The sequence below is a fragment of the Actinocorallia libanotica genome (assembly GCF_039525175.1).
Lineage (GTDB): Bacteria > Actinomycetota > Actinomycetes > Streptosporangiales > Streptosporangiaceae > Actinocorallia > Actinocorallia libanotica.
Window position 1 is genome coordinate 1 of the sequence record NZ_BAAAHH010000015.1, and the last position, 115,343, is coordinate 115,343.

The following is a 115,343-nucleotide window of genomic DNA, read 5'->3' on the forward strand; positions in this document are numbered from 1 at the left end:
CTGCGCGCCGCCGAGGCCGGGCCGCTGCGCCGGGCGTGCCCCGAGGCCGCCGCCCGGCTCGCCGACGCCGACGACCGCTGTGCGCTCCTCGACGAGGCCGACACCGTCTGCGGACCGCCGACGCCGACGGGCTTCCCCGCGGACCCGGCGGACGATCCCCGGCTCGTGCGCACGTTCCTGGCCGGAGGCCGACCGGACCGGGCAGCCGCCGTCACCGCCGAGGCCGAGCGCAGAGCCGCCCTCAACCCCGGCATCCCGGTGTTCGCCACCGTCGCCGCGCACGTCCGCGGCCTCCTCGACCGGGACGCCGACGCGGTCCTGCGGGCCGCCGCGCTCCTCGAGGCGCTCCCGTACCCGCTCGCGCACGCGGCCGCGCTGGAGGACGCCGGGAACCTGCTCCTGGCGTCCGACCGGGCCGCCGCCGTCCGGCGGCTCACCCTGGCCGAGGCCGGCTACGCCCGCACGGGCGCCGAGGCCGAGGCCGACCGGGTGCGGCGCGCGCTGGCCGCGGCCGGGCACCGGCAGCGCAAGAAGCGGCGCCGCGCGGAGCGGGGCTGGGCCGCGCTCACCCCCGCCGAGCGGCGGGTCCTCTCGCTCGTGGCCGAGGGCGCGACCAACCGCCAGGCCGCCGAACGGCTGTTCCTGTCCCCCGCCACCGTCGGCACCCATGTGATGCACATCTTCCACAAAATCGGCGTGAATTCCCGCGTCGAGCTCGCGCGCGCCTATGCGGAGCACGGAGGAATCGCCGACTGACGTTCATGCATGAGGACCGGGGCCGTTCCACGGCCGGCCCCGGCCTTTCGCATGCCCGCGACCAGGCGTCCCACGGGTGATACGGGACTCCTGAACTGCGGCGGGATATCTCATCCATTCACGTCATGCCCTTTTCCGCCCGGCACGGGATGGTGAGGTGACGAACCCGGGAGGTCCGGGTGAAAGCTCCCGAACCGAAGGAGAAGGAATTGCCTTATGTGAAAGTCGGCGAAGAGAACGGCAGGGCGGTCAACCTCTCCTATGCCGACCACGGTTCGGGCACTCCCGTGGTGCTCGTCCACGACTTCCCGCTCAGCGGGGCGTCCTGGGAGAAGCAGACGACGGCGCTGCTGGCCGAGGGGTACCGCGTCATCACCTACGACCGGCGCGGATTCGGCAGATCCGACCAGCCGGCGACCGGCTACGACTACGACACGTTCGCCGCCGACCTCAACGTCCTCATGGAGACCCTCGACCTGCACGACAGCGTCCTGGTCGGCGGCGGCATGGGCACCGGCGAGGTCGCCCGCTACATCGGCTCCCACAGCTCCGCGCGGATCGCCAAGGCCGTCATGATCGCGCCGCTGCCGCCGTGCTTCGGCTGGGACGACGACAATCCCGAGGGCATCGACTGGTCCATCCTCGCCGACATGCGGCAGGAGATCCGGGCCGACAGGTTCGCCTTCCTGAAGCGCTTCCTCGAGCAGGCGCACAACGCCGAGGTCCTGGGCGGCACCCGGATCGGCTTCGACGCGCTGCGCGCGTTCTTCGCCGTCGCCGCCGCGGCCGGGGCGATCGCCACCCACAGCAGCATCGCCGCCTGGACCGCCGACTTCCGGGCCGACCTCGCCAAGTTCGACGTCCCCGTCCTCGCCCTCCAGGGCGACTACGACCGCATCATGCCGATCGCCGTCACGGGCGACCGGTTGCAGAAGCACCTGCACGACCTGCGCTTCGAGGTCCTCGAAGGCGGCCCGCACGCGATCGCCTGGACCCACGCCGAAGAGGTCAACGCAGCCCTCCTCGACTTCCTCCGATGAACCGCGTCCACCATCCGAGACAAGGAACCCGCATGTACTTCTCCCGCCCGCCCCTGCGCCTCGCCGGCATCCTCATCGGACTCGCGCTGACCGCCGCGTCCCTGTCCTTCCCCGCCGCGCCCGCCGTCGGCGTCGGCCCGAAGGCCGCCAAGCCGACCATCGTGCTCGTGCACGGCTCCTTCGCCGACTCCTCCGGCTGGAGCAAAGTCATCGAACGCCTCCAGCGGCACGGCTACACCGCCCTCGCCGTCGCCAACCCGCTGCGCGGCCTCGCCTCCGACGCCGCCTACCTGGACTCCTTCATCGACGGCATCGAGGGCCCGGTCGTCCTCGTCGGCCACTCCTACGGGGGCGCGGTCATCACCGAGACCGCTCCCGACCCCGACGTGAAGGCGCTCGTCTACGTGTCGGCCTTCCTGCCGGAGGAGGGTGAGACCGCCTTCGGCATCGCCGGCCGCTTCCCCGGCAGCCAGATCACCCCCGAGACGATCCGGACCGTCACCCTGCCGTCCGGCGGCGACGACGTCTACCTGCGCGCCGAGACCTTCGGGAAGGTCTTCGGCCCCGGTGTCCCCGCCTCCGTCCTCCGCCTCCTCGCCGCCACCCAGCGTCCGATCCTCTACACCGCGCTGACCGAGCCCGCCACGGCCGGCCCCGCCTGGAAGCGGCTTCCGTCCTGGGTCGTGATCTCCAAGACCGACCAGGCGATCCCCGCCGCGGCCCAGCGCTTCATGACGGTCCGCGCCGGAGCCCGCGCCGTCGAGGTCGACGCCTCGCACTCCGCGTTCCTGACCCGTCCGGGCGTCGTCGCCGACGTCATCGAGAAGGCCGCCCGCTGACCCTGCGCACCCGCACCCGCTCGTCCCCGGCTCTGGGGCGGGGACGAGCAGGCCCCTCCACGCCCGATCCGGGCCGTACCCGCTCACACACAGACCTCGGAAAGGAAAAGCGACCGTGGCGCACGCCGAACCCGTCAGGGAAGACGCCGGGCCCGACGACCTCCAGTACGCCGTGCGGATCTTCGCCGAGATCCGCCCGCGCCTCTTCGGCATCGCCTACCGCATGCTGGGCAGCGTCCAGGAGGCCGAGGACGTCGTCCAGGACGCCTGGCTGCGCTGGCAGTCCTGCGACAGATCCGCCGTCGCCAATCCCGCCGCCTTCCTCTCGACGGCCACGACCCGGCTGTCCATCAACACCGTCCAGTCCGCCCGGCTCCGCCGCGAGACCTGCACCGGGCCCCGGCTGCCCGACCCGGCCGACACCGCCGGCGACCCCCATCTGGGCGCCGAACGCGCCGAGGCGCTGGAGACCGCCGTCGTTCTCATCCTGGAGCGCCTGTCCCCCAACGAGCGCGCCGCCTACATCCTGCGCGAGGCCTTCGACTACCCCTACGCCGACATCGCCGCGATCCTCCGCCTCTCCGAGCCGGCCACCCGCCAGCTCGTCAGCCGCGCCCGCAAGCGCCTGACGACCGCCCGCCGTGCCGCTCCCGCCCCGCCCGACCCCCGCCCCCTCCTCACCGCCTTCCGCACCGCCGCCCGGACCGGCGACCTCGCCCCCCTGGAATCCCTCCTGGCCCCGCCCTCTCCCGTCACTCCCCTCCGCGGGTCCGCCTCCCCCGCGGCCGTCCCCGCGGTCCCCGCCGCGCCCCAGGCGGCCTGACCTCCGCAGAACCTCGAAGGAGCACCACCATGAACGTCCCCGAGCGGCGGCTCTCCGTTCCCGTCCTGGTCATCGGTACCGGTGGCGCCGGTCTGCGCGCGGCGATCGAGCTGGCCGAGCGCGGCGTCGGCGTGCTCGCCGTCGGCAAACGGCCGAAGACCGACGCGCACACGACGATGGCGGCGGGCGGCATCAACGCCGCCCTCGGCACGATGGACCCCGAGGACAGCCCGCTCCAGCACGCGGCCGACACGATCAAGGAGAGCTATCTCCTCGCCCATCCCGACACCGTGCGGATCGTCACCGAGAACGCCGAGCGCGGAATCGACGACCTCGTCCGATACGGAATGCCGTTCGCGCGCGAGGCCGACGGGCGGATCTCCCAGCGGTTCTTCGGCGCGCACACCTGGCGGCGCACCGCCTTCAGCGGCGACTACACCGGCCTGGAGATCCAGCGGACCCTCGTCCGCCGAGCGGCAGAGCTGGCCGTCCCCATCCTCGACACCCTCTACATCACGCGACTGCTCGTGCGCGACAACGTCGTGTTCGGCGCGTACGGGTTCGACCTGAACGACGGCACCCGCCATGTCATCCACGCCGACGCGGTGGTCCTGGCTACCGGCGGGCACACCCGGACCTGGCGGCGCACCTCCTCGCGGCGCGACGAGAACACCGGCGACACCTTCCGCCTCGCCGTCCTGGCCGGCGCCCGCATCCGCGATCCCGAGCTCGTCCAGTTCCACCCGTCCGGACTGCTCGACCCGGAGGACGCGGCGGGCACGCTCGTGTCGGAGGCGGCGCGCGGTGAGGGCGGCCACCTCCGCAACGCCGACGGCGAGCGGTTCATGCGGCGCTACGACCCCGAACGCATGGAGCTGTCGACCCGGGACCGGGTGGCGCTGGCCGCGTTCACCGAGATCAGGGCCGGGCGCGGCACCCCGAAGGGCGGCGTCTGGCTGGACGTGTCGCACCTCCCCCGCGAGACGATCATGGAGCGGCTCCCGCGCGTCCACCGGACGCTGCTGGAGCTGCAGATGCTCGACATCACCGAGAAGCCGATCGAGATCGCCCCGACGGCGCACTACTCGATGGGCGGCGTCCGGGTCCGTCCGGAGGACCACGGCACCGACGTCGAGGGGCTGTTCGCCATCGGCGAGGCGGCCAGCGGCCTGCACGGGGCGAACCGCCTCGGCGGCAACTCCCTCATCGAACTCCTGGTGTACGGAAGGATCACCGGCCGTGCCGCCGCCGAGTACTCCGCCTCCCTCTCCGCGCAGCAGCGGTCCGCGCGGGCGGTCGAGGAGGCACGGCGGGAGATCGACGAGCTGCTCGCGCGCGACGGCCGGGAGAACGTCCGGGTCCTCCAGCGCGCGGTGCGCGACATCATGACCGAGCACGCGGGGGTCGTCCGCGACGAGGCCGGCCTGCTGCAGGGCCTCCTCGAACTCGACGAGGTCGAGGAGAGGTTCGCCGGCCTCGGCGTCCATCCGGACATCGCCGGCCACCAGGACCTCGCGCACGCCTTCGACCTCCAGGGAACCGCGCTCGCGGCCCGCGCCACCCTGGAGGCCGCTCTGGAGCGCCGCGAGACCCGCGGCTGCCACAACCGCTCCGACTTCCCCGCCCTCGACCCGTCCCTGCGCGTCAATCTGGTGTGGTCCGGCCCCGGAAAGATCGACCGCGAGGAGATCCCCCCGGTCCCCGACGAGATCGCCTCCCTCATGCGCGAGGTCGACACGAGCTCCCACGAGCTCGTCGAGTGACGCCCGGAGCGCCCGTCAGGGAAGGCCGACGAGCTGGTGGCGGGAGGTGACGCCGAGCTTGGTGAAGACCTTGCCCAGGTGGTATTCGACGGTGCGGGGGCTGACGTACAGGCGGGCGGCGATCTCCTTGTTGGTCAGGCCGGTGCGGGCCAGCCGGGCGACCTGCTCCTCCTGCGGGGTGAGTTCCCCCGTCGTCTCGGCGCTGCGCTTGCGGACGGTCTCGCCGGTGGCGAGCAGTTCGCGTTCGGCGCGGGCGGCGAACGCCCGCATGCCGATGCCGGTGAACAGCTCGAAGGCGGTGCGCAGCTGCTCGCGGGCCTCGGTGCGGCGGCGTTCGCGGCGCAGCCATTCGCCGTACAGGAGGTGGGCGCGGGCGAGGTCGGGGCGCATGCGGGTGCGACCGAGCCGCTCGATCGCCTCGCGGTGGAGCCGGTCCGCCTCCTCGCCCTCCGACAGCAGCGCCCGGCACCGCGCCTCCAGGCCCAGGCCCCAGTCGGTGCCCCCTCTGCGCGCCGACAGGGCGAACCGCTCCAACGCGTGCGCGGCGACGTCGTCGCGGCCGGTGCGCACGGCCGCCTCGATGAGCTCCATCGGCGCCCAGTGCACCCCGCTGCCGCCGGGCGCCCGCTCGTCCATGACCGGGAGGACGGCCTCCAGCGCCTTGCCGTAGTGGCCGAGCCCGTTGTAGAGGACGGACCTGACCCAGCGGCAGACGTCGAGGGTCCGTCCCTCTCCGCGGACCAGGCTCTCCTTGACGATGGCCTCCGCCAGGTCCTCCGTGGTCTCCGCGTCGCCCCGCCAGGCGGCGAGGCCGAGGTCTCCCCCTGTCTGCACCATGGCCCCCGAGGTCGTCCACACGTCGGCGGCGAGCGCCTGCGCCTTCGCCTCCTCGTTCAGGGTGGCGGCGTCGGCCAGGTCGCCCTCGAACAGGCGCTGCATCGTGGTGATGCTGAGGAGGAGGGGGAGCAGCGCGAAGGCACCGGAGCCGCGGACGAGCCGAAGGTAGTCCTCGGCCACGTCATGGCACAGCTCGGAGTCCCACAGCGCCATCGCGAAGAAGTTGGCGAGCCAGGCCCACCTCAGCCGCTCACCCGGGCCCGTCTCCTCTCCCAGGATGACGGACAGCGCCTTCCTCAACGCGGGGCCCGCCGCTTCGGAGTCCCGGGCGTACAGCAGGACGAGCGCGTCGAGGACGAGGTCGGTGGCGCGGGGTTGCCCGGATACCGGAGGTGCCGCGAGAGCGGCCTCGGCGACCTCGGCGATGCCCTCCCAGTCGGGCAGGACGCCGATCGCCGTCGTCAGCGCCTGGAGGTAGGTGTCGCGGGACAGGGCGACGTCCAGCGTCTCCAGCTGCTTGGCGACCTTCAGCAGCATCGCCGGGACGGAGCTGCCCCGGTTGGAGGTCAGGGCGATCTCGGCGCGCAGCACGTCGGCCTTGGCGTGGCGCAACTCGTCCGGCGGCCCCGCCTCGGCCGAGGCCAGCAGGGCCAGGGCGGGCTCGGCCGCGCCCGCCATGTGCTTGGCCCGCGCCGCCTCCAGGGCGCGGTCCGCCCGGGACCGGGCGTCCGGGGTGAGGCCGACGGCCCGCTCCAGGAACGCCGCGGCGGCGACCAGCCCGCCGCGGGCCAGGGCGCGCCCGGCCGAGCGCTCCAGTTCCGCGGCGACGTCCTCGTCCAGGTGCGCGGTGCCCTGCGCGCGGTGCCAGGCCCGCCGGTCCGGGTCGGTCTCGGCGTCGGTGCCCTCGGCGAGCGCCCGGTGGGCCTCCCTGCGCTCCCTGGGCGCGGTCGCGTTGTACACGGCGGAGCGCACCAGCGGGTGGCGGAACCGCACCCGTTCGCTGAAGTCGATCAGCTCTTCCGCCTCGTCCGCCGCCGCGGCCTCCACGCCGAGCACGCCGGCGGCCCGCCACAGCAGGACCGGGTCACCGGTCGGCTCGGCGGCGGCCAGCAGCAGCATCGTCCGCGTGTCGGCGGACACGTCGGCCAGCCGCCGCCGGAAACCGCCCTCCAGCCGGCCCGACAGCGACTGCCCCGTCCCCTCCGCGGCGAACAGTCCGCTCGCCGCGTCCTCGCGGGGCAGCTCCAGCAGGGCGAGCGGGTTGCCGCAGGCCTCGGTGACGATGCGGGCGCGCACCTCCTCGTCCATCGGCCCGGGAACGACGCGCCGCACGAGGGCGCGCGCATCGGCGTCGCCGAGGCCGCCGACCTCCAGCACGGGCAGGCCCGGCAGCGCGTGCTCGGGACCGGACTCGCGAACGGAGAAGACGCAGGCCACCCGCTCGGCCATGAGGCGGCGGGCCACGAACATCAGGACCTGGGCCGAGGCCCGGTCGAGCCACTGGGCGTCGTCGACCACGCACACGAGCGGACGCTCCTCGGCGGCCGCGGCCAGCAGGTTGAGCACCGCAAGGCTGATGAGGAACTGGTCGGGGGCATGGCCGGAACGCAGGCCGAAGGCGGTGCCGAGCGCGTCCTGCTGCGGCTCGGGCAGGGTGTCGAGGAGTTCCAGCATCGGTAGGCACAGCTGGTGGACCGCGGCGAAGGCCAGCTCCATCTCCGACTGGACGCCGGTCGCCGTGGCGACCCGGCATCCGGCCGCCCGGGCGACCAGGTGCTCCAGGAGCGCCGACTTGCCGACCCCGGCCTCACCGCGCAGGACCAGCACCCGGCTCTCGCCGCCGCGGACGTCCGACAGCATCCCTTCCAGGGTCGCGCACTCGGCGGTCCGGCCCAGCAGTTCCCCCGGGCGAGGCCTTCCGGCCGCCGCCCACCGGCCCGCACTCGCCATCTCAGCCGCTCCCGCCCTGGAGTTCCCGCACGTCCGGTCACCGGGACCGGACTTTCATCAGATGCAATATCCCACCCGGAACCCCCGCTCAGCGAACCTGTCACTAAAAATCATGCGTTCCCCTCATGAACCACCACTGACAGCTCACGGAGCCCTGAAAGCACGCAGAACCAGATAGGGCGCATCACGGTATATACAGCGCGCTCACTGCGGAAAGAGAGCAGACCAACGGCAGGATCACCCGAAACCGCCCCGCCCGGCGGCCGGGCGGGGCGGAAGGGGCACCGGTCTCCGTCAGGGAGGGGATGCGCGAAGCGACGGGGTTCGTGAGGTCAGGCCGCCTCGAGCTCCAGAACCTGCCGGGTGAGGTCCACGCGGGAGGTGATGTTCCACTTGGTGAAGATGTGGCGGAGATGGGAGCCGACGGTGTGGCTGGACAGGAAGAGGCGTTCGGCGACCTGGCGGTTGGTCGCGCCCTGGGCGACCAGGAGCGCCACCTTCACCTCGGCGGCGGTCAGGCCCCATCTGCCGGCGCCGCCGCTGAAACGCGCGGCGCGCCGGACGCCCAGCGCACGCAGGCGGCGCCGCACCCGGGCCGCGTCGCGCACGGCCCCGCACTCCTCGTAGAGGTCGAGCGCGGAGTCCAGCAGCCCCCGGGCGGCGGGATCGCCCGCGGCCCCGAGCACCCGGCCCGCGTCCTCGGCCGCCGAGGCGCGCACCAGGGGCCGCTCGGCCTCCTCCAACACCTTGACGGCCTGCAGCAGCAGGTCCGGGTCGTCCGTGAGCAGACCCCGCGCGTGAGCGGCGACTCCGCGCAGGAAGGGGATCTCCGCGTCGAGCTCCGCGGCCCGCCCGGCGGCCTCGGCGGCGAGGCCGGGCAGCTCCGCCCGCAGCGCGAGGCGGGCGAGCACCACGAGGTCGGCTGGGTCGGGCGTCGTCCCCGGGGCGCCGGAGTCCGCCCAGGCGAGCTCGATGAGTTCGGCGACGCGCGCGGTGTCGCCCGCCGCGTCGGCCGCGAGGGCGGCGAGCCAGGTCCCGGTGCGGCGGACCGCGGGCGCTTCGGCGGCCGCCATCCGCGCGCCGTCGGCGGCGCAGCGCCGGACGCCCTCCTCGTCGCCCATGTGCACCGCCGCCCTACCGAAGGCATAGCGGGCGGTGGTGTCGGCGAAGTCCCCCGAACCCAGGTCGCCCGCGGCCGACAGGGCGGCGTCGGCCTCGACGCGTGCGGCCGCGAGCCGGCCCGCGTCCAGCAGGACCCGGGCCCGGCTCATCGCCCACAGGGCCTCCGCGGGCCGATGCCCGGCCTGACGGGCCGCGCCGACGCCCTCGTCCGTCTCCCGGAGCGCCTCCTCGATCCGCCCCGAGGCCGTGAGGGTGAACGCCCGCGCGCAGTCCTCGAGAGCCCGGGGCCTGCTCGCGCGCACGACGCGCGCCTCGGCCTCGTCCTGGAACACGAGGGCGCGGGACGGGTTCAGCCGGGCCAGTTCGGCCCGTGCGAGCGCCGCGAGCGCCGTCGCGCCCGCGGCGGCGTCGGCATCCACGGCGACGCGGCCCGCCGCGGCGATGGACCGGGCCGCGTAGCCGCTCCTGGACAGGTGCAGCGCCTCGGTGGCGACGAGGCGCGCAACTACCCCGGCGGAGACTCCCGGGACCGCCAGGGCGGTCCGGCACTGCCGGACCGCCTCGGCGGAGGACACGTGGCCCACGAGCCGGGCCATCACCCAGCGGAGCCGGGCTTCGGCCTCCGGCGTGAGGAGGCCTTCGAGCGCGGCTTCGGCCCGCTGCCTGGCCTCGGCGTACCGCCCGTCGCGGTCGAGCAGCTCGACGGTCCCGGCGACGATCTGCGCGGTGTGCGGTCCGTCCGGTCCGGCGAGGTCCAGCGCCCTGCGGCTCAGCGCCGCGGCCCGCGCCGGCGCGGTCGCCGCGAGGTCCCCGGCCGCCCGGCGAAGCAGGTCCACGGCCCGGTGGTCGCCGGGCGCCGCCGTCTCGGCGAGCTCGGCGGCGACGTCCACCGCCCGTCCCCCGTGCGCGAGCCTGACCTCGACCGCCTGGCGGCGCAGGCACCGGCGCAGCGCGGAGGGGAGCGTCGCGGAGATCGCCTGCCGGACCAGGTCGTGCCGGAAGCCGAGGAGACCGTCCGAACCCGCGAGGAAGCCCGCGCCGCCCGCCTCCTCCACCACCGCCGCGACCTCGCCGACCGGCACGCCGACGAGCCCGGCCAGCTCCGCCGCGGTGAAGGCCCGGTCGAACACCGAGGCGACCCGGACGCACTGGCGGGCCGACGGCGACACCTGGTCGAGCCGGCCCCGGACCAGCTCGCGGAGCCTGCGCGGCACCGCGCCCCCGTCGGTCGTGGCGATCCCGTCCCGCACGGTGATCCGGCCCTCCTCCGCCAGGCCCCGGAGCAGTTCGACGAGCAGGCGCGGCGTGCCCTGCGCCCGTCCGGCCATGCGCAGCACGGCGAGGCCCGGCTCGGCCCCGAGCAGGTCGGCGGCCAGCTCCGCGACGGCGCGGTCGGCGAGCGGGCCGAGGACGATGCGGTCCCGGCCGCGGCACAGCGCCTCGACCCGCGCGCCGACCGCGACCGGTGGCGGGCCCACCGACAGGACCCACAGGATCGGAGCGTCCGCCAGGTCGGCGAGGAGCTCCGGCAGCGCCGCCAAGGTCGCGGAGTCGCACCACTGCACGTCGTCGAGGCAGATGACGAGGGGCCCGCGCGCCGCCGCGCCCGCGAGCCGTGCGCGGGCCTCCTGCAGCGTCCAGGACCGCAGGTCCGCCGGACGGACGAGGCGGGGCTCCGAGGCGTCGAGCAGCGGCGCGGGCCCGGCGCACAGGGCCTCCAGCAGCGGCCCGAACGGGACCGCGAGCCGGTCGAGCGCCGCCGATCCGCGCAGGCAGGGCAGCCCGTCCGCGACGGCGCGCGCGTGGACCTCGGCGAGCAGCCGCGTCCTGCCCGACCCCGGCGGCCCCTCGACCACCACGACGCCGCCCCTCCCCCGGACCAGCGCGGCGAGCCCGTCGGCCAGCGCCGCCGATTCGGCCTCGCGGCCGCGCAGCGGCAGTCCGCCGCCCGGCGTCCGGGCAACGCATCTCATGCCGGCCCGCCGCTTGCGCCTCGTCTCCTTCTCCGGCACAGCCCCTCCGTCTCACCCCGTCGGCGGACGCCCCGCCGATCACTGCCCACTGTGGCCGGGCCGGTGCTCCCGTCGCATCGGGGAGTACCCCGGCCGCATCCCCGGGGACGTCCTGCCGGCGAGCCCGTGGACACCCCGTGACCGGCCGGGCATCCGTGTGGCCCCTGGGCCCGACCGGCACCCGGGCTGCGCGCGGCCCCGGGTGCCGGTCGACCGCGGACGGCTCTCTCGCAGGAAGGCACCGCGCACCGTGCCGGTCCGCCCGGCACCGGGCATCAAGGAACGCGGCACCGGTCCGGGCACCGGGGAATCCCCGGTCGTGCGCCCGCCGACCGGGCACGGGGTCGGGGAACGCGGCGCCGGGGAGGACGACGGGCGAGGCCTCGCAGACGGGCGGGCCGCGGCACGGCGGGCGCCGGGCTAATCGCGGGTGTCGCGGACGCCGCGGGAGGTCAGCGGCTCGATCAGGTCGTCCATCGCGCAGTCGAGGATGTCCAGCAGCGCCATCAGGGTGCGGAGGCGCAGCCGCTCGGGCTTGTCGACGACAAGGCGGTACACCTGGCTGGGCGACAGATCGACGCCGCGGGAGGCCAGCAGGGGGCGCAGCCCCGCCGTGGAGTGCATGCCGCGCTCCGCCATGACCTCGCGAAGATGCCACGCATAGTCCAGTTCGGTCATCGCCCGCCAGCCCCTTGTTCGTTTCCGCCGCCCCGGACGAAGGTCTGGAGACCGGGTGCGAGCGCGTGCCGCCCAGGATCCCGCCCGGCATTCCGCTTTCGCATCCGTGACATCCCTAGGCTTCCCGCCGCGGCGTGCGGCGACGACCGGTGGTCCGGCCCTGCCGGGTGGGGCGGCCCTGCCGGGTGGGGGGCGGTCCGGCCGGGTGGGGCGGCCCTGCCGGGTGGGGGCGGTCCGGCGTGCGGCGCGAACATCAGTCGTCTGCGCGATGCGCGGCCGGCGGTGTCAGGGCGACGATGTCGTCTCCCGCAACACCCTGGAGAAAGGAAGCGACATGACCCGCGTTCCGGACGAGGCACTCGTCCTGGTGCCCGGTGGCACCCTCATCACCGAGACCCCCGAAGAGGGCCGCGCGCTGGCCATGGCGATCGCCCGCAACACCGTCCACACCCTCCAGCCCGAACTGGAGGTGCTCCAGGCCGGGCGGCCGCAGTACGCGGGCGACGCGGCGAAGCTGATCGCCGCCGTCCAGGTCGTCTCCCTCGAGTTCCAGACCATCGCGGCCGCCAACCACTACTGGCGCTGATCCGCCGCCCGAACGGCGGTCGCCCGGGCGGCCGTCTCCCGTCCTGCGGTTCCCGGCCGGAAGGGAGGAGGGCCGGTGGCGCGGCTCCCGCGGACCCGCGGGAGCGCCGGTCGGGTGTGCGGTCAGGAGACGGCCAGCGCCCCGCCCAGCTTGTTGCGGGAGTTGACGTCGAGCTTGGTGAAGACCTTGCGGAGGTGCCATTCGACGGTGCGCGGGCTGAGGAACAGCTCCGCGCCGATCTCGGAGTTCGTCTTGCCGGCGGCGGCCAGCCGAGCGATCTGCGCCTCCTGTGCGGTCAGTGCCTCGCGCACGTCGACCGCGCGCTGCCGGATCGTCTCCCCGGTGGCCATGAGCTCGCGACGGGCGCGTTCGGCGAAGGCGAGCGCGCCGAACCCCCGGAGCATCTCGTAAGCGGTGCGCAGGTGCTCGCGCGCGTCGAGGCGCCGGTTCTGGCGCCGCAGCCACTCTCCGTACACCAGGTGGGTGCGGGCGAGATCGACGGTGATCCGGCTGCGCGCCAGGCGTTCGAGCGCCTCGCGGTACAGCGGCTCGGCCTTCGGTCCGGCGCACAGCAGTGCTCTCGACCGGGCCAGAACACCCAGCGCCCAGTCCGTGCCGGCGGCCACGGCACGCTCCTCCAACCGGACGAGCGCCGCCGCGGCCGCCTCGGGGACGTCACCGCGCGCGGCGGCCTCGACCAGTTCGGCGAGGCAGAACCCGACGACCGCCAGATCATCGTGCTCAGCCGCCCGTTCGGCGCTGTCCAGCGCGTCCTGGTACCGGCCGAGGCCGTTGTACAGCACCGCACACAGATAGCCGGCCAGGCCGACCGCCCGGCCCTCTCCCCAGAGCGCAGCGTCCCGCGCGGCGGACTGGATCACCTCCGCTTTCTGGGGACCCTCGCCGCGCCAGGCCAGGAGCAGCAGCGAGGAGTAGGCGAGGGGCGAGTTGCCGGCCAGCTCCGTGAGAGTGGCGGACTCGTCGACCAGCATCGAGGCGAGGTCGAACTCCCCCGCGTGCACGTGTACGGAGGCACGGTAGGCGAGTGCCAGGGGGAGGAAGTTGAGCGAGCCGGTGCCGCGTGCCACTCGGACCGCGTGCGTGGACAGCTCATGCCACGTCTCGTCGTCCCACAGCTCGCCGGCGGCGGGCCAGGTGAGCCAGAGCCAGCGCATGATGTCGTCCTCGCCAGGGCCGGCGGCCTCCCGGAACGCCCGCAACGCGTCCTTCAACCGCGGCGCGGCCGTGGCGCGATCCTCGGTGAACCAGGCCGCCAGGCCGTCGAGAAGAAGGTCGGGCAGCCGCGGAGACAGCGGTCCGCGCGGCGCGGAGCGGGCGGCCTCCGCGACCTCCCGTACTCCGATGCCGCTCTGGAGCCGACCCGCGAAGACCGCTGCCCCGAGCGCGTCGAGGTACGCCTCCCGCGCCTGTCCGCCGTCGATGCCCTCCAGTCTGCCCGCCGCGTCGAACAGCGCGGGCAGGGCTTCGCCGCCGCGCCTTCGCGCGAAGAAAATCTGGGCGCGCAGCCTGCCCAGCCGTGCGCGCCGGGCCTCGTCCAGCGGACCCAGTTCCGCCGCGGCGATGAGTTCGAGCGCCGTGTCAGGGGCCCCGGCCTCGAAGGTGGCCCGTGCCGCGGCCAGCGCCCTCGTTCCGCGCCCGGCGGGATCGGGCGTCAGCTCGGCCGCGCGTCTCAGGAACGCGGCGGCCGCCGCGATTCCGCCGCGGGCCTCGGCCCGGTCGGCCGACCTCTCCAGCTCGCCCGCCAGCGCCTCGTCGGGTTCGACCGCCGCATGGGCGCGGTGCCAGGCCTGGCGATCGGAATCGAAATCGGAGTCGATCGCCTCGGCCAGCGCACGGTGCACGTCCCGGCGCGCCCCGGGATCGGCCGCGCGGTAGGCGGCCGAACGTACCAGCGGATGCCGGAACCGCACCCGCGCGCCGATCTCGATCAGCCCCGCCTCCTCGGCCGCCCCCGCCGCGTCCGCCCCGAGGTCGAGGCGCTCGGCCACCCGTCTCAGCAGGGGGACGTCCCCCACCGGATCGGCGCCCGCCGCGAGCAGCAGCCGCTGCACCGCATCCGGGAGGGACCCGATGCGGCGCAGGAAGCTCTGCTCGATCTGGCCGGCCAGCGGCCGCGCGTCCGGACGCGCGAACCCGCCGGCCAGCTCCGCCGCGGTCTGCCCCCGCGTCAGCTCCAGCAAGGCCAGCGGATTGCCCTGGGTCTCGGCGACGATCCGGTCCCTGATGCGCTCGTCCAGGCGTCCGGGGACCACCGACTCCAGCAGCACGCGCGCGTCGTCGACCCGCAGGCCCAGGACCTCCAGCTCCCGCAGCCCCTTCAGCGGGTCGTCGCCCGGGTCGGACGCCGGCGTGCGCACCGCGAACACCAGCGCCACCCGCTCCGCGAGCAGGCGCCGCGCGGCGAAGGCCAAGGCCTGCGCGGAGACCCGGTCGAGCCACTGGGCGTCGTCCACCACGCAGACGAGCGGCTGCTCCTCTGCCGCCTCGGCCAGCAGGCTGAGCACCGCGAGCCCGACCAGGAAGCGGTCCGGCGCGCTCCCGGACCTCAGGCCGAACGCGACGCTCAAGGCCTCGCGCTGGGGGTCGGGAAGACGATCGAGGAACCCCATCATCGGCAGGCACAGCTGGTGCAGCCCGGCGAAGGCCAGCTCCATCTCGGACTCGACACCGGAGGCCCGCAGGACCCGGCATCCCTCCGCGTGTTCCACCAGGTACTCCACCAGTGCGGACTTGCCGACCCCCGGCTCGCCGCGCAGCACCAGCACCTGCCCCTGGCCCGTCCTGGCCCCCGCCATCACCTGGTCCAGCACCGCGCGCTCACCACGCCGGCCGAGCAGCCCGCGCCGGGGAGCGCTGTTCGACATCCACCACCACACAGGCCGAAGGGGCAAAACCCGTGATCGCAGCGGGTCCGCATCATCATGCACCAATGCGCATAGTACGAACAATCAGCCAGATCGCCCCCACTCGTGACGTCCGTCACCGGTGACCACGGGGCCGTCGGGGACATCATCGGAGCCCCCTCAGCAGAAGCTCGGTGAGGGGCACCAGGTCGCCGTTCCGCGCCGCGCCGCGGAACACCTCCAGCAGCTGCTTCCCCTCCCCCGGTACGACCGGGCCCTGCCGGGGGACGGCGACGCGCCGGCGTGCCCGGACCGCCAGCTGCCGCGCGTTGGCCTCGCTGAGCCCGAGAAGGTCGGCGATCTCGCGGAACGGGTACTCGAACGCCTCGCGCAGCACGTACACGGCGCGTTCGACCGGAGACAGCCGCTCGACCAGGAGCCGGACCGCGAACTCCAGCTCCTCCCCGCGTTCGGCCTCCCGTTCCGGATCGACGGACGCGCCCGGGGCCTCGGCGCCCCAGGCTCCGGCGCTGACCTCGCGGCGGGCCCTGGCGGAGGTCGCGGCGTTGAGCGCGGACCTGGTCGTGACGGTCACGAGAAACGCCACCCGGTCACGTACCCGTGCCCGGTCCACTCCCTGCCAGCGCACCCACACGTCCTGCACCACGTCCTCGGCGTCCGCGGCATGCCCCAGGGTCCGATGGGCGATCCGGAACAGCAGGTCCCGAACCGACTCGAACTCCGCCACCGCCTCGGATCCGATGCCGGGGGCAGCGATCCCCATGCGCCCGGCTGCTCCCGGGCACGACGCCCTCGGCTCCGCCACGGCATCGACTTCGGCCAAACGCATGACGATCTCCCTTGCTGACAGTGGTCCGCACCACCGTCACCGAAAGCAGTCGCCCGTCGCGCCCGTGAAATCCCGGGTCGACCCACGGGCCGGGCACGCCCCGGGCCACCCGGTACCAGTCGCCTACGCCGCTGCCTCCATCACTCGACCGTTGAAGGATCAAGCATTCGGGTGATGCAGAGCCTCACCCGACGCTCACAGAATGTCCACATGAGCGAGACTGCGATGACCACACCGAGCGCGATGGACGCCGTACTCACCATCACCCCGCTGACCGAGCAGCCCGGGCTGCGCCTCATCGGCGAGATCGACCTCTACACGATCGACCGGGCCGCCGCCGCGCTGACCGACGCCATCCGCTCCGACGCCCCGGAGATCTACCTCGACCTCGCCGAAGTCGACTACTGCGGCATCGAGGGCCTGCGCCTCTTCGCCCTCACCGCCCAGCGCCTGGGCCGGCAAGGCCGCGAACTCGTGCTCTGCTCCCTCTCCCCCCATCTCGCCAAAATCCTGGGACTCCTCGGCTGGGACACCATCCCGGGCCTGTTGCCCGTCCCCAGACGGCCGTTCGCCACAACCCCGGCTCCCGTCCGCACGAACCCCGCCCGCCCCTTTGCCGTCCCGGCGTTCCCCGACCGCGCCCCCTGGCCGCTGACGGCATGACGCATCCGGTACGTCTGCTCGGACGTCTGCGGCGGCAAGGAGGTGACGGGCACTCGGTGCCTCTCCCACGACCCGCGGATGTCAGCCGACAGCCGACTCTCGATGCGATCGAAGATCGCTTCGTTGAGCCACCGCGCCTGGCCGTCGAACGGGGGGGGAGCTCACGATGAGAGGCTCCGTCGTTCAGCCGCACGCGGCGGCGTCCTCCGTTCCGGAGAGCACTGCGCGTAGTTGTCTGCGCGAGCTGATGCCCAGCTTGGGGAACACTTTGCCGAGGTGGTACTCCACGGTGCGCGGGCTGATGAACAGCTGCGCGGCGATCTCGGGGTTCGTGTGTCCCTGCGCGGCGAGGCGGGCGATCTGAGTTTCCTGGGCGGTGAGCTCGCTGAAGGCCTCCTTCGTCCGTTTGCGCGCTGTCTCGCCGGTCGCCGACAGTTCGCGCCGAGCGCGCTCGGCGAACGCGATCGCTCCCATCCGATCGAACGTCTCGTGGGCGGTGCGCAGATGCTCACGCGCGTCCATCCTCCGGTTCTCACGGCGGAGCCACTCGCCGTAGACGAGATGGCTGCGCCCGAGCTCGAGCACCGCGCGACTACGACCGAGCCGTTCGATGGACTCCAGGTAGAGCGCCTCGTCGCCGGTCATCAACGCACAGCAGCGCGCCGCGGTCCCCAACGCCCATTCGGTGCCGCTCGCCCGAGTGGCCCGGGTCAGGTGCTCCAGCGCCGCGTTCGCCTCCTCCAGCGGCCCACCGTTGCGGACGCAGGCCTCAATGAGCTCGACCCGAACCCAACTGTGCAAGATGGGGTCCTCGTGCTCGTCTGCCCGCCGGGCGGCGGTGAGCGCCTCGCCGTAGTCTCCGTGCGAGTTGTACAGCAGTGCGGTGAGCCACCAGATCCTGGCGAGCGCCGAGCCCTCGCCCCGCACCGTCACGTTGTGCCGCCCCCAGTCGAACAAGGCCAGCGTCTGGTGCTTATCACCCCGCACGGCGGCCAGCATGGCCGCCCCGAATTTGAGCGGCGGCATTCCGGTCGCCTCGACGATCGAGTCGACCTCTTCGACCAGCGACGCCGCGGTCTCCAGCGCTCCGCAGTGGATGTTGAGCGCGGCGAGGTGGTTCAGCACGTTCGGGAGCAGGTTCAGCGCACCGGTCTCGCGCGCCACGCGGACACCGCAGGTCGCGAGCGCATGCCAGAGATCGTCATCCCACAGATCCTGGGCCAAGCGGCACGCCAGCCACATCCATCGCCGGTCCGTGCCGCCGGCATCGGGTTCGCCGAACCTGCGCAGGGCCAGCGCGAGGGGCTTGACCGCCGCCTCGTACCCGTCGGTGAACCGCGTCACGAGGGCGCCCAAGAGCTGGTCGGCCGCGCCCGGCCCCAGCTCGTGGTCCGCCGCGCGCGCCGCCTCGGCCACCTCCCGCTCGTCTGGTCCGGCGCCGAGGCGCCCGGCGTACATCGCCGCCGCCATTGCCTCGAGGTAGGTGTCCCGGGCCATTGCGGGATCGAGGGGATCAAGTCGCTTGGCCGCCTCGAGCAGCAGCGGCGGCGCGTCGCGGCCCCGCTGCTCGTCGAACACGATCTGCGCTCGCAGCAGCTCCAGGCGCGCGCTCCGGAGCGGGTCCGCCGGCCCGGCGGCCGCGGCCGCCAAGAGTTTCGACGCGGCCACCGTATCGGCGACGTCGAGCTTCGCCCGGGCCGCGGCGAGTGAGCGCTCGGCCCGCGCCGCGGGGTCGGGCGTCAGCACGGCGGCCTGCTGCAGGAACGCCGCGGCCGCCGACAGCCCACCCCGTGAATGCGCCCGGTCCGCGGACCGCTCAAGTTGGCCGCCCACTTTTTGGGGGGGCCCGCCGGCCGCGCGAGCGCGGTGCCAGGCCCGGCGGTCAGGGTCGAAGCGCGCGTCGGTCACGTGGGCGAGCGCTCGGTGGGCCTCGCGCCGCTCGGGCGTGGTCGCGGCGCGGTAGACGGCCGAACGGACGAGCGGATGACGGAACCGCACGCGCGTGCCGATCTCGACCAGGCCGATCGCCTCTGCCGGTTCGGCCGCCCCCAGCCCGATGTCGAGCCGTTCGGCCGCGCGCCACAGCAGCATCACGTCGCCGATGGGCTCCGCCGCCGCCAGCAGGAGCAGGCGCCGGGTCTCCGCGGGGAGCGGATCCAGCTGGTTGACGAAGCCCTGCTCGATCCGGCTTGTCAGAGGCATCTCCATCGGCAGCCCGAATCCGCCCGCAGCCACGATCGGCTTCCCGCTGCGCGCCAGTTCGACCAGAGCGAGCGGGTTACCGCCGGCTTCTCCGAGTATCTGATCACGCACCGGCACGTCGAGCCGGCCGGGGACCATCGTGTCGAGCAGCTGACCGGCGTCCGCGGCGGCCAGGCCCTCGACGACGAGTTCCGGCAGCCCTTCGAGGTGATGCTTCTCATCGGAGGTGCGCAGCGCGAACACCAGTCCGACCCGTTCGGCGAACAGGCGGCGCGCCACGAACGCGAGGATCTGCACCGACACCCGGTCGAGCCACTGCACATCGTCGATGATGCAGACCAGAGGCTGCTCCTCCGCCGCGTCGGCCAGCAGGCTCAAGACCGCCAAGCCGACCAGGAACCGATCAGGAGGCGGACCGGCGCTCATGCCGAACGCCGTGCATAGCGCGGCGCGCTGGGGGACGGGCAGCTGATCGAGATGGTTCAGCACCGGTGTGCACAATGCGTGCAATCCGGCGAATGCGAGTTCCATCTCGGACTCGACGCCCGCCACCCGGACGATCCGGCATCCTTCCGCACAGGCCGACAGATAATCGAGCAGCGCCGTCTTGCCGATTCCGGCCTCACCGCGGAGGGTCAGCACTCCGCTCCGGCCCGCGCGCATCCCCGTGACCAGACGATCCAGCGTGTCCCGCTCATCGCTGCGATCGAGGAATCTCGTCCGCGAGAGGTGAGTGTCAACCAAAGCGGTGCACCCGTGACGACGACGGCATGTGTGGCCTTCCCTGATGTCATACGGCATGCCGCCGGACGCCGATGTCGCCGCGCGAGCACTGCGTAAGCAGATGGTTACCAATTGACTAAAAATTCTCGCAGAGCGCCCTGCCAGTCGCAAAACGGACCCACCACGTCCGCCATCACCACCCTGGCGCTGGGCGCGCCGCCTGATCAGGGCCGGCCCTCGAAGGGTCTGGGCACCAGCGGTGAGTCGGAGGCCAGCCAGGCCTCGACCGGGGTGGCCTCCCGCCATGCGGCGGCGTGGTCGCGCATACGGGCGAAGCGCACGCCCGGGCGGCTCTTCATGTGGCCGATCAACTCGTCGAGCATCGAGATGCGCGAGCCGCGCCCGATCACCTCGGGATGCATGCAGATCACCACGACTCCCCCGGGCTCGTGCAGGTAGGCGTAGTCGAACTCGCCCTGCCAGATCTCCCGCACCGCCGACGGCGCGTTGAGCGTGTTGGCCAAGCCCGGATAGAACTCGAAGTGCACGAAGTCGTCCATGTGCCACGCGAAAGGTATCTCGACGAGATCGACGGTACGCCCGAAGACGTACTCGCCGGCATCGGACCACTGGTCGCCCTGCCGCAGGTAGTAAGGGTAGAAATCTGACGCGCTGAAATGCGAGTTGTAGAGAAAACCGTGCTCCACAAGGATGTCGATCGACGTCGCGCTGTAGCTCCCCCGAGGCGCTCGGTAGCCGACCGGGCGCTCTCCCGTCACCTTCTCCAGAGCCTCGATTCCCTTGCGGAAGATCTCGCGCTGCTCTTCGTCGCTGAATTCCCCCGCGGCCTCGTGGGCCCACCCGTGGTGCCCGATCTCGTGCCCGCGGCGCTCGATGTCCAGCACCTGCGCGGGGTAGGCCAGCGCGGTGTGGCCGGGGACGAAGAAGGTCGCCTGGATGCCGTGCCGGTCGAGGAGGTCAAGGACACGGGGCACCGCGACGGCGGCGAACTCCCCGCGGGAGACGTCGGCGGGGTTCCTGGAACCGGCGACCCAGCCGCTCAGCGCGTCGAAGTCGAAGGAGAGACAGACGGTAAGTCCGGATCTCGCCGCCTGCAGGTTGCTTTCGGTCACTGCGGTCCTCCCTGGCCTCGGGCTTTCATAAAGTGCTGGACCAATCTGTTGTTGACATGAGAAAAGTGCCTCTGAACTGGGATGGTTGGGATTGCGACGTCTCAACCAGGCCCGGATCGGAAGGCACTTTTCAGGTGAAGACTACAGCCTGGAAGGCCAAGGTCGCGGTGTCGTCGGATGGTTCGGGATCGTCTCCCGGTCCGGTGGGCTGCTGCTGTTGGAGACGATCCGGGCCAGTGGGCCGGATCGGGCCATGCCGGCTGCTGCAGCCCGGTGGCGCTGGCGTTAGGCGGGGGCTGCCTGTCCGATGTGGCGATGCTCCGCGCCCAGAGCGAGTTGTTCGGGCCGGTGGCCTCTGATCCGACGGTCTCCCGGCTCATCGACACCTTGGTGGCGGAACCGGTGCGGGCGGGCAGGTGGTCCCGGTCGATCTGTACGCGACGATCGTGATCTCCCACTCAGGCGAAGAGCAGGCCGTCCCCACCTGGAAGAAGATGTTCGGGTTCCACCCGTTGACGGCATTCGCCGACCACGGCCCGGCAGGCGGGGGTGAGGCTCTGGCGGTGCTGTTGCGCACGGGCAGGGCCGGGTCGAACACCGCCTCCGACCACATCGAGACCACGAGACTCGCGCTCGCCCGACTACCCGCGGCGCGCAGGCGGCGGGTGCTGGTGCGCACCGGTTCCGGCGGCGGCACCCATGCCTTCCTCGCATTGCTGACCGGCCGCCGTCTGCAGTACCCGGTCGGTTGAACCCTGACCGAGGAACTGCAAAACGCGATTCTGGCCTTCCCCGGGGGCCGAGCCGAAACCCAGCCCTTCAACGGTTTGCAGGATCTCCTTGGGAGGCTGCAGCACATGGACCGCATCGGCGGAACACAGCTCGCGAATCGCGGCGCGGCGGCACTCCGCATCGGATCCATTCCATACGGCGACGTAGCGTTCGGTGAAGTCGTGAATGTCGATGTCAGCCATGGTCGATCCCCTCGGTCGCGAATGGTCGGCGTGCGGCAACGACCCGGCTGCGCCGGCCGTCGCGCGGCGTCTCCTCGCACGGAATCGCGGATCAGCAGCCGATCGGGTCGCACAAGAAGGGCGATCAGCGAATCGACCAGGGGCGGGCTCCCCGGAGCGTTGCGTGAGCGGCGCACCCGGCGACGCATCAGCCGGCTGGAACTGGCCATGCGTGCCGACACCACGCAACGGCACATCGGCTTCATCGAGAGCGGACGATCGGCCCCCGGCCGATCAATGATCATCCGACTGGCCGAACCCCTGGAGGTGCCGGTCCTCGAGCGCAATGAACTGCTCCTTGCAGCCGGATTCGCATCGGTCCACCCGCAGACCCGCCTGGACGACCCCCGACTCGAACCGATTCGCACTGCCCTGGAACGGATCCTGCACGGCCACCTGCGATGAGATGGGTCAGCCGGCGTCGTGCGAGGCTCGGTGCCGCTCCCCGCAGGCTGCCGGACTGAGCACTCCGAGGCTGAGTGCCTTCTGAACGGGTTATGCCAGCACTCGATCCATTCAAACAGCGAAGCGGCGAACTCGGCCCCTGTCCGCCGTTTTCGGGTGTCGAGCAGCTCAAGCTGAAGTGTTCACCAGAACGACTCCATCATCGCATTATCAAAGCAATACCCGACCGCCCCCATCGAGCCGAGAAGGCCAGCGTCACGCAGCCGACGACCGAACACCCGAGATGTGAACTGCGGGCCGCGATCCGAATACCAGGCAACTCGAACCGCTCGACACCAGGGTATGGCAAATAAGAGGTCAAATCGCCGCTGTCGCGTTTGAATGGATCGAGTACTGGTATAACCCGTTCAGAGGGGCACTCTAGCCCCCATATGCTCGGCCCGGTCACCTACGAAGAGCGGTACCACGCCTCGCAGACGGCCACCCGATGCACGCGCCGTAGCCGTCCATGCCATGGGGGATTCTCAAAGGCCGGTTCGGTGCCGACCAACTCCGCGACGAAGGGCTCCGACCAGAGCATTTCTCTTAATGTTAGCGGGAGGCGGCGATGTACGGTATGGGCCGCGTGTTGCTATTCGCTGAAGTCGGGCTGCCCGTCGAAGCTGGGGCTTGTTCTGTGCTGGGTTATCGCTTTCTTGTACGGGCAGGGTGACGCGCCTGTGAGAACGCCATCTGCCATTCCAGTCGGAGCCGCGGCCGACGAAACGTTTCTCCCTTCACCTGAGCTTCCGCGCGGAGGGCTGGTCGTCCGCGCGATGGGTGAGCACTGGAACGTCAACACGCAGACCGGCGCGCTGAGCGTCTCGGTCCCCATCGCCACCAGTCCGGGGCGCGGCTCCAGCACAGCCGAACTCAGCCTCAACCACACCGGCGGAACACGTTCAGCGTATGGATACGGCTGGAGCCTGTCCGTGCCAGCGATAACCCGGCGCGGCGCGAAGCGGCTGGCCGCCTACAACGACGAAGACGTGTTCACGCTCCCCGGTCACGACGATCTCGTGCCGAGCCTTGAGCCCGACGGCAAGGGTGGATGGCAGGCGGTCGAGCAACCTGAGAGCATCGACGGGACGCCGCATCAGGTGCGCCGATACCGGCCACGCACTGACGACACCCGCACCCGCATCGAGCGTTGCACACCGACCGCCGGAGGTGTGTCGTTCTGGCGCACCACCGACGCCGACAACGTCACGTGCACCTTCGGCCGCGCGTCTAACTCTCGTATCGCCGATCCCGGCGACCCATCGGGTCGGCGGGTCAGCGAGTGGCTGCTCGATGAGGTTCGCGACAGCCTGGGCAATGTCGCGGCCTATGAGTACAAGTGCGAGGACACCGCCAACGTCATGCCCCAACCAGGTGAGCAGCACCGGCTCGAGCCAGAGGCATCGGCCCAGCCCAACCGCTACCTCAAGCGCATCCGCTACGCCAACGTGGTACCGGACGACCCGACCAGCACACGCATTCTCGTCGTGCTCGACTACGGCGAGCATGACCTGGAGCCGACGGAGGCGCGCTCGTGGCCCGCCCGGGACGATGCCTACAGCGTCTACACAGCGGGGTTTGAGGTTCGGACCTATCGTCGGCTGCGCCGCCTGATGGTCTTTCACGATTTCGGCGCCGCGATGGGTCTCGGCCCGGCTCCGCGACTCGTCCGCACCGTCGAGCTCACTCACGACACTGCGGTGTCCCGGCTGACCTCGCTGCGGCAGGTGGGCTACCGCTGGACCGGCGCATCCTACGACACCGCCGCGTTGCCACCGGTCGAATTCGGCTACCTCGACCCGGTGATCGCCGACGAGATCAAGGAGGTCCCGCTATCGCTGCGCGCCGACGGAGCGCACATACACTTCGTCGACCTCGATGGCGACGGTCTGCCCGGTGTTCTGACCACCACACCCAGCGGCTGGTGGTACCAGTCACCCGCTGGCGGCGGTCGCTACGACCCGCCTCGGCCCGTACCGCAGCTGCCACCCACCGCGGCGGCAGGCACGACCGGGCTGCGCGATGTCGACGGCACGGGCCGGATCGGGATCGCGGCCGAGGAGGGCGGGCTGTCCGGTACCGCCGTCCGCCAGCCGGACGGGAACTGGGACCGCTACCAGGCCCACCAGAGCCGCGCGGTCACCGACCTCGCCGAACCACACCTGCAGCGGCTCGATGTCACCGGTGACGGGCTGGCCGACCTCGTACGGCGAGGGGCCGATGGCATCCGGTGGACCGAGTCACTCGGCCGTGTCGGCTATGGCGCCACCAGGACGATCGTCACTGCGGCTGACGAACGGGACGGTCCCCGGCCACCTGCCGCCGATTCCGCGCACGAATGGTTCTGCGTCGACATGTCCGGTGACGGCCTGCAGGATCTGGTCCGTGTGCGCAACGGACGGGTCGACTACTGGCCCAACCTCGGTTGGGGACGGTACGGCGCCCGGGTAACGATGACCGGCACGCTCGCGCTCGGACACCCGCCCGACGGCGGGCGGATCCGCTTCGCCGACCTCGACGGCACCGGCACCGCCGACCTGCTCTACCTTGGCGACCACACCATCACGGCGTGGCGCAACCACCACGGCACCTCATGGTCCGCGCCCGAGACGCTGGCCCAGGTGCCGCGGGTGGACTCGCTCGGCGAGGTGCAGTTCCTCGACCTGCTCGGCGCCGGCACGCCCTGCCTGGTCTGGACCTCGTCCCTGCCGACCGCGCCAGCCGGCCGCTATTTGGACCTCGCCGTGCAGGGTCCGCCGCATCGTCTGCAAACGATCGTGAACAACATGGGCGCACGGACGACATTCGGATATGACACCTCGGCGCGCCAGCAACTCGCGGCTGCCCGCAGCGGTGGTCCCTGGCGCGGCACGACCAGCTCCGCCGCAGTGGTGGTCAGCCGAGTCCAAGTCGACGATGAGGTGTCGGAAACCAGGCATGTCACCCGCTTCACCTACCGCGATGCCTGGTCCGACCCGGTCGAGCGCGAGTCGCGTGGTTTCGGCTACGCGGAGACCGTCGACGCGGAGAGCATCGGCGGAGAGGCGTTCGACCTGCCGACCGTGCGCACCTGTGAATGGTTCGCCACCGGGCTGCCCGGTGACCGTCAAGACGGCACCTTCACCGCGGATATCAAGGCTCCGACCCTCACCGGCGCGGATCGGGTCGGCATCACCGGCGGACGCGAGTTCGCGCAGGCTGCCCGCGCGCTCGCCGGCCGAGCCGTGCGCACCGAGACATGGGTCGACGACGGCGGCCCGAACACGCCAGTGATGGTGACGCAGACACGGCCGCGGGTCCGTCAGCTGCAGCCGGGTGACGTGGCGTGTCCCGCCGTCTTCCGGGTCGAGCCACTCGAGTCGATCACCACCCACTACGAGCGCACCACCGACGACCCCCGGATCACCCACGACCTCACGCTCGGCACCGACGCCCACGGCACGCCCAACTCCACGGCGAGCGTGGCCTACCGCCGTCGAGTGCCGCAGATCGACGAGCAGAACCAGGTCCTGATGACCTGGACGGTCACCGACCTGTCCAGCTCCGACAGCAGTACCGCGTACCTCGTCTCACACCCGACCGCGGTGCGCGAGTACGAGATCACCAACCTCTCGGTGCCACCGCTCGGTCGCTACGACCCGGCCGCCCTCGCCGCGCTGCTGCCAACGCTCGCCGAACGCGACTTCAGTGCCGCGGCCACCCCGGGCCTGGCCGAGAAGCGGCTGCGCTCCGCAACCCGCTACGAGTACTGGAACGACGCTCTGTCCTCGGCGCTGCCGGCTCCTCAGCTGGGTCGGCGCGCGCTCATCCGCCGTGTGCTGCGCTTCGCCCTCACCCCAGACCTGATCACGTCGACCTTCGGCGGTCTCGCCACCCCGGCGATCCTCAGCAACGAGGGTGGGTATGAGCAGATCAACGGGCACTGGTGGATCACCGATGGCGTCCGCGGATACTCCGCAGCCGCCTGCTACCTGCCGACAAGCCACACCACACCGTTCGGCAACACCTCGACGGTCACCTGGGACAGCCATCACCTGCTGGTGGTCGCCACGGCCGCCTCCACGACCGCACCGCTGTCGCTGAACACCCGCCAGTTCGACAACGACTACCGCACCCTCACGCCTTGCAAGGCCACCGATGCCAACGGCGTGTGGCAACGGGTGGAGTTCGACCCGCTTGGCCGGGTTGTCCGCAACTGGCGGGAGGGCCCGGACGGCAGCGGCGATCCGGATACGTTGCCCGGCGCCACATTCGCCTACGGCGATGATGCCTGGTACAGCGGCAACGGACCGTGTTGGTCGCACGCGGCGATCAGGGAGAAGCACGGCGATCCAGCAGCGCCCCGCCAGGAACAACGCCTGTTCGTCGACGGGTTCGGCCGGATAGCGATGACGAAGACCTCCTGCGAACCAGGTGAGGCATGGGCGGACGATGGCACCGGCGGCGTGGTGAGCGTCGACACCACGCCGAACCCGCGGTGGATCGGCACCGGTCGCACGGTCTTCGACAACAAGGGCCACCCGGTCGAACAGTACGAGCCGTACTTCGCCACCACCGCCGGCTTCGACACCGCCGACGCCCTGGTCAAGCACAGCGTGCTGCAGCGGCGTAGCTACGACGCGCTCGGGCGGCTGGTTCGGGTCGACCATCCGGACGGCACGGTGGAGACCGTCGAGATCGGACCCTGGCACCAGATCAACGCCGATCGCAACGACACCGTGCTGTCCAGCGACTGGTACCTCGCGCGGCAGGGCGGGGCGACGAGCGCCGCGGAGCAGCGCGCGGCGGCCCTCGCCGCGGCACACGCGAACACACCGCTCGTCCAGCTCTGCGACGCGCTCGGCCGAATTGTGCGCACCCGCGCGGACAACGGCGCTGAGGGCGTGTACGAGACGCGCTTCGCACTGGATCTCGCCGGGGAAATGTACGAGGTGTACGACGCCCGCGGGATCCGGGTCGGCGGCCAGTTGCGGGACGCGGCTGGGCGGATCCTGCGAACCGAGAGCATCGATGCCGGCACCCAGCTCGTCCTTCCCGATGCCGCCGGTCGACACCTGCGGCATGTCACCGCGGTCGGGCACGTCGTCACCAGCCGCTACGACCTTCTCGGCCGGCAAACCCAGCTGCTCGTGCGCAATCCGGCCGGCAACACCGAGCGCGTCGCCGAATACACCGTCTACGGCGAAGCGCACCCGCAGGCGGCGGCCCGCGGGCTCCTCGGCCAGGTGCACCGCCGCTACGACGATGCCGGGTTGTCCCGGGTCGAGCGCTTCGATCTGGGGGGCAATGTCGTGGAAGGAACCCGGCAGCTGCTCGCCGACCCGACCATGCCGGACTGGTCAGGGCTTGTCGGGCAGCCGCTCAATGCGCTGGACGCCGCGGCCGCGCCGCTGCTCAGCGCCGAGACCTTCACCACGACCGCCGCCTTCGACGCGATCGGCCGCGTGCTGGTCCAGAACCTGGCCGAAGGCACCCAGTTCGCACTCGGATACCGTGGCGGCTCGCTCGCCACAGTCACCGGCAGGTTCGCAGGCACCTCCGCCGACACTCCGCTGGTCACCGCCACCGAGCACGACGCGCGACGGCGCCGGATCGCCGTCCACCATGGCAACGGCGTCATCGTCCGGCATGACTACGACGAGCTGTCCGGGCGGCCGATTGCGATCACCAGCCGCGTCGGCAACACCACGATCCAGGACCTCAGCTACACCTATGATCCGGTGGGTAACGTCGTGCAAACTCGGGATGCCGCCGCCCAACACGTTTTCTTCGCCAGCGCCATGGTGGCCCCAGGCGCGCTGTTCACCTATGACCCGACGTACCGGTTGCGCACCGCCACCGGTCGCGAACACGCAAGTCTCGACCAACAGCCGAACAGGTCCGAACCGGCACTACCGTCCCTGCCGCATCCCAACGACACCAACGCGCTTCGCGCCTATACCGAGAGCTACACCTACGACAGCGTCGGCAACATCCTGCGGATGGCGCACACCAATACCGCTCTGAGCTGGACCCGGCACTGCGACTACACGCCGAACACCAACCGCCTTGCTTCGCACCAACTGCCGGGCGATCCGGACGCAGGCCCCTACTCGGCGATGTTCGAATACGACATGGCCGGCAACACCACCCGCGCGCCGAACCTCGCCGCTCTCACCTGGGATCACCGCGGCCGCATGGTCGGCGCTGACCTCAGCGGCGGCGGCACCTGCACCTACCAGTACGACGGTAGCGGGAACCGTGTCCGCAAGATCTGGCAGCGCAACGGCGGGCTCCGCGAAGAGCGGATCTACCTGGGCGATCTTGAGATCTTCCGCCGCTACCGGTCCAACGCCCTGGTGTTCGAGCGGCGCACCGTGCGCGTGCTCGATGGCAAGCGCACGCTCGCGCTGGTCGAGACGCTGGTGTTCGATGCCGACCGACCCGGCTTCGACGGCACTCCGCGCGTGCGGTACCAACTCGCCGACCTGCTCGGGTCGAGCGCGGTGGAGTGCGACGACACCGGAGCGGTGATCGCCTACGAGGAGTACCACCCGTTCGGCACAACGGCGTTGTGGCTGGCGAGAGGCGCGGCTGCGGCGAGTACGAGGCGTTACCGTTACCTCGGCAAGGAGAAGGACGAGGAAACGGGCTACTACCTGCTCGGTGCGCGCTACTACTGCAGCTGGCTCGGCCGCTGGCTCAGCCCTGACCCCGCCGGCCTGATCGATGGGGTGAACCGATACTCCTACTCCGGCGACAACCCGGTGTCGCGGATCGATCCCACCGGTCTGGGCGATGAACTCCCGCTGGTGCAGATGTTCCTGACCGAGTCCAAGGGATTGCGTTTCCCGGTCAAGGCGACCGGCAGTGGCAACTTCCAAGCAAAGCACTACAACTTCGCAAAGGAACTTTCCAGGCTGTGGGGCGGTGCGCCAGCGAACTATGTCTTGGGCCACTCCCCCGAAACGCCGATGTGGAGCCAGAAGATCGGCACCGTCTCTGACGTCGGTATTCAGGCACCCGACCTGAACGCCCGGCAGTCGGTCGGCGAGCGCGCCGATGCGCAAGCCGCCAAGGCTCGCGGCGAATTCGCCAGAGTCGAACGAAGAACAACCGTCTCGGTAAATAACCCACCGAAAGGGCAGCCCAAGCTCTCCACCAACGCGATCGGCCCGAAGCCGGTCACGGCGGGAGGCAAGATCGCGCCGAAGACGGACCCGTGGGCGGCGACCGCCGCGTGGAAACCCTCAGCGCCGAAGCCGCCACCCGGGCTGATCGGTGAGCAGCTGAAGATGCCCGGTGTCCAGACCGAGCACCAGTTGAAGCTACCGTTCGACCAGCCGGCCGCACCCAAGAGCGCGCCGGTGGCCAAGGCGGCGCCTACCGGTGGCCCGCAGCAACTCGAGCTGTTCAAGCAGCCGGCGAGCACCGCCACCACCGCGACCAACGACGCGGCCAGAACTGTCGATGCCACCAGGGGTACCTCCGCCATCACCAAGACGACGGGCGGCGGCAACAACGCTACGACGGTCGCCAAGGCAGTGGACAACGCGAAGCCTGTGGCAGCTGGTACGGCGAAGGTCACCAAGGACGCGACGGCCGTCAGCGAGGTGACCAAGGACGCGGCCGAGGTCACCAAGGCCGCCAAGGACGCCAGTGCCGTCCGCAAGGCCGCCCCGATCGCGCAGGATGCGAACGCGCTGGCCAAGGCCGCCAAAGCGGTGGCGCCCACGGCAAAGACCGTCGCACCCCAGGTGAAGGAGGCCGGAGCGCTCTTGCGATCGGCGACCAAGGCTGCCAAGGTCGCCGCTCCGGTGGTGAAGGTGGTCAAGCCGGTCGTCAAGGTCGTCGGTGAGGTGGCCAAACCACTGGGCGTCGGGCTCGCCGCGGTGGACCTGGCGACCGCGAACAACAACAGCGACCGGCTGGTGGCCAGCGGTGATCTCGTCGCCGGCGTGGCGATGTACTGCGGGCCGGTCGGTGAGGCCTTCTCTGTCGGCTACACGGGCGGTGGGCTCGCCGACAAAGGCATTGAAAAGGCGTCCAAGGCTGCATTCGGCGTTGACCTCTCGCCGTCGAACGGGTTGTCGAAGTCGCTGGACGCGCAGGACAAGCTGATCTCCTCGGTGATCCCCAACGACCCGAAGCAGCCTGCCTACAAGAACGAGAACAAACTGGCTTGGTTCCTGATCGACAAGCTCGGATTCTGACCCAAGACGCGCATGGGAGCTCAACCGTGACCGATCGCTATCGCACGCTCTCCGTCGGGCTCTCTGGCGATGATGTCCGCGCCCTGCACGCGCGGATGCTCGACCTCGATGCCGCAATCGAGCCGGGCGAGCTTGTGCACGGCTTCTTCGGTGCCAGCACGCGGCATGAGCTGCTCGCCATCCAGCGGCGCCTGGGCCTTCCCGCCACGGGCGCCGCCGACAGCGAAACCGAACTCGCACTGCGGGAGTACGACGCGCCGCAGTACGGATACGTTCTTGGTCTCGTTCTCGGGCCGGACGAGCGCCCGGTCGACAGAGCAATCGTGCGGACCATCGATCGGGATCTTCGCAGCGGCCAGCAGCTCGGCGAGGTCGACACCGACGAGCACGGCTTCTACTTCGTGCGCTACTCCCCGGAGCGGTCCTGGCAGCTCGAACTGAACCGCCCGGACATCTACGTGCAAGTGCGGGTGGACCAGCAGGTGGTATACGACCCTCCGATCGAAGAGACCGTGTTCAACGCGCCGGCGCTGGTATCGATCACCGTGCGGCTCGCGGTGCAGACCGTGCCGGAACGCAGCGAGTATGAGCACCTGGTCTCAACGCTGGAGCCGCTGCTGGGCGAGTACGACTGGGCGGACCTGGACCAGCAGCAGGACGTCGTCTTCCTGGCCGGCGAGAGCGGATTCGACCGCGACCGGGTCAGCTGGGTGATAGTCGGCAACCGACTCGCTCGCGAGACCGGCATCCCTGCCTACTTCTTCTACGCGCTGTTCGCCGAAGAAGTACTCGCCGCGGTCCAGCACTGGCCGTCGCTCACTCCGCGGCTGCACATCACGGTCAGCACGCCCACCGAGCCGCTGTTCAATGACATCGTCCTGCTCCCGCGAACGGACATCGAGGCGGCGGTACACGCCGCGGTGCGAACCTTCCGCGTTCCGCAACGGCTCAGCGACGAGTTGCCCGACATCCTCATCCAGCTGGACCCGCACTATGAGCAGGCCCGTGCGTGGGCACGCAAGGAGCGGCAGCGCGTACTGCGCGCACAGCTCGCCCACTTCGCCGGGTCTGACCTGCACCGGCAGTTGCAGACGGTACTCGATGCCGACCCGTTCGGCGACCTGCCCAGCGTGTTCGGCAAGCTGCAGGAGCTGCAGCTGATCCCGTCCGACCCGCAGGCCGGTGAGGTGCTGGGCGACCTGACCCTGGCCGAGCTGCTCGGCGGCGACCCCGCACTCATCCGTACTGTGCGGGAAAGCTTCGGCATCACCGGCAACGGAGACGAACACCGGCTGGCCGAGCTGAGCGCGGCCGATTGGGCCACCGCGGTCGGCAGCGTCGACAATACCGACCCGCACGTGGCCGACCGAACCGGTGCGGCGATGGAAGCGCGGATGGCCAGGCGGTTTCCGACCACGGCGTTCGCCGTCCGGCTCGACCGTGACGACCAGCCGCCACTGCCGCACGCCCAGGCGGTAGCCGACGTGCTCGCCGCCAACCCCGACTTCGATCTGGCCCGCGGCAACGCGCGGGCCCTGCTGGCCGAGCACGACCGGCCGGTGGATGCCGACGTCCGGGCCGCGCTGCAAACCGCGCAGCGGGTATACAGGCTGGCGCCGAACTATGATCGCACCAAGGCGCTGTTGAGCCTTGGCATCACCTCCGCCAGCGGCGTCGTCCGGCAAGGCCGACAACGATTCGTCCGCGACTTCGTGCGGAGCGGCGCGCCCGCCCCGGACGCGCTGCGCGCCTACCGCACGGCGGCAGACATCCATGCGAGCAGCCTGCTGCTGGCCGGTCAGCTGCAGGGCGCCGCGGCCGCCACGATGCTGCCGGCGATGGCGCTTGCTCCAGCGCTCCTGGAGCCGGTGGTCAAGGACTTCCCGAACATGAAGAGCCTCTTCTCCGCCATGGACATGTGCGAGTGCGTCGACTGTCGATCGGTGCACGGTGCGGCCGCGTACCTGGTCGATTTGCTGCAGTTCCTCGGCGACCGCCTGGTGGTCGACACCACGACCTCTCCAGCGGTCACCTTGAAGGGCGCCCGTGATGTGCTGCTGTCGCGACGTCCCGACCTGGTCGTCACCGATCTCAACTGCGCCAACACGAACACCTCCATCCCCTACCTGGACATGGTCTGCGAGCTGCTGGAGGAGGCCATCGCGCCCGAGGCCGGGCTGGCCTACAACGGCCCGGTCGCGGACGGCCCGATCTCGGCGCCCCTGCTGACCGCACTGCAGGGCGCCGGGCTGGCGTTCACCGACGAGGCGGTCGTATACGGGCCTGACCTGGACGGCGTGTTCGTGGCCCGCGGCGCAGCCGCCGTCGCCGGTATCGTGCCCGACGCCGGCCAGTGGCTCATCCGGGTGCTGCGGCAGACGTTCGGCAACGAAGCGGAACGCGCCGCCGCCCCGCAGTATCTCAAGGAAACCGCCTATCAGGCTCTCGCCGCGAGCACCTGGTGCTTCACCCTGCCGTTCGACCTGGCCCATCAGGAGACACGGCGTTATCTCGCCCAGTTCGACATCGACCGGGCCGACCTGATGCGCCGGCTGCAGGCCGCGGGAGCGCCGTCCGACGCTACCATCGCCGCTGAACGCCTCGGGCTCAGCGACGGGCAGCGGTCGCTGATCACCACGTCCGATCCGGCGAACCAGCCGACGATCTGGAACACACCCGCATCGCCCGCCGCCGCCACCCTCGCGATGGTCGACACCTTCGTCACCCGGGCGGGGATCACCTACCAGGACCTGTTGGAGCTGCTTGAACTGGAGTGGATCGACGGTGGCCAGGATCTGTTCGTCCAGCACCTCGACTCCAGCGCCGATCTCGCCCAGAAGCGCATCGTCAACCTCGACGACACCGCACTCGACCGAATCCACCGCTTCATCCGGGTACGCACGGCCACAGGCTGGAGCAACGCCACCCTCGGCCGCGCGATACGCAGCAACGCGGGGGGCGCCGGCACGCTCGACGACAGCTGCCTGATCGCGTTCACCCGGCTAGCCGAGGCGGCAACGTTGCTGGCGCTGCCGATCGACGGGATCCTCGACATCCTGGAAACGCTGAATGTAGACGACCCCACCAGCGCCTACGCGACGACGTTCCTCGATCCCATCCGCGTCGGATCGGTCGACCCCCGGTTCCTGCCCGATGCGGTGCACGCCAACGAGAGCACCGAGGCGGCGACTCCCGGCACCGGCATCAAGCTCTCCTCGGTCCGCAAGTTCCTCGGGCTCGCGCTCGGGACCAGCCCCGCCGACTCCGATCTGCTCATCGGTGCCGCCGGGACGGACCCGGCTCTGACCGCCGCCAGCCTGAGTGTCGCCTATGGCCTGTCCCGGATCGCCTTCGCGCTAGGACTGTCGATCGGCGAGGTGACCGACCTCGCCGCGATCACCGGAGCCGACTCACGTGCCTCGGCGGCGGAGCTGGCTGCGTTCGCGCGAGCGGCAACGGCGATGCGCGGGTCGGCGCTGCCCATCGCCACCTGGCGTTACCTGCTGCGGCACGAGGCGTCCGACCTCGCCACCCGCGACCTGCCGGCCACGACGATCACCGCTTTGCTGGCCGACCTGCATGCCACCTACGGCGCCGCCAAGGCCTCCTACACGCTGGCCCCCTCGGCTGACGGCACCCCGACAGAGAACACCGCGGCTGTTCGTCCCTTCCTCGCGAAGCTTCCCGGCATCACCGCGACGACCCTCGCGCGGCTGCAGATCCTACTCACCGACGACTGGACCGACCCCACGCAGACTGAGTCGGCGTTCGTCGACGCGGCTCTCGCCGACCACGTCGATACAACCGCGATCAAGGCTGCGCTCGCCACGCGCGCGGCCGCAGCGCGCCCGCGGGTCGCGGAGGAGAACGCCGTGATCGCCGCAGTCGCCGCCGCGGTCAGCGAGTACCTGTACCGGGCCGCCCGAGAGGCCGCACTCGTCACGGCCGTGGCGACCGCTCTGGCAGTCGAAGAGGACCCCGCCAGTGCCCTGCTGACCACGGCACAACTCAAGGAACCGGTGGCGGCCGGCAACCCGACGCTGATGGAGGTGCTGCTGGACGACGCCTCCACGTCGGCCACCACCGACCTGCAGCAACGCGCGATCCAGCTCCTGCACGTTATCGCGGTGGCGATCGAGAAGCTCGAACAACCGACGCCGACTACCACCTGGCTGCTCGCCAATGCCACGGCCCTAGGGTGGCTGGAGCTGGACCATCTGCCCTACGCGGTCGGCCAGCCGGCCAGCGGCTTCGCGGCGTGGCAACAGATGCGGGGTTGGCTCGTCCTGCTTGCCGACTACCCGGACGTGGCGAACCCCGCTGACCCGAACGCGCCCTATACCGTGAACGGATTCTTCAACCTGGTGCTGGCGCAGTCAGCGACCACTGACCTGCTGGCCTACCTAGCGACTCTCACCGGCACCGACGCCGACCTGCTCATCGCGCTGGACGGTCACCTGTGCCTGTCCACACCGGACATCACGCGCTACCGCGATCCGCAGACGGTGACCGATCTGCTCAAGACCGTCACAATGCTGCGCACTCTGGGCTTGGACGTCCCGACCGCCGTCCAAGTCAGCAAGCCGGTGCTCGCGCTGCCCGACGCGCTGGCCATGCGTCTGGCACTGAAGTCCCGGTACGCCGACGCCGAGTGGCTGGGGGTGCTCAAGCAGATCCAAGACCCGCTGCGCGAGTCCAAGCGGGATGCGCTGGTCGCCTTCCTACTCGCCGACAATCCCGACCTCAGATCCATCGACGATCTCTACGACTATTTCCTCATCGACTCGCAGATGACCGCCTGCATGAGCACCTCACGCATCGCGCAGGCGCACGCGACCGTACAGCTGTTCGTCATGCGCTGCCTGATGGGACTGGAGCCGGCCAGCGCCGCCAGCGTCGGGCAGGACGACGGTTGGGCGCAGTGGGACTGGATGGCGAACTTCCGGGTCTGGGAGTCGAACCGCAAGATCTTCCTCTGGCCGGAGAACTGGATCTCTCCGGAACTACGCGACGACAAGTCTGAACTGTTCCTGGATCTGGAGAACACGCTGCAGCAGGACATGCTCACTGACGCCGCGGTCGAGCAGGCGACCGACGGCTACCTCGAGGCGCTCGACGACATCGCCCACGTTGAGGTCATGACGGCCTATTACGACACCAAGGCTCACGTCGAGCACGTCTTCGCGCGCACCCGCGGCGGCAGCCCGGCCGTGTACTACCACCGCCAGTTCGAACAGGAGCGCGCATGGACGCCATGGGAGAAGGTGCCGCTGGACATCACCGGCGAGCAGCTGCTCGCGTTCTCCCGGAACTCGCGGCTCACCCTCGCCTGGCCCGAATTCACCAAGGAGCCCAGGGACGACGAGGATCCGCCGGACGTCCCCGACCCGGACAGCCTGTCCGGCGGGCAGAGCACTCAGAAGCCCGACCAGCGCTGGAAAGTCCAGCTGGCGATGAGTGAGTTCACCGACGGTCGATGGCGAGAGAAGCGGGTCAGCGACACGGCGCTCTACACCGGCTGGTTCGCCCACCAGTCGCTACCCGACCAGACCGAGTTCACCATGCTCGTCTGGAGCCTTGGCGCGAACCAGGCCATCTCCTGCTTCGAAAACGGTTCCTTCCTCGGCTCGTTCGCCCTTACCGGCTGCAAGGGGCTGCCCGAGGCACACCAGGGCGGCAGCATGCCCAGCTGGCTGTTCCCTCGCTTCGCGCACACCGATCTGGACTCCGGGCGGTTCATGGAGCACGTCGCCGAGCAGGGCGGTGAGCTCGCCATCCAGCAGATGGCCGGGCAGACCCCCCAACGCATCTTCGACCGAACCCCTGCCGGACTGTTCGAGGTCACCTACCCGCTGCAGATGACGATCCTCGACTGGATCGTACTGTTCATCCAGCTCTGGGCGGCGCAGTACGCCAACCGCGGCACGCAGGACCGGCGGATGCCGTTGCCGCTGGGAACCCTGCTCCCGTACTTCTTCGGCGACTACGCGCGCGACTATGTGCTTGTCCCTGGCTTCTACCCGCACACCCGTCGGCACCCGGACCGGGAGCAAGGAGAGGACGCAGGGCTAGCCTACGACCTTGCCTACGCCAAGGCGCAACAGGAGATCGACGCGCGCAAGAAGACCGTGTCGAATACCCTGCGGCTGGTTGAGGACATCATCGCCCTGGTCACCAAGTACCTCGTGAAACACCAGACGGACCCGTCCGTCCCGCTGGCCGACCTGGTCAAGCAGGCCATGCAGGATCCCGATTACCTGGCCATCCTCGACGAACTGCGGGCATACTGGCGACTGCGCTACGGCCTGCAGGTGCGCAACTTCTACCACCCGCTCGCGTGCCTGTTCCGCCAGCGGCTGAACGGCGGGGGCATCCCCGCGCTGCTCGAGCGCTCCCTGCAGCTCACCGACACCGGCTTTGACTTCGCGGCGACCTACCAACCCAGTGCACTGGTGATCCAGCCGTATCCGCGGGAGAACGTCGACTTCGAACTCGGCGGCGCTTATTCCTCCTACAACTGGGAGCTGTTCTTCCATCTCCCGTTCGACATCGCGATGCGGCTCGGCCAGGACCAGCAGTTCGAGGAGGCGCAGAACTGGTTCCATTACATCTTCAACCCGGTCGGCGCCGGGAGCGCGCCCGCGCCGCGCCGGTTCTGGGTGACCAAGCCGTTCTACGAGAAGACGGCCACCAACTACCTCGCCGAGCGGATCGACATCGTGATGAACACGATTGCTGGCGATCCGTCCGCGTCGACGATCAGTGATCTAGCCTTCGCGGTGTCCCAGTGGCGGGAGAATCCGTTCAAGCCCGACGTCGTCGCTCGGTCGCGGCCGGTGGCGTACCAGATGGCGATCGTCCTTAACTACGTGAAGAACCTCGTCGACTGGGGCGACAACCTCTTCCGGCGCTTCACCCGCGAGTCGGTGAACCAGGCGACCCAGCTCTACGTCCTCGCCAGCACGTTGCTCGGCCCGAAGCCACGCATCGTCCCGCCGGCCGTGCCCATGCCCGACATGACCTACAACCAGCTCCGCGGCGAGATCGACATTTTCAGCAATGCGCTGCTCGACCTGGAGACCCTCGTGCCCGACCCGAACGTCCCGCCACACCAGGACGCCGAGCTGCCACCGCCCCCCACGACGCTGACCTCCCTGTACTTCTGCATCCCACCTAACGAGAAGCTGCTCGAGACCTGGGACCTGGTCGCCGACCGGCTCTTCAAGATCCGCAACTGCCAGAACATCGACGGGGTCGCAGCCTCGCTCTCACTGTTCTCACCACCGATCGACCCGGGAGCGCTCGTCCGGGCGGCCGCGGCCGGTTTGGACGTCTCCGCTTTCCTCGCTGGCTTGGGCGCGCCACTGCCGCACTACCGGTTCACCACCATGACCGCCAAAGCCACCGAACTCACCCAGCATGTCGCGGCCCTCGGGGCGGGGCTGCTGTCGGCGCTGGAGAAGAAGGACAGCGAGACGCTAGGCCGGTTGCGCGACCAGCAGGAGATCGCCGTGCTCAACGCGATGCGCGCCGTGAAGCTGGCGACGATCGAAGAGGCCCATGGCGCGATAGAGGCGCTCAACCGCGCCCAGGACGTCATCCAGGAGCGGATCGACTTCTTCTCCTCCCAGGATTACATGAACACCTGGGAGATCACCGCAGCCGGCCTCAACGCGGCGTCCCTGCAGGGTGAAGAAGCCGTAGCGCTGGGATACGCGCTCGCCGGAGGCCTGAAGCTGATCCCCACGTTCATGGCGGGCGGTGCCGGCTTCGGTGGGTCGCCGACAGTGACCGTCTCAACCGGCGGCGAGAGAATCGGCGGCGCGGCCGAGACTGCAGTAGCAGTCCTGTCGTCCCTGACCCGAACCGCGGACAAGTCGGCTGGAATGGCCGCGACGCAAGCCGGCTACCAGCGGCGCAGCGACGACTGGCAGTTCCAGCTGACGCTTGCCGAGCGCGACCTCACCCAGGTGCGACAGCAGATCGCCAACGGTCAGCTGCACCTCGACACGCTGGCCGAGGACCTGGCGACGCACGACCTGCAGACCAAGAACGCGCAGCAGCTGCAGAAGTTCATGCTCACCAAGTACACCAGGCAGGAGCTCTACACCTGGATCATCGGCCAGGCCAGCTCGGTCTACTACCAGGCGTACAAGCTGGCCTACGATACCGCCAAGAAGGCCGAGCGCTGCTACGGCTACGAGCTCGCTCGCGAAGACGATTTCATCTCCTTCGGCTACTGGAACAGCCAGAAGAAGGGGCTGATGGCCGCCGATGCGCTGCTTCACGACATCAAGCGGATGGAGCTGGCCTACCTGGACAACAACATCCGCGAATACGAGCTCACCAAGCACGTCTCGCTGGCCCAGCTCGACCCCGGTGCCCTGCTGCAACTGAAGTCCACCGGCAAGGTGACGGTCACGGTGCCCGAGGTCGCCTTCGACCTCGACCACCCAGACCACTATCTGCGCCGCATCAAGACCGTCTCCACCTCCCTGGTGTGCAACGCTGGCCCCTACACGACGGTGGGCATGACCCTGTCGCTAGTCGCAAACAAGTACCGCAAGTCCACCGCCCCGAAGCAGGGCGCCGTCACCGACAAGGACAGGTACGCGGAAGACCTCGGCAACGATTCGCGCTTCGCCTACAACATTGGAAGCATCTCCTCCATCGCCACGAGCACCGCGGCGTCCGACTCCGGGCTGTTCGAGTTGAGCTTCCACGACGAGCGGTACCTGCCGTTCGAAGGCGCCGGGGCGATCAGCACTTGGCAGATCGAGCTACCGACGGCTTACCCGCAGTTCGACCACGACACGATCAGTGACCTGATCCTGCACATCCGTTATACAGCTCGCCAGGGCGGCTCGACATTCCGGACCATGACCGAGAAGGCCCTTGGCGCGATCCTGAACGAAACCATGCTGACCGCTGGCCGCAAGGGCCTCTATGTGGCATTCAGCCTTCGCGACAGCTTCCCCAATGAATGGTGGCAGCTGTCGGAAACCGGTTCCACCACACTGACCATCGACGAGCAACACCTACCGTACCTCGTACGCTCGAAGGAACCGGCGCAGAAGCCTGTGCTCAAGTCACTGACATGGGCAGCGCAGGTAAAGGGTGCTCCGACCAGCTACCCGATCACCATCAGCGGCACAGCGGCGACACTCAACCGGGACTCAACAATGAAGTCGTTGTGCGTCGGCACGGCCGGCACGACGTCGTTCGGTACGCCATTGGCGATCAGTTGCAATGCTGCGAACCTGATCGACCTGTCCGTCCTCGTCAGCTACACGATCCCGTAGCAGCGCGGAATCTGGAAGATCCTGCAATCTCAAGCGCGTAAGACGACCTCTTCCTATTGTGTGCGGCTCTGCTTTACCTGATTCGGTCTGGGGGCAGTGGGCCTCTTTCATCCTCGACGAGAAGCGTTGGCCACGGCATGATCGCGAGTTGAGGAACGCGGTGAACAGGTCGCCGTGGCGTTCGTAGCGCACGGCCGGGCGGCGGTGGTTCAGCAGCCAGGAGATGGTGCGTTCGATCTTCCAGCGGTGTCGGCCCAACCGCTCTTTGGGCTCGATGCCCTTGCGGGTGATACGGGAGTCGATGCCCCGTTGCCGTAGCCATCTGCGCAGCTCAGCAGCCTCGTACGCTTTGTCGGCGCGGACCTTGTCCGAGCGGCGCCGACGTGGCTCGCGGCGGGAGCGAACGGGCGGGATGGCCTGGAGGAGCGGCTTGAACCCGTGGATGTCATGGACGTTCGCGCCGGTGGCGACGAAGGAATTGAGCTGGACGGTCCGGATCCCCGCGCGGTAGATGCGGTCGATCTCGTCGGCGGCCATGGGGTGTGCGCCGTCAGGTACAGGTAGCGCAGTCCCGCCATTTCCAGTGCCGAGTAGACGGCCCGGCCACCCGGGCAGATGTACCGGGCGCCGATGGCGTAGTCGGATGTGGCCTCGACACGGTCCGGATCGCGGTGCTGGGAGGTGACGTCGGTCCCTGCTTCGTGTCCGCCGGGTTCTTGAGGCCGGACCCGGTACCTTCAGCGGGGGAAGCAGGGTCGGAGCGGGGCGGGAAGCGGGGCGATGAGCGAGGACACCGGGCCGCGGACCGCCGCGTCGCGCCTGCTCGACGTGCTGGGCGCGTTCGGGATCGAGCACCCGGACCTGTCGCTCACCGAGATCGGGCTGCGCGCGCGGCTGCCGCTGCCGACGGCGCACCGGTTGGCCGCGGCCCTGGTGGAGTGGGGGGCGCTGGAGCGCGGCGAGGACGGAAGGTACCGGGTCGGGCTGCGGTTGTGGGAGGTCGCCGCGGCGTTCCCGCACGACATGGGACTGCGGGCGGCGGCCATCCCCTTCCTGGAGGACCTCTACGAGGCCACCCACGAGAACGTGCAGATGGCCGTGCGGGACGGCGGCGAGGCGGTGTTCACCGAGTGGATCGCCGGTCGGTCGGCCGTAGGGGTGCGGACGCGGGTCGGCGCGCGCTGGCCGCTGCACGCGACCGGGGTCGGGCTCGTGCTCCTCGCGCACGCGCCTTCGGCCGAGCAGGAGCGCTACCTCGACGGTCCGCTCGCCGCGTTCACCCCGTACACGATCACCGAACCGGGCGTCCTGCGCCGGATCCTGGCCGAGGTGCGGCGGACGGGCTGCGCCGTCAGCGACCGGCAGATCACCACCGACGCAGTGTCGGTGGCGGCCCCGGTGCGGGACGAGTCCGGGCAGGGGGGGGGGGGGGGGGGGGTGGGGGGGGGGGGCCGACACCGCGGCCGTCGCGGCACTGGTGCCCGCCGTCCGGCTGGCGGCGCTCGGCATCACCCGAAGGCTCTCCCAGCAGCGCTGACGGACGTCGGCATCCCGGACTTCCGCCACACGGAAGTCGCGTTGTGGTGCGGCTCACGGATTCCGGATGCTGGGTCGGCACCCGGGCGGCTCCCCCGCCCGCGCCCACCCGCGACCGGCCGGACGCCTCGGTGCACCGTCCGGCAGGAGAGATCATGACCCCTTTCGCCCGTGACCAGTGGTACGTCATCGCCTACGCGCACGAGGTCGGCCGGGAGCTGCTGGCCCGTACCGTCCTCGGCGAGCCGATCGTGCTCTACCGCACCGAGGACGGGCGGGCCGTTGCCCTGGCCGACCGGTGCGTCCACCGGCGCTATCCCCTGTCGGAGAGCTCGCTGGTCGGCGACACCGTCGTGTGCGGCTACCACGGCTTCACCTACGACACCAAGGGCGCCTGCGTCTCGGTGCCCGGCCAGACGCGCATCCCGCGCACCGCCCGAGTCGCCGCTTACCCGCTGGTCGAGATCGACGAGTTCGTGTGGGTGTGGATCGGTGACCCCGCGCTCGCCGACGAGACCGCCGTCCCGCGCGCCGAGCACCTGGCCGCGCCGGGCTGGGTGACGGTGAAGGGCATGGAGCCCATCGCGTGCGACTACGGCCTCCTGGTCGACAACCTCATGGACCTGTCCCACGAGACGTACCTGCACGGCGGTTACATCGGCACCCCTGAGGTGGCCGAGACACCGATCACCACGGAGGTCGACGCCGAGGCCGGTGTCGTGCGCGTCTCCCGGCACATGGAGGACGCCGAATGCCCGCCCTTCTACGCCCGCTCCACCGGCATCGAAGGGCGCATCCGCCGCCACCAGGACATCGAGTACTTCGCCCCCTGCCTGTATCTGCTGCACAGCCGCATCAGCCCCGTCGGCCGGGACGAACCGGTCTTCAGAACCGAGATCACCTACGCGATCACCCCGTCCGCTCCCGGGCACGTCTACGACTTCTGGGCCGTCTCCCGGGACTTCGCCACCGAGGACGAGGAGGTCACCGACTTCCTGGCGAAGTTCAACCACACCGTCGTCATGCAGGACGTGGACGCCCTGAACCTGCTCCAGCGCGCCCTGGACGCCGAGCCCGCCGACTACCAGGAGCTGAGCATCAACATCGACGCTGGCGGGCTCGCCGCCCGCCGCATGCTCGCGGGGCTGGCCGCCCGATGAGCGGAACCCGTGAGGTCGTGCGCATCGCCTGGACGCCCGGCGGGGACCGGCTGCTCGGGACCTGCCACTGCGGCGCGGAGCGTACGGGAGAGGACCCGGCCGAGATGTGGGACTGGCTGTTCGCCCATCCTTCCGGCCACCGGACGAAGGAGGAGCGATGACCGTCCGCACCGAAGAGGACGTCTACGAGCTCGTCGTCGCCGACAGGCGCGCCGAGTCGGACACCGTGGTGTCCCTGACGCTGCGCGATCCGGGCGGGGCCGTGCTCCCCGCATGGTCCCCCGGTGCCCACATCGACCTCCTGCTCGACACCGGGGCCGTCCGTCAGTACTCGCTGTGCGGGCCGCCCGACGACGGGACGGCGTGGCGCATCGCCGTGCTGCGCGAGCCCGGCGGCCGCGGAGGCTCCGCCCACATCCACACCGCCATGGCACCGGGGTCGAGGCTGCGCGTCCGCGGCCCGCGCAACCACTTCGTCCTCGAACCGGCCGAGCGCTACCTGTTCCTCGCCGGCGGCATCGGCATCACCCCGCTGCTCCCGATGATCCGCGAGGCCGCCGCGCGTGGAGCCGCCTGGCGGCTCCTGTACGGCGGCCGGAGCAGGTCCACGATGGCCCTCTTGGACGAGGTCGCGGCTCTGGCCTCCTACGACGGGCAGGTCGTCATCGCGCCGCAGGACGAGCAGGGGCCACTCGACCTCGCCGCGTTCCTCGGCCCTCCTGAACCCGGCACCCTCGTCTACTGCTGCGGCCCGGCCGGCCTGCTGGACGCCGCACGCGAAGCCTGCGCCGCCTGGCCCGAAGGCACCCTGCGCACCGAGAGCTTCACGCCCGTCGAAGCCGCGCAGGACGGCGACACCGCCTTCGAGGTGGAACTCGCCCGCTCCGGCCTCACCCTCCAAGTCCCCCCGGACCGCAGCATCCTCGTCACCGCCCTGGACGCCGGCGTTCCCGTCCTCTACTCCTGCACCGCGGGAACCTGCGGGACATGCGAGACCGACATCCTCTCCGGCGAGGCCGACCACCGCGACACCGTGCTCACCGCCGCCGAGCAGCAGGCGAACCAGACCATGATGATCTGCGTCTCCCGCTGTCGGGGCGACCGCCTCGTCCTCGACCTCTGACGCGGCGGCGCACGACCGAAGCAAGCACGTGAACGAAGGAGAGAGCATGCGAGACCCGTCGGCGTCCCCCGTCGTGCGGACCGGTTCCGGTACCGTCCGGGGCCGCAGCGGCGAAGGCGTCCACGTCTACCTGGGCGTGCCGTTCGCTGCCCCTCCCGTGGGCGCGCGCCGGTTCCAGGCGCCCGCGCCCGCGGAGGCGTGGGAGGGCGTCCGGGAGGCCGACGCGTTCGGTCCCCTCCCCCGCAGTCGGCCATGGGCCCTTCCGCGCCCTCCGCGGCCGAGCCCTCCTCCCGCCATGACCCGGCCGACTGCGGGCAAATCAGTCGCCATCAGCCGGGCCCGACTGGCCGATCTGGCGGCGTTCCTGCGCTGGCTGGACGGGCACACCCCTGGGCTGGCACTGCTGGCCGTGGCCGAGGGCACCGTCACCGGCTACCGCGAGAGCATCGCCACCGGAACCGCCCGCGCCGGTATCAAGAACCCCGGCAAGCCCTTGGCCGCGGTCGTGGTCGCCCTGCTCCTACTGTGCGCGCTGCGCATCGGAGAACTCGTCTCGCTCACCGCCGGACAGATACAGACCGACGCCGGGCACACCGACGAACGCGTCCCATCGAAATCGCCACGACGGTGACGGCCAGCCCGGCCAGGATCAGAGGGCGGGCGCCGATGCGGTCGTTCAGCCGCCCGGCGATCAGCAGCGACAGGGCGGTACCCGCCCCCTGCGGGGCCGGCATGAACCCAGTCTCGACGGTCGTCAGGCCGTGGACCTGCTGGTAGTACAGAGGCAGCAGGAGCATCGGCCCGAAGTTCGAGGCTCCTGGCAAGAACGTGAGGGTCGCCACCAGCACGTTGACGAAGAACAGCAAGCGCCGACATCCGCATCGTCTTGGCGCCGAACCGCCGTACCGACCAGCCCGTGAGCGGGATCGCCATTGCCAGCAGGTAGGCCGTCTACACCCGCTGCACCGTCGCGGGTAAGGCGTCGAACCGCCGCCCGAGGCCGTCGATGGCGACGCTGAGGATCGCGGTGTCGAGCAACGAGGCCAGTGCTCCCACCACCACGATGCCGGCGAGCTTGAGCAGCGCGGAATCCAGGCGTTCGGGACCGGCCGCCGGGGTCGCAGGCGGTTCGCTGCGCGACCGACCAGTCCTGGTTTTTCTTTCCATCGTCTACTTCGGTTCTTCGGGCAGGAGAGCCCTGGCGGCGGCCCAGGCCCGCGGGAGGCTGAATTCGGCGACGCCGCGGACCAGGTCGCGCAGGGTTTCGTCGGTGGCTCCGGCTGATCTGGCGAGCTCGGCGTGCAGGCGCAGGGATGGGCCGAGTGTCTGGTAGAAGACGTCCACGACCAGGCAGGCGAGGGCGCGTTCGCGGATGCTGAGGTGCGGGCGGGCCCAGCGCTGGGCCAGTTGGTCCTCGGTGAAGGCGGCCAGGCCGGGGTCGGCCCCTTCCAAGGTGTGGATGAGGCGGGCCAGGGGGCCGGTCAGCGGTTCAGGCTCGACCTGGTCGGTGTCCTGCGCAGCGGGCAGGCCGAGCTCGGCCAGGCGCTGGAAGGCGGGGACGACGATGGGGTAGCCGACGTAAGGGGCCAGGTGGCGGAAGAGTTCCCTGATGGCCTCGGGTTCGACCCCGTTGGCCAGGGCCATCTGCACGTGTATGGCCAGGGGAAGGTCGAGGTGGGGGTGGCAGAGATCGGCGGTGAGGCAGACGAAGGCCTTCTCGCGCGCCGTCAGGTGGGCCAGGCCCCACAGGTTGTGGCCTGCGCCGATGGCGAGCTGGGCGAAGACGGGATCGAGCTCAACCAGGGCCTCGGTTCCGGTGAGCCGGGGCATGGCGTTCTGGGCCATGTGATGGACGCCTTTCAGGACAGGCCCAGCGCGCGCAGGCGCAGGGCGTCGAGGGTGTACTGAGGCAGGACGCGGCCGAGGGTGCTCATCAGCCGGGACTTCCTGCCGACCGGGTAGCGGGAACGCGGCTTGCGAGCGGTCAGGGCGTGCAGGACGGCGCGGGCGACCACGTCGGGGCTGGAGCCGGAGCGTTCCTCTTTCAGACCGTTGGTGGTCATCGTCCGGTAGGCGGCGCCGTACAGCCTCCTGCCTTCGGGCCCGATGGCGGCCAAGCGCGGCTCGACCTCGCCTTCGAGCTTGTCCACGGCGGCGGTGCGGATGGAGCCCGGCTCGATGAGGACCGCGTGGACGCCCCAGGGCCTGACCTCCATGCGCAGTGCGTCGTTCAGGGAGCGGACGGCGTGTTTGGAGGAGCACAGCGGCCCGCCGAAGGGCAGGGTGATCCAGCTGCCCACCGAGCCGACCGTGACCACCCGGCCGCGCGAGGAGCGCAGCATCGGCAGCATGGCCTGGGTGAGCGCCACCTGGCCGAACACGTTGACCTCGTACTGCCGGCGCAGCGCGTCCAGGGAGACGAACTCCAGGGGGCCGGTGACGCCGATGCCCGCGTTGTTGACCAGGGCGTCCAGTCGATCGATCGTACCGGCCGCCTCCTCGATCTGGCCGGGGTCGGTGACGTCCAGCTTGATCGGCATGACCGACGGGCCGAGCGCCCGGCCGTCGGACTCCTTACGCACTCCGGCGTAGACGGTGAAGCCCTCTCCGGCCAGCAGCAGCGCCGTGGCACGGCCGATTCCGGTGGAGGCACCGGTGACGAGCACGGTCTTCGACATGGCTTGCTCCTTTCTGCCCGACCGCAGCTCGACCGGGCGAGATGGTGATCCGAAACGACCATGGAGCGGCGGTGCGCAGGTGACGCACATGCTCCTTCAGCGCTACCCGGCCGGTGACCGAGCCGCCTGCTGCGCGGCTTTGAGCTCCTGCTCCTCTGCTTTGAGCTCGCGGTTCTCCTTGACGAGGAAGTAGATCAACAGCCCGCTCATGACGAAGTGGCCGGCTGCGGTGTACAGGCCGGGGAAGTAACCGCCCTTGATGATCGGGAAGACGAAGTGGGAGATGCCGTTGAGCAGGCCCGCCCCCAGGGCGTACCACCACAGGAAGAAGTTGGCCGCGCGGATCCGGTAGAGCGCTCCCGCGCCGGCGAAGAAGTAGAGCGCGCCGAACCCGAAGACGAAGACGAGCAGGAACTCTCTCTCCGGCCAGTCCCGTGGCGAGTCGAACAGCTCGACGATCTCGTGGGGAAAGCCGCCGGTGTACTCCTCGGCCATGTGGATGAGCTGGAAGCCCACCGCGCACAGGTAGATGGCGATCACTTTCCTGGACTTCACCGGGCGGGCGTAGCTGAAGGTGAGCCAGCCGGCCATGGCCAGCACGCTGGCCACCGTGAGGATGACGGCGCCCTGGAGGGGAAGGGTGAGCAGCGCCCAGGAGGAAAAGGCGATGGCCAGGCCCGCCATCACGATCGCTGAATAGGGTTCGATTCGTTTGGTCATGGCCGGAACCCTAGGAAGACCGCGGCAACGGCCGCCTCCGTCAGGTGACTGATGTGCATACCGGTCACATCAGTCACCTGACAGAGGCGATGCGCAAAGGCCCCGGCCTAGCGTCGCCTCCATGAAGTCGATCAATGACCGGCCGGCATGACCCGCGTCCTGGCGGCCGCGTTCCTGGTGGTCCTGTCGCTGGCCGCGCCGGCCCGCGCACATGTCGTGGAGGCCGGAACAGACCTGCGGATCACGCAGACCTTCGCAGCGGGCGAGGTCACGTTCGCCATCGCCGGGGTCTCACAGGTCCCGGCACCGCTGCGAGTGAGTGCCCGAGCCTCGCGCCCCATGAGCCTGGAGCTTGAGCTGCGCTCCCTGACGGACGGGACCACGGCCACCGGTTCGGTGGCCACCGGCCGGGAGCCCGCCGCGTTGCCGGCGGTCCACGCCGGGCCGCACGAGCTGCGCGTCCAGGTCGGTGACGAGGTCTCGGTGATCCCGTTCCGGGTCCTGGTGCCCACCAGCGCCCTCTGGACGATGGTCATGGACGGCGCGTTCCTGGTGAGCGGGCTGCTGCTGGTGGGCGTCGTGCTCGCCAACGGCAGATCCCGGCTCGTCGTGGCCGGGGCGAGCGCGGCCGCGTCGGTCGCGATCGCCTTGATCCTGCTGTCGCCGTACCTGCCTCCGGCCAGGCCGGAGGGAGCCGCACCCGTCGCCGAACCTGGTCGGCCGTACGCGCAGGGCCGGTTCTCAACGCTGCCCGCCCGGCCTGCCACGGGCACCGAGTTCGCCTTGCTCCTGCACCTCGTGGACGGCGCGACCGGACGGCCGGTGGACGACCTCGCCGTCCACCACGAGGCCACCGTGCATCTGGTGGTCACCAGCCGGGACGGCGCGGTCTTTCGGCACGTGCACCCGCTGCGCACCGCGCCCGGTGTGCTGACGGTACGACTTCGCGTCCCGCGCCCGGGCCGCTACCTCGCCCACGCCGAGATCGAGCGGCAAGGGTCGGGCGGGCAGCTCCTGTCCGGCGCCTTCGAGGTCGCCGGCGAGCCCCGGCCTGACGCCCCTTCCCAGCAGGCCGCCGCGCCACGCCTCGTCCCGTCCGCCCCGACCGCCGGCAGCCCGGTGACCATCGAGATCGGCGCGGACGGGCCGATCCAGCCGTGGCTGGGCATGCCCGGCCACCTGATCGTCAGGAGCCGGGACGGTGGACACCTGGCGCACGCGCACGGCACGGCGGCCGGCGAATCCGTGCTGCGCTTCACGCTCACATTTCCGGAACGAGGCCGCTACCTGGCCTGGGCCCAATACGCACAAGAGGGCCGGCTCATGACCCGGCCCTTCACCATGGAGGTACAGCGATGAAGTACGCGGCCGTCTGTCTGCTCGTGGCGGGCATGTTGTTCCTCGTCACGTCGCGCTGGCTCGGCGGCGGTGCCGAGAGCGTGGAGGCGGCGGGCACGCGGTACGCCGTCACCGTGCTGCCGACAAATCCCGTCGAGGTGCGTGTGACCTCGGGCGAGGCCGCAGCGGTCACGCTGATGGCGGCCATGCCGAGCATGGGCCATGCGCTGCCGCCGGTCGGGACCATTCCGGCCGGTCCGGACCGCTTCGTCGCCGCCCAGGACGTGTTCGTCATGGACGGCGTGTGGGAACTGTCGATCGCTCTGTCCGGGGACCGGGGCGAGGAGACGATCACGGTCGTCATACCGGTCTCAGCCCACACCGGGCAGCCTGATCAGCTCGGCGCGCGAGGAGACGCCCAGTTTGGGGAAGGCCTTGTACAGATGGGAGGCGACCGTGCGCGGGCTCAGGAACAGCTGCGCGCCGATCTCGCGGTTGGACGCACCTGTGACGGCCAGCCGTACCACCTGGAGCTCCTGCGGTGTCAGCATGGCCAGCGGATCGTCGGCACGGGAGCGGTCCGGCAGGCTGACACCGGTGGCGCGCAGTTCGGCGGCCGCGCGGGCGGACCAGGGGGCCGCGCCGAGCTGTTCGAAGGCGTCCATGGCGGACTGGAGTTGAGCGCGCGCCTCGGCACGCCGCCTGTGGCGGCGCAGCCATTCCCCATAGACCAGGCGGGTGCGTGCCTCATCGAAGGGCTGCCTGGCCTCGGCGTGCAAGGCCAGCGCCCGTTCATGCAGTTCTCCTGCCGCGCTGTCCGGGGTCAGCAGCGCACGGACTCGATGGAGGACGGCGAGCATCGAAGGCCTGCCCGTGGCCTCAGCCCACTCCGTATAGCGGCTGAGCCGGTCCCCAGCGCGCTGCGGATCCCCTACCCGGACGGCGGCCTCGATGTAGTCCGGCCACGCATACCGCCACAGGAAAGAATGCTGTGTAGGGCCGGACATGGCCTGCTCCACCCGGTCGAGCACCGCTTCGTAGCGGCCCAGCCCGAAGTCGAGGATCACTCGCGCGTACTCCGCCCAGAAGGCCGCCGGCATCCATCGCCGGTGGTCGGCGTCGCGGATCGCCTGCTCCGCCAATGTCTCGCACTCCTCCTCCGCACCGGCGACCGCGGACAGCCAGGCGTGCACGCCCGCCGCGTAGCCGCGCCACATCGGCTGGCCGACGTCGGAGGCCAGTGCCAGTCCCGCGGTCACCGTGGCCCGCGCGGACTGGTGCCGGCCGTCGAGGAGCTGGGCGACGGCGAGGAGCGACATGGCTTGAGGCAGGCGTCCCAGCCGTCCCTCCGCCCGGCTCTCCTCGACGAGGGTCGTCGCTCCGTCGAGCATGGTCTTGACGTCGGCGCGGACGGTGGCCTGGAAAGCGAGGAGGAATCTCATATCGGGCGGCAGGCGCTCGAGCTCGCCCGGCTCGGGATAGGCGAGCGTGCTCACGTCGTCGCCCTTCAGGATCAGGGTGAAGGCGTTGACGACCGTGCGCACCAAGGCAGGCAGTCCTTCGCCGGCCGGGCATAGCTCCTCGGTACGGCGGGCCAGCGTGAGCTGGTCGGGGTGGTGGGCGCCGGCCCAGTTGTAGTAGCCCGCCATGCTGAGCAGCGTCAGCCTGACGGGCAGGTCGTCGGCCGCCTCGGCTCCCTCGTGCAGGAGCCTTACGCCTTGCAGCGGCCGGTCCGCCTCTATCTCCAGCTTCGCGCGCACGTAGGCGAGCTCGGCCAGGACGGATCCCCTCAGCGTCATCGCCTCGGCCTGATGCCGTGCCCTGTCCACCAGCTCGCCCGCACGCTGCCACAGGCCCGCCTCGGTGGCGGCTTCGGCTGCGGCGATCCACCGGCGTACGGCCTGGCCGGGATCGGCGGACAGCTCGGCCGCACGCGCGTAGGCCGCCGACACCGCCGTCTGCCCGCCACGCCGGCGCGCGCGCAGCGCGAGGCTCTCCAGTTCCCGGGCCACTTCCTCGTCGGGCTGCAGAGTGACGGCGGCCAGGTGCCAGGCTCGCCGGTCGTCGTCGGAAGCCTCGGCCAGCGCCTGGTGCGCGGCCATCCGGGCGCCGATGTCACAGGCCAGCAGCACCGCCGTGCGCACCAGCGGGTGGTGGAAGGCCACACCGCCCGGGCCCACCCGGACCAGGCCCGCACGCTCGGCTTCGGCGAAGTCGACCAGCGAGACGCCGAGCAGGCCTGCCGCACGAGCGAGGACGTCCAGCCCGTCGTGGTGATCGAGGGCCGCCAGCAGCAGACACGAGCGGGTGGCGGCGGGGAACGCCGTGATCCGGTCGCGGAAACCGGAAAGCACCCTGTCGGTCACCGGCTGCACCGATCCGAGGGAGAGGGAGTGCGGGGCGAGGGCGCCCTTGCGCTGTTCGGGGGTGAGCATGCGGGGCAGCTCGGTCAGCGCGAGGGGGTTGCCGCGGGCTTCGGTGACGATCTGATCGCGTACGGCGGGCGGCAGGTCCACCGCCCGCTCCGCGAGGACCTTCTGGGCGGCCTCGGCGTCCAGCTCGCGCAGCCGCAGTTCGGGCAGCCCCCTGGAGGGGAGGTCACCGTCCCGCACGGCGAACAGGACGGCGACGGGCTCGTCATGCAGGCGGCGTGCGGCGAACAGCAGCGCGTCGGCCGACTCGCCGTCCAGCCACTGCGCGTCGTCGACCAGGCACACCACCGGGCCCGCCGACGACAGCTCCACCAGCAGGCTGAGCGTCGCCAGCCCGACGAGGAACCGGTCACCCTGGATGGTGCCGCCCAGGCCGAGCGCACCACGCAACGCCTCCGCCTGCTGCGGCGGCAACGCCTCGACGTGCTCGAGGCCCGGCCGCAGCAGCAGATGCAGGGCGGCGAACGGCAGATCGGCCTCGGACTCCACACCGGCCACCCGCAGCACCCTCGCCCGCGCTCCAGCCGCGGCATATTCCAGGAGCGCCGATTTGCCGATGCCCGCCTCGCCGCGCACGATGAGAGTGCCGCACCGGCCTTCCAGCAGCTCGTCGATGACGGACTGCTCTTCCTGACGCCCGTACAGCATGGCACTCCAAGAAATGGTCGTTCGAAACGCGTCCAGACTAAAAGATCATGCTTTCCCATCACGCCGTTGCGGATGTCCTGCGGTAGAAGTCGATCTGGTCTGCGACCACGCGGTCTCGGAACGCGAGATCGGTATAGAAGGTGAAGTGCGTGCCGGGATAGACACGCATTTCACCTCGCGGCGCGCGGTCGGCCAGTACCCGGCTGGTCTCCGCCGGCGTTTCGCGGTCCTCGGCGGCGGCGCAGACCAGCAGCGGGCAGGTCAGCCGCGCCGCGGCCTCGGCGGGCCGGTAGCGCATCATCCGCAGCAGGCCTCTGGGCGCGACGCTGTTGCGCCACAGGGTCTCTCCTCCACCGCTCAGGGTCTGGATGTGCAGGTCGGCCTCGGGAGTCGCGGTCACGGCGAGCCGTCCCGGCCGTCCGACCATGGGGATGTAGTAGGGCCGCAGGCCCAGCTCGCCCCGGAACGCATCCCAGACGATCGCGCCCAGCAGCCGCAGCGTGTCACCGGTGGACCGCCCCTCCACCTTCTTCGGGAACCCGTTGAACGGGATCTGGGCCACCACGGCCGCGATCCGGGGATCGTCGGCGGCCACGGTGATGGCGTGCGCGCCGCCCAGCGAGTTGCCCCACAGCAGCACCCTGCCGGGGTCGACCCGCTCGTGCGCGCGGGCGAAGGCCACGGCGGCGCGGACATCGACGAGCTGGCCGTCGATGTCGGGAACCTGACGCGGCTCGCCGTCGCTCTCGCCGAAACTCCGGTAATCGAAGACCAGCGCCGCCAAGCCCTCGGCGGCGAAGCGCTCGGCGTAGTCGAACAGCCGGTCCATCGTCCCGCTGAAGCCGTGGCAGAGCACCACGCACGGCACCGGCCCGGGACCGCTCGGCAGGTAGAGGTAGCCGGCGCACCGGACGCCGGCGGCGGTGAAGGAGACCTCGGTTCGCATACAGATCATCCTCAGAGCAATAGACTGACTGCCGGTAAGGACTCTAGCGAAAAAACTGACCGCAGGTAAGTAAGATCCATGACATCCGAGCGAATCCTGGAGGCGGCGCGCGCCCTGTTCGCCGCCCGCGGCTACCGCGCCACCTCCATGCAGGCCATCGCCGACGAGGTGGGCATCACCAAGGCCGCCCTCTACTACCATTTCGACTCCAAGGACGAGATCCTCCACCGGCTCACCCTGCCGCTCCTGGACGAACTGGAAGCGACACTGGCCCAGGCCGAATCCTGCGGCACCACCGGGGAGGTGCGGTGGCGGGCGATCGAGGGCTACGTCGAGGTGCACCTGCGCCACCGCCACACGCTCACCATGCTGGTCAAGGACATGACGCTGCTGGTGCAAGCGCCGGTCGCCGACCGCTTCCGCGCCGCGATCGCCCTGGCCAACGAGCTGGTCGCAGGACCCGGCGCCGGAATCGAGCAGCGAGTGCGCGCCTCCCAGGTCGTCGCCGGCCTGGCCGACCCGGTGGTGCTGTTCCGCGACGCACCGGCCGACCGGCTGCGAGACCTGATCCTGGACGGCGCCAAGGCACTGCTCGGCGAACCGGCCGCGCCTCGGACACGCGGGCGCGCCCGAGGACGCAACGGCGGACGACGCGCCATCCTCACCGAGGAACAAGTCGCACAGGCACGCTCCCTGTACGCCGAAGGCCACGGTGCCGAGGAGATAGCCGCCCGTTTCCGGGTCTCCAGAGCGACGATCTATCGCCATCTCAAAATCTCAAGATAGTGAGACTTGATTGTGAGACCGAACGAGCGCGGAAGGGTGAGCAGGACCCGGGCATAGAAGGCGGCCAGGACCGCCATGACCCGCATGGCAAGGAGTGCGTCGGGGTGATGCGAGCTCAGGCGGCGTTCAGGAATCCGGCGATGACGGGGTTGGCCTCCGCCGGGCAGTCCTCGTGGACGTTGTGCCCGCATCCGGGCAGCACCCGGGAAGTGGCCCCGGGGATCCGCTCTGCCATCGCGGCCGCCTGCCACGGCTCGTCGAACCGGTCCTCGCCACCCCACAGCACCAAGGTCGGCGCGGTCACCTTGCCCATGAGGCGCTGCGTGAGGGAGTAGTCGAGGTTGCGTTGCGAGGTCCAGAGAGCCTCGCGGTTGGCCGGCCGGCTCATCGGCGCCCAGTCCTCATCGACGACCTCGTCGGTGACCCGCTCGGGATTCGCGAACGCCTTGCGCAGGGTGCGGGCGGCGTCGCTCTTTCGCATCAGCTTGCCCATCGACTCGCCGACCACGGGGAGCTCCAACGGCCGCCAATCCCAACTGGAGGGCACGTCCAGGCCGGTGGAGCCCATCAGCACCAGCCGGTCGACGCGTTCAGGGCGGCGCTCGGCGAAGTACAGCGACCAGCTGCCGCCCCAGGAGTGCCCGACCACGGAGGCGGTGCGCAGGCCGACGGCGTCCATGAACACTCCCAGGGCGTCGGCCATGGCGTCCAGGTCGTAGGAGAAGCCGTCCTTCTTGAGGGTGGTGTAGCCCTGGCCGGGCAGGTCGACCGCGTAGACGGTGCGGTCGGCGGCCAGTGCGGGGACGGTGTCCCGATAGGAGTACAGCCACTGCCCGCCGCCGGCGACCAGCACCACCGGCGCGCCGCGGCCGGTCTTCGTGTAGTGGAAGCGGGCCAGGCCGGTGTCCGCGTAGCGGGATTCGATCCGCGCCAGGTAGGGCGAGGCGAAACCGGACGCCGACGGCTGCCACACGTAGGCGACGCCCAGCGCCGAGACCATCAGCACGGCGAGCAGCCCGGCCAGGGCCGCCAGGGTGCGTCGCAGCCACCGGCGCTTGGGCCGTGGACCGGCGCCGGGCGCGGGTGCGGTGGTGTTCGCCAACTCCATCAACTCCTACGATCGTAGAAACTTATCCACCATTAGTAGGTTCAGCTTCTACGGATGTCAAACCCTGGGGCATACTGAAGGCATGACCACCGCGAAAGTGACGGATACGGGAGGCCGGGCCGACACCCGTACGCTGCTGCTGGACACCGCTATCGCGGTGATCGCCGAGCATGGGCTGCGGGGCCTGACCCACCGTGCGCTTCAGGAGGCCGCCGGCCTCAAGCACGGCTCGGTGACGTACTACTTCAAGACCTGGGATCTGCTGATCCTGGCGGTGGTCGACCGCATGGTCGAGATAGAGAAGGACCGGTCCGGTCCGGTGGTCCACGACCTGGTGCGCTCCCTGGCCGTCCGGTCCCAGGGGCAGGAGGCAGAGCCGGACTACGACCGCATCGCCGCCCTGCTGCAGCAGTGGTGGACCGCGAGCCGGGACCTGCTGCTCGCCCGCTTCGAACTCGACCTGGCGGGCGCCAGGCAGCCCGCGGTGAGGGAGGCGATGGCACGGTGCGGCGCGGAGTTCCGGCGGGCCGCCGAACTCGTGGCGCTGGCCGCCGGATCTCCCGACCCCGAACTCGACGCCCAGGTCCTGGTCAAGCTCATCGACGGCCTGATGCTCGACTTCATCATCCGTCCGCCCCAGGACCTGCGCCACCTCTCACTCGGCCTCCGGCACGCGGTAGAGGCCATCCGCCACGACCACGCCCCTTAACCCGGCCACCGGCGTGCGGGTGCTCGCCGCTCGGAGTCGCCGCCGCCCAGAACCGGCTCCCGCGATGGAGGCGGCCTCGATCACACCCTGCGGTAGATGATCGGCTGCGCGGCAACGCCGTTGGCCTTGAAGTTGGCCAGCACGAAACTGCGGAAGGTGGGCCTGAGGATCAGGCCGGGCAGAAAGGTGCGCAGGTTCGGCCAGCTCGCGTGGTTGATGATCCCGTAGTCGGCGGGCTCACCGTCCAGAGGCTGCATCAATGCGGAGTCGCGCAGCGCGGTCTTGGCCTGGAACCACCCAGCGGTGTACTCCCAGACCTTCAGCAGAGTCTCACGATCGTCGGCGTAGAAGTAGTTGAACAGGAAGGCGTGGTCCTGGCCGTGGTCCACGTCGCCGAGCCGGGCGGCGTTGCTCGCTACGACCTCGTGAGTGCGGCGGGCGGAGGCGCCGAGCCTCTCGGCGAGTTCCTTGTAGGCGGCGCTCTCGCGAGTCTGCAGGGCGGCGTCCACGCCGGCGGTTCGGATCAGCACGACGACGTCGTAGCGTGCGGGGTGGATGCCCCTGGCGGCCAGTATCTCCTCGCCTTCGCCGGGCGGGCGCAGGACGGCGCGGAACACGTTCGCCTCGCGCGCCTCGATATGCGCGGCCAGCGCCTTGAGGTGGGCGGTCAGCTGCGCGGGAGCGTTGGCGAAGGGACCCCGCCAGGCGCCGACCTCGCCTGCCAGCATGACGAAGCCGTCGTCGGTAGGGGGAACTTGGCGGGCCTTGACCGCCCGGTGGTCATTGATCACATTCATGGCGAAGACGCTAGCGAAGAGCCCTGGCGCAGCGCCTCCGTCAGTTGACTGAGCCGATGGACGCGAGCCTCAGTCACTGGTTGACCGCCGGGCGGGCATTTCCGCACTCGAGCCCCGCGGCGGATGTTCTTCGTCCTGGACGGGCGGCTGCAGGTCCTGGCGGGCGAGGAGGTGGTGACCTTCAACCACCGGGTCGGCGTCGAGGGGCACGCCTCACTCACCGGAGCCCCGGACAACCGGGCGCTGCTCGACCAGCGGGCCGCCCTGCGCCGGGGGCTCGTCGCGCACACGCCGGCACCGCCCTACGAACGGACGCACACGACCCGCGTCTTCGACGCCCCCGGCGGCATCGCCCCCTATCCGGAAGAGGCCTCACGCCGCCTCTGGGCCGGCCGCCCCATCCCCGTCCTCGACCTGGCGGAGGTCCCTTGACCTTGGAGTTAGGCACACCTAAGTTATAGGGGGTAACTTTTGGAGGACGGCTGAGGCTGATGGGTCCTGACGACGGGGCGGCGCCGGAACCGCCGGTGCGCCGCAGGGGCAGGGCGCGGGTCGTGACGGTCAAGGAGATCGTGCGCGTGGGTCGCGCCCTGGGCATGCGACGGCTGAGCGTGAAGGCCGTGGCGCAGGAGCTCGGCGTCTCCGGGGCGGCGGTGTACCGGCACATCGAAGGCCGGTGGGAGCTGGAGCGGCTGGTCGGGGAGAGCATGCTCGCCGAGCTGGAGCTGCCCGACGACCCCGAGGAGGACACCGGGCGGCATCTGCTGTCGTTCGCGCTGCGGCTGCGGGAGTTCACGCTGGAGCGTCCCGGCCTGGCGTCCTACATGCAGGTGCTGTTCCCCCGCGGCGAGGACGGCATGAGGCTGCTCCACGCGGAGGTCGAAGCGCTGCGCCGCCGGGGGTACGCGCCGAACGCCGCGGTCGTGCTCAGCAGCGCGACGGCCTCACTGGCGATCAGCCTGGCGGCGTCCGAGGAGAGCGACGCCGAGGCCAGGCGGGGTGAGGGCTTCGCGCGGGAGCGGCGCTCCTCCGCCGAGCGGGTGCTCGCCGACGAGCGGCTGGGCCCCGCCCACGCGGGTCTGCCGGAGGTGTCGACGCCGGATTTCGTGCGGCTGCTGCTCTCGGCGTCGATCCGGGGCCTGGTGTCGGCGGCGCCGCCCGGCCTGCCGGTGCACCGGATCGTGGCGGACCTGTCCAGCTGGGAGAGGACGCCATGACTGGAAAGAGATCAATGTCCATCGGTTTCAGCGCGGGACACCGCGAGACGCGGTCGTGCAGAAGGAGACATCCATGCGAGCGATAGCCACGGTCAAGGACCTCGAAGCGGTCGTCGGCCGCCGCCTGCTCCCCCCGCTCCTGAAGTCGATCACCGAACTGGACGGCCACTGCCGCGCGTTCGCCGAACTCTCATCCCTCGGATTCCTCGCCCTCGTGGACGCCGACGGCCGGGATCGCGCCGCGGCCGTCGGCGGCCCTCCCGGCTTCGCCTCCATCACCTCCGCGACCACCGTGGAACTCGCCCTGCCCGACGGCCTCGGCGCCCCGCACGCGGCCTCCGGAGCCGCCCTCCTGCTCCTCATCCCGGGAGTGCGGGAAACCCTCCGGATCAACGGCCGCCTCACCGCGAAGGAGGACGGGAAGGTGGTCCTCGACGTCGAGGAGGCGTTCCTCCACTGCGCCAAATGCGTCATCCGCTCCCAGCTGTGGACCCCCGCCGCGAGCGAGGCGCCCGCCCCGGCCCCGTCCTCCGGCGACGGACCGCTCGCGGGCCGGGAGTTCCTCGGCCTCCTCGCGCGCAGCCCGTTCGCCGTGATCGCGTCCCGCGACGCCTCAGGTGCGGCCGACCTCAGCCCCAAAGGCGATCCGCCCGGGTTCATCCGGGTCCTCGACGACCGGACCATCGCGATCCCCGACCGCCCCGGCAACCAGCGGACCGACACCTTCCACAACATCGTCGAACGCCCGGACGTCACCGTCCTCGCCATCGTCCCGGGAGAGTCCCGCGCCTTGGAGATGTCGGGAACCGCCACGGTCACCGACGATCGCGATCTTCTCGCGTCCATGCAGGTCAAAGGCAAACAGCCGCACGCCGCCCTCCTGGTGCGGGTCGCGCGCGCCGACCTGCTCCACCAGGAGGCGCTCACCGCGTCCGACCCCTGGAACCCGGCAAGACCGCCCGCCGACCTCGACCGCCTCGACCTCAGGCGGGCATGGGTCGACCACGTCAAGCAGAACAAGCAGAGCGGCCTCGCCGCGGCACTCGTACGCAAAGCTGCCAACGCCTCCCTCACCGACGCCGGCCTCCGCCTCGACTACAAGCGCAACCTGTACTGACGACGCAGCCGGTCGATCGGGATCTGGTCGTCGCAGACGCGGTCGAGGAGGGCCTGTTCGTGGCTGATGACGAGCAGGCCGAGCCCGCGGTCACGGACGATGCCGATGAGCATGTGCCAGATCCGGGCCTGGGTGACGGCGTCGAACATGGTCGTCATCTCGTCGGCGACGATGTAGCGGGTGCCGGGGTGGAGGGCTCGGGCGATGCAGAACCGCTGCAGTTCACCGCCGGACAGCTCCTCGGGGAAACGGTCGAGCCATTCACTGCGGATGCCGACCCGCTCGAGCGTCTCCGGCGAGGGCCGGTGGGATTCGTGGAGGACCGACCGCATACGCCACCGGGGGTTCACCGCGTGCTCGGGATGCTGATGGATGAGCTGGACCGGCCTGAAGCCCCGGCGCGGCAGCGGATGGCCGTCGACGACGACCTCCCCGGACCGGGGCCTGAGGTCGCCGGCGACGAGGGCGCCCAGGGTCGACTTCCCCGTGCCGCTCGGACCGGTGAGGCCCACCACGCTCCCCGCCTCGACGCGGAGGTGCGCGGAACGGTAGAGCGGTTCTGCTCCCGGATAGGCGAAAGTGAGGTCCTTCACGATGAGCGCCATCATTCACTTCCCGGCGAGAACTGGTTCTGCGGCAGGGCACGCCAGAGAGCACGTGCGAACGGGTGCTTCAGGCCGTCGCCGTCGCCGGTGAAGGCGGACGCCTCCTCCACGGTGAGGAGCTCACCCGCGTGCATGACGGCGACCCTTCGGGCGACGGCGAGCGCGGCGAAGATGTCGTGGGTGATGAGGAGGACCGAAGCACCGCCCTCCGACAGCTCGCGCAGGTGGCGCAGGACCTCGGCGACGGCGTCCGCGTGCAGTCCGGGGGTCGGTTCATCGGCGATGACCAGGCGGACCGTGTCACGGACGCTGGTGGCGAACAGCACGCGGCGCAGCATCCCGCCGGACAGCTGGAACGGATACCGGCCTCCCACGTCGTCGGCCAGCCCGTACCGGGCGAACAGCGTCCGCTGCCGATCGCGGGCGGTCCGGGGGTCGAGTCCGATGCGGACCTGCCTGCCGACGGTCATCAGCGGATCGAGGTGGCTCACGGACTGGGGGATGTAGGAGATCTCGCGGCCGCGCAGCGTCCGGAGCCTGCGCTCGTCGAGGGGCTTCCCGTCGAACAGGACGCGCCCGGAGACGGTCGCGTTGGCGGGGAGGATCCCGAGGATCGCCTGGGCCAGGAGGGTCTTGCCCGACCCGCTCGCTCCGATGACGGCGAGAACCTCCCCCGGGGCGATGTCGAGGCTCAGCGAGGTCACACCGGTCACCGTGCGTACGCGTGCGGCGCCCGAGTACCGCGTGAAGCCGACGGAGAGGTCTTCGAGGGACAGCAGGAAAGGTGTCATGTCGGTCGTCATCCGTTCGCGGTTCGCGGGTCGAGCCGGGAGCGCAGCTGGTCCCCGAGGCGGGCGAAGCACAGGACGACCAGGAGGAGCGCGAGGCCGGGGAAGGCGGCGAGCCACCATTTCCCGCTCAGGATGTGGGGCATGCCTTCGGACAGGAGGATGCCGATCGCGGGCGTCTGCGGGGAGAACCCGAAGCCGAGGAAGGTCAGCGCCGCCTCGTGCAGCACCACGTGCGGGAACATGAGCACGAATCCGACCATCAGCTGGGGCGACGCGAGCGGCAGGATGTGCCTGGAGGCGATGAACCAGGGGGATCTGCCGAGGCCTCGGGACGCCTTGACGAAGTCGGCGTCACGGAGCTGTTTCGTGTCGGCCCGCACCAGCAGTGCGAGCGCCATCCAGTGCGTGGTGGCGATGCCCAGCATGATGCCGGGGATCCCGCCGCCGACGGTGAAGGCGATCAGGATCATGAAGATGAGGTGCGGGATGCCGATGAACAGGTCGATCACCCACGAGACGGCGTCGTCGAACCAGCGGGCCGACAGGGCGGCCACGATACCGAGCACCGCGGAGATCGCGGTGCTGAGCAGCGCGGTCGCCACCCCGATGGCGAGCGAGAGCGCGAGGCCCTTGACGACGCGGGTGAACATGTCGCGTCCCAGGTGATCGGTGCCGAAGGGGTACTCGAGGCTCGGCGGAAGCAGGCGCGATCCGATGTCGGAGGTCAGCGCCGAGCCGTCCAGCAGCATGCCGCCCCCAGCGATGGCGAGGACGAGCGCGCCCGTGAGGACGAGTGAGCGGATCAGCGGGGCGCGTCGGCGCGGCCGGGCGGGGAGGGCGGTGGTACTCACATTCGGTTCCTGACACGAGGATCGATCGCTGCGTTGACGAGGTCGGCGATCAGGTTTCCCGCGAACACGAACGCGGAGCTGATCAGGACGATCCCCAGCAGCAGCGGGACGTCTCCACCGAGCGCCGCGGCCGTCAGCGTCGAGCCGAGCCCCGGATAGGAGAAGACCGTCTCCGCGAGGACGGAACCGCCGAACAGCTCCGCGAAGTAGGCGAACTGCAGCGTGACCGCCGGAACGATCGAATTGCGCAGGCCGTGGTTCCAGAAGAGCGGGCCGCCCCGCTCGCCGCGGGCCCGGGCGAAGACGACGTGGTCGCTGTGCAGGACGTCGGTCATCTTCTCCCGGGTGTGCATGGCGATGTTCGCGACACCGATCAGCGAAAGAGTGGCCGCGGGGAGCACGAAATGGTGCAGGCGCTGCGCGAAGGTCACCTCGTCGGCCGGAACACCGTGGGGGCCGGCGAGCCCGACCGGGAACCAGCCGAGCAGGACGGCGAACACCACGAGGAAGACGATGCCGAGCCAGAACGCCGGTGTCGAGGAGAGCACGTAGCTGTAGGCGGTGATGACCCGGTCGGCGAGCCGGCCCCGGTGGAACGCGGCGACTACGCCGAGGCAGTAGCCGAGGACGCCGGAGAGCACCCACGCCACGCCCATGAGCACGAACGACGCCCAGAACCGCTCGCCGATCACGGCGGCGACCGGCGCCTTGTAGAGCGTCGAGGTGCCGAGGTCGCCCTCGAGCATCGCGCGCGCCCACGCGGAGTACTGCTCGATCGGGGATTCGTCGAGGCCCCAGTACTCGCGCAGGCGAGCGAGCTGCTCGTCGGTGACGTTCACGTCGGCGCCGATGTAGGCCTGGACTGGATCGACCGGGGAGTTGAGGACGAGGACGAAGGCCAGCACCGACACGCCGACCAGGAGCGTCACGAACCGCAGGGCGCGGACCGCGGCAATCCGGGCGAAAACGGCCGTGCGGGTGCCCCGCGGTTTCAGCCGCTCCATTTCCAGTCCGCGATCGTGTTGAACAGCGCCCACTCGTGGCCGTGGGCATGGATCGGCTGCTCGCCCAGGTCGAGGCCGTCCCGGACGAGGTACAGGTGGTCGATCCGCACCAGCCACACCATCGGGGCGTCGCCCTTCTCACCGGCGAAACCGGACTCGCCATCCCACTGCGCCAGCTTCCAGAACTTGTCGGCCTCCTCCTGCGTCTTCGCCGCGAGCCCGGCCGAGAGGTGCTCGTCCACGGCCGCGTTCGCGTACTGCGGCATGTTGTTGTAGCCGGTGTCGATCACCTTGGAGGAGTACATCCCGTAGAGCTGGTGGGCATGGTGGCGGCCGCCGCCCCAGGTGACCGCGTTCGCCTTGCCGTCCAGGTAGATCCCGTCCCAGGTCGTTCCCTTGGCCGTGATCTCGATTCCCAGCCTGCGGGCCTGGTCGGCCACGACGAGGGCGAGGTCGCCGCGCAGCTGGTCGTCGGAGGGGTAGAGCAGCGTGAACTGCGCCTCGACGCCGTCCTTCTCGACGATCCCGTCACCGTTGGAGTCCGCCCAGCCTCCCTTTTCCAGGATCTGCTCGGCGTCGTCGATCCGCCCGTCCTCGAAGGCGGCCTCCTGGTTGAACCACGGCAGGCCGTCGACCAGGGTGTAGGCCGGTCGTCCGTGGCCCTGCAGGACGAGCTCGGCGACCCCCTCGCGGTCCAGGCCGATGTTCAAGGCCTGGCGGACCGCCCGGTCGGAGGTGACGTCGTTGCCGACCTTGACGTCCTTGCCGCGGATCCGCCCGGAGCCGCCCGCCGGAAGCGTCGGCAGGGTGAGGCCGCGCGAGTCCACCGACTCGAAGCTCTGCAGCGCCATGCCGGGGATCTTCTGGTCCGCGAACGCCGGCGGCACATAGGCGATGTCGACCGACCCGGACCTGGCGGCGGCGAGGGCGGCGTCCTCGGCCAGGAACAGGAAGGTCAGCTTGGTGAACTCCACCTTGCCCCCGTACCAGTGCGGGTTCGGCTCCAGGATCACCTGCTGCCCGTCCTGGAAGTCCTTGACCCGGTACGGGCCCGAGCCGATCGGATCGCTCGAGTAGTCCGGCCCGTAGTGGGCCTTCGGAAGGATCGGGATCTCCGAGAGCTCGCCGACGAAGGTCGACCGGGGCTCGCCAAGGCGGAATTCGACGCGCGTCTCGTCGACGGTGACGATCTCGTCGATGAAACCCAGGTCGAACCGGGTGCCGTCCTTCTTCAGCAACTCGTAGGTGAACGCCACGTCCTGCGCCGTCACCGGCTCGCCGGTCGACCAGCGCGCGCTGTCCCGCAGAGTGAAGCTCCACACCAGCGCGTCATCGCTCACCGTGTACTCCGAGGCGAGGTCGCCGACGAAGTTCACCTCGGAGTCGATCGTGAGGAGCGAGCTGTGGATCGGCCGGATCTGCGCCGGCCGCGAGCCCCATCCCTTCAGCGGGTCGAACTCGCCTCCCGCGATGTCGCCCACGGCGATCACGAGCTCGGTTCCCCGCGCACGCGACCCGTCGCCTCCGCCGCTCCCCCCGGCGCAGCCGGCGGCCGTCAGTGAAAGAGCGACGGCGGCCGCGGCCGCTGCGCGCCTGGCCCCGCCGGGTCCAGGAAAACGTCTACCGGGCACAGGGGTACCTCAACTCTCGATGGTGCGGCCGGGGGTTTCGCCGATGATCGGATAGCGGCAGGAGCAGCGTAATGAAAACGATTATCATTTGCAAACCCCCCTCTCTCGCCACGGGCATCCGGCGGTACGGCTTGACGAAAGTGGACGAAGCGGTCTATGTGACAAGGGATGAGAGGGAACAAGGAGGGCGCATGACGGATTCATCCGAGAGGGTCACCGTCTCGGTGACCGACGGAGTCGCCGACGTCCGGCTGAACCGGCCCGAGAAGCGCAACGCGCTCGACCCGCAGACGTTCGCGGCACTCGTGGCGACCGGAGAACGGCTGAAGACCGAGCCGGGCGTGCGGGCGGTGGTGCTCTCCGGAGAGGGCCCGGACTTCTGCGCGGGCCTGGACTTCACCGCCTTCCAAGCCATGCGGGACGGACGGCCGTTCTCCGTGCCCGCCGACCTCCCGCCCTCTGCCGGACCCGCGCGGGCCCTCGCCCAGCGCGCGGTGTACGTGTGGACCGAACTGCCCGTCCCGGTGATCGCCGCGGTGTGCGGCAACGCGCTCGGCGGAGGCCTGCAGATCACGCTCGGCGCCGACATCCGGATCGTCAGCCCCGACGCCCGCCTCAGCGTGTTCGAAGCCGCATGGGGCCTCATCCCGGACATGACGGGCACACAGCTCCTGCCCGAACTCGTCGGCCGAGACGTCGCGAAAGAACTGACCTTCACCGCGCGCATCGTCGGCGGCGAGGAGGCCGCCCGCATCGGACTGGCCACCCGTACCGACCCCGACCCGCTCGCGGCGGCGCTCGCCATGGCCGGCGAGATCGCCCGGCACAACCCGCACGCGATCCGCGCGGCGAAGCGGCTGCTCGAACAGGCCGGACGCACCGACCTGGCGTCCGGCTTCGCCGCGGAGCAGAAGGAGATCGCCGCCCTGATCGGCAGCCCGAACCAGATCGAAGCCGTCACCGCCAGATTCAAAAACCGCCCTCCGCGCTTCGAGGACGTCTGACCGGAACAAGGACCGGAGGGGAAGAGCGCTCCCGAGAGCGGGCGGGATGCAGCCTCACCCGCGAAGCCGCGGTCAGCCGGCCGAGGCGTGCCGCCTGTGAGGAGGCTCCCGCCGACTCTGAACCCGGCCGCGGGCGCGAGTCAGGTCGCGGGCTCCCTCACCACCCGCAGCTCGCCCATCGGAGGTTCCCGGTGCGGAACGGGGGCGCCCCCTGCCGGACGGCGCGCAGGTCGTCGTTCTGGGCCTGGAGGACGGTGACGAGATGGTGCAGGACCTGGATGGAGACGAGACGACGCCCTGGGCGTCGTCCACGGGGATGATCTCGTCGCTCTGGTCGAAGTCGAAAGCCGCCTTCCAGTCCTGGGCCATCGGCCCCAGATGTCGGACACCGGCAGGCCCACCAGTCGGGCCAGGACCTCGCGGCCGTCAATCGACTCGGGAAAGGGCGGGCCGCCACCCGGGCCGGGGACAATAGGCCGTGCCAGAAGGACCACAAGGGCATCGGGACTCAGGCCTGCCAGCGGACCGCGACGATGTCCCGCTTGCAGCCGCAGTCGCTGATGGACAGGCCGAGGGTGGCCGCGACGGTGATGATGAGCGCGATGGTCGCTGCCCGCCAGCGCACGATTGTGCTGCGTCAATCATGACCATACAAAAATCCCCCAGAGAAGAGAAGCGCCACTAAGTGCGACCGAATGGGCAGAAATAGTCAGCAACCCAGGCGCCTAGTGAGCCCATTTCATCCTCGGGCCGCTTGAGCGACTCGGTGGTTCTGCAGGACGGCGATGGCTTTGACCAGGTGGCCGGCCTTGCCGGGGCTGCAACGCAGCCTGCGCAGGATCCTCCATGACTTCAGCTGCGCGTTCGCGCGCTCCCCGGGCCCGCGCAGGCGGGCATGGGAACGGTTCGCCTGCTTCTGACCTGCGGGTTTGTTCTTTCCTTTGTACGGGGTGATCACGTTCACGGCCTCGGCTCCCTGATAGGCCTTATCGGCCAGGACGAGCAGCCCCGTCTTCTCCAACTCGCGCAGGATGCCCCAGACGCGTGCGGCGGTCAGGTCATGGGTCTTGCCCGGCATCGCACCCGAGGTCCACAGGATCGTGCCGTCAGGTGCGGCAATGACCTGGATGTTCACCCCGTGGAAGCAGTGCTTCTTGGAGTAGTACGGGCGGTCGGCCGCAACGCGGTCGGTGCGGATCAGCGTGCCGTCCAGCACCAGATGGCCCAACCTGTCCCTCCTGGCCTTGCGTAGTGCCTGCGCGAGCTTGGGCGAGCGGGCGGAGAGCAGCGTCACCACCTCCTGCACATACCGCCAGGCCGTCGTGGCCGACACCCCGAAACCCGCTCCGAGCTCGAGGTATGTCTCGTCCTTGCGCAGGTGGACGAGAACGAGCAGGGCCTGGCGGGCCGGGCTGAGCCGTCTCCAGGGCGAGGCGAGCGCCTTGCGGTGACGGCGGATCACCCCGGCAACGTAGTTCAGCGTTGAACGCGACAAATCAACGGCAGCACGGTAGAAAAGCACCAGAGACCCCTGGTCCAGACGACGTGATTGTGGTGATCAACCCGTCTACCAGGGGTTTTCCTGTCCTCAAGGATGAACCCTCAACTCGCGATCATGCTGTGACCTGCACCCCACCGCCAGAGGATGAAATGGGTTCAGTGGCCCACCTCTCAACATTGCCGGGGATTTGATCCCGGCGGGCGGGCCCGGCAGCCTGGTGCCGGAGCCGGGGCCGTTCCTGGAGGTGGTCATGGCACGCAAACCCGAGGTGCCCGTCCGGATCAGACCATACACCTTCGTGCAAACCAACGACATCCACCAAGTCAATTCATCACTCGCTTTCTGATCGCAAATTACCCTAAAGGTCAGATCTCCCACCCACAACAGACATTTTGCCAATTATGGCATAAAATATATGCTTTTCCATGCCAAGCCGAGGGGAGGTATCCCAGCAGTCATATCTTCGGGATCGGAGGGGCCATGCGCCATAAGATTTTCGGAATTCTCAGCACTGCCGCCCTGGTCAGCCTGCCGGGCGTGCCCGCCATGGCGGCGGTACAGAGCGCGAGCACCAACACCCCGGGCGTCGCGCCTCAGGCGCAGCGAATTTCCATCGACTACACCATCAAGGTCCACACCGGCGGGCGAAAAGCCGAAGTCAAGGCCGTTCTCAGAAGGCTCATCGTTCCGAAGCGCGATGAATCCCTTCCCTTTAAAGCCGGTTTTGTTTCCAACTGGAATGTGTGCCTCCACCGGGAATTTAAAATACAGTTCAACGAGGTGCCGGTAAGCCACTTCCTGCTGGTAAGCTGCCGGACCACCGATTCCGCTGGAACCGCTTCTTGGAATGTTGACACCAGCAGGGAGGATAGGTACATGCTCTCCGCACAGGGTGCGTCTAGCAAAACATTCTACGCCGGATTGAACATAAATCCTCGCGATATCCACCGAATTCCCACTAGGCCATAATTTCGGAAAAAATCCCGATAAGGAAGCACAGCTCCCGGCCATTGGAGATTTTTACGAAGGGCAAACTAGTGGCTTGTCACGCAGCCTTGGCCGGGCAACCGGTCCAGGAACGGATGGGAGAGCTGGCCGCGAAGTTGACCTTCGGGCGGGCGTGCTGGTTGCGCCAGCGGACGTAGGCGCCGATCGCGGTGTTCTGTTCTCGTAGCTGCGGTGGTCGGTGGCGTTGAGGGCGCAGTAGCGCAGTGTGGCGAACTCGGATTCGATCCAGTTCGGCCAGGAGCCGTAGGTGGACAGGAACACCAGATCGACGTCGTTGGCCGCTACCCGTGCCCTGTCCTGGTGATGTTTGTGGGGCGAGTAGTTGTCCAGGATCACGTGCCTGCGCCCGCCGGGTCGGCGCCGGCGCAGGCTCTTGAGGAAGGACAGGAACTCGCGCCATCGTTTGCGACCGCGGATGCGGTAGTAGCGGCGGCCGGTGGCCAGGTCCAGGGCACCGAGCAGATGGCGGACCCCGTCGTTGCGGTTGTAGGTCGCCTGCCGCCGGGCCGGATACCCTGCCGGCCGCCAAGCCCTGCCTTTGCGGGACTGCAGGATCAGCGGCCCGAACTCGTCCACGCAGACCACCCGCCCGTCATCCGGCGGGATGTCGTAAAGGACCAAGATCCGCTGCATCTTGGCGATGAAGTTCGGATCGTTGCTGCTCTTCCACGTCGTGGTCGTCTGCCACGACACCCCGTCGGCCTTCAGGACGCGGGCCAGATGGATACGGCTGAGCGAGGTGGCGAGGCCGATCCGCTCCAGATGCGCCACCGGCTTGGCCAGGCTCCGGGTCGAGAAGGCGGTGATGCCCATTCGGCGGGACTCCTCTGGGCGATCAGGCAGATGCGCTCGCGCACCCGCTCACCGATCCTCCGCGGATGGCCCCCGCTCCGTAACGACTCCGGGACCAAGCTGCCGGGTCTCCCTGACGAAGTCAAATGCCCAGCGACGTTGAGAGACACGCCACCAGCCAGGAGGCGACCTCGCCGCCGTCCGCTCCCGTCTGACCGACCACGGGATCCGGACGTGGGCGAAGACACAAGACGCCGACAGTGCCTCCCTGCACTTCGCCGACCTGTACGGCAACGTGGTCGTCGCGGCCCGGCTGAAGGCCTGACCGGCCGAGGCGGCCTGGAGATCCTGAAGAGGTAGCCTGGTCCTCCCCCGCCACCAGGTCCGACAGACGCCTTTCTCGTGAGGCGCGGAAGGCGGGTGCCGTGACGCGGGAACAAGAGGAGTCTGCCGAGTACGCGGAACCGACCTGGATGTCACCCGGGGAGACCGCGGTCCGGGAGTTGCCGCTGCCCGCACGCATCCAGGACGCCCTCGAGCGGGCCGGGCTGGACCGCGCCGCCGCGGCCGACGGGTACGGCGCCGCCGGCCTGATGCTTCTGGCGCCGCTCCTCACCCCGCAGGCCGCGCAGGCGGTGGAAGCGGTCCTCGATCTCCTCGCAGCGATGGCCGACGACGACCCGATCGGGGACCATCACTGCACCGCGGGCGGAGATCCGACGCTCCCCGAACTCGCGGCACTCGCCATCGAGGAACTCGACCTGCCCGTGCGGCCCTACAACCTGCTCAAACGGGCGGGCCTGCACTCCGTCGGCGACCTCCAGGAGGTCCGAGGCCCGCAGCTGGCCGAAGCGGTCCCGCACCTGGATCCGAAGGACCTCGCCACGATCGAGAGCGCGCTCGTCCGCCTGGACGCCGGTCCGGCCCTCCGCTTTCGCCCTTGAAGCCGACGGCTGATTCCCTAGGCGGGTTCAGATCATCTCGGACCGCGGATGGGCGGCTCGACCGCCGCCTCGAAGTCGTCGACGAGCGTATCGGGTGCGCGCATGCGCCAGGCGTCGGTGACGAGCTCTTCCAGACGCTCGAGGTCCACCTTCTCCAGCCGGAGCATGACCAAAGGCATTCCGTCGTAGGACGACGTGGTGAAGAACCGTTCCGGCTCACCGAGCAGCAGCGCCTGCTTCTCCGCCTCGTCGCCGACATACAGAACGGCGATGTCGGTCCGGATGCGGCGCCGCTCACCCGGCCTGCGCTCCGGGTAGGACCAGACGAACCCTTTGCCGGCGACCCGGAAATCGAAGCCGTCGCTGTCGATCTCGACCACGTCAGGCAGCGCGAGCGCCAACCTCCGAACATCGTCGGCGTCAACCAACGAGACCACTCCCGAACACCGCCTTCCGCACAGGCAACAGATTACCCGTCCGCCTACCGCGGGGGGGCTCGGCATTGCCGGAATGAAGCGCTCCGCTAATGAACAGCGCAGCGGACCCGCTCCGATCCGTCACCGGAACAGGTCACGGATCAGCACCGCCGGAGAGCGTCTCTGGAACGCCGCTCCCGGTGCCCGGCATCCCGTATCGACGGTCCACGCCGGAGGTCACGCCAACTTCTGCGCAGTCATGCAGGTGTGAAAAGCACGTCGTTGGTTGGCTAATTAGAACCGTGATGGTCGATGACCGTGTCGATGGCCTATTCGTGGACCGCGACGAGGGACTTGTGCCGGTGGCCGAGGCCGTCGAACGCGCCGACCTTGGTCAGTGATTCGATGACGCGCTTGTTGCAGACCTGGTTGAACACGCTCCCGGCGCGATGGACCGAACCGGCTATGGGTCACCGACATCACCGCACGCCCCACCCGGGAGGGCAAGCCCTATTGCTACGTCGTTCTGGACGCCTGCGCGCAGGGGGGTGACTGGGCCATCGAAGACTGCCCAACCGACGGCGACGCCACTCTGCTCTGGACTGGATGAGCCCGCTACGGTTCGAAACCGCCACCCGCTCGCTGAGCCTGGGCTCCTCACCGGCGGGTCCGTGAAGCCGGGGCGGCGTCAACCGCGTTCCTCCGGCGGCACGGCCGCATCCTTCGTGGCCGTGCCGATCAGGCGCGCGCCCCGCAGGTCCGCTCCTGTCAGATCCGCCCCGACGAGGTCCGCGTGCTCCAGGAGGGCGCCTCGCAGGTCCGCCCCGCTCAGATCCGCGTTTCCCAGGCGCGCCCTGTTCAGGGCGGCCCCGGGCAGGCTGGCGCCCGCCAGTCGCACACCGCGCATGTCATATCCCAGCTCGGCCCCGTCCAGCCGTGCCTCTGTCAGATCCGCTCCGGTCAGGTTCGCCCCGAACAGGTGGGCCCCGTTCAGTCCGGCGCGCCGGAGGTCCGTCCCCTCCAGCCCGGCGTTGCTCAGACCCGCCCCTTCCAGCCGGGCGTCGCGCAGGTCCGCCTCCCGCAGTTCCGCGCCTCCCAGGTCCGCCCCGCCCAGGTCCGCGCCCCGCAGGTCCGCTCCGCCCAGATTCGCGCCGTCCAGGTCCGCCCCTCTCAGATCCGCCTTCCTCAGATCCGCTCCCCGCAGGTCGGAGCCGCCCAGCCGGGCCCCGCACAGGTCGGCTCCACGCAGGTCCGCTCCGCGCAGGTCCGTCCCGCCCAAAAGGGCGCCCCGCAGCCTCGCCCCGCTCAGATCCGCGCCGTCCAGCCTCGCCCCCGTCAGGTCGACGCCTCTCAGCAAGGCCTTCGCGAGGAAGGCTCCGCTGAGTACCGCGTGGGGAAGAACCGCACCGGACAGGTCGACGAGGTGGGTGTCGAGTCCGGTGTCCCGCCGTGCCAGGGCGGTGAGCGCCGCCTGCAGATCGGGACCCACGCCGGCCCGTCGGCGCGGGCGGAGGGGGCGAGACGGGACGGCCGGCGCCTCATGCGCCCGCTCGCGGACGAAGGCGATGAGAACGGCCATGATCGCGGGCTGTTCCCGGGGATGCTCCCGTGCGACGCGCTCCAGCGCGCTGACGCCTTCCAGCCGCGCGTCCGACTCGGCGGACCTCAGCCGCCCGGCCAAGGCAGAGCGGAACCAGGACAAATCGTGATCGGACATACGAGATCAGATCCCGTAAAGACCGCAGGAGTTCCTGCGGAGGCGGTGAAACCGCCGCGGCCGAGAGGAAATGAGTCCGTCCGCAGAGCAGATATGCGCCGCCTCCGGGACGAGGGGCCGCATGGTGAGCGCCGTCGTGCGTCGCCGAAGTTCTGGCGACGGCCGGTGTCAGGTGGACGGGAGCTGGGGGAAGTCGCGCTCGAACTCCGCTTGTCGGCGGGCAAGGTAGGCCGGCCAGTCTGCGCGTGCGGCTATGACGTCGTCGATCGTGATCTTGATGACGCCACAGTGGTTGAGCGAGCAGCCCCGGGGACCTGTGGCGTCGATGAGCGAGATGCCGCTGAGGTGATCGCCATCGTCGCCGACGTGGGTGCAGAGCATCGGGTGGAAGGAGCAGTCCTCGTAGATATCGCCTGGTCTGATCGGTCCCGGCTGATCCTTGATCATGTCCTCCAGTGTGAGGCATGGCTGCGGGAAGCAGGCGATGTGCCCAAGGTGCGGCGACTCGGCGGCGTCGAACGGTCGGAGGTCGGAAGGTCGCCGAGGAGAACTGGGACGCCCCGAAGGTTCCGGTAGGGGCCGTCCGTTCGCGGGCCGGACGGCCCCTTGCGTTTCGCGTCAGGTGAGTTCGTCGATGCAGGGCAGGGGCAGCCCGGCGTAGTTCTCGGCCAGGGACGTGGAAGCCGCGGCGGAGTCGACGGTGTGGCGGAGTTGGGCGAGCTGCAGCCGCTGGGCGAAGGGGTCGGCGGTGGGATCCGTGTGCAGCATGGAGGTCATCAGGGAGGAGAAGTACTCGGCTCTCCAGACCCGTTCAAGGGCCTCGTCGGAGTAGGCGTCCAGCCCGGTCTCGTCACCGGTGCGGTACCAGCGGAGCAGGGCGGCGGCCAGGAGGGTGACGTCGGCGGCGGCCAGGTTGAGGCCTTTGGCTCCGGTCGGGGGGACGATGTGCGCGGCGTCGCCGGCCAGGAAGAGCCGGCCGTGGCGCATGGGCTCGCTGACGAAGCTGCGCATCGGGGTGATGCTCCGGTCGGTGATGGGGCCCGGTGTCAGCTCCCATCCGTCGAGGGCGAAGCGGGTGGCCAGTTCGTCCCAGATGCGGGCGTCGGACCAGGTGTCGAGCCCGTCCTCCGGGTCGACCTGGAGGTAGAGCCTGCTCACCGTCGAGGACCGCATGCTGTGCAGGGCGAACCCGCGGGGGTGGTGGGCGTAGATGAGCTCGTCGCAGGAGGGCGGCACGTCGGCCAGGACGCCCAGCCAGGAGAATGGGTAGGTGCGTTCGAAGACGTGTGCGGCGGGCAGGGAGCGGCGGCCGATCCCGTGGAACCCGTCGCAGGCCGCGACGATGTCGCAGGCCAGGGTGTGCTCGCGGCCCTGGTGGCGGTAGCGGACCCGCGGGGCGGTGGTGTCGGCGCCCTCGACGGCCAGGACCTCGGCCTCGAAGAGCAGGGGCGCTCCGGCCTCCGAGCGCAGCGCGATCAGGTCCTTGACGACCTCGGTCTGGGCGTAGACCATGACCGACCTGCCGCCGGTCAGGGCGGGGAGGTCGATCCGGTGGGAGCGTCCGTCGAAGCGCAGCTCGATCCCGTCGTGGCGCAGTCCTTCGCGGTCCATGCGCTCCGCGGCGCCGGCGGCGCGCAGGACGTCGACGGTCCCCTGCTCGAGGATGCCGGCGCGCTGGCGCTGTTCGACGTAGGCGCGGTCGCGGGACTCCAGGATGACCGCGTCGATGCCGTGGCGGCCGAGCAGGTGGCCGAGCAGCAGGCCCGCGGGGCCCGCTCCGATGATCGCGACCCGGGTGCGGGCGGGCGCGGGGGAAGAGGTGGTCATCGAGTCTCTCAAGGCTGTCGGTCCAGGACGCGCTGGGCGATGGAGTAGGCGGTGTTGGCGGCGGGGACGCCGCAGTAGACGGCGGTCTGCAGGAGGACTTCCTTGATCTCGTCCGGGGTCAGACCGTTGGTCAGGGCGGCGCGGATGTGCATGGCGAGCTCGTCGTGGTGGCCGCGGGCGACGAGGGCGGTGATCGTGATGCAGCTGCGGGTGCGGCGGTCCAGGCCCGGCCTGGTCCAGACCTCGCCCCAGGCGTAGCGGGTGATGAAGTCCTGGAAGTCGGCGGTGAAGTCGGTGGTGCGGGCGGCGGCCCGGTCGACGTGGTCGTCGCCGAGGACGGCGCGGCGCACCTTCATGCCCTCGGCGGCGGGTTCCCCCAGATGGTCCAGCAGGGCTTGGAGGACGGCGTCGGGCCGGTCGACGGTCGCCAGATGCCCGGCACGGGGGATCTCGACCAGTGTCGTGTCCGCGATGCCGTCGGCCAGTTCACGGGCGTGCGCCGGAGGGGTGGCCGTGTCCTCCCGGCCGGCGACCACGAGCGTCGGGGCGGTGATGCGGCCGAGGTCCGCGCGCAGGTCGTAGCGGGCCAGGGCGGTGCAGCAGGCCGCGTAGGAGGCGGGGTCGACGTCGGCGAGGGCCGCCACGAGGCGCGCGTCTCCGTCTCCGGCGAACCAGCGTGCGGGCGATGCCGCCACCAGCGGCGCCATGCCCTGCGAGGTGACGAGGGCGGCGCGTTCCAGCCAGGGTTCGGCGGGGCCGAAGGACGCCGACGAGCAGATCAGGGCCAGGGACGCGATGCGGTCGGGGTGCGAGGCGGCGAGGGTCGCGCCGATCGCGCCGCCCAGGGAGATCCCCGCGTAGTGGAAGGCCCGCCAGCCCTGCGCGTCGGCGAGGTCCAGGACGAGGTCCGCCAGACGAGCGACGGTGTCGGCGCCGGGATCGGGCTCGGAGCCGCCGTGGCCGGGAAGGTCGAACCGCAGGACTCGGTGGCGGCGCGTGAGCGCCTGTATCTGGCGGTCCCACACCCGGGTGGAGGTCCCCAGGGACGGCCCGAGGATCAGCGGAGCGCCGTGGAGGGGACCGTCGAGGCGGTGGTTCAGGCTCATGGGGTGCCTTCACGGTTCAGGTCGGCGTCGACCAGCGCGGTCGCGGCGCCGAGATAGTCGGCCGGGTCGAGGTCAGGGATCCCCAAGGCGTCGGCGAGCGGGATCTCCTCGGAGACGACGCGGCGTGCGGCCTCCTCCAGTGTCCGGCGGGCCTGGGCGTGGCCGAGGCTCTGCGAGAGTTCGATCCCCGCGCGTTCGGAGGCGATCAGGCCTCGGGTGAGGCGGAGGTTGGCGCGCATCCTCTCGGGGTGGACGCGCAGGCTCTCCACCAGTGTCGCGGCGGCGTCGGCGGCGCCCCCGGCGAGGCGGAGCAGTTCGCGCAGCGGCTGCCATTCGGCGTGCCAGGCTCCGGCCGGGCGCTCGTCCTCCGCCGCCAGGGAGGCGATGAGGACGGAGGCGAGCGCGGGTGCCTGCCGGGCGGCCGCGGCGATCAGGGTGGCGGACACGGGGTTGCTCTTGTGGGGCATCGCCGAGGAGCCTCCGCCCTTCCCCTCGGTGACCTCGCCGATCTCGGTGCGCGACAGCACCAGGACATCGGCCGCGACCTTGCCGAGTCCTCCGGTGGCGATCGCCAGGGCGGTGCCGAGATCGGCGACGGGCATGCGCAGGGTGTGCCAGGGCAGTCGCGGCTCGGCCAGCCCCGTCTCGTCGGCGAAGACGGTCGGCAGCCGGAGCGCGGCGTCGGCGGAGGCCCCGTCCTGCCCGGCATGGGCCGTGAACGCCGCCAGGGTGCCGGCGGCACCGCCGAGTTGGGCGGGCAGGACGAGGGCGGCGAGCCGTTCACGGCCGGCCAGGACGAGGGAGCGCCAGCCCGCCGCTTTGAGGCCGAAGGTGGTGGGGACGGCGTGCTGGGTGAGAGTACGGCCGGCCATCGGTGTCGCTCGGTGCTCGGCGGCCAGCCCGGCGAGCGCGGCTGCGACCCGTTCCAGGTCGTCGAGGATGGGGATGAGGGCGCGGCGGGCGACCAGCATGACCGCGGTGTCGAAGATGTCCTGGCTGGTCGCTCCCCGGTGCACATACGGCCGGTGCCGGGCGTCGACCTCCGCCTTCAGGTCCGCCACGAGCGGGATGACGGGGTTGCCGTCGGCCCGCGCCCGTTCGGCGATCGAACCGAGGTCGAACCGGTCGGCGTCGGCGGCCGCGGTGACGGCCTCCGCCGCCTCCCGGGGCGCCATCCCGGTCCGGGACAACGCGCGGGTCAGGGCGGCCTCGGCGTCCAGCATGGCCTGGAGGAAGGCGCGGTCGCCGGTCGCGCTCCCGACCAGGGTGCCGGCCCGCAGAGGCGACAGCAGGCCGACGTCCGCACCGTGTCGATCAGGGGAAGTCAAAGAAGACCGTCTCTTCCTCCGCCCCGCCCTGAATCCTCAAGTCGAAGCGGTACACGTCGTCACGCTCGGCGCGGGCGACCAGGGTCGCCCGCCGGTGCGGCGGCAGAGGGCCCAGCACGGGGTCCTGTTCCAGCGCCGCGGCGTGTTCGGGCAGGTAGATGCGCGTGTGGAGATGATGCAGCAGACCGCGGGCGAACAGGCAGACCGCGAAGTAGGGTGTCGCCCCCTCCCGGTGCGGCCCCGGCCGCAGGGTGCGGACGTGCCAGTGCCCGTCGGCGTCGGTGGCGACCCGGCCGAAGCCGGTGAAGTCGAGGCCGGTGCGGCCGAGGAACCCTCCGGTGACGGGGTCGCGGCGCATCGAGCCGGGTGCTCCGCGCAGCGCCCCGTCAGGGCCGGCCTGCCAGATCTCGACCAGCGCGTCGGGAACGGGCAGGCCCTGCCCGTCGGTGACCGTCCCCCTCAGCACGACGGCACCGGGCGTCCCCGGCGGGACGATGTCGCCGCCGCCGGGGAAGGGCAGCGCGTACCCGTAGAACGGGCCGACCGTCTGCGACGGCGTCGGCTCCAGGCGCGAGGTCTCCATCAGCGTCCTTCCTCCATCCAGGTGGCGGCGGGACCGTCGAGGACGATGTCCCACCGGTAGCCGAGCGACCATTCGGGAACCGACAGGTCGTGGTCGTAGGTCGAGATCAGGCGTTCGCGCGCCTTCGCCTCCGTCACGGACTGCAGGATCGGGTCGTAGGGGAAGAGCGGGTCGCCGGGGAAGTACATCTGGGTGACCAGCCGCTGCGTGAAGGCCTGCCCGAACAGCGAGAAGTGGATGTGCGCGGGCCGCCAGGCGTTGGTGTGGTTGCGCCACGGGTAGGCGCCGGGCTTGATCGTCGTGAAGTGGTAGCGGCCTTCGGCGTCGGTCAGGCAGCGCCCCGTCCCGGTGAAGTTGGGGTCCAAGGGCGCAGAGTGGGCGTCGCGCTGGTGGGCGTAACGGCCGGAGGCGTTGGCCTGCCAGATCTCCACGAGTTGGCCCGTGACGGGGCGCCCGTCGCGGTCGAGGACGCGGCCGGTGACGGTGATGCGCTCACCGAGGGGCTCGCCTGCGTGCCGGCGGGTCAGGTCGTTGTCGAGCCCGGTGACGTCGGTGACGCCGAACACCGGCCCGGACAGCTCCACGGCCTCGGGGTCCTCTACGACGACCAGTTGCTGCTCGGGATGGCGCAGCACACTGGAACGGTAGGACGCGTAGTCGCGGGCCGGGTGCGAGGCGCCGGGACGCGACCCGTCGGCCTCGGCGATCTCGCGGTCGATGTCCCGCTGGGAGGCGGTCTTCGCAGTGGCCGTGGGTGTCATGTTCGTTCTCCTTGTCCTTCCAGGATCAGAGCCAGTCCCTGTCCGACGCCGATGCACAGGGACGCCGCGCCCACGCCGCCCGACGCGGCGAGCCGGTGCGCGAGGGTTCCGGCCAGACGGGCTCCGGACGCGCCCAGGGGGTGCCCGAGGGCGATCGCGCCGCCGCCGGGGTTGACCAGGGACGGGTCGAGATCGGGGAGAGCGGCCAGGCAGCCGAGGACCTGCGCGGCGAACGCCTCGTTGATCTCGACGGTCGCCAGGTCCGCGAGGCCGAGCCCGGCCCGCTTCACAGCGCGCTGGATCGCCTCGACGGGACCGAGGCCGAACAGCCGGGGTTCCAGCGCGGTGGCGGCGCTCGCCCGGATCCGCGCCAGCGGCGGACGGCCCAGTGCGGCCAGGCCCGCCTCGTCGGCCAGCAGGAGCGCCGCCGCGCCGTCGTTGAGCGGCGAGGCGTTGCCCGCGGTGACCGTTCCCTCGGGGCGGAAGGCGGGCCTCAGCCTCCCGAGCGCCTCGAGCGTGCTGGAAGCCCGGATCGTCTCGTCGCGTGCGAGGTCGGCTCCTTCGACTGGAACGACTTCCGCGTCGTAGGCGCCCTCGTTCCAGGCGCGGTCGGCCTTGCGGTGGCTGTCCAGCGCGAAGGCGTCCTGCGCGTCGCGGCCGATGCCGTATCTGTCCGCGATCAGCTCGGCGCCCTCTCCCAGTGAGACCGTCCACTGCGGCGGCATCGCGGGGTTGACCAGGCGCCAGCCGAGCGTCGTGGACACGAGCTCGGCGCTGCCCGCGGGAAAGCCCCGGTCGGGTTTGGGCAGCACCCAGGGGGCGCGGCTCATCGACTCCACTCCCCCGGCGACCGCGATCGAGGCGTCGCCGACCGCGATCGCCCGTCCCGCCTGGATCACCGCCTCCATGCCCGAGCCGCACAGCCGGTTCACGGTCGCCCCGGGCACGCTCGTCGGCAGGCCGGCGAGCAGCACCGCCATGCGGGCGACGTTGCGGTTGTCCTCGCCCGCGCCGTTGGCGTTGCCGAAGACCACGTCGTCGATCCGGGCGGGGTCGAGAGCGGGGCTGCGGTCCACCAGGGCGCGCAGGACTCCCGCGGCCAGGTCGTCCGGCCGTACTCCGGCCAAAGCTCCGGCGTACCTGCCGGTCGGAGTGCGGACGGCGTCGACGATGTAGACGTCCTTCACCGGACCGCTCCTTCGGCCACCGCGAGCCGCGCGCCCGTCCGGGCGACGACCTCGGCCGTCTCCACGCCGGGCGCAGTCTCGACCAGCACGAGACCGTCCGGTGTCACGTCGAGTACGGCCAGGTCGGTGATGATCCGGTGCACGCAGGCCCGTCCGGTCAGCGGAAGACCGCACTCCTGGACGATCTTGGGGCTGCCGTCCTTGGCGTTGTGCGTGGTCAGCACGAGGACCCGGCGGGCGCCGTGGACGAGGTCCATCGCCCCTCCCATGCCCTTGACCATCGCGCCGGGGATCATCCAGTTGGCCAGGTCGCCGCGGGCCGAGACCTGCATGGCGCCCAGGATCGCGGTGTCGATGTGGCCGCCCCGGATCATCCCGAACGACAGCGAGGAGTCGAAGAAGGACGCGCCGGGCAGGACCGTGACCGTCTCCTTGCCCGCGTTGATCAGATCGGGGTCGACCTCCTCCTCCCGCGGGTAGGGGCCGACGCCGAGGATCCCGTTCTCCGACTGCAGCATGACCCGCACGCCGGGCGGCACGAAGCCCGGCACGAGGGTCGGCAGGCCGATCCCGAGGTTCACATACGAGCCGTCGACCATCTCGGCGGCGGCACGGGCCGCCATCTCGTCCCTGCTCCAGGCCATCAGACGCGCACCGTCCTCTTCTCGATCCCCTTGGCCGCGGCCTGCGCGGGCGTCAGCTCGACGACCCTCTGGACGAACACGCCGGGCAGGTGGATCTCCTCCGGGTCCAGGGCGTCGACCAGCTCCTCCACCTCGGCCACCGTGATCCGCCCGGCCATCGCCGCGAGCGGGTTGAAGTTCCGGGACGCCCTGGCGAAGCACAGGTTCCCGAACCGGTCGCCGCGGGCGGCCCGCACCAGCGCGAAGTCGGTGGTGATGCCGCGTTCCAGCACGTACTCCACGCCGTCGAACTCGCGGACCTCCTTGGGCGGGGAGGTCACGGCGACCGAGCCGTCCGGGGAGTAGCGCCAGGGCATGCCGCCCTCGGCGACGGCCGTCCCGACCCCGGCGGGGGTGTAGAAGGCGGGGATGCCGCAGCCGCCCGCGCGCAGGCGTTCGGCGAGCGTGCCCTGCGGGGTCAGCTCGACCTCGACCTCGCCGCCCAGGTACTTGCGGGCGAAGGCCTTGTTCTCGCCGATGTAGGAGCCGGTGACGCGGGCGATCCGACCGGCCTCCAGCAGGACGCCGAGTCCGCCGCCGTCCACGCCGCAGTTGTTCGACACCACGCTCAGGCCCTTCGGGCCGGCCTCGTGCAGCGCCTCGATGAGCACGTTCGGCACGCCGCTCAGCCCGAAGCCGCCGACGGCCAGCGAGGCGCCCTCCCCGATGTCCGCGACGGCCCGTGCGGCAGAGATCACCACCTTGTCCATCCAAGCCTCCATGTGTTCGCCTAGTGAACTTAAGTCCATAATGGGACCCATGAGTGTGCGGGGCGCGTCCGGCGATGTCAATCCCCTGGCGGCCCCGTGAAGGACTCCGGTCGAGAGGAAGGCATCCGGATGGGCAGAACCCACGGCAGGACGGACGGCACCGTCGGACCGCTGGAGCGGGGACTGGAGGTCATCGAGCTCCTCGGCCGCTCCCCCGCCCGTCCCGCGGACCTGGCACGGGCCGCCGGCCTGGCGCGCTCGACCGTGGACCGGGTGATCAGCACGCTCGAGCAGTCCGGATACGTGCGCCTGCGGGACCGGGAGGTCGCGCTCGCGCCGCGACTGATGGAGCTGGGCAACGCCTACCTGGCCGCCGCCGGGATCGTCCCGGCGGCGGCCCGGGAGGTGGCGCTGCTGGCGGAATCGCTGGACGAGTCGGTCTCCCTGGCCGTGGCCGACCGGGCCGGCGTCCGCTTCGTCGCCCAGTCGCCGCGCCGCCGCAGCATGTCGGTCTCCTTCCGCGTCGGCGACCTCCTGCCCGCCGAGCGGTGCGCCCCCGGAGCCGTCTTCGCCGCGGACTGGGGCCCGCGGGAATGGGAGCGCTGGCGAGGACGCGCCGAGGACGAGACCCGCTTCGCCCTGCCGATGAACGCCTTTCCCGAGGTCGAGGAGCTTCTCCGCGCGCGGACGGCGGCCTATCTGCGGGACGGCTGGGCCGAAGACGACCAGCTGATCGAACCCGGGCTGATCGCCATCGCCCTGCCCGTCCGCGACGCCTCCGGCTCCCCCGTCTCGGTCCTGAGCGTCGTCAGCCACACCAGCAGGCACGACGTGGACAGCCTCCGCGCCCACGCGCTGCCAAAACTGGCGGCCTGCGCCGCCCGCATCGAGCAGGCGCAGGCCTCCCCCCGAAGGCCCGCCCGGCCCGCCGGCCTCGACCTCAGCCGCGAGGCCAAGCATGAGCTCGGCGCGGACTACCTGCAATCCCTCCACCGCGGCCTCGCGGTCATGGCCGCCCTCGACGCCCCGGCGGGCCTCACCCTCTCGGAGACGGCCGCCGCGACGGGACTGCCCCGCGCCACCGCCCGCCGCTCCCTCCTGACGCTCACCGCCCTCGGATACGCGGCGGAGAACGACGGCCGCTTCCTTCTCCTCCCCCGGGTCCTCGACCTCGGTTACAGCAGCCTCAGCGGCCTGGGGCTCCCGGAGATCGCCCGCTCCCATCTGCGGGCCCTCTCCGCCTCCGTCGGCGACTCGGTGTCCCTGGCCGTCCTCGACGGCACCGACATCCGCTATGTCGCACGTTCTCCCGCCAGCAAGATCATGCAGGAGGCCGTCGAGATCGGCACCCGCCTGCCCGCCTACGCCACCTCCATGGGCCGGATCCTGCTCGCGGGGCTGGCCGAGCCGGATGCCGCGCGGATCCTGGAGCACAGCGTCCTGCGTCCCTTCACCGCCCATACCCGGACCGACCCCGCTGACCTCGCGGATCTGGTCGCCTCGGCTCGCCTGGACGGATACGCGCTGGTCGACCAGGAACTCGAAGAGGGGCTGCGCTCCCTGGCCGTCCCGGTACGCGACCGCGCCGGCCGCGTCATCGCCGCCCTCAACACCGCCTGCCACGCCGCGGCGGAGACCCCGGCCGCCTCCCGCGCCCGCCTGCTCCCGCCCCTCAGAGCAGCGGCCGCCGCCCTGGAGACCGACCTGTCCATGTTCCTCACCCGATGAGGACTCATGCGCCGGTGCGGGCCGCGCCGGGTGAGGCGCGGCCCGCACCGGCGGAGGACGAAGACCGCCGGTCAGCGGGCCCCGGGGGCGGTCGAATGGGGCCGGGCGCGCGGCCGCGTCCGGGCCGGGGGGATCGGCCGCGGCTCGACGCCCTCGACGATGGTGTTGGTGATGGAGCCGATGCCTTCGACGGTCATGGTGACGGTGTCGCCGGGCCGGAGCGGCGGGGGGTCCTGGCGGCCGCGCCGCCCCCAGAGCTCGGCCAGGCAGCCGCCGTTGCCGCAGGTTCCGGAGCCGAGGACGTCGCCGGGGCGGATCTCGGTGCCCCGCGAGGCATAGGCGACGAGCTCCTCGAACGGCCAACCCATGTTGGACAGCAGGTCGCGGCCGGCCTCCCGGCCGTTGACCTCGACGCTCATGCCCAGTTGGAGGAAGCCGTCGGCGTCCCGGTAGGCGTCGAGTTCGTCGGCGGTGACGATCCACGGGCCGAGGGTGCTGGCGGAGTCCTTCCCCTTGCAGGGCCCCAGCCCCACCTTCATCTCGGCGGACTGGAGGTCGCGGGCGGACCAGTCGTTGAAGACCGCGTAGCCGAAGATGTGGTCGCGGGCCTGCTCGGGATCCAGGTCGCGGCCCGCCCTGCCGATGATCACCGCCACTTCGAGTTCGAAGTCCAGGACCTGCGATCCGGGCGGCATCGCGATGTCGGCCCCGGTGCCGACGACCGCGTAGGGGTTGGTGAAGTAGAAGGTGGGTGCCCGGTACCACTGGTCCGGCACCCCGTCCGCGTTGTCGATGCTCTTGCGGACGCCTTCGACATGCTCCTCGAACGCGACGAAGTCGCGGACGGTGGGCGGTTCGATCGGCGCCAGCATGCTGACGGCGTCCAGAGGAGTGCCGCGGCGGGTCAAGGCGGCGCGGGTGGCGGCGGCCCGCTCGTAGTCGTTCCAGTTCAGGAACTCCAGGAGGGAGCGGGTCTGCAGCGGGTGGAGGTGTCCATCGGCCAGGACGCCCGCCTGGGTGCGCCCGCCGTGGAGATAGGTCGCGTACCGCATCAGACGGGCGGAGCGACGAACACGCCGCGGTCGACGTCGTTGAACGATTCCCGGGCGACGAACTCGTTCATGGGGTTGGCGGTGCCCCACTGGTCGGTCACCTCGGGCTGGGAGAAGTCGTGGACCGACGGGTGCCAGGTGTCCTCGTCGAGCCGTTCGAGTTCGGTGGTGTACTCGACGGTGTTGCCGTGCGGGTCGAGGAAGTAGGAGAAGGTGTTGTCGCCCGCGAGGTGGCGTCCGGGGCCCCAGACGAGCTTGGCGCCCGAGCGGATGAGGCGTCCGCTGCCGCGCAGGTACTCGTCGATGCCGCGCATCTCGAAGGAGATGTGGTGGAGCGAGGTGTGGGGGCCGCGTGCGATGGCGAGGCTGTGGTGCTGGGGATTGCAGCGCATGAAGTGCATGACGTCGCCCATGTGGGGCGAGGAGAGGGTGTCGGACAGCGCGAAGTCCAGGTGCTCCTCGTACCAGGCGCGGGTGGCGGCCAGGTCGGGCGAGTTGAGCACCACGTGGGACAGCCGCACCGGCACCGACTCGCGCTCCTCGACCTTGCGGTGCGCGCGGACGGCGACGTCCGCGGAGACCTCGATGGTGCGGCCGTCCAGGTCGAAGAAGCGGAAGCCGTAGCCGCCGCCGGGGGTGTCGAGCCCGCCCGGCTCGCTGACCAGCGTGACGCCGGCGGTGCGCAGCCGCTGGGCGAGGGCGTCGACGTCGGCGGGGGTCTGGGCGCCGAAGGCGACCAGGTCGAGGCGCTTTTCGGCGTCCTTGCGCAGCCGGACGATGTACTGCTCGGGCGAGCCGACGGCGGCCAGGAACGACAGGCCGGTGTCGGAGGCGACTTCGGTCAGGCCCCAGACTCCGGCGTAGAAGTCGCGCTGCCCGTCGAAGTCGGGGACGGCCAGGTCGACGTGGCGGAGATGGGTGATGAGGCGTCCCATGGTCACTCCTTGATTCCGTAGAGGCGGGCGGCGTTGCCGCCCGTGATGGCGAGCCGTGCGGCGTCGGGCAGCCCTGCCGCGGCGAGCCGTTCGAGGGGGTCCTCGACGCCCATGTCGAACGGGTAGTCCGAGCCGAGCAGGACCTGCCCGGCGCCGGCGGCGGCCACGAGGGAGCGCAGCACGGCCGGGTCGTGGACGAGGGAGTCGAACCAGATCCGGCGCAGGTAGGCGCTGGGCGGTTCGGCGCAGCCGCGCGCCTCGGGCCGGACCCGCCAGCCGTGGTCGGCGCGGCCGAGGTGGACGGGCAGGTAGCCGCCGCCGTGCGCGGCGACGATCTTCAGTCCGGGATGGCGGTCCAGCACGCCGGCGAAGACCAGGTGGCTGAGCGCGACGGCGTTCTCGACCGGCTGGCCGACGATGTTCGACAGGTACCAGCGGTCGAGGCGCTCATCGAGGGTGCAGCCGAACGGGTGCAGGAAGACCACCGCGCCGGTCTCGGCCGCCCTGCTCCACAGCGGCTCCAGGCGCGGGTCCGACAGCTCGACGCCGGGGGCGTGCGAGGAGATCTCCACGCCCTTCAGGCCGAGGGCCAGGGCGTGGTCGAGCGCCGCGACCGCCAGCTCGGGGTGCTGGAGCGGGACCAGGCCCAGTCCCAGCAGCCGGCCGGGGGCCTGGGCGCAGTGCGCGGCGGTGCCCTCGTTGGCGATCCGCGCGACGCGTTCGGCCAGGTCGGGCTCGGCCCAGTAATGGTAGTGGGACGGCGAGGGGCTGACGATCTGGACGTCGACTCCCCGGGCGTCCATGTCGGCGAGGCGGACCGGCACCCGGGTGAGGGCGTCGATGCGGGCGCCGACCATCCGGCCGCTGACGGCGAGGGACTCGGCTCCGTTGCGGCGGGCGTCGAGCTCGCGGTGGGCCTCCAGGCCGGGCCGCCCGGCGACGGCCTGCTCGACCTCGGGCAGGATGACGTGCGCGTGCACGTCGACGACGGCGGTCACGGCAGCTCCGTCAGCAGTGCGGAGACGCGGCCCATGAGGCCGGGGACGTCGGCGGCGCGGTCGTGGGCCAGCTGCCAGCGGCACAGCTGGACCGACGCCTCCACCACGGCCTTGACGCGGGGCAGCCGGCGCGCGTGGAAGGCGGTCAGCGGATCGGGTGCGCCGGCGAGCAGCAGCTCCGCCAGGACCGAGGCGTCCTCCAGGCACATCGCGGCGCCCTGGGCGATGGTGGGCGGGCAGGCGTGGGCGGCGTCGCCGATGAGGACGACCTTCCCGCGGTGCCAGGGGCCTTCGACGAGCAGCGACTCGAACCAGGTGTAGTTGATGCGCGACGCGTCGGTGAGGCCCGCGCGGATCTCGGTCCACGGGCCGCCGTAGCCCTCGGCGAGGCCGCGCATCTCAGCCGCCATCGCGCCGGGTTCGACCGATCCCTTGGGCCGGGCGTCCTCGACGAGGTAGGCGTACATCTCGGTGTCGCTGGTCGGGCAGTAGCCGGCGATGTAGCAGGAGCCGCCGTAGATGAGGTCGGTGCGGTCCACGCCCGCGGCGCGGGCGGTGTGGACCCGCCAGATGCCCATGCCGATCGGCTCGGGCGCGGTGGTGATCCCGATGAGCTCGCGCATCCTGGAGCGGATGCCGTCCGCGCCGACGATCAGGTCGTAGGCGCCGGCGGCGCCGTCGTCGAACACCACGGTCCCGGCCTCGGGGTCCAGGCTCACGACGGTCCGGCCGAACCGGACCGCGACGCCGGCCGCGGCGACGGCCGCGTGCAGGATCGCGGCCAGGTCGGGGCGGTTCATGCCGAGGGTGGCCGGCAGGTCGGGGCCGCCGGTGCGGGCGTCGGGGATCTCGGCGAGCACGGTGCCGTCGGGGGCGCGCAGGCCGAGGACGTCGAAGCCGAAGCCGCGGGCGCGCACCTCGTCCCAGAGGCCGAGGGCGTGCAGCTCGCGCAGCGCGTTGCCCTGGAGGGTGATGCCGGAGCCGAGCGCGGACACCTCCGCGCTGATCTCGACGATCTCCACCTCCCGGCCCGCGCGGGCGAGGTGGATCGCCAGGGCGGAGCCGGCCACGCCCCCGCCGACGATGAGGATCTTCTGCATGGGAGGGGTTCTCACTTCACTGCGAGGGGGTTGACGGGGGAGCCGACCGCGCCGGTGACGGGCAGGGGCGGGGCCGACAGGAAGAACTCGTGGACGCCGTCGCCGGCGCAGTCGGCGGCGAGCGCGTCCAGGTCCCACATCTCGCCGATGAGCAGGCCCATGTTGGGGATGACGACCTGGTGGACCGGCTGGAAGGCGTCGTCGAACTCGTTGGGCCGCACCTCGAAGCCCCACGTGTCGGTGGCGATCGCGGTGATCTGCGTGCGGTGCAGCCAGCCGATCGAGGTGAACGACAGGCCGGGCGCGGGGCCGCCGGCGTACTCGCCCCAGCCCTCGCGGCGGGCGCGGGCCAGCTGGCCGGTGCGGACCACGACGATGTCGCCGGTGCCGACCGCCACGCCGTGCGCCTCGGCGGTGGCCTCCAGGTGCTCCTCGGTGATGGCGAAGCCGTCGGGCAGCTCGCCGTTCTCACCGATCACCCGGCCGACGTCCAGCAGCACGCCGCGGCCGCACAGCGGCGCGGCGAGGGTCTCGATGCCGGTCACCAGGTCGCCGTCGCTGGTGACGACCTTTTCGGCCGGGCGCCCGTTCCACGCCTTGCCGTGGTCGAAGATGTGGCCGAGGCCGTCCCACTGGGTGGAGCACTGCAGCGGCATCGCGATGACGTCGTCGGCGCCGCCGATGCCGTGGGGGAAGCCCTGGAGGCCGAGGGCTGCGTCGGTACCGGTGTCGAGCATGGTGTGGACCGGGTTGGTGCGGCGCCGCCAGCCCTTCTGCGGCCCGTTCATGTCGAAGGACTGCGCGAGGGAGAAGCTGACGCCGCGCCGCACCAGCGCCGCGCCCTCGCGCCGCTTGGCCTCGGTGAGGAAGTTGACGGTGCCCAGCACGTCGTCGGCGCCCCAGCGGCCCCAGTTGGAGTACTTCGCGGCGGCCTCGGCGATCGCGCCCTCGGGGTCGGTGCGGTCGATCATCGCACGATCCGGTTGCGCTGGACGCCGAGCCCGGTGATGGAGCCCTCCATGACGTCGCCGTCCGCCAGCAGGCGGCCCCAGTGCATGCCGTTCCCGGCGGGGCTGCCGGTCAGGACGAGGTCGCCGGGCAGCAGCCGCGCGGACTGGGAGATGTAGGACACCAGCCGGGCGACGCCGAAGATCATGTCCTTGGTGGACTCGTCCTGGTAGGCGGTCCCGTTGACCGTCAGCCGCACGTGCAGGTCGCCGGGGTCGCCGACGAAGGCCGAGGGGACGAGGAAGGGGCCGAGCGGGGTGAACGTCGGCGCGTTCTTCGACCGCAGCCAGTCGGTGCCGATCTCGGGCATGTCGCGCCGGAACACCGCCTCGCGGGCGGTGACGTCGTTGGCGATCGTGTAGGCCGCGACGTGGTCGAGGGCCTCGGCCTCGCTCACCCGGTGGGCGGGGCGGCCGATGACGGCGGCCAGTTCCAGCTCCCAGTCGGGCTTGGCGCACCAGTCCGGCACCACCACGTCGTCGTAGGGGCCGGTGATCGAGGACGGCAGGCCGATGAACACGTACGGCAGGTCCTCGGCCGCGCGCCGGTCCATCAGGGCGGCCGTCTCGCTCCGGATCTCCTCCGGGCTGCGGGGGTCGTCGGGGCTGCGGTGCGCGACGGCCAGATCGATCACGTGGGTGCGGTAGTTGGCACCGGACTGGAAGATCTGGCGCGGCTCGACCGGAGGGAGCACGCGCAGGCCGTCCAGCCCGGTCCATGCCCCGTCACCGGCCGCGGCGAGACCGGCCAGGCGGGGCAGGACGGCGTCCCAGTCCGCCAGGAGCTCCCGGGTGGTGCGCGGCAGGCCCGTCCCGGTGAGGTCTCGGACGCGGCCGTCGACGACCAGGCCGGCGAACTCCCTGCCGTCGGCGGCGGCGAAGGCGCCCAGCGCGAACGGACCCCTCGGTGACACGAACGATTCCATGGGTTTCCTCTCTGTGCTGCCCTTCACTGTGACCGCCGGCACAGGATTTGTGAAATAAATGATTGGTATGCCTGCCATCCGTTCAGTGGATAGCAGCAGGCAGGGCGGAGCCGTCCGGGCAGGACCGAACCTGGTGGGGCGGTCGCTCAGAGAACGGGGAGCTGCGCGGCGATGCGCGCCGCGGTCTCGCGGAACCAGACGTGGGCCGGGTCGAGGTCATGCACCGGGTGCCACCACAGGGCCTCCTTGACGGGCACCGCGTCGAACGGGCAGGGCAGGAAGCGCACCTGCGCCCTTCCCTTCAGCCGCTCGGCCAGCCGGCCCTGGATCAACGCCACCCGGCCGGTGCCCTCGACGAAGTCCGCCAGCAGCCCGAAGTTGTGCACCGACACCTCGACGCGGGGTTCGAGGCCGAGCATCGCGATCTGCCGAGCGACGGGCGCGTCATAGGGGCGCTGGTAGACGGCCCAGGGAAGGCGGGCGAGATCATCCAAGGTGATTTCATCACCGATGTCCGGGTGGTCGGCGCAGACCATGCACAGCCAGGAGTCGTCGTACAGATCGATCGAGGGCATGTCGCGGATCACGCCGTGCGGGATGAGCAGGCCGTCGACGCCGGCGAGTCCGATCTCCGGCTTCTCGACGACGGGTGTGTCGACGTTGGTGAACCGCAGCCGGACGCCGGGCGCCTGCGTGCTGAGTTCCCGCGCCAGGCGCCCGCCGAGGACCGCGGCCGCGTAGTCGGAGCTCATGACGGTGAACTCCCGTTCCTCCGTCTCGGGATCGAATTCGATCCGGCTGGCGAACAGGTCGTCCAGGATCCGGTAGGCGGCCGCGGAGCGGGTCCGCAGCGAGGCGGCCAGCGGAGTCAGCTCATAGTTGTTGCCGCGGCGGACGAGGAGCTCCTCGCCGAAGTGGCGGCGCAGCCGGCTCAGCGCGGCGCTCGTCGCGGGCTGGCTCAGCCCGATCCGCTCGCCGGCCCGCGTCACGTTGCGCTCCTCCAGCAACGCGTTCAAGGCGACCAGGAGATTCAGGTCGAGGCTCTCGAGACTCATCAGCGCCTGCCATTCACCACATGGATTGCCAGATCAGAGAAATCGATTTCCCGGATCATTGGCCGGTCTCCATAATAGGTGCACCGACGACACCTGAGGCAGGACGGCTTCGTCTCCTTGGACGCCGAATCGAAGGAGAGCGGACATGACCGGCCGGGTAGCAGGAAAGATCATCGTCGTCACCGGCGGAGGGCAGGGCCAGGGAGCCGCCGAAGCCCGGTTCCTCGCCGCCCGGGGTGCGACCGTCATCGCCCTCGACCTCACGCCCGAGCCCGCCGAGGACCTGCCCGGCGTCGACTACCGGCCGTTCGACGTGACCGACGCCGACCGCTGGGAGGCGCTGGCCGCACAACTGCGCCGCGACCACGGACGCGTCGATGGCCTTGTCGCCAATGCCGGGATCACCTGGCGGGCGAGGCTCTCGGATCTCGCGACCGCCGACCTGGCCCGCGTCATGGACGTCAACGTGAACGGGACGCTTCATGGGATCCAGGCCCTTGCACCGCTGATGCCTCCGGGCTCCTCGATCGTCTGCGTCGGCTCCGTCGCGGCGCTCACGGCGCACTTCCCCGCCGCCTACACCACCAGCAAGTGGGCGCTGCGCGGCCTGGCCAAGGTGGCCTGCCTCGAACTCGGCCGCAGCGGAATCCGCGTCAACACCATCCACCCCGGCTTCATCGAGACCCCCATGACGGCCTCGGCCCCCTCCGTCTTCCGCAGCGCCAACATCGCGGAGACCCCGCTGGGCCGAACGGGAACCGTCGATGAGGTCGTCCCGCTGGTCCTCTTCCTGCTGAGCGACGACGCGTCCTTCATCACGGGCGCCGAGATCCCCGTGGACGGCGGGCTGACCGCCCACGGCGGCGTCAAGTCGATCCGCGACGACCTCTTTCCAGAGTAGGAACAGGTGATCCCGGGACAGGGCGGGCCCGGTACGGACCCGCCCGAAGGGGTCAGGCCGCAGCCCTGCCGAACACCTCGGCATGCTGCCCGGAGGCGCCTCTGAGCAGCACCGCGACCAGCAGTGCGAGCGCGAGGCAGGCACCGCCGACGATCCCGAGCGCGCCGCCCAGCCCAGCCGCCGCCGCGAGCCCGCCGACGGCCAGCGGCGACAGGAACTCGCCGAGGAACAGCGCCGAGGTCCACACTCCGGTCCCGCTCCCGCGCTGCGCGAACGACAGCCCGTCCACCGCCCAGGTGAGCAGCGTCGGCAGCAGCAGTCCCGTCCCGAACCCGGTGAGCGCCGCGCCCGCGACGACGACCGGCACCGAGGCGGCCCCGCCCACGAGCAGCAGCCCCAGACCGGACAGGGCGAACTCGGCGACGAGCAGCGGCCGCAGCCCGAACCATGTCGCCTTCGCGAACAAGCCCGCGCCGATCGCCGTCGCCAGGGACATCAGCGCGGTGATCCCGCCGATCGCCGCGCTGTCGGAGACGCCCGCCTCGTCGAGCACGTAGGAGAGCTGCACGATCAGCGTGTAGAACACCAGCCCGCCGACCACGGTCACGAGCACCGGGACCGCGAGGCGCCGGGCCGGCACGGGCTGGCCGTCCTCATGGGCGGGCTGCTCCGGCTGCCACAGGAACCGGGCCATCGGGAGCGCGACGAGCGCGGCCACCAGGTACAGCCAGAACACCGTGCGCCAGCCGTTCGCGCCGAGCGCCCCGCCGAGGGCGAAGAAGAGGGTCGCGGAAACCGTCGTCACGAGGGTCTGCACGCCGAGATAGCGGATGCGGCGCCGCCCCGTCCAGTAGTCCGCGATGAGCGTGGTGCAGCACGTCATGATCGCCGCCTCGCACACGCCGACGAGAGCGCGGCTGACGAGGATCGCGTGCAGGGAGTCGAGGTAGAGCGGCGCGGTGCCGAACACTGAGTAGGCGACCATCGTGCCGATCAGCAGGCGCTTGCGGTCGAACCGGTCGGCGATCACGCCCGCGAAGGGCGCGCCGAGCGCGATGAACAGCGCGGGCAGCGTCAGCACGACCGGCACGAGGATCTCCGCGCCGCCGACCGAGGCGAACTCCTCCTCCATCCGCGGCAGCACGGGCGAGAGCAGCACGGCGCCGAGCACCGGCATGCAGCTCCCGACCAGCAGCAGGGCGAGCTGAACGGCACCCGCGGAACGCGGGGTCGGCAAAGGGGGACGTGACATGTGGGGTGGCCTCACGAGAACGATCCGGAGTTGTGATGGCCATCACTATGTGCCGGAACCCGGAAGGCGCGGAAGACGGCATTTTCGTATGCCCTCCATCCACCCGACGGATACCTCTGCCGGCCAGTCGGACGAGATGACCGACCGGGGCGGTCGCAGGACCACCACCGAGCGCAGGACCTCGTCCCTGCGCGTCTTCTCGAAGGCGGCGGGGAAATCGGCTGTGTTTCAGGCCGGGTGCAGGCGAACGGGGATGGATTCCCAGGACCGCAGGGTGTTGTTGAGATGGCGAACGGGCGGGGCCGTCGGCTCGATGCGGGCGACGCGAGCGACGCAAGCGGCGAGCGCGGCCAGCAGGGTTTCCGCCTCCAGGCGTGCGACGTGCTGGCCGATGCACTGGTGGATGCCCATGCCGAAGCCGACGTGCGCGGACGGGTCGCGGGACAGGTCGAAGGCGTCGGCGGAGGGACCCCAGCGCCGCGGGTCGCGGTTCGCGGACCCGAGGAACATGAGGATCTTCCTGCCTTCCGGGATGACCGTGCCGCCGATCCCGACATCGCGGGTCGCGGTGCGGAAAAAGGTCTGCACAGGCGACTCCCATCGCACGGCCTCGTCGAACGCGACGCGGGCCAGGCCGGGGTCGGCACGCAGGGCCTCCCACTGGTCCGGGTGGGAGGCGAAGGCGTGCAGGACCGCGCCGAGTCCATGAACCGTGGTGTCGACGCCTGCCGTGAGCAGCGAGCGCACGATCAGCGGCGCCTGTTCGTGGGTGATGTCGCCGCGGTCTGCGGCCTCCCAGATGCGGGCGCCGAACCCTCCGGGCGCGAGGCGCTCGCGGACGCACTGAGCGGCCACCCACGCCGAGCGCTCGCGGCGCGGGAGACGCAGACGAGCATGCAGTCACCGGCCGCCCTGTCGGCATCGTCCAGCAGCGCATCGCGGTGGTCGGGCACGCCGTCCAGGACCGTCGTCTCGCAGGTGCCGCACAGGCCCTGCCTGCACGAGGACAACACATTGACGCCCACTGCACTGAGCGCATCGAGGAGGGTCTCGCCCGTGGCCACCGTCAACGTCCGCGACGATCTGCGCAACTCGACTTCGAACGCCTCGTCCGGGGAACCGTCGGCCTGCCCGGCGGCGACGAACCGTTCCATCCGCACCCGACCCGGTTCGATACCGGAGCACCGGGCGGCAGCGGCATCGAGCAGCCCGGCGGGGCCGCAGCAGTAGACCTTGGCGTCCTGCGGGAGATCGGCGAGAGCCGCGTCGAGGTCGAGCGGTCCGCGCTCGTCCGCGGGGACGAGCGCGACCTTGTCTCCGTAGGAGGCGAGGTCTTCGAGGAAGGCCATGGAGGAGCGGCTCCGACCCCCGTACAGCAACCGCCAGGGAATGCCCTGCATCTCGGATTGCGCGATCATCGGCAGCAGCGGGGTGATGCCGATGCCGCCCGCGATGAAGACGTAGCGGCCCGCCGGCACGAGGCGGAAGTTGTTGCGAGGACCGCCGATTCCCACGGTGTCCCCCTCGGCGAGCATGTCGTGGACGTACGTCGAGCCTCCTCGGCCCGACGCCTCCCGCAGGACACCGATCCGGTAGGTGTGTGCGTCCCATCGATCGCCGCACAAGGAGTGCTGCCTGATCGACCCGTTGGGGAGAACGAGATCGATGTGCGCGCCAGGCGCCCAGTCGGGCAGCCGACCGCCGTCCGGTCGGCTGAGAGTCAGAGTCACCACGCCTTCAGCGGCTTCACACTTGGCGGCCACGCGCAGATCGAGTGTCGACGGCGTCCGGGTGGCCCGGTGCTCCGGCGGGCCCGCTGTCGTGTCCGGATCTGTCGCCATGGTGAAGCGCGCCATGGTTGCTCCTCGTCTCCCGGGGTGGACTACGAGGATCGGATTTCGGTGATGCCAAGACCAGCGGTTACCCATTGAACGGGTAACTGATGGTGGACTCCTTGGTTCAGACCGCTCGGCTCAAGGCACGGGTCAGCGCCAGACCCGCAAGTTGAAGCGGCCGGTGAAGAGCCCATGCGGTGCCGTCGTTCGGAACGACGAGACCGAGTGCCGCGACGATCTCACCGTTGCGGCGGACTTCGACGGCCAGCCCTGTGGCCTCGGGCCGGATGTGGCCCTGGCAGAAGGCGAAGCCCCTGCGGCGGATCTCCGCCAGTTCCGCGCGCAGCCGCCGCCCGTCCACGATGGTCTGCGAGGTGAACGCGAGGAGCGGTCCGGAGATGACCCTTTCTCGGAACTCCGCGGGAGCGTGCGCGAGCAGGACCAGCCCCGACGACGAGGCGTGCAGCGGCAGGCGTCCGCCGACGTGAGTCACGTTCACCACCGAGTCCGGCGCACGGGTGAAGCCCGTTCCGCCAGCTCCCACATGCGGGTGCCGATACGGACCTTGCGATCGTCGTCCCGGGCCAGCAGGCCGTGCCCGGTCATCTCCTTCACCAGACGGGCGGTCGTGGCCTGCAGCAGTGCGGCCCGCCTGCCGATCTCGCTGACGGTCAGGACCGGCTCCTCCGGGCCGAACGCCTCGAAGATCCGCACCACCCGCGTGAGCAGCGACTCCCCGCTCGGCGGCCTCGCCATCATGCCCCTTTCCCGCTCGGCTCCCGCAGCGCATCGAGGTTATCCATTCATTGGATTAACCCTGGCTTCTGCATGTGATCCAGCTGCCCTCGTCTGCCGGGCCCCGTTCCGCTCCGTGCTGACTGGAACAGGCAGAACGTCAGGGAGCGACGGGTAGCCACCCCGCTGCGGCATCGCCCACCACCCACCGGTCGATTTCCCGGACCGACGCCCCGGAAATACTCGATGATTTCAACGGCCTTGACTTTCCGAAGCGGCCTTCTAGGCGCCGCAGAGGGAATTCATCTCGAGCGGCAGACGATGCTCTGAGATCACCGAAGGTCCATGCGGGGCCGTTCGACCCGCCCATGGGGTGGCAGCAGGAAGGGAGACTCAATCTTTCCCGCAGTTTTCCCTCAGCTGCGTATCCACCCCGAGGGGATCATCAGAATAATATATACATGCAGAACTCAGAGGAACCGGGCCGGATTGATGACCGGATCACCGGTGCGGCGCTCCGGCTTTTCGCCAACCTCGGGTATGACAGCGTCGACAATCAGATGATCGCCGACGCGGCCGGTGTTTCGCGCGGGGCGGTCAGCGCGGCAGGGGGCCGGCGCGAGATCTACATGCAGATCATCGAAGGGTTCTACAAGGCCCAGGTGCAAAGCCTGGATGACGCCGAGAAATCCTTCGTGCCCAACGAAGCAGGGGTTCGCCGATTCATCGAACAACTGCTGGAGTTCTATCTCGACCACCTTGACGAGATGGCCATATGGCAGCATCGCTATCTGAAGGACGCCGCGGACATACCTGATATCGAGGAAACCTACAGGGTTCCCGTATTTCAGCGCATAGCCGAGATCGCCGGACCCGAGATCACCCGACGCGTAGACGTTCAGGTCATCGGAAACCTCGTGAGCTGGAGCCTTCGAGGATTCCTGACCGAAGGCATCACGCGCATCGGTTCCGCGACGCCGCTGCGCCAGGACAGCCCCGAGGGCAGGAAGGCCTTCGGAGCCTACATCTACTACCTGACCGATCTGATCTTCAGAGACAACCATGAGGGCCGGGGCCCCGGACATGATCGCCAAGACCGGCCCGGGGCGTAAGCCCCCGTGACCCGCCCTTCCAAGCACCGCTGATCCCCCGGACCATGGACAGGACCACTCTGACTTCTTCTATAATAGTTTCATGCGTCAGGATGTCCCCGACATCACCACCTTGTCGGCCGCTTTGACCGGGCACGGCTTCGCGCTCGGCTTTTCGCGCACTGACGAGAGCCGGGTCGACGGAGTCCTCCCGGAGCGCACCGTGTGGTTCTACCGGCCGGTCCGGGCCGAGGACGACAGATCTTGAAAGGAAGACCCATGAGCGTTCTGCCGTCTTTGGCGGTGTCGTTGGGCTACTGGCAGGACCGCCCCGCGGGTGAGGCCATGCTCACGGCACGGCACGCCGAGGAGCTGGGGTACGAACGGCTGTGGATCGGGGAGATGGCGACCTATGACGCCTTCGCCCTGGCCACCCGCATCGGTATGGAGACCCGGCTGGAGCTCACCGTCGGGCCACTGGCGGTCGCGGTCCGCGACCCCATGCTCATCGCCCGGGGGGTCGCCTCGGTGGCCGATCTGGTGGGGCGCGGTGTGAACGTCGCGGTGGGGACCTCCAGCCCTCTGGTGGTGAGCCACTGGCACGGCAGGTCCCGTGAGCGGTCGGCGACCGTCCTGCGCGAGTCGGTGCTCGCCCTGCAGTCCCTGCTGGCCGGGGACAAGACCGATTTCCGCGGGGATGCGGTGACCACACGCGGATACCACCTCCGCTTGGACGCTCCCAAGACATCGATCGCGGTCGCCGCGTTCGGTCCGTCCGCGGTCCGCACGGCGGCGCGGCACGCCGACCGGATGGTGCTGAACCTCATCACCCCCGCTTCGGCGGCGAGCCTGGTCGCGCAGATGCGCGAGGAGGCCGCGAGCGCGGGTGCGGCCGCGCCGCAGGTGACTGCGTGGGTGACGGCCGCCCATGGGGACGACCCCGAAGCCGTGGACCAGATTCGGCGCGGTGTCGTGGGTTATCTGGCAGCACCGGGCTACGGCGAGATGTTCATCGAGGCCGGCTTCGGCGACCTTGTGGCCTTCGCCCGTACTCGCCCGCATCCCAAGGACCTGCTCGCGGCGGTCCCTCGGGAACTGATCGCGTCGGTTGGCCTGCTGGGCGGGGATGAAGAGGTCCGCGCCCAGCTCGCCGCTTACGCGGAGGCGGGCGTCGACGAGGTCGCGGTCGTTCCCGCGAGCGTCGACGGTGATCTCGGCGGCCGTGCGACTCTGCAGAATCTGCTCCGCGTGGCGGGCCAGAGCGCCTGAATTTCGACAGACGCCGGGGCCGGTGCTCAGCTCGCCTGAGCACCGGCCCCTTGGTCATGGACGCAGCGCCCCGATGGTCCTCTGCGGAGCCTCACCAGAGCGTCGAGCGGGCCAGACGAGCGGAGACCTCCCGGCGGTGGATCTTTCCCGTCGCGTTGAGCGGCAGCTCGCTGACCTGGTGCACGGCTTTGGGGCACTTGTGGGACGGCAGCGCGCCACGGCAGTGCGCGAGCAGTTCCTCAGGGCGCACATCGTGTCCGGGCAGGCACGTGTACGCAGCGGTGATGCGCTGGCCCCAGCGCTCATCGGGCAGTCCCACGACCGCGACGTGGGCTATGCCCGGCAGACCGCTGATCGCCTCCTCCACCTCACGGGGATAGACGTTGTAGCCGCCAGTGATGATCATGTCGTTGCGGCGGTCGGTGAGCCAGAGCCTGCCGCCTTCTCCGACGCGGCCGACGTCGCCCGTGCGCAACCGTCCGTCCAGGAAGGATTTCCCCAGGTCCTCGCGGCTTTCTGCGTTGTAGTAGCCCGTGGTGACGGGGTCTCCCGAGACCAGGATCTCTCCAGTCTCCCCGTCCGGGAGCGGGTGGCCGTCGTCGTCCACCACCTGCAGATCGACGGCCAGGCAGATTCTGCCCGCGCTGGTCAGCAACTGCGGCTGATCGGCCAAGCCCCGGGCGTGGTCGGCGGCGTCCAGGACGGTCAGCGGCGGCATCGCCTCGACCAGGCCGTAGTACTGGACGAGATGGGGCGTGAGCCGCTCGCCGGCCCGGCGGATGTGCTCGGCGGGCATGGGCGAGCCCGCGTAGGCGAGCATCCGCAACGACGCGGGCGGAGCGGTCGCGGCCTGCGCGAGCCGGTCGACCATGGTGGGCACGAGGGCGGTGTGGGTGACCTGGTGCCTGTCGATGGCTTCAAGGACCTGCGGGGCGTCGGCATGGTCGAGCATGACCTGGGGGGCGCCTGCCATGAGGAACGGCAGGACGAACAGTCCGCTGGTGTGGATGGCCGGACCCGCGTGCAGGTAGACGGCGTCAGCGGCGGGCGGCCCGCCCAGGACCTCGTGGGTCATGGCCATGGCCGAGGCGATGCGGTTGCGGTGGGTGCGCCGGGCGCCCTTCGGCCGGCCCGTCGTGCCGGAGGAGTAGGCCAGGCCGGCGAGGTCGTCGATGCGGACGGCCGGCGTCTGCGAGGGCGCGGCGTTGAGCACGAGTTCGGCCCATCGCCGTCCAGGACCGTCGCCGAGGACGACGGTCCGCTCATGGCCGAGACCGCTGCGCAGCGCCTCGGTCTCTGCGTGGAAGCGCGCGTCGTAGATCAACGCGCCGGCGCCGCAGTCGTCGGCGATCCGCTCCCATTCAGGGGGCCCCAGCCGGGGGTTGAGAGGGACCCTGACGAGCCCCGCCATCGCCAGTGCGAGATCGGATTCCACCAGGGCACAGCCGTTGGGGAGTAGTTCGAGGACGCGCTCTCCGGGGCGCAGGCCCAACGCCAGCAGGCCGTGGGCAAGCCGGTCGGCGCGGTCGGTGAGTTCGCTGAAAGTGCGGGTCCCGTCAGCGGCGATCACTGCGGGCCGGTCGCCGAAGCGGGCCGCGGCACGGCGGGCGAGCAGGCCGATGGTCACGGGGTCCTCCGAACGTCGTCGAGAATGACTTTAGTACTATAGAAGAAGTCAGCTTGAGAGGAACCCATGGCCGAAGTACTGCTCCTGGATGCCCAGCGCACCCCGTTCGGCAAGAACCGCGGCGGACTGTCACAGGTCAGGGTCGATGACCTGGCCGCCCACCCGCTGCGGGAGCTCGTCGCGCGCCGGCCGCTGCTCGATCCCGCGCGCATCGCCGACGTGGTCTACGGCGACACCAACGGGGCCGGGGAGGACAACCGCAATGTGGCGCGGATGGCCGCGCTGCTGGCCGGATTGCCCACCTCCGTTCCCGGGGTGACGGTGAACCGGCTCTGCGGATCGGGGGCCGAGGCGATCGTCCAGGCCGGCCGCGCGCTGGCCGTCGGGGATGCGGAACTCATCGTGGCGGGCGGGGTCGAGGGTATGAGCCGTGCCCCTCACGTCGTTGCGCCCATCGACACGGCCTTGCCCCGCAGGATCGAACTCGTTCCCACCGCTGTCGGGTGGCGCATGCCCAACCCCGTGTTCCCGCCGGAGTGGACCGCTTCGCTGGGCGGGTCGGTCGACGCGATCGCGGCGGAACGCGGCATCGACCGGGTGCGGCAGGAGGCGTGGGCGGTCCGCTCCCACGAGCGCGCCGATGAGGCATGGGGCAGGGGCCTGCACGATGACGTGGTCTGCCCGCTGGCGGGGGTGCTGAGAGATGAGTCGATCCGACCGGGAACCACCGCCGAGGCCCTCGCCTCGCTCGAACCCGCCTTCACCTCAGGCGGGACGGTGACCGCGGGCACGTCCTCACCCATCAACGATGGGGCGATCGCCGTGCTGATGGGCACGCCCGGTGCCGCGCGGCAGTTGGCCGCCCGGCCCCTGTGCCGGGTATTGTCCAGCGCTGTCGCGGCCGTGGATCCGCACCGCTTCGCCCTGGCCCCGGTTCCGGCCGTGCGTGCGGCGCTGCGCAAGGCGAACCGCGACCTGTCCGATGTCGCGGTCTTCGAGATCAACGAGGCGTTCTCGGCCATGGTCCTGGCGTGCGTGGATGAGCTGGAAGTGCCCGAAGAAAAGGTGAACCCCAACGGCGGCGCCTTGGCCCTGGGCCATCCGCTGGGCGCCTCAGCCGCGCGGATCGTGGTCGACTGCGCCCGGGAACTGCAGCGCCGGGGCGGCGGGATCGGCGTCGCCGCCGCCTGCATCGGCGTGGGTCTGGGCATCGCGCTGGTCGTGGAGGTCTGAGCCGTGAGCGACATCTCCCCGCGCCCCACCCCTGAGGACCCGACCCCTGGGAATCTGACGCGGATGACCGAGGGCCGCTTCCCCGGCCTGCTGGGATTCAAGGTCGTCGAGGCCGACGCGCTTCGCGTGGTCGCCGAGTTCGAGGTGCGGCCGGAGCTGCTGGCCCCCAACGGCCACCTGCACGCCGCGGCCGTCGTGGCGCTCGCCGACACCGCGTGCGGCATCGGCTGCCGCCTGTCCCTGCCCGAAGGGTCGGTCGGCTTCGCCACCGCGCAGGTGAGCACCGACTTCGTGGGCACCGCCCGGCAGGGCACGGTGCGGACCGTCGCCGAGCTCGCCCACGGCGGGCGGCGCATGCAGGTCTGGACCGCCGACGTCCTGGACGCCGATGGCCGCCGGATCGCGATGTTCCGGTGCACCCAGCTCATCACCTGTCCGCGCTAGAGCCTGTACGGAGTTCGGATCTCTAGGCCGGCCGGAGGCTTCGGACCCATAAGACGGCCCCGCGTACACTCCGCTACCTGGCGGCTGGGGACATGTTCGGGAGCGAAGGACCGACCAGGAAGGGTGGTCGACGGGCTACCGCCGCCTTCCTGCAGCGGGAACCCTGCCCGGAAGCGGTCACGGCCGAAGGGTGATTTCCCGTGCGTGATCATCTCTTATGGAGACACGGCGGCGCACCGCTACCTCCCGCCCCAGTTCGAGAGGACCCCCATGGACATCCCGGCCCGCGCCACTCTGATCAACAAGAAGTCCGGCCTCGCCCTCGACGTCATCTACAACGCCATGAACGACGGCGCCTGGGTGATCCAGTGGACCCCCACCGGCAAGACCAACCAGATCTTCCGCGTCGAACCCGCCGACGGCGGATACAAGTTCATCGCCGAACACTCCGGCATGGCCCTGGACATCGAATTTGCCGACCAGAACTCCAACTTCGCGATGCAGTGGCCCATCAACGGTAGCCCCAGCCAGATCTGGTACCTCAAGGAGCATGAGGCCGGCGTCTACCGGCTCATCGCCAAGCACTCCGGCAAGGTGCTGGCGGTCGCCAACGCATCCACCACACCGGGCGAGCGCGTGGTCCAGTCCGACTCCGGCCATGAGGAGAACGAACTCTGGCTACTCAAGGCCGTTCCCTAGCCAGGTCCTGTTCGAAGTTCGGATTCTCAGCCGGCCTGCATCTCTGCGGAGCCAGAGAAGGGCTCCGCAGAGATGCAGGCCGGCCAGGTAACTCTCGGGCTCTTGTCGTAGCGGGTGGCCGGCCCACGCCATTGCTTGATCTTGTTGATGCAGCGCTCGACGGTGTTGCGTTCTCGGTAAAGCTCTTGGACGTGGGAGACGGGCCGCCCGCCGCGGCTGCCCTTGTTCTTGCGGTTGGCCGCCTGGTCGGCCTTCTCGGGGATGACGGCTCTGATCCCGCGCCCTCGCAGGTGGGAGCGGTCGGCGCGGGAAGAATAGGCCTCATCGGCGGCGACCGCGGCAGGCCGGGTGCGGGGACGACCGACGGGTCCGCGGACCTTGATGAATGAGAGCACGGCGCGGAACTGAGGGCCGTCCCCACTCTGGCCGGGAGCGAGCACGAAGGACAACGGGCGGCAGCGCAAGTCGGCGGCCAGCCCGATCATCTGCTCCAGCAGGTGTTCCATCACGCCCTGCACCGCCCAGACGCGGAAGCGGTCATAGACCGTCGACCAGGATCCGTAGTGCTCGGGGACGCCCCGCCACGGACTGCCGGTGCGAAACCGCCAGATCACCGCGTTGAACCACCTGCGAAGGTCCGGGATCGGACCCCGCTCGCCCAGCGGCAGATACGGCTCGATCAACGCCCATTCCTCGTCCGTCACATCACCACGCGCCATGCCCACCGGACTACCAGCAGCACACACACCGCGCAGCGAAACCCGATGATCCCAACTACGAACAGGGCCTAGAAGCGGCGAAGGGCGCCGGGACCCCGTCGGGGTTCCGGCGCCCTCGCGCGCCCGGCCGACTCAGACGCCTTTCAGCCTGCCGATCCTCAGGTCGTCGCGAAGGACGCGCTTGAGTGTTTTGCCGACCGGGTTGCGCGGGAGCGCGTCGACGACCACGGTCTTCTCCGGCAGCTTGTAGGAGGCGATCTGCTGGGAGCGCAGATACTCGATGATCTCCTCGTGGGTGACGGTGGACCCGGCGAGGGGGACGATGACGGCGCAGGTCTTCTCCCCGAGCACGTCGTCCGGATAGCCGATGACCGCCACCTCGGCGACGGACGGGTGCCTGATGATCAGGTTCTCCAGCTCCACCGGGGCGATGTTCATGCCCCCGCGGATGATCAGGTCCTTGGCGCGGTCGACGTACAGCAGGAACTCTCCGCGGTCTCCGGCGATCTCGAACACGTCACCGGTGCACAGATCCCCGCGCTCGTCGAACGGCACCGTGCCGGTGGAGCCCTCCAGGTAGCCGGAGAAGATCGTCGGGCCGCCGACCCGCAGTTCGCCGGGACGCCCCGGCTCGGTGATCTCCTCACCGGTGTCGAGGTCGACCAGCCGCAAGGAGACCGCTTCCATCGCACGACAGGACCACTGCACCCCGGGGGCGCCGTAGCGGGGGAAGTAGCGCGCCCGCTGCCCGGGATCGGGAACGTCGGAGGGAGAGCTGAGCAGGCAGATGCCCTCGTTGGAGCCGAAGAAGTTGATGACGGAGATCCCGTACCCCTCCTGCCAGCCCTCGACCATCGGCGGCGAAAGCGGCGCCGAGCCCGAGGCGATCGCTCTCAGCGACGACACGTCGGCCTGCTCCAGGAACGCGCTGTTCTGCAGGAGCATGGTCAGCACGGCCGGAGGCGCGAGGGTATAGGTGACCCGTTCTTCGGCGACCTGCCGCAGGAACACCGGCAAGGTGAACGGGTGGTGCAGCACCAGGCGCGCGCCTGAGCGCAGCCAGGGCAGCATCATGCCGCCGATCGAGGCCATGTTCACCATGGGGAAAGGGTTGAGAACGACGTCCTCGGAGGTGAGGGCGGGCGCCTCCTGGGCGACGCGGGCGATGGCCATCCATTCGTAGTGGGCGCGCGGAACGGCCTTGGGGAGGCTCTCGGTGCCCGACGTCCAGCACACGGTGATGCAGTTCGACGGATCGTCGATCGTCCGGTCGGACAGGTGCTCTCCCACCGTGCGGCGCTCGTTCTCGTTCGCCGGGCCGACCTCCAGCGGCCGCACGCCCTCGGGCAGATCCGCGCCGAACCCCAGCACCCTCTCCGCCGCCCGGGTTCCCTCCAGCGCGGGGATCGCCTCGCCGAGGCTGACGCGGCCTCCGATGCGGGCGGTCCCGATGAAGGCGTCGAAGCCGGCGATCTTTGCCGCCGTACCGATCTCGTAGCCGCGGAACTGCGCGGCCAGCGGCGAGACGATCGCCCCGATGCGGATCACCGCGAAGAACGACGCGACGAGCTCGACCACGTTGGGCAGCTGCACCCCCACCACATCCCCGGCCCGGACGCCCGCCGCGAGCAGGGAGGCCGCGATCCGGTCGACGACCGCGTCGAGTTCCGACCAGGTCAGCTCGACCGGCTCGCCACCGCACAGGTCGGCCTTGTTCGGGGCGTCCGAGACCGCGACCGCGCCCGCGCGGCCTTCGACCTGCGCGCGCAGCAGGCCGTCCACGGTTTCGTCGGTCCACCAGCCCAGCTCGCGGTAGCGGGCGACCTTGTCCTCGGGGTGGAGCCTTCGGGGTCGTCCAGAGCTCAAGACAGTCATTGGTCCCTCCATGTCGTGACCCCGGACACTATGATAGAAAAAGTCAGCAGGTCAATCATCCTTGTTTCACGCCTTGGAGAAACCATGACGACCGAAGTTCTGTTCGAAAAGCACCGAGGGCTTCTCGAACGGGCGATCGTGGTGTGCGGCTCCCGCGAGAGCTGGACGGCCTTCCCCGACGCTCCGGCCGACCACCCCGGCGGCGAACACGCCCGCGCCGAAGGCGAAGCCGAGTTCCGCTCGCAACTCGGCCGCGTCTTCGACCTCGAAGGGCCCGGCGCCCTGGCGGTGCAGACCGATGAGGTCTCCCCTTACACGCTGGAGCCGCTCGGAGTCTCCTATCGGCGTGCGGGGGCGGACGAGCTGTTCGCGGCGGCCCAGGGCGCCTGGCCGCGCTGGCGCGATGCCGACCCGGCCGCCCGGACCGGCATCTGCCTGGAGATCTGCGAGCGGCTCTTCCGCAAGAACTTCACACTCGCCCACGCGGCGATGCACACCGCCGGGCAGAGTTTCGGCATGAGCTACGCCGGCAGCGGCACCAACGCGCTCGACCGGGGCATCGAGGCGATCGCCCAGGCCTACTCCGCGATGGACCGGGTGGCACCGCAGGCGGAGTGGACCAGAAGGTTCGGCACGACCGAAGTGAAGCTGGCCAAGCGCTACCGGCTCGCGCCCCGCGGCATCGCGGTCGTCGTCGCGTGCGCGAGCTTCCCGGCGTGGAACGTCTACCCCGCGCTGTTCGCCAGCCTCGTGACCGGCAACCCCGTCATCGTCAAGCCGCATCCCACCTCGGTCCTGCAGATGGCGCTCGCGGTCCGCATCTGCCGCGAGGTCCTCACCGAAGCGGGCTTCTCCCCCGACCTGGTGGGCCTGGCCGTCGACACGGTCGCCGAGCCGATCACCAAGCAGCTCGTCCGGCACCCGCTGACCAGGATCGTGGACTTCACCGGGTCGGCCGCCTTCGGATCGTGGGTCGAGGCCAACGCCTTCCCCGCCATCGCCTACACCGAGACCTCGGGCACGAACTCCGTGCTCGTCCACTCCGCCGACGACCTGCAGCCGGTGCTGCGCGCGCTCGCAGGCTCGCTGTGCCTGTTCTCAGCGCAGATGTGCACCAGCCCGCAGAACATCTACGTACCGCGCGGCGGCATTTCCACCGCGGACGGCACCATCGGTGCCGACGAGTTCGCCGACGCGCTCGCCTCGGCGATCCAGGCGATCTCGACCGTGCCCAAGCGCGCGGCGGCCGTCATGGGAACCGTGCAGTCGGCCGACACGCTGCGGCTGCAGGAGGAACTGGTCGAGCTGATGGACGGCCGCGGCCGCGTCGTCCTGAAGCCGGCGCCGTACGAGCACCCGGCCTTCCCCGGGGCGCGGACCGGCGGACCGCTGCTGGTGCAGGTGGACGTGGGCGACCATGACCTGTACGGGCAGGAGCGCTTCGGCCCGATCGCCTTCGTCATCGAATGCGACGACGCCGAGCAGGCGCTTGAGCAGGCTTCACGTGACGCCCGGGAGCACGGCGCGATCACCGCGTTCGCCTACTCCAGCGACGACTCCTACCTCGACCGGGTGGAAGAGGCTTACGCGGTCGCGGGGGCGGCGGTGTCGAGCAACATCACCGGTCCGATGCCGCTCAACTTCTCCGCCGCTTACAGCGACTACCACGTGACCGGGCTGAACCCGGCGGGCAACGCCTCGCTGACCGACGACTCCTTCATCGCCGGCCGGTTCCGCGTGACCCAGTCGCGGCGGCTTGCGTGACCTCGGGCACGGGCAGCCGCTGGGAGCGGCCTTCGGCGTCCGTGGCCATGAAGGCCACGAAGGTCCGCTCGAACGGTTTCCCGCACGACAGGCAGCTCAGGTAGGGGATGAAGGGACGACCGCACGTCCGGTGCTCGATCCTCAGGTCGGTACCGGGCGGACCGTCATACCAGCGCTGCGCCCAGTCGACGAGGAAGGCGAACACCTCGAAGAAGGCCAGGCCCTTGTCGGTGAGGTGATAGCGCGCCCGCCCGCCTTCCCTGTGGTCGGGGCTGAGCACGTCCAGCTCCACGAAGCGGCGCAGCCGGTTGGACAGGACCGAGGGGGCCATGCCGAGTTCGGACTGGAAGTCGACGAAGCGCTGGACCCCGAGCATCGCGGCGGCCAGCATGACGGTGCCCCAGCGGTCTCCGAGCAGCTCCAGCGTCTCGGGGAAGTAGGACAGGGGGTCGTCCTCGGCGTTCACGCGCACGGTCTTGCGGTGCAGGCGCGGCACCGCCACCTGGGCGAACGTCGCGGTGCCGCTCTCAGTGGCGGTGTCGCGGGCGGTCACGGGAGCGCGCCCGCACGAGGCGCAGCCGACCTCCACATCGGTGCGTCGGCCGCAGGCCTCGTGAACCAGCTCGGGCAGTCCCGAGCGGCGCGGGACCCAGGCGCGCTCCCACGACCACACCGCCACCAGCATGGGCCACAGCTCACGCGCCTTGTCGCTGAGGAGGTACTCGGTGCGGGTGCGCCCCTCGTCCCGGTAGGCCGAAGGGGTCAGCAGCCCGCCGGCGACCAGCTCCTTGAGCCGGTTGGCCAGCACCGACTCCGACATGCCGAGCTCGTCGCGCCAGTCGGCGAACCGCCGGATCCTCAACAGGAAGGCCCGCTGCAAGATCAAAAGGGTCCATTGGTCGCCGATCGCCAGCAGCGCCTGCCCGATGGCGCTGGGCTGCGCCCCGGGGGCCTCCCGACCCGTCATGGGCTCACCTCTCATCTTTTCTCCGACCCCTTCCGCAATCGTACTTCGCAAGCTAGCTTCTCTTATAGTAGTAATCGGTTCCTTCGTCGATCTTGACACAGGGAGAGCAGATGACAACCGACAGGCCCATCGCGGTCGCCCGGGCGGCCGACGGCCAGGACGAGCCGAACCCCTACCTCATGGGCGTCTTCGAAGCCGTCCACGATGAGCTGACCCTTGAGGACATGGAGGTGGTCGGCGAGATCCCCGCGGACCTCAACGGGGTCTTCCTGCGCAACGGACCCAACCGCCGGTTCGCTGCCGGTGGCCGCTACCACATGTTCGACGGCGACGGCATGATCCACGCGATGCACTTCGAGAACGGCAAGGCCCGCTACCGCAACCGGTTCGTGCGCACCGCGGCCTTCCACGAGGAGTCCGAGGCCGGCAAGGCCCTATGGACCGGCGTCATGGAGAACCCGAAGGACAACCCTTTCGGCAACACCCACGGGCTGGGCATCAAGGACTCGGCCAACACCGACGTCATCTTCCACCGCGGGAAAGTCCTTGCCACCTGGTACCTGTGCGGCAGTCCCTACGCCATCGACCCGCTCTCACTGGAAACGCTCGGTGCCGAGACGTTCCTGGGCACCCTCGACGGCGACATGATGGCCCACAACAAGGTCGACGAGGCCACCGGCGAACTGCTGTGGTTCGACTACGGACCCGACGGGCCGCCCTACATGCGCTATGGCGTCGTCGGCGCCGAGGGAACCGTCACGCACGCCACCGGCATCGACCTGCCTGGACCGCGGCTGCCCCACGACATGGCGATCACCCCGAACTACTCCATCCTGATGGACCTGCCGCTGATCCAGGACCAGGAGGCCCGCGCCGCGGGCAAGTACCGCATCTTCTTCGAACGGTCGCTCCCCGCCCGGTTCGGCGTCATCCCCAGGCACGGCACCGGTGACGCCATCCGCTGGTTCGACGCCGACCCGTGCTACATCTACCACGTCGTCAACTCCTGGGAGGAGGGCGAGGAGATCGTCCTGGACGTGTGCAGGGTCAAGAACCCCCAGCACCAGGCGACCTACACCTCCAAGCTCGCCCAGATGCTCGCCTACCTGAGGCTCAACGCCCACCTGTACCGGTACCGGTTCAACCTGCGCACCGGCCAGACCACCGAGGGTCCCTTGGACGACGACAACATCGAGTTCCCCAGCGTCGACGGCCGCATCATGGGACAGCCGCACCGCTACTCCTACAACATGCACCTGGCCGCCGAACAGACGCTGCTGTTCGACGGCCTCGTCAGGTTCGACTCCCGGACCGGGCAGAAGCAGGAGCACATCTTCGGCCCCGGGCGTTACGGCTCGGAGTCCCCGTTCGCGCCCCGCGACGGCTCCACCGGCGAGACCGACGGCTACCTGGTCAGCTTCGTCAACGACGAGCGCGAGAACCGCGCCGAGTGCGCCATCTTCGACGCCTCCGACGTCTCCGCCGGCCCGATCGGCCGCGTTCTGCTCCCCCGCCGGATCCCGTCGGGCTTCCACGCCACCTGGGTGCGGGCCGAGCAACTGCGGGAGGGCGGCCGATGAGCGACGTGTACCTGCTGGACGCGCTGCGCACACCGCGCGGCAGAGCCCGCCCGAACGGCGGGCTGGCCCAGGTCTCGCCGCTGCACCTCATCACCCAGCTGCTGGACGGCTTGAAGGACAGGTCCGCGGACCTGCCCCAGAGCGTTGAGGACCTCATCGTCGGCTCCGCCGGCCAGGTCGGCGAGCAGGGCGGCGACCTCGCCCGCACCGCGGCCCTCCTCGCCGGCTGGAACACCTCCGGCATGACGCTCAACCGGTTCTGCGCCTCAGGTGTCGACGCGATCGCCACCGCTGCGGCCCGGATCTCCTTCGGCACGGCGAATCTGCAGGTCGCCGGAGGCGTGGAGTCCGTCTCACGGGTCCCGATGTACTCCGACGAGGCACCGATCTGGCGCGACCCCGAGGTCGTGGAGCGGACCGGCGCCGTCCAGATGGGCGTCGCCGCCGACCTCATCGCCACCCTCGAAGGCTTCGAGCGCGAGGAACTCGACGCCTACGCCCTGCGCAGCCAGCAGCGTGCCGCGCAGGCGTGGGAACAGGGACGGTTTGCCGCCTCCGTCCTGCCGGTCCGCCTCGACGGCGACGTCGTCCTCGCCCACGATGAGGCGATACGGCCGCAGACGACGGCGGAATCCCTGGCCGCCATGGCGCCCGCGTTCGCCTCCTTCGGCGAGCGCGGCCAGGACGATCTGGTACGCCGCCACCATCCGGAGGTCGGCGAGATCCGGCACCTGCACACCGTCGGCAACTCACCCGCCATCGTGGACGGGGCCGGGCTGGTCGTCCTCGGTGACGAGCTCGCCGCCCAGCGGACCGGATTCAGACCCCGCGCACGGATCCTCACGGCGGCCACCGCCTCGGTGGACCCCGTCATCATGCTGACAGCAGGCCAGGCCGCGGTCGAGAAGGCGCTGCGCACCGCGGGCCTGTGCCCCGGCGACATCGACGTGTACGAGATCGCCGAGGCGTTCGCCGCGACCTGCGTGAAGTTCCAGCGGGACCTGGACCTGGCCGACGGTCAGATCAACCCCAACGGCGGGACCATCGCCATGGGCCACGCGTTCGGAGGCACCGGCGCGATCCTGCTCGCCTCCTGCTTGGACGAGCTGGAAAGAACCCGAGCGCGTTACGGAGCCGTCGCGGTCAGTGGCGCGGCGGGCACCGGCAGCGCCCTCATCATCGAGCGCATGCCCTGACCCGGCAAGCGCCCGCTGGACCGCACCTTGCGGTGTCCGCCTCACAGGGGGACGCGGCAAGGGCGCTCCGCCGTGTCATCGACAGCCCCGAACGAGGTCGGAGTCGTCCGCTCGGGGGTTCGGAGGGCTTGCCGAGGGCGAGCGGGCCGTCGGCCGGCCGGGCGGCATCGAAGATCAGGCACTCGGAGCGATCTTCGTTCATGTCGGTGGTCAGCGTAACAAGGTAGCCGTCGTCCTCGGCGGTGCCTCCCACGCGCGGCGCCATGGCGGGCTCGCTGCCGTAGACGCCTTCGGGCAGGGTGAACCGCTCTTCGCCTCCGGTGAGCAGGTCGTGCTTGACCAGGCCGTTGAACAGGAACCAGCCGTCCACGCCGCTGGCGGCGTAGGTGTAGCGGTGGCGGCGGCCGCCGTAGGTGTTGTTCAGGACGCCGAACTCGGTGATGGAGTCCGACAGGCGTTCTTCGCGGCATTGGCCGGTGCGCAGGTCCAGCCGCCAGCGGTGCAGGCGGGTCTGCATCCGGTCGAGCGCGAGGAAGCGGAACATGCGCTGGTAGAAGGTGCCGTCGCCGGTGTCGCGGGGCTCGGGGTCGCCCTGGAAGAACCCGTCCAGGACGATCTCGTCGCCTTCTTCGTAGGCGTTACTGGTAGAAGCTGGTGAGGGCGACTCCGGCGTGGACGACGACGTCGGTGCTGGAGGCGTCTTTCATCCGGCCGCGTGCGCCCCATCCGTCCTGGCGGGGGGATTTCTCGGGCCGGTCGGCGATCCCCGCCCACAGGGGGCCGTTCGCCTCGCGTTCGGCGATGAGGCCGTCGGTCTGGACGAAACGGTTGCGGTAGAAGGCCTTGCCGTCGCGGAAGCCCACGGCGTGGATCATGCCGTCGCCGTCGAACGGGTGGTAGCGCTCCAGCGCCGGGTGGACGGGGTTCTCGGTGTTGCGCAGGTAGAGGCCGTCGAGGTCAGCGGGAATCTCGCCGTGCACGACGGTGAGGTCGTCGGCCTTCCACTCCGTCGTCTGGGGCCGCCACGGACCTGTGCGGTAGGGGTGGTCGTCGTCGTCCGGCAAGGTCGACAGGACCCTGCCGAGGATCTCCACGTCCATGGGAGCCTCCTTAGTCGATGTCGATGATGAGGTTGCTGCGCTGGTGCTGCTCATATGCGGAGGATCCGCGCCGGGCGCCTGGCCGCGTGTGCGGCCGCCTTCTCGCCGGAGGCCGTGAAGTCCACTGAACGTCCATGCGCCCGATGGCGGCGAGCGGCCGCCGCCCGAGCGGCAAGCCGGCCGTCCCGGCCTGCTGCTCGGCGCATTCCCATTTACTACAATAAACAGAGCTACTGGCCGAAGGAGGTCCGGCGCGTTCTGTCGGCGGCCGAGCAGCCGGATCGTGGCGCGCCAGGCGGTTCCGGGGCGGGTTCCCTCAGGCCGTGGGCATGGCGCCGACGACGAAGCTCACCGTGGTCGCGGTGCTTCCTCCGAAGTTCAGCGTCGCGAAGGTCTGAGCGCCTTCGACCTGGTAGTCGCCAGCGGTGCCGTTGACCTGCTTGCTCGCGTCGAGCACCATGCGCACGCCGCTCGCACCGACAGGGTGGCCGCCGCCGATCAGGCCGCCGCTCGGGTTGATGGGGAGCCTTCCGCCGATCTGGATGTCCCCGTTCTCGACGGCCTTCCAGGATTCGCCGGGACCGGTCAGGCCGATGTGGTCGATGGCGAGGTATTCGCTTGGCGTGAAGCAGTCGTGGGTTTCCAGCCCGTCGAGCGCGTCGAGGGTGACGCCCGCCCGACCGAAGGCGTCCTCGACGGTCTGCCGCAGATGCGGCATCACATAGGGGTTGTCGGCGTCGCGGACGAGTTTGCCGGCGAGCCCGATCCCGACGGTCCGGTGGCCCCAGCCGAGCAGTCGCGCCATCGGCTTCTCCTGCGGGTGCTCGCGCAGGTAGTCGTCTGTCACCAGGACCAGGCCGGCTCCACCATCGGTGATCTGGCTGCAGTCGTAACGACGGATCCTGCCCTCCACCACGGGATTGACAGCGTCGTTCGATCCGGCGGCCAGCAGATCGGGAACGTCCCACAGGCGGGTCTGCGCGTTCGGGTTGAGCTTCGCGTTCGCGAAGTTGACCTGCGCGATCGCATGCAGGTGGCTGTCGTCGAGACCGAAGCGGCGGTCGTACTCCTGGGCGACCTCGGCGAACATGTACGGCCACATGAACTTCGCGTCCTGGCCCTCATGGCCCACCCACGCCGCGGCACCGAGGTTCGCGGCGGCCTGGTCACCGCTGACGGTCTTCTCCAGTTCGACGCCGACGACCAGCGCGCAGTCGTAGTGGCCGGCCCGAAGATCGGCGACCGCGCCGAGGATCGCGATGCTGCCGGACGCGCAGGCCGCCTCATGCCGGGAGGCGGGCAGTCCCCAGAGTTCGGCTCGCACCGTGGCGGGCATCGCGCCCAGATGCGCCTGCCCCGCGAACAGGTCGCCGAAGGCGTTGCCGACGTGCACGACGTCGATCTCCGAAGGGTCGATCGCCGCCGCGGCCAGGGTGTGGTCGACGACCTCGGACGTCAGATCCGCGTAGTCCTTGCCCTCTCGGTCGAGGTTCCGTGCGAAGTCGGATTGATACCCGCCGAGCACCCAGATGTTGCGCTCGTTCATGGTGACCCCTCTCCCGGCCAGGGGCTTGCGAAAGCGGCCTGCCGAGACTAGAACTGTTTCTCGTCACTACAGATAACAGAGTATCTCACGCCTGTTCAACGGAGGAAAGATGCGGCGATCCGTCAAGAGCTTCATGAGAACCAAGAAGGACTGACGATGGAAGGCACGCCCGTACCGGTGGAACGACGGCAGAGGGATCTGGCCGACCTGTTCGACCTCGAACAGGTCGAGAGCCACGAATGGCTGGGGCGGAACGACCTTCTGCAGCTGCCACAGCTCTTCGGCGGGCAACTGGTCGGCCAGTCCCTGATGGCGGCCGGTCTCAGCATCGGCCCGGACAAGCGGGTGCACTCCCTCCACACGGTGTTCCTGCGTGCGGGAACGAGCAGCGAGCCGGTGCGGTACAGGGTCGAGGATCTGCACACCGGCCGTTCCCGCTCCACGCGGCAGGTGAGCGCCTTGCAGGGAGACCGGCTTCTTTGCCGGTCACTGGTCTCGGCCGGCGACGACAAAGGCGGGATCTCCCATGCCCGCCCGGCTCCCGACTCCGGGACCGTCGAAGAGTCCTCGCCTCTGAGCGCGCTCGCGGAGGACGACGGCGGGCTGGGCGATTTCTGGTCCGGTTTCGAGGCGATCGAAATCCGGGTCGCACCGCCGGCCGAGGACGAGAGGGTCCAGCATCCCGCCGCCACGCACAACATCTGGATGCGCGCCGCCGAGCCGCTTCCAGACGATCAGCTCATCCACCGCGCGGCCGTGGCCTACGCCAGCGACCTCATGCTGATGGGCACGGCCGCCACAGCCCACGGTGTCCCCCTGGGGCACGAGCGGACCCTGATGGAGCAATGGTGGGGCCTGTCCCTGGACCACACCATCTGGTTCCAGGACGACGTCCGCGGAGACGACTGGATCGTCTTCGAGCACAACGCTCCGATGGCCCATGCGTCACGGGCCCTCATCCAGGCCGCGGCCTTCGACCGGGCAGGACGGGCGGTCTGCCAGATCACCCAGGAAGCGCTCCTCCGACGCCGGGAATGATCGCCCGTCGGTGGCACCTCTCTTCTGCCGCGTCCGGATACTCTCCGGACGCGGCAGAACCGTCTCGATCCGCCCGTCGTCTGCGCAACGCGAACAGCCTGCCGATGCGGAGCACCGGCACCAGCGCCTCAGGCCGGGCTTTCGACCACGACGGCGGTCGCGACGCCGAGCGCCCCGGGAATGACGAGCAACCCGTGACCACCGCCGTGGCGTCGCAGGAGCTCCAGTGCGTTGGCGAGCAGGATGCCGCCGCTCGCACCGAGGGGATGCCCGACCGAGACCGCCCCTCCGCGGATGTTCACGATCTCGTCGGACAGGCCGAGTTCCTTGATCAGGACGAGGGGAGAGACGGCGAACGACTCGTTGAACTCGGCGACCTTCACATCCTTGATCCCGAGGTTCGCCCGGTCGAGCGCCTTGCCGGCCGCGGCGACGGTTCCGTCCAGGCCGGGAGAACGCACTGCGGTATGCGCCCAGCTGACGATCCGCCCGATCGGTCGGCGGCCCAGGGTCGCCTCCGCCCGAGCAGAACCGATCACAGCGGCCGATGCCGCATCGCACAGCTGAGGCGCGGTGCCGACCGTGTGCAGCCCGACACTCGGTCGTTCGAAGCCGGGGAAGCGCTCCTCGACCCGGCTCCACAGGGGGTCGTCGCTGAAGAGCGGCTTGAGGGCGCCCAACGACTCCAGGGTGGTGCCGGCGCGGGCGCCCTCGTCGGCGGCGAGGACGATCTCCCCGTCGATGCGGATCGGGATGAGTGATTCCCATCGGGGAGCCGCGAGTGACAGTTCGTGGGAGCGGACGGCGAATGCGTCGAGTTCTGAGCGCGTGATGCCGTACTTGGCGGCAGTGAGGTCGGCGGAGACGCCGATGGTGACGAACCCTGTCGTGGCACCGAGTTCGGGATCGGTGGCGAAGGCCGGTCGATCCGAGAACATCGGCACACGCGACATCGACTCCATGCCTCCCGCCACGATCAGGTCGGCCTGCCCGGCACGGACCTGGGCGGCACCGGACGCCAGGGCGTCCAGGCCTGAGCAGCACATCCTGGAGACCACGCCGGCGCTGATCGTGTCCGGCCAGCCGGCCTGCATGACGGCGACCCGCGCGGGGTCCGACGCCTGTTCGCCGAACGTGGTGCTCACTCCGACCACGACGTCTTCGACCGCGGCCGCAGGCACCCCTCTGTCGGAGAACGCGCGGAGCAGTTGGGCGAACAGCTCGTAAGACGGAACCCCTGCGAGAGTTCCGCCCTCGCGCTTGACCCTTCCGCGGGGCGTGCGGATCGCGTCGTAGACGAATGCCTCGGCTGGAGAACCCATGCCAGTGCCTCCCTTTATTGCTTCCACCACCGGTCGTGATCAGGACGATTCCGGCTCAGGCCGTCGACGGAGATCGCGCTTCAGGACCTTGCCGACCGGGTTGCGTGGAAGGCTTTCGACTTGGTGCAGGCGCTCGGGCAGCTTGTACGAGGCGATCTTGTACGACCGGAGGAAGGCGACGAGTTCCCCAAGGGTCAGGGAGGCTCCCGGCTGCAGGACCACGACCGCTGCGACGCGCTCGCCGAGGACCACATCGGGGTCTCCGATGACCGCGGTTTCGAGCACCGCGGGGTGCTCGATGATCATGGCTTCGAGCTCGGCGGGGGCGATGTTCATGCCGCCGCGGATGATGAGGTCCTTCGCCCGGTCGACGTAGCGGAGGTACTGGTTCCCGTCTCCGGCGATCTCGAAGATGTCGCCGGTCTTGAGGTAGCCCTCCTCGTCGAACGGATCGGGCAGCTCTTCGCCGCGAACGTACCTGGCGAAGAGCTGCGGGCCGCGGATGCAGAGCTCGCCCGGCAGCCCGGGCTCGTCGATGACCTCTCCGCTCAGAGGATCGACGAGTTTGAGTTCCGTCCACTCGGAGGCACGGGAGGACCACTTCACCCCGGGCGTCCCGTAGCGGGGGAAGAATCTGGCGCGCGTCTCCGGGTCGGGGAAGTCTTCAAGGCTGGACAGGAGCCCCACGCCTTCGTTCGAGCCGAAGAAGTTGATGACGCCGATGCCGAGGCGCTCCTGCCAGCCGCGGACCATGGCCGGCTGGAGCGGGGCGGACCCGGAGCCGACCCTGGTGAGGCGGGACAGGTCGATCTTGCTCAGTATGTCCTCGTTGTTCAGCAGGGTCCACATCAGCGCCGGTGGCGCGAGCGTGTACGTCACCCCCTCGCCGCCGATCTGTGCGAAGAACGTCTTGGCGTCGAACGGGTGGTGCTGCACGAGCGCCGCGCCGGTGCGCAGCCACGGTAGGAGCATGCCGTTGATGCCGGCCATGTTGATCATGGGGAACGGGTTGAGGAGTACGTCGTCAGCGGTGAGGCGAGGTGCGTCGACGGTCGCCCAGGAGAACGCCAACCAGTCGTAGTGGGCGCGCATCACGCCCTTGGGCAGGCTCTCGGTTCCCGAGGTCCAGCAGATCGTGACGCAGTCGTTCGGGTCGTTCGGGTGGGTTCTGCGATGTTCGGAGACCCGGGCGATGTCGGCGGAGCCGGCGGCGGCGGGCGACACGTGGACGATCGATTCAGGCCGGTCCGCCCGGTCGGGGGCCTCCTGCGGGTCGCCGAAGGCGATCAGCCGCCGCACGCCGGGCAACTGGCCGGCGACCGCGGCGACGGACTGGGCGGGGCCGCGGTCCATGAACCGCCAACTCGTGATCATGATGTCGAACCGGGCGGTGCCGGCCATCGTGATGATCTCGTGCTCGCGGTATTGCATCGCCAGCGGCGAGACCACCGCGCCGATGGTCCATGCGGCGAGGTACACCTGGGCGAGTTCGATCGTGTTGGGCAGTTGGACGCCGATGACGTCCCCCCTGCGCACGCCGTTGTCCAGCAGACGCGCGGCCAGGTGGGTGACCTCGGCTCCGAGCTCGCGCCACGACAGTCGGCGCGGTTCGGAACCGACCAGGTCGCGCCGGTTCGCGGGATCGACGATCGCGAGGGCATCGCCGCGCTCGGACACCCGGGCCCGGAACAGCCCGTCGATGGTCTCGTCGGTCCAGTAACCGAGTCGGCGGAACTCGTCCACTTGTGAACGGGGGTGAAGATTCGCGTGCATCTCAATCACCTCATGGTCCGCGATCGGTCGCCTGGCGGTCGCCTCCGCCTCGACCGGACCGTCCGCGGTCGAAGGTGGGACGTGACCCACGTTACTGCAACTAACAGAGTTACATCAACTAACAGAGTGACATGGACCGTGCATCCGTCCGGGCCTGGGCTTTGTCTATGCTCGTCGTATGAAGTCTGGACACGCCGAGCTACCGACTCCGTTGCCGGACGGCGGCCCCAACCCCTTGTCCCGGGCCATCGGGCTGCTCGGCGACGAGTGGACGCTGCTGCTCCTCCGCCACGCGCTGGCGGGCTCGACGCGCTACTCCGACTTCAACGCCCAACTGCCGATCTCCAACGCCGTTCTCACCAACCGCCTGGACACCATGGTCTGCGAGTCGCTGATGGAGCGGCGCGTCTACCAGAGGAACCCCGTTCGCTCGGAGTACCTCCTGACCGTGCGCGGACGCTCGACATGGCCCCTGCTCGTCGTCATCTGGGCTTGGGAGCGGAAGTGGGTACCGGAGCACGCGTACGCGACCCCGCCGATGATCCATCAGGTCTGCGGCCGGGAGATGTCACCGTTGTACTGCTGTACGGCCTGCAAGGAACCCGTCACCGCCGCGGACCTGCACACCCGGTGGGGCCCCAGCGGCGGCTGGAGCAGGTCTGTTCCCGAGGTGACGACCCGGCGAAGGTCCGACAGCCGCGGCGGGGGCAAGGGGCCGCGGTTCTTCTACCCGGACACGATGGCGGTTTTCGGGAACCGGTGGTCATCTGCGGTGGTCGGTGCGGCGTTTCTCGGTGCGCACCGGTTCAGCGATTTCCAGAGCCTGCTGGGGATCCCCCCGAGCCTGCTCGCCGAGAGGCTGGCGTCGCTGTGCGACAGAGGCATCCTGGAGCAGGTGGAGGGAGAGGTGCGCCCGGCCTGGAAGGCGTACCGGCTGACCGGCAAGGGCCTCGGATTCTTCCCCGTCGTCGCGATCACCGTGGAGTGGGCGCAGCGCTGGTACACCTCGCCGGAGGGCCGCGTGCTCGACTGGACCCACGCCGCATGCGGGGCGCCGTTCATCGGAACGCTGGCCTGCGACAGATGCCGGAAGCCGCTGACGGGGTCGGACATCGACCTGAGCACGATCGACTGAGGCGCGGGCGAAGGCCTAGGGCCTGTCTTCAAATAAGCCGTATGGGCCTGTGAGCTGCGGAATCCTCGTGGGGTGATCCGTCGTCATGAGCTGACCGATGCCGAGTGGGAGAAGCTCAAAGGACTTCTCCCGGCAGTGCGTGGCGGGACGTGCCCGAGCGCTACGGTTCCTGGCAGACCTTGTACACGCGTTTTCGCAGGTGGGCGTCGGGCGGGTCGTTCAGTGCGATGCTCGCGGCGTGCAGGCCGAAGCCGATGCGGTCGGTAATGTCGACTGGCTGCTGGCGGTGGACTCCACCGACGACGCCCGCGGCGGGCTCGTCCGCCGGGTTCTGGAACCGGTTCCGCAGGATCGTGGTGGCACCCTCGATCGTCCCATGAGCGGCATCTGCGAGTAAAGGTACTGTTCTGCGGCGGATTCTCCGCAACGGCGGAACTTCCGAAGGGGGTGGAGATGGCCTGGTGGCGTGCGCGAGTGCGGTACTGGTTCGACAACACGATGGCGCGGGGCACGCCGGCGCTGATCGGCTGGCTGGGGCTGGCCTCCGCGGTGCTGGTCCTGGCCATCGCCTCCCTGGCGGTGCTCATCGCCCCGCGTGACGCCGCGGAGCAGGGGAGCTGGAGCGGGATGGTGTGGCGCAGCCTGCTGCGCACCCTGGACCCGGGAGTCATGGGCGACGATGAAGGGACCGCTGCCTACCTGGCGTTGATGCTGGCCTCGACCGTCGGCGGGATCTTCATCGTCAGCGCGCTGATCGGTGTGCTGACCACCGGCCTGAACAGCAAGATCATGCAGTTGCGCAGGGGCCGCTCGAAGATCGTCGAGCACGGCCACACCGTGCTGCTGGGCTGGTCCGACCAGGTCTTCACCGTGTTGGAGGAGCTG

Annotated in this window: 94 protein-coding genes and 5 pseudogenes (1 of these 99 running past the window's edge); 42 read left to right on the top strand and 57 right to left on the bottom strand. The window is 70.3% G+C overall.

Going from position 1 to position 115,343, the window contains the following annotated elements; translation table 11 throughout:
- The 5 genes from ABD140_RS18895 to ABD140_RS18915 form a co-directional block, all read left to right on the top strand.
- Positions 1-756, top strand: a 756-nt coding sequence (locus ABD140_RS18895; protein WP_344242191.1) for a response regulator transcription factor, incomplete at its 5' end; no start/stop codon positions are given.
- A gap of 218 nt (positions 757-974) precedes the next feature.
- Positions 975-1,796 (top strand): alpha/beta fold hydrolase, encoded by an 822-nt coding sequence (locus tag ABD140_RS18900; protein WP_344242192.1) that lies wholly within the window; start codon positions 975-977, stop codon positions 1,794-1,796.
- A gap of 32 nt (positions 1,797-1,828) precedes the next feature.
- Positions 1,829-2,635, top strand: coding sequence for an alpha/beta fold hydrolase (locus tag ABD140_RS18905; RefSeq protein WP_344242193.1), 807 nt, complete (start codon positions 1,829-1,831; stop codon positions 2,633-2,635).
- Between the two features lie 115 nt (positions 2,636-2,750).
- A complete protein-coding gene (locus ABD140_RS18910) occupies positions 2,751-3,458 on the top strand; it encodes a sigma-70 family RNA polymerase sigma factor (RefSeq protein ID WP_344242194.1) in 708 nt (235 codons plus the stop codon).
- A gap of 29 nt (positions 3,459-3,487) precedes the next feature.
- The gene (locus ABD140_RS18915; RefSeq protein WP_344242195.1) at positions 3,488-5,221 is read left to right on the top strand and encodes an L-aspartate oxidase; all 1,734 of its coding nucleotides are present in this window, start codon (positions 3,488-3,490) and stop codon (positions 5,219-5,221) included.
- 15 nt (positions 5,222-5,236) lie between these two features.
- Here the strand turns inward: ABD140_RS18915 and ABD140_RS18920 are convergent, their stop codons facing one another.
- From ABD140_RS18920 to ABD140_RS18930, 3 genes are all read right to left on the bottom strand, one after another.
- Positions 5,237-8,008: a helix-turn-helix transcriptional regulator gene (locus tag ABD140_RS18920; RefSeq protein WP_344242196.1), complete on the bottom strand. Its 2,772-nt coding sequence runs from the start codon at positions 8,006-8,008 to the stop codon at positions 5,237-5,239.
- Positions 8,009-8,340: 332 nt separating this feature from the next.
- Entirely contained in the window at positions 8,341-11,103 is a 2,763-nt protein-coding gene (locus ABD140_RS18925) for a helix-turn-helix transcriptional regulator (RefSeq protein ID WP_344242197.1), read from the bottom strand.
- A gap of 459 nt (positions 11,104-11,562) precedes the next feature.
- Entirely contained in the window at positions 11,563-11,820 is a 258-nt protein-coding gene (locus tag ABD140_RS18930; RefSeq protein WP_344242198.1) for a helix-turn-helix domain-containing protein, read from the bottom strand.
- 334 nt (positions 11,821-12,154) lie between these two features.
- On the opposite strand from ABD140_RS18930, the gene ABD140_RS18935 reads away from it, so the two are divergent.
- The gene (locus tag ABD140_RS18935) at positions 12,155-12,406 is read left to right on the top strand and encodes a hexameric tyrosine-coordinated heme protein (RefSeq protein WP_344242199.1); all 252 of its coding nucleotides are present in this window, start codon (positions 12,155-12,157) and stop codon (positions 12,404-12,406) included.
- Positions 12,407-12,528: 122 nt separating this feature from the next.
- Here the strand turns inward: ABD140_RS18935 and ABD140_RS18940 are convergent, their stop codons facing one another.
- Together ABD140_RS18940 and ABD140_RS18945 are read right to left on the bottom strand one after the other, a co-directional pair.
- Positions 12,529-15,291 carry a helix-turn-helix transcriptional regulator gene (locus ABD140_RS18940; RefSeq protein WP_344242200.1) on the bottom strand — a complete coding sequence of 921 codons (2,763 nt, stop codon included), beginning with the start codon at positions 15,289-15,291 and terminating at the stop codon, positions 12,529-12,531.
- A gap of 145 nt (positions 15,292-15,436) precedes the next feature.
- Positions 15,437-16,054, bottom strand: coding sequence for a sigma-70 family RNA polymerase sigma factor (locus ABD140_RS18945; protein ID WP_344242201.1), 618 nt, complete (start codon positions 16,052-16,054; stop codon positions 15,437-15,439).
- 276 nt (positions 16,055-16,330) lie between these two features.
- Here ABD140_RS18945 and ABD140_RS18950 point away from each other — a divergent pair, with 276 nt between their 5' ends.
- Positions 16,331-16,783, top strand: a complete 453-nt coding sequence (locus ABD140_RS18950) for an STAS domain-containing protein (RefSeq protein WP_344242202.1) — start codon at positions 16,331-16,333, stop codon at positions 16,781-16,783.
- Between the two features lie 183 nt (positions 16,784-16,966).
- On the opposite strand, the gene ABD140_RS18955 is transcribed toward ABD140_RS18950, so the two are convergent.
- Positions 16,967-20,014, bottom strand: coding sequence for a helix-turn-helix transcriptional regulator (locus ABD140_RS18955; protein WP_344242203.1), 3,048 nt, complete (start codon positions 20,012-20,014; stop codon positions 16,967-16,969).
- The gene (locus ABD140_RS18960) at positions 19,933-20,841 is read right to left on the bottom strand and encodes a polysaccharide deacetylase family protein (protein ID WP_344242204.1); all 909 of its coding nucleotides are present in this window, start codon (positions 20,839-20,841) and stop codon (positions 19,933-19,935) included. Before ABD140_RS18960 ends, ABD140_RS18955 begins: the two co-directional genes overlap by 82 nt.
- Before the next feature lie 273 nt (positions 20,842-21,114).
- On the opposite strand from ABD140_RS18960, the pseudogene ABD140_RS18965 reads away from it, so the two are divergent.
- The 4 genes and pseudogenes from ABD140_RS18965 to ABD140_RS40150 all read left to right on the top strand — a co-directional run.
- Positions 21,115-21,593 (top strand): annotated as a pseudogene (locus ABD140_RS18965) (transposase); the annotation flags it as partial.
- A gap of 105 nt (positions 21,594-21,698) precedes the next feature.
- Complete coding sequence (locus tag ABD140_RS18970; RefSeq protein WP_344242205.1) at positions 21,699-22,259, top strand: helix-turn-helix domain-containing protein; 561 nt, start codon at positions 21,699-21,701, stop codon at positions 22,257-22,259.
- A gap of 815 nt (positions 22,260-23,074) precedes the next feature.
- Entirely contained in the window at positions 23,075-30,490 is a 7,416-nt protein-coding gene (locus ABD140_RS18975; RefSeq protein WP_344242206.1) for a SpvB/TcaC N-terminal domain-containing protein, read from the top strand.
- 4,613 nt (positions 30,491-35,103) lie between these two features.
- A pseudogene (locus ABD140_RS40150) lies at positions 35,104-39,330 on the top strand (Tc toxin subunit A-related protein); the annotation flags it as partial.
- A 336-nt stretch (positions 39,331-39,666) separates the two neighbouring features.
- Here the strand turns inward: ABD140_RS40150 and ABD140_RS40155 are convergent.
- Positions 39,667-40,329 carry a transposase gene (locus ABD140_RS40155; protein ID WP_425544131.1) on the bottom strand — a complete coding sequence of 221 codons (663 nt, stop codon included), beginning with the start codon at positions 40,327-40,329 and terminating at the stop codon, positions 39,667-39,669.
- A 243-nt stretch (positions 40,330-40,572) separates the two neighbouring features.
- Between ABD140_RS40155 and ABD140_RS18990 the strand changes: the two genes are divergently transcribed.
- Genes ABD140_RS18990 through ABD140_RS19010 form a run of 5 tightly spaced genes read left to right on the top strand, consistent with a single transcriptional unit; the run spans position 40,573 to position 44,242 of the window.
- Positions 40,573-41,487 carry an IclR family transcriptional regulator gene (locus tag ABD140_RS18990; RefSeq protein WP_344242208.1) on the top strand — a complete coding sequence of 305 codons (915 nt, stop codon included), beginning with the start codon at positions 40,573-40,575 and terminating at the stop codon, positions 41,485-41,487.
- The gene (locus ABD140_RS18995) at positions 41,484-42,488 is read left to right on the top strand and encodes an aromatic ring-hydroxylating dioxygenase subunit alpha (RefSeq protein ID WP_344242209.1); all 1,005 of its coding nucleotides are present in this window, start codon (positions 41,484-41,486) and stop codon (positions 42,486-42,488) included. Before ABD140_RS18990 ends, ABD140_RS18995 begins: the two co-directional genes overlap by 4 nt.
- The gene (locus ABD140_RS19000) at positions 42,485-42,649 is read left to right on the top strand and encodes a hypothetical protein (RefSeq protein ID WP_344242210.1); all 165 of its coding nucleotides are present in this window, start codon (positions 42,485-42,487) and stop codon (positions 42,647-42,649) included. The genes ABD140_RS18995 and ABD140_RS19000 overlap by 4 nt, the downstream gene beginning before the upstream one ends.
- Complete coding sequence (locus ABD140_RS19005) at positions 42,646-43,611, top strand: PDR/VanB family oxidoreductase (RefSeq protein WP_344242211.1); 966 nt, start codon at positions 42,646-42,648, stop codon at positions 43,609-43,611. The genes ABD140_RS19000 and ABD140_RS19005 overlap by 4 nt, the downstream gene beginning before the upstream one ends.
- A 46-nt stretch (positions 43,612-43,657) precedes the next feature.
- Complete coding sequence (locus ABD140_RS19010; protein ID WP_344242212.1) at positions 43,658-44,242, top strand: carboxylesterase family protein; 585 nt, start codon at positions 43,658-43,660, stop codon at positions 44,240-44,242.
- Here the strand turns inward: ABD140_RS19010 and ABD140_RS40160 are convergent.
- The 5 genes from ABD140_RS40160 to ABD140_RS19030 all read right to left on the bottom strand — a co-directional run bounded on the left by ABD140_RS40160 (position 44,169) and on the right by ABD140_RS19030 (position 47,009).
- The gene (locus ABD140_RS40160) at positions 44,169-44,459 is read right to left on the bottom strand and encodes an MFS transporter (RefSeq protein ID WP_425544132.1); all 291 of its coding nucleotides are present in this window, start codon (positions 44,457-44,459) and stop codon (positions 44,169-44,171) included. The two genes, ABD140_RS19010 and ABD140_RS40160, sit on opposite strands and share 74 nt — an antisense overlap.
- A gap of 103 nt (positions 44,460-44,562) precedes the next feature.
- Positions 44,563-44,778, bottom strand: coding sequence for a hypothetical protein (locus ABD140_RS19015; RefSeq protein WP_344242213.1), 216 nt, complete (start codon positions 44,776-44,778; stop codon positions 44,563-44,565).
- A 3-nt stretch (positions 44,779-44,781) separates the two neighbouring features.
- The gene (locus ABD140_RS19020; protein ID WP_344242214.1) at positions 44,782-45,456 is read right to left on the bottom strand and encodes a carboxymuconolactone decarboxylase family protein; all 675 of its coding nucleotides are present in this window, start codon (positions 45,454-45,456) and stop codon (positions 44,782-44,784) included.
- 14 nt (positions 45,457-45,470) lie between these two features.
- The gene (locus tag ABD140_RS19025) at positions 45,471-46,289 is read right to left on the bottom strand and encodes an SDR family oxidoreductase (protein ID WP_344242215.1); all 819 of its coding nucleotides are present in this window, start codon (positions 46,287-46,289) and stop codon (positions 45,471-45,473) included.
- A 102-nt stretch (positions 46,290-46,391) separates the two neighbouring features.
- Entirely contained in the window at positions 46,392-47,009 is a 618-nt protein-coding gene (locus ABD140_RS19030) for an HXXEE domain-containing protein (RefSeq protein ID WP_344242216.1), read from the bottom strand.
- 147 nt (positions 47,010-47,156) lie between these two features.
- Between ABD140_RS19030 and ABD140_RS19035 the strand changes: the two genes are divergently transcribed.
- Positions 47,157-48,368, top strand: coding sequence for a hypothetical protein (locus ABD140_RS19035; protein ID WP_344242217.1), 1,212 nt, complete (start codon positions 47,157-47,159; stop codon positions 48,366-48,368).
- Here ABD140_RS19035 and ABD140_RS19040 read toward each other — a convergent pair.
- From ABD140_RS19040 to ABD140_RS19050, 3 genes are read right to left on the bottom strand one after another with little or no spacing between them, the layout of a single operon-like run.
- On the bottom strand, positions 48,346-48,711 hold the full coding sequence (locus ABD140_RS19040; protein ID WP_344242218.1) for a hypothetical protein: 366 nt from the start codon (positions 48,709-48,711) through the stop codon (positions 48,346-48,348). The two genes, ABD140_RS19035 and ABD140_RS19040, sit on opposite strands and share 23 nt — an antisense overlap.
- A 7-nt stretch (positions 48,712-48,718) precedes the next feature.
- Positions 48,719-51,427 (bottom strand): LuxR C-terminal-related transcriptional regulator, encoded by a 2,709-nt coding sequence (locus ABD140_RS19045; protein WP_344242219.1) that lies wholly within the window; start codon positions 51,425-51,427, stop codon positions 48,719-48,721.
- Positions 51,428-51,485: 58 nt separating this feature from the next.
- On the bottom strand, positions 51,486-52,373 hold the full coding sequence (locus ABD140_RS19050) for an alpha/beta hydrolase (protein WP_344242220.1): 888 nt from the start codon (positions 52,371-52,373) through the stop codon (positions 51,486-51,488).
- 78 nt (positions 52,374-52,451) lie between these two features.
- On the opposite strand from ABD140_RS19050, the gene ABD140_RS19055 reads away from it, so the two are divergent.
- Entirely contained in the window at positions 52,452-53,159 is a 708-nt protein-coding gene (locus ABD140_RS19055) for a TetR family transcriptional regulator (protein WP_344242221.1), read from the top strand.
- A gap of 115 nt (positions 53,160-53,274) precedes the next feature.
- Here the strand turns inward: ABD140_RS19055 and ABD140_RS19060 are convergent, their stop codons facing one another.
- Positions 53,275-54,267 (bottom strand): alpha/beta fold hydrolase, encoded by a 993-nt coding sequence (locus ABD140_RS19060; RefSeq protein WP_344242222.1) that lies wholly within the window; start codon positions 54,265-54,267, stop codon positions 53,275-53,277.
- Positions 54,268-54,349: 82 nt separating this feature from the next.
- On the opposite strand from ABD140_RS19060, the gene ABD140_RS19065 reads away from it, so the two are divergent.
- Entirely contained in the window at positions 54,350-54,976 is a 627-nt protein-coding gene (locus ABD140_RS19065; protein WP_344242223.1) for a TetR/AcrR family transcriptional regulator, read from the top strand.
- An 80-nt stretch (positions 54,977-55,056) separates the two neighbouring features.
- On the opposite strand, the gene ABD140_RS19070 is transcribed toward ABD140_RS19065, so the two are convergent.
- Positions 55,057-55,773: a hypothetical protein gene (locus ABD140_RS19070; protein WP_344242224.1), complete on the bottom strand. Its 717-nt coding sequence runs from the start codon at positions 55,771-55,773 to the stop codon at positions 55,057-55,059.
- Positions 55,774-55,896: 123 nt separating this feature from the next.
- On the opposite strand from ABD140_RS19070, the gene ABD140_RS19075 reads away from it, so the two are divergent.
- From ABD140_RS19075 to ABD140_RS19085, 3 genes are all read left to right on the top strand, one after another.
- Entirely contained in the window at positions 55,897-56,205 is a 309-nt protein-coding gene (locus ABD140_RS19075) for a hypothetical protein (RefSeq protein WP_344242225.1), read from the top strand.
- A gap of 59 nt (positions 56,206-56,264) precedes the next feature.
- On the top strand, positions 56,265-56,990 hold the full coding sequence (locus tag ABD140_RS19080) for a TetR/AcrR family transcriptional regulator (protein ID WP_344242226.1): 726 nt from the start codon (positions 56,265-56,267) through the stop codon (positions 56,988-56,990).
- A gap of 73 nt (positions 56,991-57,063) precedes the next feature.
- Positions 57,064-58,107: a pyridoxamine 5'-phosphate oxidase family protein gene (locus tag ABD140_RS19085; RefSeq protein ID WP_344242227.1), complete on the top strand. Its 1,044-nt coding sequence runs from the start codon at positions 57,064-57,066 to the stop codon at positions 58,105-58,107.
- Here the strand turns inward: ABD140_RS19085 and ABD140_RS19090 are convergent.
- Genes ABD140_RS19090 through ABD140_RS19110 form a run of 5 tightly spaced genes read right to left on the bottom strand, consistent with a single transcriptional unit; the run spans position 58,086 to position 62,848 of the window.
- Positions 58,086-58,712, bottom strand: a complete 627-nt coding sequence (locus ABD140_RS19090; RefSeq protein WP_344242228.1) for an ABC transporter ATP-binding protein — start codon at positions 58,710-58,712, stop codon at positions 58,086-58,088. The genes ABD140_RS19085 and ABD140_RS19090 overlap by 22 nt on opposite strands.
- Complete coding sequence (locus ABD140_RS19095; RefSeq protein ID WP_344242229.1) at positions 58,712-59,503, bottom strand: ATP-binding cassette domain-containing protein; 792 nt, start codon at positions 59,501-59,503, stop codon at positions 58,712-58,714. The genes ABD140_RS19090 and ABD140_RS19095 overlap by 1 nt, the downstream gene beginning before the upstream one ends.
- Before the next feature lie 8 nt (positions 59,504-59,511).
- Positions 59,512-60,354 (bottom strand): ABC transporter permease, encoded by an 843-nt coding sequence (locus ABD140_RS19100; protein WP_344242230.1) that lies wholly within the window; start codon positions 60,352-60,354, stop codon positions 59,512-59,514.
- Entirely contained in the window at positions 60,351-61,358 is a 1,008-nt protein-coding gene (locus ABD140_RS19105) for an ABC transporter permease (protein ID WP_344242231.1), read from the bottom strand. Before ABD140_RS19105 ends, ABD140_RS19100 begins: the two co-directional genes overlap by 4 nt.
- Positions 61,346-62,848, bottom strand: a complete 1,503-nt coding sequence (locus ABD140_RS19110) for an ABC transporter substrate-binding protein (protein WP_344242232.1) — start codon at positions 62,846-62,848, stop codon at positions 61,346-61,348. The genes ABD140_RS19105 and ABD140_RS19110 overlap by 13 nt, the downstream gene beginning before the upstream one ends.
- Before the next feature lie 332 nt (positions 62,849-63,180).
- On the opposite strand from ABD140_RS19110, the gene ABD140_RS19115 reads away from it, so the two are divergent.
- Positions 63,181-63,993 (top strand): crotonase/enoyl-CoA hydratase family protein, encoded by an 813-nt coding sequence (locus tag ABD140_RS19115; protein WP_344242233.1) that lies wholly within the window; start codon positions 63,181-63,183, stop codon positions 63,991-63,993.
- A 739-nt stretch (positions 63,994-64,732) separates the two neighbouring features.
- Here ABD140_RS19115 and ABD140_RS19120 read toward each other — a convergent pair.
- Positions 64,733-65,515, bottom strand: coding sequence for a transposase family protein (locus ABD140_RS19120; RefSeq protein WP_344242234.1), 783 nt, complete (start codon positions 65,513-65,515; stop codon positions 64,733-64,735).
- A 459-nt stretch (positions 65,516-65,974) separates the two neighbouring features.
- Between ABD140_RS19120 and ABD140_RS19125 the strand changes: the two genes are divergently transcribed.
- Entirely contained in the window at positions 65,975-66,463 is a 489-nt protein-coding gene (locus ABD140_RS19125; RefSeq protein ID WP_344242235.1) for a hypothetical protein, read from the top strand.
- Between the two features lie 51 nt (positions 66,464-66,514).
- On the opposite strand, the gene ABD140_RS19130 is transcribed toward ABD140_RS19125, so the two are convergent.
- Positions 66,515-67,315, bottom strand: a complete 801-nt coding sequence (locus tag ABD140_RS19130) for an IS630 family transposase (RefSeq protein WP_344242236.1) — start codon at positions 67,313-67,315, stop codon at positions 66,515-66,517.
- 404 nt (positions 67,316-67,719) lie between these two features.
- On the opposite strand from ABD140_RS19130, the gene ABD140_RS19135 reads away from it, so the two are divergent.
- Positions 67,720-68,238, top strand: coding sequence for a DNA-directed RNA polymerase subunit alpha C-terminal domain-containing protein (locus ABD140_RS19135; protein WP_344242237.1), 519 nt, complete (start codon positions 67,720-67,722; stop codon positions 68,236-68,238).
- Positions 68,239-68,270: 32 nt separating this feature from the next.
- Here ABD140_RS19135 and ABD140_RS19140 read toward each other — a convergent pair whose 3' ends face one another.
- Positions 68,271-68,639, bottom strand: a complete 369-nt coding sequence (locus ABD140_RS19140) for an MmcQ/YjbR family DNA-binding protein (protein ID WP_344242238.1) — start codon at positions 68,637-68,639, stop codon at positions 68,271-68,273.
- Between the two features lie 472 nt (positions 68,640-69,111).
- Here ABD140_RS19140 and ABD140_RS40165 point away from each other — a divergent pair.
- A pseudogene (locus ABD140_RS40165) lies at positions 69,112-69,252 on the top strand (IS3-like element ISAar24 family transposase); the annotation flags it as partial.
- 90 nt (positions 69,253-69,342) lie between these two features.
- Here ABD140_RS40165 and ABD140_RS19145 read toward each other — a convergent pair.
- The 10 genes from ABD140_RS19145 to ABD140_RS19190 all read right to left on the bottom strand — a co-directional run bounded on the left by ABD140_RS19145 (position 69,343) and on the right by ABD140_RS19190 (position 78,556).
- Positions 69,343-70,371 (bottom strand): pentapeptide repeat-containing protein, encoded by a 1,029-nt coding sequence (locus tag ABD140_RS19145; RefSeq protein ID WP_344242239.1) that lies wholly within the window; start codon positions 70,369-70,371, stop codon positions 69,343-69,345.
- A gap of 168 nt (positions 70,372-70,539) precedes the next feature.
- Positions 70,540-70,818 carry a hypothetical protein gene (locus ABD140_RS19150; RefSeq protein WP_344242240.1) on the bottom strand — a complete coding sequence of 93 codons (279 nt, stop codon included), beginning with the start codon at positions 70,816-70,818 and terminating at the stop codon, positions 70,540-70,542.
- A 171-nt stretch (positions 70,819-70,989) separates the two neighbouring features.
- Positions 70,990-72,198 carry a 4-hydroxybenzoate 3-monooxygenase gene (locus ABD140_RS19155; RefSeq protein WP_344242241.1) on the bottom strand — a complete coding sequence of 403 codons (1,209 nt, stop codon included), beginning with the start codon at positions 72,196-72,198 and terminating at the stop codon, positions 70,990-70,992.
- 8 nt (positions 72,199-72,206) lie between these two features.
- Positions 72,207-73,304, bottom strand: a complete 1,098-nt coding sequence (pcaDC, locus tag ABD140_RS19160) for a bifunctional 3-oxoadipate enol-lactonase/4-carboxymuconolactone decarboxylase PcaDC (protein WP_344242242.1) — start codon at positions 73,302-73,304, stop codon at positions 72,207-72,209.
- Positions 73,301-74,632, bottom strand: a complete 1,332-nt coding sequence (gene pcaB, locus ABD140_RS19165) for a 3-carboxy-cis,cis-muconate cycloisomerase (RefSeq protein ID WP_344242243.1) — start codon at positions 74,630-74,632, stop codon at positions 73,301-73,303. The genes pcaDC and pcaB overlap by 4 nt, the downstream gene beginning before the upstream one ends.
- On the bottom strand, positions 74,619-75,215 hold the full coding sequence (gene pcaG / locus ABD140_RS19170) for a protocatechuate 3,4-dioxygenase subunit alpha (RefSeq protein WP_344242244.1): 597 nt from the start codon (positions 75,213-75,215) through the stop codon (positions 74,619-74,621). Before pcaG ends, pcaB begins: the two co-directional genes overlap by 14 nt.
- Positions 75,215-75,976 carry a protocatechuate 3,4-dioxygenase subunit beta gene (gene pcaH / locus ABD140_RS19175; protein WP_344242245.1) on the bottom strand — a complete coding sequence of 254 codons (762 nt, stop codon included), beginning with the start codon at positions 75,974-75,976 and terminating at the stop codon, positions 75,215-75,217. Before pcaH ends, pcaG begins: the two co-directional genes overlap by 1 nt.
- Positions 75,973-77,163, bottom strand: a complete 1,191-nt coding sequence (locus tag ABD140_RS19180; protein ID WP_344242246.1) for a thiolase family protein — start codon at positions 77,161-77,163, stop codon at positions 75,973-75,975. The genes pcaH and ABD140_RS19180 overlap by 4 nt, the downstream gene beginning before the upstream one ends.
- The gene (locus tag ABD140_RS19185; RefSeq protein ID WP_344242247.1) at positions 77,160-77,807 is read right to left on the bottom strand and encodes a 3-oxoacid CoA-transferase subunit B; all 648 of its coding nucleotides are present in this window, start codon (positions 77,805-77,807) and stop codon (positions 77,160-77,162) included. Before ABD140_RS19185 ends, ABD140_RS19180 begins: the two co-directional genes overlap by 4 nt.
- The gene (locus tag ABD140_RS19190) at positions 77,807-78,556 is read right to left on the bottom strand and encodes a CoA transferase subunit A (protein ID WP_344242248.1); all 750 of its coding nucleotides are present in this window, start codon (positions 78,554-78,556) and stop codon (positions 77,807-77,809) included. Before ABD140_RS19190 ends, ABD140_RS19185 begins: the two co-directional genes overlap by 1 nt.
- A 129-nt stretch (positions 78,557-78,685) precedes the next feature.
- On the opposite strand from ABD140_RS19190, the gene ABD140_RS19195 reads away from it, so the two are divergent.
- Entirely contained in the window at positions 78,686-80,284 is a 1,599-nt protein-coding gene (locus ABD140_RS19195) for an IclR family transcriptional regulator domain-containing protein (RefSeq protein ID WP_344242249.1), read from the top strand.
- A 71-nt stretch (positions 80,285-80,355) separates the two neighbouring features.
- Here the strand turns inward: ABD140_RS19195 and ABD140_RS19200 are convergent, their stop codons facing one another.
- From ABD140_RS19200 to ABD140_RS19230, 7 genes are all read right to left on the bottom strand, one after another.
- A complete protein-coding gene (locus ABD140_RS19200; RefSeq protein ID WP_344242250.1) occupies positions 80,356-81,336 on the bottom strand; it encodes a fumarylacetoacetate hydrolase family protein in 981 nt (326 codons plus the stop codon).
- Complete coding sequence (locus ABD140_RS19205; protein WP_344242251.1) at positions 81,336-82,271, bottom strand: VOC family protein; 936 nt, start codon at positions 82,269-82,271, stop codon at positions 81,336-81,338. Before ABD140_RS19205 ends, ABD140_RS19200 begins: the two co-directional genes overlap by 1 nt.
- A 2-nt stretch (positions 82,272-82,273) precedes the next feature.
- Complete coding sequence (locus ABD140_RS19210) at positions 82,274-83,269, bottom strand: amidohydrolase family protein (protein ID WP_344242252.1); 996 nt, start codon at positions 83,267-83,269, stop codon at positions 82,274-82,276.
- The gene (locus tag ABD140_RS19215; protein WP_344242253.1) at positions 83,266-84,369 is read right to left on the bottom strand and encodes an FAD-dependent monooxygenase; all 1,104 of its coding nucleotides are present in this window, start codon (positions 84,367-84,369) and stop codon (positions 83,266-83,268) included. The genes ABD140_RS19210 and ABD140_RS19215 overlap by 4 nt, the downstream gene beginning before the upstream one ends.
- A gap of 11 nt (positions 84,370-84,380) precedes the next feature.
- Positions 84,381-85,340, bottom strand: coding sequence for a cyclase family protein (locus tag ABD140_RS19220; protein ID WP_344242254.1), 960 nt, complete (start codon positions 85,338-85,340; stop codon positions 84,381-84,383).
- The gene (locus ABD140_RS19225) at positions 85,337-86,290 is read right to left on the bottom strand and encodes a fumarylacetoacetate hydrolase family protein (protein WP_344242255.1); all 954 of its coding nucleotides are present in this window, start codon (positions 86,288-86,290) and stop codon (positions 85,337-85,339) included. The genes ABD140_RS19220 and ABD140_RS19225 overlap by 4 nt, the downstream gene beginning before the upstream one ends.
- A 158-nt stretch (positions 86,291-86,448) precedes the next feature.
- Positions 86,449-87,357, bottom strand: coding sequence for a LysR family transcriptional regulator (locus ABD140_RS19230; RefSeq protein ID WP_344242256.1), 909 nt, complete (start codon positions 87,355-87,357; stop codon positions 86,449-86,451).
- A 145-nt stretch (positions 87,358-87,502) separates the two neighbouring features.
- On the opposite strand from ABD140_RS19230, the gene ABD140_RS19235 reads away from it, so the two are divergent.
- A complete protein-coding gene (locus ABD140_RS19235) occupies positions 87,503-88,258 on the top strand; it encodes an SDR family NAD(P)-dependent oxidoreductase (RefSeq protein WP_344242257.1) in 756 nt (251 codons plus the stop codon).
- 52 nt (positions 88,259-88,310) lie between these two features.
- On the opposite strand, the gene ABD140_RS19240 is transcribed toward ABD140_RS19235, so the two are convergent.
- From ABD140_RS19240 to ABD140_RS19260, 5 genes are all read right to left on the bottom strand, one after another.
- Entirely contained in the window at positions 88,311-89,495 is a 1,185-nt protein-coding gene (locus tag ABD140_RS19240) for an MFS transporter (protein WP_344242258.1), read from the bottom strand.
- A gap of 243 nt (positions 89,496-89,738) precedes the next feature.
- Positions 89,739-90,365, bottom strand: a complete 627-nt coding sequence (locus ABD140_RS19245; protein WP_344242259.1) for a cytochrome P450 — start codon at positions 90,363-90,365, stop codon at positions 89,739-89,741.
- A complete protein-coding gene (locus ABD140_RS19250) occupies positions 90,260-91,366 on the bottom strand; it encodes a PDR/VanB family oxidoreductase (protein ID WP_344242260.1) in 1,107 nt (368 codons plus the stop codon). Before ABD140_RS19250 ends, ABD140_RS19245 begins: the two co-directional genes overlap by 106 nt.
- A gap of 103 nt (positions 91,367-91,469) precedes the next feature.
- Complete coding sequence (locus tag ABD140_RS19255) at positions 91,470-91,844, bottom strand: IclR family transcriptional regulator domain-containing protein (protein ID WP_344242261.1); 375 nt, start codon at positions 91,842-91,844, stop codon at positions 91,470-91,472.
- Positions 91,841-92,104 carry a helix-turn-helix domain-containing protein gene (locus ABD140_RS19260; protein ID WP_344242262.1) on the bottom strand — a complete coding sequence of 88 codons (264 nt, stop codon included), beginning with the start codon at positions 92,102-92,104 and terminating at the stop codon, positions 91,841-91,843. Before ABD140_RS19260 ends, ABD140_RS19255 begins: the two co-directional genes overlap by 4 nt.
- Before the next feature lie 437 nt (positions 92,105-92,541).
- Here ABD140_RS19260 and ABD140_RS19265 point away from each other — a divergent pair, with 437 nt between their 5' ends.
- The 3 genes from ABD140_RS19265 to ABD140_RS19275 all read left to right on the top strand — a co-directional run bounded on the left by ABD140_RS19265 (position 92,542) and on the right by ABD140_RS19275 (position 94,440).
- Positions 92,542-93,192: a TetR/AcrR family transcriptional regulator gene (locus ABD140_RS19265; RefSeq protein ID WP_344242263.1), complete on the top strand. Its 651-nt coding sequence runs from the start codon at positions 92,542-92,544 to the stop codon at positions 93,190-93,192.
- 82 nt (positions 93,193-93,274) lie between these two features.
- Positions 93,275-93,439: a hypothetical protein gene (locus ABD140_RS19270; protein ID WP_344242264.1), complete on the top strand. Its 165-nt coding sequence runs from the start codon at positions 93,275-93,277 to the stop codon at positions 93,437-93,439.
- Between the two features lie 11 nt (positions 93,440-93,450).
- Complete coding sequence (locus tag ABD140_RS19275) at positions 93,451-94,440, top strand: LLM class F420-dependent oxidoreductase (protein ID WP_344242265.1); 990 nt, start codon at positions 93,451-93,453, stop codon at positions 94,438-94,440.
- A gap of 91 nt (positions 94,441-94,531) precedes the next feature.
- Here ABD140_RS19275 and ABD140_RS19280 read toward each other — a convergent pair whose 3' ends face one another.
- A complete protein-coding gene (locus ABD140_RS19280; RefSeq protein WP_344242266.1) occupies positions 94,532-96,067 on the bottom strand; it encodes a class I adenylate-forming enzyme family protein in 1,536 nt (511 codons plus the stop codon).
- Between the two features lie 66 nt (positions 96,068-96,133).
- Here ABD140_RS19280 and ABD140_RS19285 point away from each other — a divergent pair, with 66 nt between their 5' ends.
- The 3 genes from ABD140_RS19285 to ABD140_RS19295 all read left to right on the top strand — a co-directional run bounded on the left by ABD140_RS19285 (position 96,134) and on the right by ABD140_RS19295 (position 98,443).
- The gene (locus tag ABD140_RS19285; protein WP_344242267.1) at positions 96,134-97,300 is read left to right on the top strand and encodes a thiolase family protein; all 1,167 of its coding nucleotides are present in this window, start codon (positions 96,134-96,136) and stop codon (positions 97,298-97,300) included.
- Positions 97,301-97,303: 3 nt separating this feature from the next.
- Complete coding sequence (locus ABD140_RS19290; RefSeq protein ID WP_344242268.1) at positions 97,304-97,744, top strand: PaaI family thioesterase; 441 nt, start codon at positions 97,304-97,306, stop codon at positions 97,742-97,744.
- A 204-nt stretch (positions 97,745-97,948) separates the two neighbouring features.
- Positions 97,949-98,443 carry an RICIN domain-containing protein gene (locus tag ABD140_RS19295; RefSeq protein WP_344242269.1) on the top strand — a complete coding sequence of 165 codons (495 nt, stop codon included), beginning with the start codon at positions 97,949-97,951 and terminating at the stop codon, positions 98,441-98,443.
- Here ABD140_RS19295 and ABD140_RS19300 read toward each other — a convergent pair.
- Positions 98,423-99,162 (bottom strand): annotated as a pseudogene (locus ABD140_RS19300) (transposase). The gene ABD140_RS19295 and the pseudogene ABD140_RS19300 sit on opposite strands and share 21 nt — an antisense overlap.
- 132 nt (positions 99,163-99,294) lie before the next feature.
- Positions 99,295-101,028 (bottom strand): class I adenylate-forming enzyme family protein, encoded by a 1,734-nt coding sequence (locus ABD140_RS19305; protein ID WP_344242270.1) that lies wholly within the window; start codon positions 101,026-101,028, stop codon positions 99,295-99,297.
- Positions 101,029-101,121: 93 nt separating this feature from the next.
- Between ABD140_RS19305 and paaN the strand changes: the two genes are divergently transcribed.
- Positions 101,122-102,801, top strand: a complete 1,680-nt coding sequence (gene paaN / locus ABD140_RS19310; protein WP_344242271.1) for a phenylacetic acid degradation protein PaaN — start codon at positions 101,122-101,124, stop codon at positions 102,799-102,801.
- Here paaN and ABD140_RS19315 read toward each other — a convergent pair.
- Positions 102,755-103,768, bottom strand: coding sequence for a winged helix-turn-helix transcriptional regulator (locus ABD140_RS19315; RefSeq protein WP_344242272.1), 1,014 nt, complete (start codon positions 103,766-103,768; stop codon positions 102,755-102,757). The two genes, paaN and ABD140_RS19315, sit on opposite strands and share 47 nt — an antisense overlap.
- Before the next feature lie 110 nt (positions 103,769-103,878).
- On the opposite strand from ABD140_RS19315, the gene ABD140_RS19320 reads away from it, so the two are divergent.
- Together ABD140_RS19320 and ABD140_RS19325 are read left to right on the top strand one after the other, a co-directional pair.
- On the top strand, positions 103,879-105,348 hold the full coding sequence (locus tag ABD140_RS19320; protein WP_344242273.1) for a carotenoid oxygenase family protein: 1,470 nt from the start codon (positions 103,879-103,881) through the stop codon (positions 105,346-105,348).
- On the top strand, positions 105,345-106,544 hold the full coding sequence (locus ABD140_RS19325; RefSeq protein WP_344242274.1) for an acetyl-CoA C-acyltransferase: 1,200 nt from the start codon (positions 105,345-105,347) through the stop codon (positions 106,542-106,544). Before ABD140_RS19320 ends, ABD140_RS19325 begins: the two co-directional genes overlap by 4 nt.
- Here ABD140_RS19325 and ABD140_RS19330 read toward each other — a convergent pair.
- The 3 genes from ABD140_RS19330 to ABD140_RS19340 all read right to left on the bottom strand — a co-directional run bounded on the left by ABD140_RS19330 (position 106,525) and on the right by ABD140_RS19340 (position 109,190).
- On the bottom strand, positions 106,525-107,160 hold the full coding sequence (locus tag ABD140_RS19330; RefSeq protein ID WP_344242327.1) for a carotenoid oxygenase family protein: 636 nt from the start codon (positions 107,158-107,160) through the stop codon (positions 106,525-106,527). The two genes, ABD140_RS19325 and ABD140_RS19330, sit on opposite strands and share 20 nt — an antisense overlap.
- Positions 107,161-107,182: 22 nt before the next feature.
- A complete protein-coding gene (locus ABD140_RS19335) occupies positions 107,183-107,644 on the bottom strand; it encodes a carotenoid oxygenase family protein (protein WP_344242275.1) in 462 nt (153 codons plus the stop codon).
- A gap of 316 nt (positions 107,645-107,960) precedes the next feature.
- On the bottom strand, positions 107,961-109,190 hold the full coding sequence (locus ABD140_RS19340) for an acetyl-CoA acetyltransferase (protein ID WP_344242276.1): 1,230 nt from the start codon (positions 109,188-109,190) through the stop codon (positions 107,961-107,963).
- Positions 109,191-109,346: 156 nt separating this feature from the next.
- Between ABD140_RS19340 and ABD140_RS19345 the strand changes: the two genes are divergently transcribed.
- Positions 109,347-110,228 carry an acyl-CoA thioesterase gene (locus tag ABD140_RS19345; protein WP_344242277.1) on the top strand — a complete coding sequence of 294 codons (882 nt, stop codon included), beginning with the start codon at positions 109,347-109,349 and terminating at the stop codon, positions 110,226-110,228.
- A 128-nt stretch (positions 110,229-110,356) separates the two neighbouring features.
- Here ABD140_RS19345 and ABD140_RS19350 read toward each other — a convergent pair whose 3' ends face one another.
- On the bottom strand, positions 110,357-111,550 hold the full coding sequence (locus ABD140_RS19350) for a thiolase family protein (protein ID WP_344242278.1): 1,194 nt from the start codon (positions 111,548-111,550) through the stop codon (positions 110,357-110,359).
- A 39-nt stretch (positions 111,551-111,589) separates the two neighbouring features.
- Complete coding sequence (locus tag ABD140_RS19355) at positions 111,590-113,293, bottom strand: class I adenylate-forming enzyme family protein (RefSeq protein ID WP_344242279.1); 1,704 nt, start codon at positions 113,291-113,293, stop codon at positions 111,590-111,592.
- A 208-nt stretch (positions 113,294-113,501) separates the two neighbouring features.
- On the opposite strand from ABD140_RS19355, the gene ABD140_RS19360 reads away from it, so the two are divergent.
- From ABD140_RS19360 to ABD140_RS19370, 4 genes and pseudogenes are all read left to right on the top strand, one after another.
- Positions 113,502-114,458 (top strand): winged helix-turn-helix transcriptional regulator, encoded by a 957-nt coding sequence (locus tag ABD140_RS19360; RefSeq protein WP_344242280.1) that lies wholly within the window; start codon positions 113,502-113,504, stop codon positions 114,456-114,458.
- Between the two features lie 104 nt (positions 114,459-114,562).
- A pseudogene (locus ABD140_RS40170) lies at positions 114,563-114,676 on the top strand (transposase); the annotation flags it as partial.
- A gap of 20 nt (positions 114,677-114,696) precedes the next feature.
- Entirely contained in the window at positions 114,697-114,855 is a 159-nt protein-coding gene (locus ABD140_RS19365; RefSeq protein ID WP_344242281.1) for a hypothetical protein, read from the top strand.
- Between the two features lie 56 nt (positions 114,856-114,911).
- Positions 114,912-115,343, top strand: the start of a protein-coding gene (locus tag ABD140_RS19370) for a CASTOR/POLLUX-related putative ion channel (protein ID WP_344242282.1). 1,440 nt of this gene lie beyond the right edge of the window; 432 of the gene's 1,872 nt are visible here — the first part of the coding sequence; the start codon lies at positions 114,912-114,914; its stop codon lies beyond the right edge, outside the window.

Coding starts and splice junctions, on each gene's coding strand:
- ABD140_RS18905 (WP_344242193.1), top strand. CDS start 1,829: ATGTACTTCTCCCGCCCGCCCCTGCGCCTCGCCGGCATCCTCATCGGA.
- ABD140_RS18915 (WP_344242195.1), top strand. CDS start 3,488: ATGAACGTCCCCGAGCGGCGGCTCTCCGTTCCCGTCCTGGTCATCGGT.
- ABD140_RS18920 (WP_344242196.1), bottom strand. CDS start 8,008: ATGGCGAGTGCGGGCCGGTGGGCGGCGGCCGGAAGGCCTCGCCCGGGG.
- ABD140_RS18925 (WP_344242197.1), bottom strand. CDS start 11,103: ATGAGATGCGTTGCCCGGACGCCGGGCGGCGGACTGCCGCTGCGCGGC.
- ABD140_RS18930 (WP_344242198.1), bottom strand. CDS start 11,820: ATGACCGAACTGGACTATGCGTGGCATCTTCGCGAGGTCATGGCGGAG.
- ABD140_RS18935 (WP_344242199.1), top strand. CDS start 12,155: ATGACCCGCGTTCCGGACGAGGCACTCGTCCTGGTGCCCGGTGGCACC.
- ABD140_RS18940 (WP_344242200.1), bottom strand. CDS start 15,291: ATGTCGAACAGCGCTCCCCGGCGCGGGCTGCTCGGCCGGCGTGGTGAG.
- ABD140_RS18945 (WP_344242201.1), bottom strand. CDS start 16,054: ATGGGGATCGCTGCCCCCGGCATCGGATCCGAGGCGGTGGCGGAGTTC.
- ABD140_RS18950 (WP_344242202.1), top strand. CDS start 16,331: ATGAGCGAGACTGCGATGACCACACCGAGCGCGATGGACGCCGTACTC.
- ABD140_RS18955 (WP_344242203.1), bottom strand. CDS start 20,014: ATGGCGGGAGGCCACCCCGGTCGAGGCCTGGCTGGCCTCCGACTCACC.
- ABD140_RS18970 (WP_344242205.1), top strand. CDS start 21,699: ATGGACCGCATCGGCGGAACACAGCTCGCGAATCGCGGCGCGGCGGCA.
- ABD140_RS18975 (WP_344242206.1), top strand. CDS start 23,075: ATGGGTGAGCACTGGAACGTCAACACGCAGACCGGCGCGCTGAGCGTC.
- ABD140_RS40155 (WP_425544131.1), bottom strand. CDS start 40,329: ATGGCCGCCGACGAGATCGACCGCATCTACCGCGCGGGGATCCGGACC.
- ABD140_RS18990 (WP_344242208.1), top strand. CDS start 40,573: ATGAGCGAGGACACCGGGCCGCGGACCGCCGCGTCGCGCCTGCTCGAC.
- ABD140_RS18995 (WP_344242209.1), top strand. CDS start 41,484: ATGACCCCTTTCGCCCGTGACCAGTGGTACGTCATCGCCTACGCGCAC.
- ABD140_RS19000 (WP_344242210.1), top strand. CDS start 42,485: ATGAGCGGAACCCGTGAGGTCGTGCGCATCGCCTGGACGCCCGGCGGG.
- ABD140_RS19005 (WP_344242211.1), top strand. CDS start 42,646: ATGACCGTCCGCACCGAAGAGGACGTCTACGAGCTCGTCGTCGCCGAC.
- ABD140_RS19010 (WP_344242212.1), top strand. CDS start 43,658: ATGCGAGACCCGTCGGCGTCCCCCGTCGTGCGGACCGGTTCCGGTACC.
- ABD140_RS19015 (WP_344242213.1), bottom strand. CDS start 44,778: ATGGAAAGAAAAACCAGGACTGGTCGGTCGCGCAGCGAACCGCCTGCG.
- ABD140_RS19020 (WP_344242214.1), bottom strand. CDS start 45,456: ATGGCCCAGAACGCCATGCCCCGGCTCACCGGAACCGAGGCCCTGGTT.
- ABD140_RS19025 (WP_344242215.1), bottom strand. CDS start 46,289: ATGTCGAAGACCGTGCTCGTCACCGGTGCCTCCACCGGAATCGGCCGT.
- ABD140_RS19030 (WP_344242216.1), bottom strand. CDS start 47,009: ATGACCAAACGAATCGAACCCTATTCAGCGATCGTGATGGCGGGCCTG.
- ABD140_RS19035 (WP_344242217.1), top strand. CDS start 47,157: ATGACCCGCGTCCTGGCGGCCGCGTTCCTGGTGGTCCTGTCGCTGGCC.
- ABD140_RS19040 (WP_344242218.1), bottom strand. CDS start 48,711: ATGACGACCGTGATCGTCTCCTCGCCCCGGTCCCCGGACAGAGCGATC.
- ABD140_RS19045 (WP_344242219.1), bottom strand. CDS start 51,427: ATGCTGTACGGGCGTCAGGAAGAGCAGTCCGTCATCGACGAGCTGCTG.
- ABD140_RS19050 (WP_344242220.1), bottom strand. CDS start 52,373: ATGCGAACCGAGGTCTCCTTCACCGCCGCCGGCGTCCGGTGCGCCGGC.
- ABD140_RS19055 (WP_344242221.1), top strand. CDS start 52,452: ATGACATCCGAGCGAATCCTGGAGGCGGCGCGCGCCCTGTTCGCCGCC.
- ABD140_RS19060 (WP_344242222.1), bottom strand. CDS start 54,267: ATGGAGTTGGCGAACACCACCGCACCCGCGCCCGGCGCCGGTCCACGG.
- ABD140_RS19065 (WP_344242223.1), top strand. CDS start 54,350: ATGACCACCGCGAAAGTGACGGATACGGGAGGCCGGGCCGACACCCGT.
- ABD140_RS19070 (WP_344242224.1), bottom strand. CDS start 55,773: ATGAATGTGATCAATGACCACCGGGCGGTCAAGGCCCGCCAAGTTCCC.
- ABD140_RS19075 (WP_344242225.1), top strand. CDS start 55,897: ATGTTCTTCGTCCTGGACGGGCGGCTGCAGGTCCTGGCGGGCGAGGAG.
- ABD140_RS19080 (WP_344242226.1), top strand. CDS start 56,265: ATGGGTCCTGACGACGGGGCGGCGCCGGAACCGCCGGTGCGCCGCAGG.
- ABD140_RS19085 (WP_344242227.1), top strand. CDS start 57,064: ATGCGAGCGATAGCCACGGTCAAGGACCTCGAAGCGGTCGTCGGCCGC.
- ABD140_RS19090 (WP_344242228.1), bottom strand. CDS start 58,712: ATGGCGCTCATCGTGAAGGACCTCACTTTCGCCTATCCGGGAGCAGAA.
- ABD140_RS19095 (WP_344242229.1), bottom strand. CDS start 59,503: ATGACACCTTTCCTGCTGTCCCTCGAAGACCTCTCCGTCGGCTTCACG.
- ABD140_RS19105 (WP_344242231.1), bottom strand. CDS start 61,358: ATGGAGCGGCTGAAACCGCGGGGCACCCGCACGGCCGTTTTCGCCCGG.
- ABD140_RS19115 (WP_344242233.1), top strand. CDS start 63,181: ATGACGGATTCATCCGAGAGGGTCACCGTCTCGGTGACCGACGGAGTC.
- ABD140_RS19125 (WP_344242235.1), top strand. CDS start 65,975: ATGCGCCATAAGATTTTCGGAATTCTCAGCACTGCCGCCCTGGTCAGC.
- ABD140_RS19130 (WP_344242236.1), bottom strand. CDS start 67,315: ATGGGCATCACCGCCTTCTCGACCCGGAGCCTGGCCAAGCCGGTGGCG.
- ABD140_RS19145 (WP_344242239.1), bottom strand. CDS start 70,371: ATGTCCGATCACGATTTGTCCTGGTTCCGCTCTGCCTTGGCCGGGCGG.
- ABD140_RS19150 (WP_344242240.1), bottom strand. CDS start 70,818: ATGATCAAGGATCAGCCGGGACCGATCAGACCAGGCGATATCTACGAG.
- ABD140_RS19155 (WP_344242241.1), bottom strand. CDS start 72,198: ATGACCACCTCTTCCCCCGCGCCCGCCCGCACCCGGGTCGCGATCATC.
- pcaDC (WP_344242242.1), bottom strand. CDS start 73,304: ATGAGCCTGAACCACCGCCTCGACGGTCCCCTCCACGGCGCTCCGCTG.
- pcaG (WP_344242244.1), bottom strand. CDS start 75,215: ATGGAGACCTCGCGCCTGGAGCCGACGCCGTCGCAGACGGTCGGCCCG.
- pcaH (WP_344242245.1), bottom strand. CDS start 75,976: ATGACACCCACGGCCACTGCGAAGACCGCCTCCCAGCGGGACATCGAC.
- ABD140_RS19185 (WP_344242247.1), bottom strand. CDS start 77,807: ATGGCCTGGAGCAGGGACGAGATGGCGGCCCGTGCCGCCGCCGAGATG.
- ABD140_RS19190 (WP_344242248.1), bottom strand. CDS start 78,556: ATGGACAAGGTGGTGATCTCTGCCGCACGGGCCGTCGCGGACATCGGG.
- ABD140_RS19195 (WP_344242249.1), top strand. CDS start 78,686: ATGGGCAGAACCCACGGCAGGACGGACGGCACCGTCGGACCGCTGGAG.
- ABD140_RS19200 (WP_344242250.1), bottom strand. CDS start 81,336: ATGCGGTACGCGACCTATCTCCACGGCGGGCGCACCCAGGCGGGCGTC.
- ABD140_RS19205 (WP_344242251.1), bottom strand. CDS start 82,271: ATGGGACGCCTCATCACCCATCTCCGCCACGTCGACCTGGCCGTCCCC.
- ABD140_RS19215 (WP_344242253.1), bottom strand. CDS start 84,369: ATGCAGAAGATCCTCATCGTCGGCGGGGGCGTGGCCGGCTCCGCCCTG.
- ABD140_RS19220 (WP_344242254.1), bottom strand. CDS start 85,340: ATGATCGACCGCACCGACCCCGAGGGCGCGATCGCCGAGGCCGCCGCG.
- ABD140_RS19230 (WP_344242256.1), bottom strand. CDS start 87,357: ATGAGTCTCGAGAGCCTCGACCTGAATCTCCTGGTCGCCTTGAACGCG.
- ABD140_RS19235 (WP_344242257.1), top strand. CDS start 87,503: ATGACCGGCCGGGTAGCAGGAAAGATCATCGTCGTCACCGGCGGAGGG.
- ABD140_RS19250 (WP_344242260.1), bottom strand. CDS start 91,366: ATGGCGCGCTTCACCATGGCGACAGATCCGGACACGACAGCGGGCCCG.
- ABD140_RS19260 (WP_344242262.1), bottom strand. CDS start 92,104: ATGATGGCGAGGCCGCCGAGCGGGGAGTCGCTGCTCACGCGGGTGGTG.
- ABD140_RS19265 (WP_344242263.1), top strand. CDS start 92,542: ATGCAGAACTCAGAGGAACCGGGCCGGATTGATGACCGGATCACCGGT.
- ABD140_RS19270 (WP_344242264.1), top strand. CDS start 93,275: ATGCGTCAGGATGTCCCCGACATCACCACCTTGTCGGCCGCTTTGACC.
- ABD140_RS19275 (WP_344242265.1), top strand. CDS start 93,451: ATGAGCGTTCTGCCGTCTTTGGCGGTGTCGTTGGGCTACTGGCAGGAC.
- ABD140_RS19285 (WP_344242267.1), top strand. CDS start 96,134: ATGGCCGAAGTACTGCTCCTGGATGCCCAGCGCACCCCGTTCGGCAAG.
- paaN (WP_344242271.1), top strand. CDS start 101,122: ATGACGACCGAAGTTCTGTTCGAAAAGCACCGAGGGCTTCTCGAACGG.
- ABD140_RS19315 (WP_344242272.1), bottom strand. CDS start 103,768: ATGACGGGTCGGGAGGCCCCCGGGGCGCAGCCCAGCGCCATCGGGCAG.
- ABD140_RS19320 (WP_344242273.1), top strand. CDS start 103,879: ATGACAACCGACAGGCCCATCGCGGTCGCCCGGGCGGCCGACGGCCAG.
- ABD140_RS19325 (WP_344242274.1), top strand. CDS start 105,345: ATGAGCGACGTGTACCTGCTGGACGCGCTGCGCACACCGCGCGGCAGA.
- ABD140_RS19335 (WP_344242275.1), bottom strand. CDS start 107,644: ATGGACGTGGAGATCCTCGGCAGGGTCCTGTCGACCTTGCCGGACGAC.
- ABD140_RS19340 (WP_344242276.1), bottom strand. CDS start 109,190: ATGAACGAGCGCAACATCTGGGTGCTCGGCGGGTATCAATCCGACTTC.
- ABD140_RS19345 (WP_344242277.1), top strand. CDS start 109,347: ATGGAAGGCACGCCCGTACCGGTGGAACGACGGCAGAGGGATCTGGCC.
- ABD140_RS19350 (WP_344242278.1), bottom strand. CDS start 111,550: ATGGGTTCTCCAGCCGAGGCATTCGTCTACGACGCGATCCGCACGCCC.
- ABD140_RS19360 (WP_344242280.1), top strand. CDS start 113,502: ATGAAGTCTGGACACGCCGAGCTACCGACTCCGTTGCCGGACGGCGGC.